Source organism: Marisediminicola sp. LYQ85, from assembly GCF_046600695.1.
Classification (GTDB): Bacteria; Actinomycetota; Actinomycetes; order Actinomycetales; family Microbacteriaceae; genus Marisediminicola.
Genome location: NZ_JBKIWO010000001.1, coordinates 798,967 through 911,922 on the forward strand (window position 1 = coordinate 798,967; position 112,956 = coordinate 911,922).

At 68.4% G+C, this 112,956-nt stretch carries 109 protein-coding genes (2 of these 109 cut by a window edge); 50 read left to right on the plus strand and 59 right to left on the minus strand.

The annotated features are described in order from the left end of the window. A protein-coding gene (locus ACLHG5_RS03710) for a DUF222 domain-containing protein (RefSeq protein ID WP_411317896.1) crosses the window boundary here: on the minus strand, positions 1–1,272 show its 5' portion. Its footprint begins 138 nt before the window's first position; only the first 1,272 of its 1,410 coding nucleotides appear in the window; the start codon lies at positions 1,270–1,272; its stop codon lies off the left edge, out of view. Between the two features lie 424 nt (positions 1,273–1,696). Here ACLHG5_RS03710 and ACLHG5_RS03715 point away from each other — a divergent pair, with 424 nt between their 5' ends. Then, positions 1,697–1,843: a hypothetical protein gene (locus ACLHG5_RS03715; RefSeq protein WP_411317897.1), complete on the plus strand. Its 147-nt coding sequence runs from the start codon at positions 1,697–1,699 to the stop codon at positions 1,841–1,843. Positions 1,844–1,895: 52 nt separating this feature from the next. On the opposite strand, the gene ACLHG5_RS03720 is transcribed toward ACLHG5_RS03715, so the two are convergent. Both ACLHG5_RS03720 and ACLHG5_RS03725 read right to left on the minus strand, forming a co-directional pair. Further along, a complete protein-coding gene (locus ACLHG5_RS03720) occupies positions 1,896–2,318 on the minus strand; it encodes a VOC family protein (protein WP_411317898.1) in 423 nt (140 codons plus the stop codon). A gap of 47 nt (positions 2,319–2,365) precedes the next feature. Next, positions 2,366–2,776, minus strand: coding sequence for a hypothetical protein (locus ACLHG5_RS03725; protein WP_411315539.1), 411 nt, complete (start codon positions 2,774–2,776; stop codon positions 2,366–2,368). 193 nt (positions 2,777–2,969) lie between these two features. Between ACLHG5_RS03725 and ACLHG5_RS03730 the strand changes: the two genes are divergently transcribed. The 3 genes from ACLHG5_RS03730 (at position 2,970) to ACLHG5_RS03740 (ending at position 7,102) form a co-directional block, all read left to right on the plus strand. After that, positions 2,970–4,301 (plus strand): LCP family protein, encoded by a 1,332-nt coding sequence (locus ACLHG5_RS03730; protein ID WP_411317899.1) that lies wholly within the window; start codon positions 2,970–2,972, stop codon positions 4,299–4,301. 67 nt (positions 4,302–4,368) lie between these two features. Then, positions 4,369–5,238 (plus strand): aldo/keto reductase, encoded by an 870-nt coding sequence (locus tag ACLHG5_RS03735; RefSeq protein ID WP_411317900.1) that lies wholly within the window; start codon positions 4,369–4,371, stop codon positions 5,236–5,238. Positions 5,239–5,431: 193 nt separating this feature from the next. Next, the gene (locus tag ACLHG5_RS03740; RefSeq protein ID WP_411317901.1) at positions 5,432–7,102 is read left to right on the plus strand and encodes an alpha-amylase family protein; all 1,671 of its coding nucleotides are present in this window, start codon (positions 5,432–5,434) and stop codon (positions 7,100–7,102) included. 94 nt (positions 7,103–7,196) lie between these two features. On the opposite strand, the gene ACLHG5_RS03745 is transcribed toward ACLHG5_RS03740, so the two are convergent. The 4 genes from ACLHG5_RS03745 to ACLHG5_RS03760 all read right to left on the minus strand — a co-directional run bounded on the left by ACLHG5_RS03745 (position 7,197) and on the right by ACLHG5_RS03760 (position 10,867). After that, positions 7,197–8,219, minus strand: coding sequence for an epimerase (locus ACLHG5_RS03745; RefSeq protein WP_411317902.1), 1,023 nt, complete (start codon positions 8,217–8,219; stop codon positions 7,197–7,199). 43 nt (positions 8,220–8,262) lie between these two features. Continuing rightward, the gene (locus ACLHG5_RS03750; RefSeq protein WP_411318405.1) at positions 8,263–8,961 is read right to left on the minus strand and encodes an endonuclease/exonuclease/phosphatase family protein; all 699 of its coding nucleotides are present in this window, start codon (positions 8,959–8,961) and stop codon (positions 8,263–8,265) included. Between the two features lie 103 nt (positions 8,962–9,064). Then, positions 9,065–9,883 carry a type II CAAX prenyl endopeptidase Rce1 family protein gene (locus ACLHG5_RS03755; protein WP_411317903.1) on the minus strand — a complete coding sequence of 273 codons (819 nt, stop codon included), beginning with the start codon at positions 9,881–9,883 and terminating at the stop codon, positions 9,065–9,067. A 63-nt stretch (positions 9,884–9,946) separates the two neighbouring features. Further along, positions 9,947–10,867 carry a J domain-containing protein gene (locus ACLHG5_RS03760; RefSeq protein ID WP_411315533.1) on the minus strand — a complete coding sequence of 307 codons (921 nt, stop codon included), beginning with the start codon at positions 10,865–10,867 and terminating at the stop codon, positions 9,947–9,949. A 209-nt stretch (positions 10,868–11,076) separates the two neighbouring features. Here ACLHG5_RS03760 and ACLHG5_RS03765 point away from each other — a divergent pair, with 209 nt between their 5' ends. From ACLHG5_RS03765 to ACLHG5_RS03780, 4 genes are all read left to right on the plus strand, one after another. Then, positions 11,077–11,388: a hypothetical protein gene (locus ACLHG5_RS03765; protein ID WP_411317904.1), complete on the plus strand. Its 312-nt coding sequence runs from the start codon at positions 11,077–11,079 to the stop codon at positions 11,386–11,388. 76 nt (positions 11,389–11,464) lie between these two features. After that, complete coding sequence (locus ACLHG5_RS03770) at positions 11,465–13,927, plus strand: phosphoketolase (protein WP_411317905.1); 2,463 nt, start codon at positions 11,465–11,467, stop codon at positions 13,925–13,927. Positions 13,928–13,947: 20 nt separating this feature from the next. Then, positions 13,948–14,427 (plus strand): PPOX class F420-dependent oxidoreductase, encoded by a 480-nt coding sequence (locus ACLHG5_RS03775; RefSeq protein ID WP_411315530.1) that lies wholly within the window; start codon positions 13,948–13,950, stop codon positions 14,425–14,427. A gap of 54 nt (positions 14,428–14,481) precedes the next feature. Then, complete coding sequence (locus ACLHG5_RS03780; protein ID WP_411317906.1) at positions 14,482–16,665, plus strand: DEAD/DEAH box helicase; 2,184 nt, start codon at positions 14,482–14,484, stop codon at positions 16,663–16,665. Positions 16,666–16,701: 36 nt separating this feature from the next. Here the strand turns inward: ACLHG5_RS03780 and ACLHG5_RS03785 are convergent, their stop codons facing one another. The 8 genes from ACLHG5_RS03785 to ACLHG5_RS03820 form a co-directional block, all read right to left on the minus strand. Then, positions 16,702–17,403, minus strand: a complete 702-nt coding sequence (locus ACLHG5_RS03785) for an NADPH-dependent F420 reductase (protein ID WP_411317907.1) — start codon at positions 17,401–17,403, stop codon at positions 16,702–16,704. Positions 17,404–17,539: 136 nt separating this feature from the next. After that, the gene (locus ACLHG5_RS03790) at positions 17,540–18,256 is read right to left on the minus strand and encodes a DUF4166 domain-containing protein (RefSeq protein ID WP_411315527.1); all 717 of its coding nucleotides are present in this window, start codon (positions 18,254–18,256) and stop codon (positions 17,540–17,542) included. Further along, positions 18,253–18,861, minus strand: coding sequence for an SRPBCC family protein (locus ACLHG5_RS03795; protein WP_411317908.1), 609 nt, complete (start codon positions 18,859–18,861; stop codon positions 18,253–18,255). The genes ACLHG5_RS03790 and ACLHG5_RS03795 overlap by 4 nt, the downstream gene beginning before the upstream one ends. A gap of 2 nt (positions 18,862–18,863) precedes the next feature. Then, the gene (locus ACLHG5_RS03800) at positions 18,864–19,403 is read right to left on the minus strand and encodes a hypothetical protein (protein WP_411317909.1); all 540 of its coding nucleotides are present in this window, start codon (positions 19,401–19,403) and stop codon (positions 18,864–18,866) included. Continuing rightward, positions 19,400–19,627, minus strand: coding sequence for a helix-turn-helix transcriptional regulator (locus ACLHG5_RS03805; protein WP_411317910.1), 228 nt, complete (start codon positions 19,625–19,627; stop codon positions 19,400–19,402). Before ACLHG5_RS03805 ends, ACLHG5_RS03800 begins: the two co-directional genes overlap by 4 nt. Positions 19,628–19,727: 100 nt before the next feature. Further along, entirely contained in the window at positions 19,728–20,867 is a 1,140-nt protein-coding gene (locus tag ACLHG5_RS03810; protein WP_411315523.1) for a bifunctional 2-methylcitrate synthase/citrate synthase, read from the minus strand. A gap of 45 nt (positions 20,868–20,912) precedes the next feature. Continuing rightward, positions 20,913–21,812, minus strand: a complete 900-nt coding sequence (prpB, locus tag ACLHG5_RS03815) for a methylisocitrate lyase (protein ID WP_411315522.1) — start codon at positions 21,810–21,812, stop codon at positions 20,913–20,915. Next, the gene (locus tag ACLHG5_RS03820) at positions 21,812–23,326 is read right to left on the minus strand and encodes an MmgE/PrpD family protein (RefSeq protein WP_411318406.1); all 1,515 of its coding nucleotides are present in this window, start codon (positions 23,324–23,326) and stop codon (positions 21,812–21,814) included. The genes prpB and ACLHG5_RS03820 overlap by 1 nt, the downstream gene beginning before the upstream one ends. A 196-nt stretch (positions 23,327–23,522) precedes the next feature. Here ACLHG5_RS03820 and ACLHG5_RS03825 point away from each other — a divergent pair, with 196 nt between their 5' ends. The 5 genes from ACLHG5_RS03825 (at position 23,523) to ACLHG5_RS03845 (ending at position 28,192) form a co-directional block, all read left to right on the plus strand. Then, a complete protein-coding gene (locus ACLHG5_RS03825; RefSeq protein WP_411317911.1) occupies positions 23,523–23,870 on the plus strand; it encodes a DUF485 domain-containing protein in 348 nt (115 codons plus the stop codon). Continuing rightward, a complete protein-coding gene (locus tag ACLHG5_RS03830) occupies positions 23,867–25,483 on the plus strand; it encodes a cation acetate symporter (protein ID WP_411315520.1) in 1,617 nt (538 codons plus the stop codon). The genes ACLHG5_RS03825 and ACLHG5_RS03830 overlap by 4 nt, the downstream gene beginning before the upstream one ends. A 390-nt stretch (positions 25,484–25,873) precedes the next feature. After that, positions 25,874–26,677: an amino acid ABC transporter substrate-binding protein gene (locus ACLHG5_RS03835; RefSeq protein WP_411317912.1), complete on the plus strand. Its 804-nt coding sequence runs from the start codon at positions 25,874–25,876 to the stop codon at positions 26,675–26,677. Between the two features lie 65 nt (positions 26,678–26,742). Continuing rightward, positions 26,743–27,411 (plus strand): amino acid ABC transporter permease, encoded by a 669-nt coding sequence (locus ACLHG5_RS03840; protein WP_411315518.1) that lies wholly within the window; start codon positions 26,743–26,745, stop codon positions 27,409–27,411. After that, positions 27,398–28,192: an amino acid ABC transporter ATP-binding protein gene (locus ACLHG5_RS03845; protein WP_411315517.1), complete on the plus strand. Its 795-nt coding sequence runs from the start codon at positions 27,398–27,400 to the stop codon at positions 28,190–28,192. The genes ACLHG5_RS03840 and ACLHG5_RS03845 overlap by 14 nt, the downstream gene beginning before the upstream one ends. Positions 28,193–28,196: 4 nt before the next feature. Here ACLHG5_RS03845 and ACLHG5_RS03850 read toward each other — a convergent pair whose 3' ends face one another. Next, entirely contained in the window at positions 28,197–31,160 is a 2,964-nt protein-coding gene (locus tag ACLHG5_RS03850; RefSeq protein WP_411318407.1) for an AAA family ATPase, read from the minus strand. A 2-nt stretch (positions 31,161–31,162) separates the two neighbouring features. Further along, entirely contained in the window at positions 31,163–32,317 is a 1,155-nt protein-coding gene (locus ACLHG5_RS03855; RefSeq protein ID WP_411315516.1) for an exonuclease SbcCD subunit D, read from the minus strand. Between the two features lie 105 nt (positions 32,318–32,422). Between ACLHG5_RS03855 and ACLHG5_RS03860 the strand changes: the two genes are divergently transcribed. Continuing rightward, a complete protein-coding gene (locus ACLHG5_RS03860) occupies positions 32,423–32,641 on the plus strand; it encodes a YozE family protein (protein ID WP_411315515.1) in 219 nt (72 codons plus the stop codon). 31 nt (positions 32,642–32,672) lie between these two features. Here ACLHG5_RS03860 and ACLHG5_RS03865 read toward each other — a convergent pair whose 3' ends face one another. Beyond that, positions 32,673–33,281, minus strand: a complete 609-nt coding sequence (locus ACLHG5_RS03865) for a DUF1992 domain-containing protein (RefSeq protein WP_411318408.1) — start codon at positions 33,279–33,281, stop codon at positions 32,673–32,675. Between the two features lie 188 nt (positions 33,282–33,469). Between ACLHG5_RS03865 and ACLHG5_RS03870 the strand changes: the two genes are divergently transcribed. From ACLHG5_RS03870 to crcB, 4 genes are read left to right on the plus strand one after another with little or no spacing between them, the layout of a single operon-like run. Further along, the gene (locus ACLHG5_RS03870) at positions 33,470–34,165 is read left to right on the plus strand and encodes a Pr6Pr family membrane protein (protein WP_411315514.1); all 696 of its coding nucleotides are present in this window, start codon (positions 33,470–33,472) and stop codon (positions 34,163–34,165) included. A 9-nt stretch (positions 34,166–34,174) separates the two neighbouring features. Further along, positions 34,175–34,546 carry an RNA-binding S4 domain-containing protein gene (locus ACLHG5_RS03875; protein ID WP_411315513.1) on the plus strand — a complete coding sequence of 124 codons (372 nt, stop codon included), beginning with the start codon at positions 34,175–34,177 and terminating at the stop codon, positions 34,544–34,546. Next, positions 34,539–35,030, plus strand: coding sequence for a fluoride efflux transporter FluC (locus ACLHG5_RS03880; protein ID WP_411315512.1), 492 nt, complete (start codon positions 34,539–34,541; stop codon positions 35,028–35,030). Before ACLHG5_RS03875 ends, ACLHG5_RS03880 begins: the two co-directional genes overlap by 8 nt. Then, positions 35,027–35,410 (plus strand): fluoride efflux transporter CrcB, encoded by a 384-nt coding sequence (gene crcB, locus ACLHG5_RS03885; RefSeq protein WP_411317913.1) that lies wholly within the window; start codon positions 35,027–35,029, stop codon positions 35,408–35,410. Before ACLHG5_RS03880 ends, crcB begins: the two co-directional genes overlap by 4 nt. 67 nt (positions 35,411–35,477) lie before the next feature. On the opposite strand, the gene ACLHG5_RS03890 is transcribed toward crcB, so the two are convergent. The 3 genes from ACLHG5_RS03890 to ACLHG5_RS03900 all read right to left on the minus strand — a co-directional run bounded on the left by ACLHG5_RS03890 (position 35,478) and on the right by ACLHG5_RS03900 (position 38,566). After that, entirely contained in the window at positions 35,478–36,107 is a 630-nt protein-coding gene (locus ACLHG5_RS03890; protein ID WP_411315510.1) for a histidine phosphatase family protein, read from the minus strand. Between the two features lie 12 nt (positions 36,108–36,119). Continuing rightward, positions 36,120–37,364, minus strand: coding sequence for a GAF domain-containing protein (locus tag ACLHG5_RS03895; protein ID WP_411317914.1), 1,245 nt, complete (start codon positions 37,362–37,364; stop codon positions 36,120–36,122). Between the two features lie 95 nt (positions 37,365–37,459). Further along, positions 37,460–38,566 carry an Rv2578c family radical SAM protein gene (locus ACLHG5_RS03900; RefSeq protein ID WP_411317915.1) on the minus strand — a complete coding sequence of 369 codons (1,107 nt, stop codon included), beginning with the start codon at positions 38,564–38,566 and terminating at the stop codon, positions 37,460–37,462. A gap of 98 nt (positions 38,567–38,664) precedes the next feature. Here ACLHG5_RS03900 and ACLHG5_RS03905 point away from each other — a divergent pair, with 98 nt between their 5' ends. Further along, positions 38,665–39,519 (plus strand): hypothetical protein, encoded by an 855-nt coding sequence (locus ACLHG5_RS03905; protein WP_411317916.1) that lies wholly within the window; start codon positions 38,665–38,667, stop codon positions 39,517–39,519. A gap of 15 nt (positions 39,520–39,534) precedes the next feature. Here ACLHG5_RS03905 and ACLHG5_RS03910 read toward each other — a convergent pair whose 3' ends face one another. Together ACLHG5_RS03910 and ACLHG5_RS03915 are read right to left on the minus strand one after the other, a co-directional pair. Continuing rightward, positions 39,535–40,146: a hypothetical protein gene (locus ACLHG5_RS03910; RefSeq protein WP_411317917.1), complete on the minus strand. Its 612-nt coding sequence runs from the start codon at positions 40,144–40,146 to the stop codon at positions 39,535–39,537. A gap of 9 nt (positions 40,147–40,155) precedes the next feature. Continuing rightward, the gene (locus tag ACLHG5_RS03915; protein WP_411317918.1) at positions 40,156–41,076 is read right to left on the minus strand and encodes an endonuclease/exonuclease/phosphatase family protein; all 921 of its coding nucleotides are present in this window, start codon (positions 41,074–41,076) and stop codon (positions 40,156–40,158) included. Positions 41,077–41,172: 96 nt separating this feature from the next. On the opposite strand from ACLHG5_RS03915, the gene ACLHG5_RS03920 reads away from it, so the two are divergent. Then, positions 41,173–41,487, plus strand: coding sequence for a hypothetical protein (locus ACLHG5_RS03920; protein ID WP_411315504.1), 315 nt, complete (start codon positions 41,173–41,175; stop codon positions 41,485–41,487). Between the two features lie 22 nt (positions 41,488–41,509). Here ACLHG5_RS03920 and ACLHG5_RS03925 read toward each other — a convergent pair whose 3' ends face one another. From ACLHG5_RS03925 to ACLHG5_RS03945, 5 genes are all read right to left on the minus strand, one after another. Further along, complete coding sequence (locus ACLHG5_RS03925; protein ID WP_411315503.1) at positions 41,510–41,758, minus strand: hypothetical protein; 249 nt, start codon at positions 41,756–41,758, stop codon at positions 41,510–41,512. Positions 41,759–41,768: 10 nt separating this feature from the next. Then, the gene (locus ACLHG5_RS03930; protein WP_411317919.1) at positions 41,769–42,590 is read right to left on the minus strand and encodes an SGNH/GDSL hydrolase family protein; all 822 of its coding nucleotides are present in this window, start codon (positions 42,588–42,590) and stop codon (positions 41,769–41,771) included. Between the two features lie 7 nt (positions 42,591–42,597). Next, the gene (locus ACLHG5_RS03935; RefSeq protein ID WP_411316310.1) at positions 42,598–43,335 is read right to left on the minus strand and encodes a TIGR04283 family arsenosugar biosynthesis glycosyltransferase; all 738 of its coding nucleotides are present in this window, start codon (positions 43,333–43,335) and stop codon (positions 42,598–42,600) included. Then, complete coding sequence (locus ACLHG5_RS03940; protein ID WP_411317920.1) at positions 43,335–44,456, minus strand: phosphotransferase; 1,122 nt, start codon at positions 44,454–44,456, stop codon at positions 43,335–43,337. The genes ACLHG5_RS03935 and ACLHG5_RS03940 overlap by 1 nt, the downstream gene beginning before the upstream one ends. An 87-nt stretch (positions 44,457–44,543) precedes the next feature. Then, complete coding sequence (locus tag ACLHG5_RS03945) at positions 44,544–45,095, minus strand: CGNR zinc finger domain-containing protein (protein WP_411315500.1); 552 nt, start codon at positions 45,093–45,095, stop codon at positions 44,544–44,546. Between the two features lie 93 nt (positions 45,096–45,188). Here ACLHG5_RS03945 and ACLHG5_RS03950 point away from each other — a divergent pair, with 93 nt between their 5' ends. The 7 genes from ACLHG5_RS03950 (at position 45,189) to ACLHG5_RS03980 (ending at position 53,917) form a co-directional block, all read left to right on the plus strand. Beyond that, the gene (locus ACLHG5_RS03950; protein WP_411317921.1) at positions 45,189–46,193 is read left to right on the plus strand and encodes an EamA family transporter; all 1,005 of its coding nucleotides are present in this window, start codon (positions 45,189–45,191) and stop codon (positions 46,191–46,193) included. Between the two features lie 114 nt (positions 46,194–46,307). Next, the gene (locus ACLHG5_RS03955; RefSeq protein ID WP_411317922.1) at positions 46,308–46,790 is read left to right on the plus strand and encodes a hypothetical protein; all 483 of its coding nucleotides are present in this window, start codon (positions 46,308–46,310) and stop codon (positions 46,788–46,790) included. Positions 46,791–46,989: 199 nt separating this feature from the next. Then, a complete protein-coding gene (locus tag ACLHG5_RS03960; RefSeq protein WP_411317923.1) occupies positions 46,990–47,472 on the plus strand; it encodes a hypothetical protein in 483 nt (160 codons plus the stop codon). Between the two features lie 163 nt (positions 47,473–47,635). Beyond that, positions 47,636–48,778 carry a hypothetical protein gene (locus tag ACLHG5_RS03965; protein ID WP_411317924.1) on the plus strand — a complete coding sequence of 381 codons (1,143 nt, stop codon included), beginning with the start codon at positions 47,636–47,638 and terminating at the stop codon, positions 48,776–48,778. Then, positions 48,775–50,331: a DNA polymerase Y family protein gene (locus tag ACLHG5_RS03970; protein ID WP_411317925.1), complete on the plus strand. Its 1,557-nt coding sequence runs from the start codon at positions 48,775–48,777 to the stop codon at positions 50,329–50,331. Before ACLHG5_RS03965 ends, ACLHG5_RS03970 begins: the two co-directional genes overlap by 4 nt. Then, positions 50,331–50,465: a hypothetical protein gene (locus ACLHG5_RS03975; RefSeq protein WP_411317926.1), complete on the plus strand. Its 135-nt coding sequence runs from the start codon at positions 50,331–50,333 to the stop codon at positions 50,463–50,465. Before ACLHG5_RS03970 ends, ACLHG5_RS03975 begins: the two co-directional genes overlap by 1 nt. Further along, positions 50,465–53,917 carry an error-prone DNA polymerase gene (locus ACLHG5_RS03980; RefSeq protein WP_411317927.1) on the plus strand — a complete coding sequence of 1,151 codons (3,453 nt, stop codon included), beginning with the start codon at positions 50,465–50,467 and terminating at the stop codon, positions 53,915–53,917. Before ACLHG5_RS03975 ends, ACLHG5_RS03980 begins: the two co-directional genes overlap by 1 nt. Before the next feature lie 154 nt (positions 53,918–54,071). Here the strand turns inward: ACLHG5_RS03980 and ACLHG5_RS03985 are convergent, their stop codons facing one another. Then, a complete protein-coding gene (locus ACLHG5_RS03985; protein ID WP_411317928.1) occupies positions 54,072–55,862 on the minus strand; it encodes a DEAD/DEAH box helicase in 1,791 nt (596 codons plus the stop codon). Between the two features lie 123 nt (positions 55,863–55,985). Continuing rightward, positions 55,986–56,252, minus strand: coding sequence for a GlsB/YeaQ/YmgE family stress response membrane protein (locus ACLHG5_RS03990; RefSeq protein ID WP_411315492.1), 267 nt, complete (start codon positions 56,250–56,252; stop codon positions 55,986–55,988). 185 nt (positions 56,253–56,437) lie between these two features. On the opposite strand from ACLHG5_RS03990, the gene ACLHG5_RS03995 reads away from it, so the two are divergent. Next, positions 56,438–57,229, plus strand: coding sequence for an SGNH/GDSL hydrolase family protein (locus ACLHG5_RS03995; RefSeq protein ID WP_411315491.1), 792 nt, complete (start codon positions 56,438–56,440; stop codon positions 57,227–57,229). Between the two features lie 25 nt (positions 57,230–57,254). Here ACLHG5_RS03995 and ACLHG5_RS04000 read toward each other — a convergent pair whose 3' ends face one another. Continuing rightward, positions 57,255–58,358, minus strand: coding sequence for a fatty acid desaturase family protein (locus ACLHG5_RS04000; RefSeq protein WP_411315490.1), 1,104 nt, complete (start codon positions 58,356–58,358; stop codon positions 57,255–57,257). A 128-nt stretch (positions 58,359–58,486) separates the two neighbouring features. Beyond that, positions 58,487–59,722: a D-alanyl-D-alanine carboxypeptidase family protein gene (locus ACLHG5_RS04005; protein ID WP_411315489.1), complete on the minus strand. Its 1,236-nt coding sequence runs from the start codon at positions 59,720–59,722 to the stop codon at positions 58,487–58,489. 79 nt (positions 59,723–59,801) lie between these two features. Between ACLHG5_RS04005 and ACLHG5_RS04010 the strand changes: the two genes are divergently transcribed. Next, positions 59,802–60,746: an aminoglycoside phosphotransferase family protein gene (locus ACLHG5_RS04010; RefSeq protein ID WP_411315488.1), complete on the plus strand. Its 945-nt coding sequence runs from the start codon at positions 59,802–59,804 to the stop codon at positions 60,744–60,746. A gap of 35 nt (positions 60,747–60,781) precedes the next feature. Here ACLHG5_RS04010 and ACLHG5_RS04015 read toward each other — a convergent pair whose 3' ends face one another. Next, positions 60,782–61,585, minus strand: a complete 804-nt coding sequence (locus tag ACLHG5_RS04015; protein WP_411317929.1) for a TrmH family RNA methyltransferase — start codon at positions 61,583–61,585, stop codon at positions 60,782–60,784. 148 nt (positions 61,586–61,733) lie between these two features. Here ACLHG5_RS04015 and ACLHG5_RS04020 point away from each other — a divergent pair, with 148 nt between their 5' ends. Beyond that, a complete protein-coding gene (locus ACLHG5_RS04020; protein ID WP_411317930.1) occupies positions 61,734–62,615 on the plus strand; it encodes a Sir2 family NAD-dependent protein deacetylase in 882 nt (293 codons plus the stop codon). Further along, the gene (locus ACLHG5_RS04025; protein ID WP_411317931.1) at positions 62,612–63,247 is read left to right on the plus strand and encodes a histidine phosphatase family protein; all 636 of its coding nucleotides are present in this window, start codon (positions 62,612–62,614) and stop codon (positions 63,245–63,247) included. The genes ACLHG5_RS04020 and ACLHG5_RS04025 overlap by 4 nt, the downstream gene beginning before the upstream one ends. 19 nt (positions 63,248–63,266) lie before the next feature. On the opposite strand, the gene ACLHG5_RS04030 is transcribed toward ACLHG5_RS04025, so the two are convergent. Continuing rightward, the gene (locus ACLHG5_RS04030; protein WP_411317932.1) at positions 63,267–64,391 is read right to left on the minus strand and encodes a glycosyltransferase family 4 protein; all 1,125 of its coding nucleotides are present in this window, start codon (positions 64,389–64,391) and stop codon (positions 63,267–63,269) included. Further along, the gene (locus ACLHG5_RS04035) at positions 64,388–65,287 is read right to left on the minus strand and encodes an alpha/beta fold hydrolase (protein ID WP_411317933.1); all 900 of its coding nucleotides are present in this window, start codon (positions 65,285–65,287) and stop codon (positions 64,388–64,390) included. Before ACLHG5_RS04035 ends, ACLHG5_RS04030 begins: the two co-directional genes overlap by 4 nt. 101 nt (positions 65,288–65,388) lie before the next feature. On the opposite strand from ACLHG5_RS04035, the gene treS reads away from it, so the two are divergent. Together treS and ACLHG5_RS04045 are read left to right on the plus strand one after the other, a co-directional pair. Continuing rightward, positions 65,389–67,113 carry a maltose alpha-D-glucosyltransferase gene (gene treS / locus ACLHG5_RS04040; RefSeq protein WP_411315482.1) on the plus strand — a complete coding sequence of 575 codons (1,725 nt, stop codon included), beginning with the start codon at positions 65,389–65,391 and terminating at the stop codon, positions 67,111–67,113. A 9-nt stretch (positions 67,114–67,122) separates the two neighbouring features. Continuing rightward, positions 67,123–67,809, plus strand: coding sequence for a 3'-5' exonuclease (locus ACLHG5_RS04045; RefSeq protein ID WP_411315481.1), 687 nt, complete (start codon positions 67,123–67,125; stop codon positions 67,807–67,809). An 85-nt stretch (positions 67,810–67,894) separates the two neighbouring features. Here the strand turns inward: ACLHG5_RS04045 and ACLHG5_RS04050 are convergent, their stop codons facing one another. The 3 genes from ACLHG5_RS04050 to glgA form a co-directional block, all read right to left on the minus strand. Further along, a complete protein-coding gene (locus ACLHG5_RS04050) occupies positions 67,895–68,146 on the minus strand; it encodes a type B 50S ribosomal protein L31 (RefSeq protein ID WP_411315480.1) in 252 nt (83 codons plus the stop codon). Between the two features lie 115 nt (positions 68,147–68,261). After that, complete coding sequence (locus ACLHG5_RS04055; RefSeq protein WP_411317934.1) at positions 68,262–69,044, minus strand: ABC transporter ATP-binding protein; 783 nt, start codon at positions 69,042–69,044, stop codon at positions 68,262–68,264. A gap of 72 nt (positions 69,045–69,116) precedes the next feature. After that, on the minus strand, positions 69,117–70,298 hold the full coding sequence (gene glgA / locus ACLHG5_RS04060; RefSeq protein ID WP_411317935.1) for a glycogen synthase: 1,182 nt from the start codon (positions 70,296–70,298) through the stop codon (positions 69,117–69,119). Between the two features lie 49 nt (positions 70,299–70,347). Between glgA and ACLHG5_RS04065 the strand changes: the two genes are divergently transcribed. Both ACLHG5_RS04065 and serB read left to right on the plus strand, forming a co-directional pair. Further along, on the plus strand, positions 70,348–71,586 hold the full coding sequence (locus ACLHG5_RS04065; protein ID WP_411315477.1) for a glucose-1-phosphate adenylyltransferase: 1,239 nt from the start codon (positions 70,348–70,350) through the stop codon (positions 71,584–71,586). A 44-nt stretch (positions 71,587–71,630) separates the two neighbouring features. Beyond that, positions 71,631–72,272, plus strand: coding sequence for a phosphoserine phosphatase SerB (gene serB / locus ACLHG5_RS04070; protein WP_411317936.1), 642 nt, complete (start codon positions 71,631–71,633; stop codon positions 72,270–72,272). A 10-nt stretch (positions 72,273–72,282) separates the two neighbouring features. Here the strand turns inward: serB and fabG are convergent, their stop codons facing one another. Next, entirely contained in the window at positions 72,283–73,029 is a 747-nt protein-coding gene (gene fabG, locus ACLHG5_RS04075) for a 3-oxoacyl-ACP reductase FabG (protein WP_411317937.1), read from the minus strand. A gap of 111 nt (positions 73,030–73,140) precedes the next feature. Between fabG and ACLHG5_RS04080 the strand changes: the two genes are divergently transcribed. From ACLHG5_RS04080 to ACLHG5_RS04090, 3 genes are read left to right on the plus strand one after another with little or no spacing between them, the layout of a single operon-like run. Further along, positions 73,141–73,440 carry a DUF3099 domain-containing protein gene (locus ACLHG5_RS04080; RefSeq protein ID WP_411317938.1) on the plus strand — a complete coding sequence of 100 codons (300 nt, stop codon included), beginning with the start codon at positions 73,141–73,143 and terminating at the stop codon, positions 73,438–73,440. Beyond that, positions 73,437–73,682 (plus strand): hypothetical protein, encoded by a 246-nt coding sequence (locus ACLHG5_RS04085; protein WP_411317939.1) that lies wholly within the window; start codon positions 73,437–73,439, stop codon positions 73,680–73,682. The genes ACLHG5_RS04080 and ACLHG5_RS04085 overlap by 4 nt, the downstream gene beginning before the upstream one ends. Next, positions 73,679–74,533: an SURF1 family protein gene (locus ACLHG5_RS04090; RefSeq protein ID WP_411317940.1), complete on the plus strand. Its 855-nt coding sequence runs from the start codon at positions 73,679–73,681 to the stop codon at positions 74,531–74,533. The genes ACLHG5_RS04085 and ACLHG5_RS04090 overlap by 4 nt, the downstream gene beginning before the upstream one ends. A 33-nt stretch (positions 74,534–74,566) precedes the next feature. Here ACLHG5_RS04090 and ACLHG5_RS04095 read toward each other — a convergent pair whose 3' ends face one another. After that, positions 74,567–76,165 carry an ABC-F family ATP-binding cassette domain-containing protein gene (locus ACLHG5_RS04095; protein WP_411317941.1) on the minus strand — a complete coding sequence of 533 codons (1,599 nt, stop codon included), beginning with the start codon at positions 76,163–76,165 and terminating at the stop codon, positions 74,567–74,569. A 159-nt stretch (positions 76,166–76,324) separates the two neighbouring features. Here ACLHG5_RS04095 and ACLHG5_RS04100 point away from each other — a divergent pair, with 159 nt between their 5' ends. Continuing rightward, positions 76,325–76,945, plus strand: a complete 621-nt coding sequence (locus ACLHG5_RS04100; RefSeq protein ID WP_411317942.1) for a biotin transporter BioY — start codon at positions 76,325–76,327, stop codon at positions 76,943–76,945. A 97-nt stretch (positions 76,946–77,042) separates the two neighbouring features. Here ACLHG5_RS04100 and ACLHG5_RS04105 read toward each other — a convergent pair whose 3' ends face one another. From ACLHG5_RS04105 to sufB, 5 genes are read right to left on the minus strand one after another with little or no spacing between them, the layout of a single operon-like run. Continuing rightward, positions 77,043–77,372, minus strand: a complete 330-nt coding sequence (locus ACLHG5_RS04105) for a metal-sulfur cluster assembly factor (RefSeq protein WP_411315469.1) — start codon at positions 77,370–77,372, stop codon at positions 77,043–77,045. A gap of 2 nt (positions 77,373–77,374) precedes the next feature. Continuing rightward, positions 77,375–78,136 carry a Fe-S cluster assembly ATPase SufC gene (gene sufC, locus ACLHG5_RS04110; protein WP_411315468.1) on the minus strand — a complete coding sequence of 254 codons (762 nt, stop codon included), beginning with the start codon at positions 78,134–78,136 and terminating at the stop codon, positions 77,375–77,377. 44 nt (positions 78,137–78,180) lie between these two features. Then, complete coding sequence (locus ACLHG5_RS04115) at positions 78,181–78,507, minus strand: non-heme iron oxygenase ferredoxin subunit (protein ID WP_411315467.1); 327 nt, start codon at positions 78,505–78,507, stop codon at positions 78,181–78,183. Beyond that, a complete protein-coding gene (gene sufD / locus ACLHG5_RS04120) occupies positions 78,504–79,751 on the minus strand; it encodes a Fe-S cluster assembly protein SufD (protein WP_411317943.1) in 1,248 nt (415 codons plus the stop codon). The genes ACLHG5_RS04115 and sufD overlap by 4 nt, the downstream gene beginning before the upstream one ends. A 35-nt stretch (positions 79,752–79,786) precedes the next feature. Beyond that, positions 79,787–81,205, minus strand: a complete 1,419-nt coding sequence (gene sufB, locus ACLHG5_RS04125) for a Fe-S cluster assembly protein SufB (protein WP_411315465.1) — start codon at positions 81,203–81,205, stop codon at positions 79,787–79,789. A gap of 376 nt (positions 81,206–81,581) precedes the next feature. Here sufB and ACLHG5_RS04130 point away from each other — a divergent pair, with 376 nt between their 5' ends. Then, positions 81,582–82,562, plus strand: a complete 981-nt coding sequence (locus ACLHG5_RS04130; protein WP_411317944.1) for a COX15/CtaA family protein — start codon at positions 81,582–81,584, stop codon at positions 82,560–82,562. 60 nt (positions 82,563–82,622) lie between these two features. Here ACLHG5_RS04130 and ACLHG5_RS04135 read toward each other — a convergent pair whose 3' ends face one another. Further along, entirely contained in the window at positions 82,623–83,543 is a 921-nt protein-coding gene (locus tag ACLHG5_RS04135; protein ID WP_411315463.1) for a heme o synthase, read from the minus strand. Between the two features lie 296 nt (positions 83,544–83,839). Between ACLHG5_RS04135 and tkt the strand changes: the two genes are divergently transcribed. Genes tkt through pgl form a run of 6 tightly spaced genes read left to right on the plus strand, consistent with a single transcriptional unit; the run spans position 83,840 to position 92,049 of the window. Then, complete coding sequence (gene tkt, locus ACLHG5_RS04140; RefSeq protein ID WP_411317945.1) at positions 83,840–85,948, plus strand: transketolase; 2,109 nt, start codon at positions 83,840–83,842, stop codon at positions 85,946–85,948. A gap of 11 nt (positions 85,949–85,959) precedes the next feature. Next, the gene (gene tal, locus ACLHG5_RS04145) at positions 85,960–87,138 is read left to right on the plus strand and encodes a transaldolase (protein WP_411315461.1); all 1,179 of its coding nucleotides are present in this window, start codon (positions 85,960–85,962) and stop codon (positions 87,136–87,138) included. Continuing rightward, positions 87,135–88,724, plus strand: coding sequence for a glucose-6-phosphate isomerase (locus tag ACLHG5_RS04150; RefSeq protein ID WP_411317946.1), 1,590 nt, complete (start codon positions 87,135–87,137; stop codon positions 88,722–88,724). Before tal ends, ACLHG5_RS04150 begins: the two co-directional genes overlap by 4 nt. A 42-nt stretch (positions 88,725–88,766) precedes the next feature. Continuing rightward, positions 88,767–90,308, plus strand: coding sequence for a glucose-6-phosphate dehydrogenase (gene zwf / locus ACLHG5_RS04155; RefSeq protein ID WP_411315459.1), 1,542 nt, complete (start codon positions 88,767–88,769; stop codon positions 90,306–90,308). Further along, positions 90,305–91,282 carry a glucose-6-phosphate dehydrogenase assembly protein OpcA gene (locus ACLHG5_RS04160; protein WP_411317947.1) on the plus strand — a complete coding sequence of 326 codons (978 nt, stop codon included), beginning with the start codon at positions 90,305–90,307 and terminating at the stop codon, positions 91,280–91,282. Before zwf ends, ACLHG5_RS04160 begins: the two co-directional genes overlap by 4 nt. Further along, on the plus strand, positions 91,279–92,049 hold the full coding sequence (gene pgl, locus ACLHG5_RS04165; protein WP_411315457.1) for a 6-phosphogluconolactonase: 771 nt from the start codon (positions 91,279–91,281) through the stop codon (positions 92,047–92,049). Before ACLHG5_RS04160 ends, pgl begins: the two co-directional genes overlap by 4 nt. Positions 92,050–92,130: 81 nt before the next feature. Here the strand turns inward: pgl and ACLHG5_RS04170 are convergent, their stop codons facing one another. The 10 genes from ACLHG5_RS04170 to uvrA all read right to left on the minus strand — a co-directional run bounded on the left by ACLHG5_RS04170 (position 92,131) and on the right by uvrA (position 103,482). Beyond that, a complete protein-coding gene (locus ACLHG5_RS04170) occupies positions 92,131–92,499 on the minus strand; it encodes an RNA polymerase-binding protein RbpA (protein ID WP_411315456.1) in 369 nt (122 codons plus the stop codon). Between the two features lie 7 nt (positions 92,500–92,506). After that, a complete protein-coding gene (secG, locus tag ACLHG5_RS04175) occupies positions 92,507–92,758 on the minus strand; it encodes a preprotein translocase subunit SecG (protein WP_411315455.1) in 252 nt (83 codons plus the stop codon). A gap of 50 nt (positions 92,759–92,808) precedes the next feature. After that, the gene (gene tpiA / locus ACLHG5_RS04180; RefSeq protein WP_411317948.1) at positions 92,809–93,612 is read right to left on the minus strand and encodes a triose-phosphate isomerase; all 804 of its coding nucleotides are present in this window, start codon (positions 93,610–93,612) and stop codon (positions 92,809–92,811) included. Beyond that, positions 93,600–94,817 carry a phosphoglycerate kinase gene (locus tag ACLHG5_RS04185; protein ID WP_411317949.1) on the minus strand — a complete coding sequence of 406 codons (1,218 nt, stop codon included), beginning with the start codon at positions 94,815–94,817 and terminating at the stop codon, positions 93,600–93,602. The genes tpiA and ACLHG5_RS04185 overlap by 13 nt, the downstream gene beginning before the upstream one ends. Before the next feature lie 7 nt (positions 94,818–94,824). Next, entirely contained in the window at positions 94,825–95,832 is a 1,008-nt protein-coding gene (gap, locus tag ACLHG5_RS04190; protein WP_411315452.1) for a type I glyceraldehyde-3-phosphate dehydrogenase, read from the minus strand. A gap of 97 nt (positions 95,833–95,929) precedes the next feature. Continuing rightward, positions 95,930–96,556: a superoxide dismutase gene (locus ACLHG5_RS04195; protein WP_411317950.1), complete on the minus strand. Its 627-nt coding sequence runs from the start codon at positions 96,554–96,556 to the stop codon at positions 95,930–95,932. Positions 96,557–96,714: 158 nt separating this feature from the next. Beyond that, on the minus strand, positions 96,715–97,695 hold the full coding sequence (gene whiA / locus ACLHG5_RS04200; protein WP_411315450.1) for a DNA-binding protein WhiA: 981 nt from the start codon (positions 97,693–97,695) through the stop codon (positions 96,715–96,717). Between the two features lie 64 nt (positions 97,696–97,759). Then, positions 97,760–98,635: an RNase adapter RapZ gene (rapZ, locus tag ACLHG5_RS04205; protein ID WP_411315449.1), complete on the minus strand. Its 876-nt coding sequence runs from the start codon at positions 98,633–98,635 to the stop codon at positions 97,760–97,762. A 102-nt stretch (positions 98,636–98,737) separates the two neighbouring features. Then, positions 98,738–100,609 carry an excinuclease ABC subunit UvrC gene (uvrC, locus tag ACLHG5_RS04210; RefSeq protein ID WP_411315448.1) on the minus strand — a complete coding sequence of 624 codons (1,872 nt, stop codon included), beginning with the start codon at positions 100,607–100,609 and terminating at the stop codon, positions 98,738–98,740. Positions 100,610–100,614: 5 nt separating this feature from the next. Next, the gene (uvrA, locus tag ACLHG5_RS04215) at positions 100,615–103,482 is read right to left on the minus strand and encodes an excinuclease ABC subunit UvrA (RefSeq protein WP_411315447.1); all 2,868 of its coding nucleotides are present in this window, start codon (positions 103,480–103,482) and stop codon (positions 100,615–100,617) included. A 531-nt stretch (positions 103,483–104,013) separates the two neighbouring features. Between uvrA and ACLHG5_RS04220 the strand changes: the two genes are divergently transcribed. Together ACLHG5_RS04220 and ACLHG5_RS04225 are read left to right on the plus strand one after the other, a co-directional pair. Then, positions 104,014–105,300 carry a hypothetical protein gene (locus ACLHG5_RS04220; protein WP_411317951.1) on the plus strand — a complete coding sequence of 429 codons (1,287 nt, stop codon included), beginning with the start codon at positions 104,014–104,016 and terminating at the stop codon, positions 105,298–105,300. A 121-nt stretch (positions 105,301–105,421) separates the two neighbouring features. Continuing rightward, the gene (locus ACLHG5_RS04225; protein WP_411317952.1) at positions 105,422–106,168 is read left to right on the plus strand and encodes a L,D-transpeptidase; all 747 of its coding nucleotides are present in this window, start codon (positions 105,422–105,424) and stop codon (positions 106,166–106,168) included. A gap of 17 nt (positions 106,169–106,185) precedes the next feature. Here ACLHG5_RS04225 and uvrB read toward each other — a convergent pair whose 3' ends face one another. Together uvrB and coaE are read right to left on the minus strand one after the other, a co-directional pair. Continuing rightward, on the minus strand, positions 106,186–108,252 hold the full coding sequence (uvrB, locus tag ACLHG5_RS04230; RefSeq protein ID WP_411317953.1) for an excinuclease ABC subunit UvrB: 2,067 nt from the start codon (positions 108,250–108,252) through the stop codon (positions 106,186–106,188). A 34-nt stretch (positions 108,253–108,286) separates the two neighbouring features. Further along, positions 108,287–108,901 carry a dephospho-CoA kinase gene (coaE, locus tag ACLHG5_RS04235; RefSeq protein ID WP_411317954.1) on the minus strand — a complete coding sequence of 205 codons (615 nt, stop codon included), beginning with the start codon at positions 108,899–108,901 and terminating at the stop codon, positions 108,287–108,289. Between the two features lie 144 nt (positions 108,902–109,045). Here coaE and ACLHG5_RS04240 point away from each other — a divergent pair, with 144 nt between their 5' ends. Then, on the plus strand, positions 109,046–109,657 hold the full coding sequence (locus tag ACLHG5_RS04240; protein ID WP_411315442.1) for a DUF4126 domain-containing protein: 612 nt from the start codon (positions 109,046–109,048) through the stop codon (positions 109,655–109,657). An 83-nt stretch (positions 109,658–109,740) separates the two neighbouring features. Here ACLHG5_RS04240 and rpsA read toward each other — a convergent pair whose 3' ends face one another. Next, positions 109,741–111,195: a 30S ribosomal protein S1 gene (rpsA, locus tag ACLHG5_RS04245; RefSeq protein ID WP_411315441.1), complete on the minus strand. Its 1,455-nt coding sequence runs from the start codon at positions 111,193–111,195 to the stop codon at positions 109,741–109,743. Positions 111,196–111,455: 260 nt separating this feature from the next. Between rpsA and acs the strand changes: the two genes are divergently transcribed. Next, a protein-coding gene (gene acs / locus ACLHG5_RS04250; protein ID WP_411318409.1) for an acetate--CoA ligase crosses the window boundary here: on the plus strand, positions 111,456–112,956 show its 5' portion. The gene runs 554 nt beyond the window's last position; only the first 1,501 of its 2,055 coding nucleotides appear in the window; it begins with the start codon at positions 111,456–111,458; its stop codon lies off the right edge, out of view.

Below are 112,956 nucleotides of genomic sequence, written 5' to 3' on the forward strand. Positions count from 1 at the left end.
CAGATGATGCCTCCGACACAGCAGGATGCCGTCGGCGATGTCGGTGCGGCCCTCGACACCAGCCCACGGGTTGATGTGGTGGGCCTCGCAATACGACGGCGGACGTTCACACCCGGGGAACCGGCATCCGCCGTCTCTGACCGTCAACCCGATGCGTTGCCGTTCCGTGAACAGGCGCCGGTCCCGTCCGACGTTCACGCACTGGCCGTCGCGGTCGAAGCCGACGCTGATGACTCCGGTGTTGCAGATCGACCGTTCGATCGTCGGAGCAGACACGGTGTCGGAGGTTCCCTCGAGGAACCCGGGGCCGGTGCGGTTCTCGAGCCGGTCCGCGGTCACCGCGATCCGCACGGCCGGGCGGCGCCCGCCGAACAGGGTGCCCGGGTCTGCGTCGACGGCGAGTCTCACGAGGTCGACGAACGCGTCGGCACTGACCTGCTCGTCGGTGCGGCCATCGTTCAGCAGCTCCTCCGCGGTCGCACGCGCGGCCGGGGCGACGAACCGGGGACCACCCCGCCGCGGTGACAGGATCTGCGCAAACGCCTCGGCGACGAGAGCACCATCCTCCGGAGCGAGCCGCCACGACCCGCAATGCATTCCAGTGGTGGCGTCCCACCAGGTGCGCACGGTCCGCAGGTCGCGGTGCTGTTTCTCCCGACGCTCGATCCCGTCAGCATCGAGGAGATCACGCACCTGCCTCGCACGGCGGTGGACCTGGTCCGGAGTCAACCCGGCAGCGGCCAAGACGAGTTCTGCCGCCGCAGCGCGAAGAACACCGTCGTCGACATGGGTGATGTCGGAGAACACCCGCCGGATCGCGTCGACAGCATCGAGCGACAGGGTTCCCTCCCGCACGGCTGCCGCGAGAACCTCGCGCCAGCGCTCTCCCGGCACCGGTGCGGTGTGGTCGGCGGAACCCGCAGAGGCGGCGAGCTCGGCCGCGGCTTCGGCCTCGGCGAGGAGCGCGCCCGTCTCGACAAGCCGGGTCGCTTCGATGCGACTCACGTGCGCAACCCGCTGAATCATCGCAACAGGGCTCACGAAACCCGCCTGTTGGGCCAAACCCTGGTGACCGAGCTCCGGGCGCGACCGGTGCGCCACCTCCCCCGCGATGACGGCAGCGAACTGATCGACACACTGCCGCAAAGCGGTCACCGCCTCGACAGCCGCCGACAAATCAGCGTGGCCGAGAGCCGCGATCGACTTCGCCGTGCCACCGAGATCGGCGACCACAGCGGCCCGATCGAGGAGGGAGGCGGCGAGGGTGGGCATGCATCAATTCTCCCGAATCGAACGCGTGTTCGAAAGAAGAACGAATCGTCTGCGGAGAGCGGGTTCTCCACACGGGGTGGGGAGGAGAAGACAGTCGGGAGGAGGGGTGTGCCCGCCCCACCCACACTCTTCGGCACACCTCGCCCGCTCGGGATCAGCGTCGCGGAGCGGCGCTGGGGTTTCGCCGTCGAGTTCGCGCCCGCCGTGTCGGCGGTCGGTGTCGGCCTCCTCGTGCTCGCGAGCGGGCTCGGACTGTGGGCCGCGGTGTCGATGCCGACGCTCGGTGGCGGCATCCCTTTTCCGGCGGCTATGGCGAACCGCCTCGTCGTGGTGGGTCCGTATCGTTTCGTTCGCAACCCCATGGCTGTCGCCGGGATCGCGCAGGGCGTCGCCGGTCGGCTTCATCGCGTCGTCGTGGCTCGTCGTGCTCTACGCGGTGGCGGGGTCGCTCGTGTGGAACTACCTCATCCGCCCGCTCGAGGAGACCGACCTCGAGCGGCGCTTCGGCGACGACTTCCGCCGCTATCGAGAGCGCGTGCGGTGCTGGGTGCCCTCGTTCACTCGCCACTGACGGCGCTGTCGGCAGTCACAGCACCGAACGCACAGCGCTCCCCCTCGATCGCCTACTGGTCCGAGACGAAGATGCAGAACGGATGTCCGCTCGGGTCGGCGTAGACGTACAACTCTTCCTCGGGGTCGTTCGACCGGTCGAGCAGAACGGTCGCGCCGAGGGCGAGTGCGCGGTCGTGCTGCCGGGAGAGCGCCGCCGTGTCGGGCACGGTGAGGTCGAGGTGCATCATCTGCGGAACGGTGCCTTCGGGCCACTGCGCTCGGGGTAGACCGGGCGAGACTTGGAACGCGAGCTTCTCGCCCGCGTCGCCGTGCAGCACGAGCCATTCGGGGGTCCCTTCGCCCTCTCGGGGCTCGTCTCCCGCGCGATAGCGGTAGCCGAGGAGTCGGCGGTAGAACTCGGCGAGACCGCGGGGGTCGGGGGTGTCGATCGCGGTCAGCCGCAGTGTCGGAAAATCGGTCGTCGTGTCGGTCATGCAACCGTTCTACCGGCGCCCACCGACACGGGCGACGACGAGTGCCCCTACCCTCCCCGAACGATGCGCGCGAAGGATGCCGGCAGCGCGACGTTGCTCGGGGCGCCCGAGAACGCGGGTGCGACATCCGCTGGCGCGTATCCGGCGATTCCGCAGCCGATCTCGGTCACGAGGAAGGTGAGGTCGGGGTTCTCTGCCGCGAATGTCAGGAATGCCGCGATCTGCGCTGTCATGGTCGCGAGCCCGCTCATGGTGTCGATCGCGTAGCTGCCGCCGTGGAGCCCTCGGCCTTCGCCCCACACCGCGCCGAACCTGTCGTGGGCGATGCGCGCGGCTCCCCCGCCGTGATGCCCCGATGCGTTGGAGCCGAACACGAAGATCTCGCCGGGCCCCAGATCGGTGATCCGAGACGAGGAGATGAGGTCGCCGCGCTCGTCTGTCGTGACGTTCGATGCCATGTCTCGGGTCCTCTCGCGGGCGCCGGGCGCGCCATCCGGTGCCGACCAGGGTAGCTCCGCAATCGTCGACCCGCCCGAGCCGGCGTGAGTCTCGGCCCCCGGTTGTCGATAGGGTGACCGCGCGGCGGGAGACACGTGCCCCGGCGCGATCGGCGGGCGAGGCCCGACCGACTCGACGACCCGAGGGACGCCTGTGACTCGCACCACTCCTCCAGCTCCGACGCCCGACCGTGCCGCGCCGATCGCCAGACACGGCATGTTGCGCACGTCTCGAGGCGCGTCGGCCGTCGTCCGGGTCATCGCCATGGCAGCTGCCGTGCTCCTCGTCGCGACGGTCTCCGTCACCGCGATCACCGCCGCGAGGCTCGCGGGCAATGTCGAAACGGTCGCCCTCCCCGGGGAGGATGCCGCAGCACCCGTCGTGGGTCTCGGTGCGTTCGAGGGCGGCTTCGACATGCTCATCGTCGGGAGCGACGAGTGCGTCGACACGGGCGGGTGCCCCGACCGCACCGAAAAACTCAACGACTTCACGATGCTCCTGCACGTCGCCGACGACCAGCAGTCAGCGGTCGCCGTGACTTTTCCCCGCGACCTCATCGTGCCGATCCCCCCGTGTCCGCGGGAGGACGGCTCGGGAACCTACAACGCGATGTCGGCCCAGCAGATCAACGTGACCCTCACCTACGGCGGTCTGCCGTGCACGGCCCTCACGGTCACAGCCCTCACGGGTGTCGAGATCCCCTACGGCGCCATCATGACGTTCGAAGGCGTTCGACAGATCAGCTCCGCCATCGGTGGGGTGGATGTCTGCATCGACGCGCCCATCTTCGACCCCTTCTCCGGCCTCGACCTCCCCACCGCGGGCTTGCACAGCGTCGAGGGCGAGCAGGCTCTCCAGTTCTTACGAACCCGGCACGGCATCGGTGACGGAAGCGACACGGGGCGCATCGGAGCCCAGCAGTCGTTCCTGTCGTCGATGATGCGCAAGATCAAGTCCGAGGAGACCCTCACCGACTTCACGAAGGTGTTCTCCCTCGCCGACGCCGCCTCGCGCAACATGACGGTGTCGGAGAACCTCAAGAACGTCAACACGCTCGCGGCGATGGCTCTCGTCTTCCGCGACATCCCCCTCGAGAACATCACTTTCGTGAAATACCCGGCGGCCCCCGGTATCGACAACCCGTCACGCGTGTTCCCCATCACGAGCTCGGCCGACGCCCTCTTCGAGCGCATCGCGGCGGGCCTCCCGGTCGGGCTCGATTCGGGCGCCGTGGGTGTCGTCGAGCCGCCGTCGCCCGAGACCCCCGCCGACCCCGAGAGCCCGGGGAGCCCCGAGGATCCGTCGACGCCGGCGGCCCCCGACACCGAGGAGCCGACTCCGGATGCCTCGGCGAGCCCGTCGCCCGACCCCTCCCCCTCGGGCGGCTCCCCGACCGATCCCGCGACCGACCCCGAAGACGTTCCGATCGCGGGGGCGACCGGCCAGACCGCGGCACAGGAGACGTGCGCGAAAGCCAACGGCTGACCTGGGAGTGGACTGGACGTCGTCCCCGACAGGAATGGTCACGGGAGCGCTCCCGTTACCGTCCCCTATGACTACCAACACCGAACTCTCTGCTGCGGCATCCGGCACCTACTCCATCAGGGGCGACCTGCCGGTCGTGCGCCTCGGCTACGGCACGATGCAGCTCACCGGCGAGGGCGTGTGGGGCGACCCCCGCGACCCCGCCGAAGCCGTTCGGGTTCTGCGTCGCGCCGCCGAGCTCGGGGTGACGTTCTTCGACACCGCCGATTCCTACGGCCCGGATGTCGCCGAGCAGCTCATCCGCGAGGCGCTCCACCCCTACGCCGACGACATCGTCGTCGCGACGAAGGCGGGGCTCACGCGCTCGGGTCCGGGTGAGTGGAGTCCCGTCGGTCGCCCCGAGTACCTCCGACAGCAGGCCGAGAAGAGCCTCCGCCACCTCGGTCTCGATCGCATCGACCTCTTCCAGTTGCACCGCATCGACCCTCAGGTGCCTCTCGCCGACCAGGTCGGTGAGCTCAAGGCCTTGCAAGACGAGGGCAAGATCCGCCACATCGGCCTGAGTGAGGTCTCGGTCGACGAGCTGAAGGCCGCATCGGAGTTCGCGACGATCGCCTCGGTGCAGAACCTCTTCAACCTCGCCGATCGCTCCGCCGAGCCGCTGCTCGACTACGCCACAGCCAACGACATCGCGTTCATCCCGTGGTTCCCGCTCGCGACGGGCCAGCTCGTCGGCGACGGCGGACCGCTCACCGAGCTCGCCGCGAAGCACGACGCGACTCCGTCGCAGCTCGCGCTCGCGTGGCTGCTCAAGCGTTCGCCCGTGATGCTGCCGATCCCCGGCACGTCGTCGGTCGCGCACCTCGACGACAACGTCGCCGGCGCCACCGTCACGCTCACCGACGAGGAGTTCGACGCCCTCACCGCGGCGGTCTGATCTCCCGACCGACCGCGAGCCGCACGGCCCCCACCCGCTGAGGGTGGGGGCCGTTCTGCGCGGCGGAGGCCACCGTTCGTGCCGGACCCCGCGCGGTACTCAGGGCTTTCGGCGCCCGCATCCGTAGGGTTGGGCCCGACGCGTCCGCACGACACAGCCACACCCGAGCCCCATGAACGTCGAGGAGCCCCCGATGAGACTGACCGACACGAGCGACCTCTGGTGGAAGACCGCGGTGTTCTACAACCTCGATGTGCAGACCTACCTCGATTGGAACGACGACGGCGTCGGCGACTTCGAGGGGCTCGCGCACCGCCTGGACCATCTCGCCGAACTCGGGGTGACGTGCCTGTGGCTCGCGCCGTTCTACGAGTCGCCCCGCCAGGACAACGGCTACGACATCTCGAACTACTACGGCGCCGACGAGCGCTACGGGCACCTCGGTGACTTCGTGGAGGTCATGCGCACGGCGAAGGATCGCGGCATGCGTGTCATCGTCGACCTCGTCGTCAATCACACGAGCGACCAGCACCCGTGGTTCCAGCAGGCTCGCGCCGACCGCACGAGTCGCTACCGCGAGTTCTACAACTGGCGCGACGATGTGCCCGACGACCAGCCCGCCAACATGTTCCCCGACGTCGAAGACGGCGTGTGGAGATGGGATGACGAGGCGGGTCAGTACTACCAGCACACGTTCTATCGGCATCAGCCCGACCTCGCGACCGAGAAACAGGTCGTGCGCGACGAGATCGCGAAGGTCATCGGGTTCTGGCTGCAGCTCGGTGTCGATGGTTTCCGCGTCGACGCCGTGCCGAGCCTCATCGACACGGCCGACGGTGCCGAGCACGAGTTCCTCCGCGCGCTCCGCGGCTATGTCACGCGCCGCAGTGGCAGCGGCGTGCTCCTCGGCGAGGTCAACCTCCCCTACGACGAGCAACTGCTGTTCTTCGGCGAAGACGACGGCAACGAGCTCACGATGCAGTTCGATTTCGTCGCCAACCAGCAGCTCTACCTCGCTCTCGCGAGACAGGATGCCACGCCGCTGCGCGACGCACTCCTCGCCCGTCCGGCGCTCGCCCGAGGCAACCAGTGGGGCAACTTCGTGCGCAATCACGACGAGTTGACCCTCGACCAGCTGACCGAGGACGAACGCAACGAGGTCTTCGACGCGTTCGCCCCCGAGCCCGGCCAGCGCATCCACGGGCGCGGGATCACGCGCAGGCTCCCCCCGATGCTCGACGGCGACCCCCGCCGCATCCGCATGGTCTACAGCCTCATCTTCTCGCTGCCGGGTGCCCCCGTGCTCTACTACGGCGAGGAGATCGGCATGGGAGAGGACCCCACGATCTCGGGCAGCCGCAGTGCCGTTCGCACGGCCATGCAGTGGACGGGCGATGCCAACGGCGGGTTCTCGAACGCCGACGCCGACGACCTCGTGCCCGGGGTCGTGCCCGGAGGCAATGCGCCCGAGCACATCAACGTCGCGCAGCAGCGGCACGACGACACGTCGCTTCTCGCCTTCATGTCGAGGCTAACCCGGGCGTACCGATCGGCACCCGAGATCGGGTGGGGCGACTTCGCGGTTCTCGACCAGCCGCACGCGTGCGTGCTCGCCCATTCGGTCGAGAGCAGCCTCGGACTCTTCGTGGCCGCGCACAACTTCGCTCCCGACGGCCGCAGCCTCGACCTCGACCTGACGGGGAGCGGCGTCGAGGGAGGCACCGACGGCTTCGTCGTCGTCGACATGCTCGGTGACGATCCGGTGCCGCGCCCGATCGAGAACGGACGCATGTCGGTCGAACTCGAGGGCTACGGTCAGCGCTGGTGGCGCGTCATCCGCCCGGGCGAGAAGCGGCTCGTCTAGCGCGCTCGCTCGTTCGCTCGGGCTGCTGCCGCGGGTGCCGTGTGGCGCGCGGGTGGCGCGTGGCGCGCGGGTGGCGCGTGGCGCGCGGGTGGCCTCAGTGCCGTGTGCGGTCGGCGGCGTCGGCCGCCGCGGGCTCGAACTCGGGCCACGCGAAGGTGAAGCCGTGGGCGGCGAGTCTCCCGGGCAGCACCCAGCGGCTCTTGAGCACGAGCTCGGGTTCGGTGCGCAGCACGAACATCGCCGGTTCGAGCATCCAGCGGAACGCGGGCAGTCCGACGCGCGCCCCGACGACCCGGCGCAAGGAGCGCATGAGCGTGCGGTTGTCGATGGGGTTCGGTGCCGTCACGTTGACGGGCCCCGACACACCGTCGGTGTCGCGGATGAACCGCACCGCCGCCGCGACGTCGTCGATGTGCACCCAGCTGAACTTCTGTCGCCCCCGCGACCGGTGCCGCGGAGCCGTGCCGTCGCCCGAAGGGTGCTGCCCGATGCCGCGGTAGCGTCGGTGCCCGAACCACCACCCGTCGAGCTGCGGCCCGCCGAGACCGAGCCTCGCGAGGCGCAGCAGCAGGGATGTCGCGGGGCCGTCGCCGAGCACGATCGACATGCGCAGCGCCACCCGACGCGTGCCCGGCAGGTCGCCCTCGAAGAACTCGGCCTCCCACTCGCGGGCGATGTCGGACGAGAACCCGGTGCCGAGCTCTCCCCCGCTCTCGGTCATCGGACGGTCGAGCGAGTAGCGGTAGATCGTCGCAGTGCTCGCGTTGAGCCAGACCCGGGGCGGTGTCGCGCTCGCGGCGATCGCCTCGCGGAGCTGACCGGTGGTGTCGAGTCGCGAGTTGAGGATCTCGTCGCGGTTGCGGTCGGTGTAGCGGCAGTTGACGCTCTTGCCCGCGAGGTTGACGACGATCTCGGCGCCGTCGACAGCGCGTCGCACGGCCGCGCCGTCCGACCACGCGACATCCTCCGGCGCCGCGTCGCCGCTGACGGCGACGCCCGAGCCCGCCCGCCCGATTCGCACGACCCGGTAGCCCTCGGCCGTGAAGTCGGCGACGAGGCGGGAGCCGATGAATCCGGATGCTCCGGCGATGACGGCGGTCGGCGCAGAATCATTCACTCGTTCAGAGTATGACCCTCGCGCTCACCGCTCGACGCGACACTCAGCCGTGGTCGGTCGCGGGAACGTGCGTCGTGGCGTAGTCGGTCGTCACGAGGATCGGCATGTGGTCGGATGCCCCTGCAGGCAGCGTTTCGACCTTGTCGATGTGGAGACCCACCGAGGTGACGAAGTCGAAGTGACCGCGATAGAACTTGTATCGCGTGTATGTCGTCGTGTCGCTCAGCGAGAGGTCGTACCCGGTCTCCTTGACACGGCGGTCGAGGTTGCTCTGGAAGTAGGGGTAGTTGTAGTCACCGACCATGAGGGTCGGGAGTCCGTCGCCGAGGCCCCGCAGCTCGGCGTGAGCCGCACGGATCTGGTTGCGCCGCAGCGAGTTGAGGGCGGTGAGCGGTGCGGCGTGGAACGACGCGACGATGAGTTCGCGGCCCGTCGCCTCGTCGAGCAGCTTCGTGCCGATGAGTCTCTCGTGCGCGGGAGCGAGGATGCGATCGTGCAGCGACTTCTTGAGCGCGAACGCCTCGGTCTTGACGGCGGCGAACCGGTCGCGGCGATAGTAGATCGCGAGGCCGAGGCGGTTGCGCTTGGTGGAGTCGGCGAGGTGCAGGGGGCCGAGTTCGGCGGGCAGATCGACGGTGTCGACCTCTTGCAAGCACAGCATGTCGAGATCGACGGAGTCGACGAGCGCGCTGAGCTCGCCGCTCGCGTGGTTCTTGCGCAGGTTGTAGCTGATGACGCGGATCACGTCGCGACCTCCTCGGATGATCGGCCGTCAGAGTGGCCTCCGACATTATGCACGCCGTTCACATGACCTTCGTGAGCGCGCGCGCAGCGCACGGCAGACGTCAATAGATGAAGATCGGGAGCCACTCGCGATTGTGCGCGTGCACGAGCACGAGAAACACGACGAGGTCGAAGAGCAAGTGCACGCACACGACGTAGGTGAGCGATTTGGTGCGCGAGAAGATGAAACCCTGCAGGAGCGCGAAGGGGATGGTGAGGGCGGGGCCCCAGCTGCGGTATCCGAGCTCCCACAGGAACGAGACGAAGATGATCGCCTGCAGCACGTTCGCTTGCCACATCGGAAAGTGGCGCCGGAAGACCGCGAAGATCGTGCAGATGAAGAACAGCTCGTCCCACAGTCCCACGGCGTTGACGCCGACGAAGAGTCGCGCGAGTTCGTCGGGAGCGCGGATGGCCGGCCAGTTCTCGTAGGACCCCGACCCGATGAAGTAGAAGGGCAGGATGGCCCATCCGAGAAAGAGCACGAGCGCGAGGTAGGTGCGCTCGAACGTCGACCACTTCTTTCCGGTGCGCACCGGGAAGACGATCGTGCGATGCCGGTAGACGTAGCGGTCGATGACGAACGGCACGGCGACCGCGAGCGTCAGCACCGTGCCCATGATGAGGATGTTGAGGTAGCTGATGTCGGCTTCGAGCGAGATCGTGCTGATGATGAGCAGCCCCACGGCGATGAGCGCGAGGTCTTTGCCGAGCTCGCGATCGACGAGGAATGCGGCCGCGAGACTCACGAACAGGGTGATGTAGCCCACGGTCGTGAATTGCACGGCGAACAGCAGAACCGCGGATGCGCACATCCCGAGGGCGGGGAGCAACTTCCACGACAGGCGCGGCAGGGTTTCTGTGGCGAGAGTCGTTGTCACTCCACAAGCATGCCATCCCGGTCGCCACGCGACCTGGGCCGCCGCGTCACCTCGGCCGCCGCGTCAGGGTGCGACGAAGCGCACACCAGACTGCAGGCGCGTGCGCACCTCGAAGAGCTCGGTGCCGCCGTAGAGGGGCGAGTCCGGCAGGCCGTCGCGCAAGAGGATCGGCAGGTGCGATTGCCGCACCGCGACCGTCTGGGCACCGCGGGACTTGCCGAGCACGAAGAACGCCTCCTCGAGGGCGTCGTCGGGGAGCACGATCGCGAGAACGGTGAACTTCACGCCGACCGCCTTGGAGATGATCTTGGCGCGTCGACCGAGCGACTCGAAGGGTTTCTCGCCCGCGAGGGCGTCTCCGATGAGTTCGCCGCGTCTCGGGCGCGCCGGCCCGCCGAAGTCCTCCGACAGCACCGCGAACAGTCCGGTCGGCCCGAGGACGATGTGGTCGATCTTCTCGTCGGGAGCTCCCGTCGCCACATCGTGCCACGCCGTGAACCCGATGCCGAGATCGGTGAGGGCACGAGCGGTCGCCTCTTCGGCGAGGGCATCGGCGAGGATGTGGCGGATCTCGCGCGGGGCGCTCGCGACGAGCGCGGGGTCGTAGGGATCCTCGACGACGGCCCCCCGCCCGGCCCACTCGCGGATGAGGGTCAGGTAGCGCTCGCGCCGCCAGCCCCCGGGATGCCCGTAGGAGCGCGCGCGCGGTCGCGTGTCGGTGGGCTTCGACGACGTGCGCGGGGTCGCCCACGAATGGGGTTCCTCCCGCGTGGCTCCGACGCGGTCGTAGATCGCCCGGCCGGCGGGGGTGCCGATGCGCTCCCACGCGGTCTGCACGGCGTTGAATCTCGCCGCGTCTCCCCCGGTGTCAGGGTGCGCCTCGCGGAGCGCGCGCCGGTAGGCGCGCTTGAGCTCGTCGTCGGTCGCGGTGGGCGCGACGCCGAGCACCTCGTAAGGTGTCGCCGAAATCGGGCTGTCAGGCATCCGTGTCTTCCGGGTCTCGCGGGGAACGGTGCTCCGGCGCGTCAGGCAATGGGTCGTGAGCGACTTTATCGAAGCGAACCTGGGTCGCCCGTGCTCGCTCGGCTCCGGGTCGCGGCAGGCCCGCGCCGGATTCTGACGCGAATGGGGGGCAGAGGGTGCCGCCACAGCAGCGTAGTGTTGCCTCGAACCGTATTCGTTGGGGGACATCGATGGTTATCAACACGGCAACTCTGGATCGGGCTCGGGGCCTCGATCGTCACGACTCCGCTGGGCGCGCCAGCGTCGCGCCTCCCGCACGAGCACGCTCCGTCGTCGCTCGGCGCAACGCGCGGGTGCTCGCCGACGTCAACACCCGACTGACGAGCCCGCTCGTCGGCATCGCGCTCCTCCTCGCTTTCGCGATCGTGAGCGCTCTCGGTCTCGGCCCCGTCGCGGTGTTCGCCGTCGGGGCAGCGGTCATTCTGTGGACCGTCGGGTTCGCACAGCGCCTCTCGCTTCGCGGGGAGACCGCTCGGCGCTGAGCCGACGCAACCCCTGTTTCGTCGAACGCCCCGGTCGTAGGGTGAGGCTCATCGCCGCCCACCGACCGGGAGAGCCATGAGCTTCGCACCAACAGCAGCACCAGCAGCGTCACCGTCGTCGATCGACCCGAGCGCGCTCGACGCGATCGATGCACGGTGGCGGGCGGCGAACTACCTCTCCGTCGGTCAGATCTACCTGCTCGACAACCCGCTGCTCACCGAGCCGCTCCATCGAGATCACGTCAAGCGCCGGTTGCTCGGACACTGGGGCACCACTCCCGGGCTCAATTTCGTCTGGGCACACCTCGACCGCATCATCCGCGAGCGCGAGCAAGCAGCCCTCTTCATCGCCGGGCCCGGCCACGGCGGCCCGGGGGTCGTCGCCAACGCGTGGCTCGACGGAACCTACAGCGAGCTCTACCCCGACGTGCCGCAGACGGCCGAGGGGATGCGCGCGCTGTTCCGGCAGTTCTCCTTTCCCGGCGGAATCCCGAGCCACGCGTCCCCCGAGACGCCGGGGTCGATCCACGAGGGAGGCGAGCTCGGTTATGCCCTCTCACACGCCTACGGCGCGGCGTTCGACAATCCCGATCTGCTCGTCGCGGCGGTCGTGGGCGACGGTGAAGCCGAGACGGGGCCGCTCGCGACGAGCTGGCTCTCGAACACCTTCGTCAATCCCCTCGCCGACGGCGTCGTGCTTCCGATCCTGCACCTCAACGGCTACAAGATCGCGAACCCCACGATCCTCGCGCGGATGCCCGAGTCGCAGTTGCTCGACCTCATGCGCGGCTACGGTCACTCCCCCCACATCGTGTCGGGGGGATTCGACGGAGAAGACCCGGTCGCGGTGCACGCTCGCATGGCCGCGACACTCGACACGGTGCTCGACGAGATCGCGGAGATCAAGGCCGCGGCGGCAGCAGGCACTCTCGAGGGGCAAGCCCGCTGGCCGATGATCATCCTCCGCACTCCCAAGGGGTGGACCTGCCCGTCGGAGATCGACGGACTCCAGGTCGAGGGCACCTGGCGGGCGCACCAGGTGCCGCTCGCGAGCGCCCGCGACACCGTCGAGCACACGCGCGTGCTCGAAACGTGGATGAGGTCGTACCGCCCCGACGAGCTCTTCGGCCCCGACGGGGTCCCGAACGAGACGATCGTCGCGGCGACCCCCGAGGGCGACCTGCGGATGAGTGCGACGCCGCACGCGAACGGCGGTCGTCTGCGCCGCCCCCTCGAGCTCACCGACTTCCGCGAGCACGGAGTCGACGTGCCGGCGCCGGGCGAGACATCCGCGTCGCCCACCGGGGTCGTCGGCGACTGGCTCGCGACGGTCGTGCGCGACAACCCGCACACGTTCCGGCTCTTCGGGCCGGACGAGACCGCATCCAACCGTCTGCAGGGCGTCTACGCCGAGACCGACAAGCAGTGGTCGAGCGAGATCCTCCCCCTCGACGAGCACCTCGCGCGCGCGGGCCGCGTGATGGAGGTGTTGAGCGAGCACCAGTGCCAGGGCTGGCTCGAGGGCTATCTCCTGAGCGGGCGCCACGGGCTCTTCAGCTGCTACGAGGCGTTCGTGCACATCGTCGACTCGATGGTCAACCAGCACGCCAAGTGGCTCGAATCGTCGGCGGACATCCCGTGGCGCGAGCCCGTCTCGTCACTCAACTACCTGCTCACCTCGCACGTGTGGAGGCAGGACCACAACGGCTTCAGCCACCAGGATCCGGGCTTCATCGACCACGTCATGAACAAGAAGCCCGACGTCGTGAGGGTCTACCTGCCGCCGGATGCCAACACCCTCCTCTCGACGATGGACCACTGCTTGCGCTCGACCGACTACGTCAACGTCGTCGTCGCGGGCAAACAGCCGAGTGGAGCCTGGCTCTCGATGAACGACGCCATCGAGCACTGCGCGAGGGGACTCGGGGTCTGGGAGTGGGCGAGCAGTGAGCGTGACGGCGGCGAACCCGACGTCGTGCTCGCGTGCGCGGGCGACGTGCCGACGCTCGAGGCGCTCGCCGCGGCCGCACTCCTGCGCGAGCACGTTCCCGAACTCGCGGTGCGATTCGTCAACGTCGTCGACCTCATGCGCTTGCAAGACGAGACCCAGCACCCGCACGGGCTCGCGAGCGACGCGTTCGACGCGGTGTTCCCTCCCGGGCGCCCGGTGATCTTCGCCTATCACGGCTACCCCGCGCTCATCCATCGCCTGACCTACCGGCGCACGGGCCACGACGACATCCACGTGCACGGTTTTCTCGAGGAGGGCACCACGACGACGCCGTTCGACATGGTCATGATGAACAGGCTCGACCGGTATTCGCTCGTGATCGACGTGATCGATCGGGTCGACGGCCTCGCCGCTCGCGCCCCCGACGCGCGGCAGCGGATGGTGGATGCCCGCGACCGCGCGCATCGCTACACGCGCGAGTTCGGCGTCGACATCCCGGAGGTCGCGGACTGGCAGTGGTCGGCGGACGGTGCCGGGCATCAGCAGTCGGAGTCGGCGGGCGACGACACGCAGGGCGACAACGACTGACCGGCGCGTAGCCTGGGCGGATGGCCAGAAGCATCGCAACGAACACCCCCGTCGACCTCGACGGTGTGCTCGAGTTCATCCGCCCGCGGCACCGCATGCTCGTGTCGACGACACGTTCCGACGGCAGGCCGCAGATCTCGCCCGTGTCGGGAGGAGTGGACGACGACGGCCGCATCGTGATTTCGACCTACCCCGGCCGGGCGAAGACGCGCAACCTCGAACGCGACCCGAGGGCGAGCGTTCTCGTGCTCTCGGACGACTGGAACGGCGCGTGGGTGCAGGTCGACGGCGACGCCGAAGTCATCACGATGCCCGCGGCCGCCGACGCCCTCGTCGACTACTACCGCGCGATCGCGGGCGAGCACCCCGACTGGACCGAGTATCGCGAGGCGATGACCCTGCAGAACAAGGCGCTCATCCGCATCACACCGACCCGATGGGGACCGATCGCGACCGGCGGTTTCCCGGCGGATGTCGCGGCGCGACTCGACGGTCGGTAGGTACTGACGGTCGGTGGCTACTGACAGTCGGTAGCTACTGACAGGCTGGATGGCATGACGGACACCCCCGCGACATCCGCCCGCCCCGACACCCGCACCGAGGCGCTCGGCATCCTGCGCGCCCTCGTCGGGCGCGACGACGTCGACTTTCACGAGGGCCAGTTCGACGCCATCGAGACCCTCGTCGACCGTCGGCGTCGCGCTCTCGTCGTGCAGCGCACCGGGTGGGGCAAGTCGGCCGTCTACTTCGTCTCCACCCTCCTTCTGCGCCGGCGCGGAGCCGGGCCGACCATCCTCGTCTCACCCCTGCTCGCCCTCATGCGCGACCAGGTGGCCGCCGCCGAGCGGGCGGGGGTTCGCGCGCTCGCCATCAACTCGACGAACGCGCACGAGTGGTCGGATGTGCTCGACGCCCTCCGTGCCGACGAGGTCGACGTGCTCCTCGTCTCGCCCGAGCGACTCAACAACCCCTCGTTCCGTGATGAACAGCTCCCGGCCCTCGTCGATCGCGCCGGGCTCCTCGTCGTCGACGAGGCGCACTGCATCTCCGACTGGGGTCACGACTTCCGCCCCGACTACCGCCGTTTGCGCGACCTCATCGCGCAGTTGCCCTCGGGGGTGCCCGTGCTCGCGACGACCGCCACGGCCAACGAGAGGGTCGTCGCCGACGTCGCCGAACAACTCGACAGCGAGCACGACGGGGCGGGCGAGAGGGCGAGCCAGGCCCCACCTGCGCCCGGGGTCGTGACGATCCGCGGCCCGCTCGCGAGAGCGTCGCTGCGTCTCGGGGTGCTGAGGTTGCCCGACGCCCGAAGCCGCCTCGCGTGGCTTCTCACCCACCTGGCAGCGCTCCCGGGGAGCGGCATCATCTACGCCCTCACCGTTTCGGCGGCCGAAGACACCGCGCGCTTGCTGCGCGACGCGGGCCACGACGTGCACGCCTACACGGGGCGCACCGACACGGCCGATCGCGAAACCCTCGAGGGCAGGCTCAAGTCGAACGACCTCAAGGCTCTCGTCGCGACGAGCGCGCTCGGCATGGGGTTCGACAAGCCCGACCTCGGTTTCGTCGTGCACCTCGGTGCCCCCTCCTCCCCCGTGGCCTACTACCAGCAGGTCGGGCGTGCGGGGAGAGCCACGGCGAATGCCGACGTTCTGCTTCTGCCGGGAACCGAGGATGCCGCGATCTGGCAGTATTTCGCGACAGCGTCGATGCCCGTCGAGTCGCGCGCCCGCGCCGTGATCGACGCGCTCAGCGACACTCCCCTCTCGACCCCGGCGCTCGAAGCGCGCGTCGATGTGCGGCGCACCCCGCTCGAACTGCTGCTCAAAGTGCTCGACGTCGACGGCGCCGTCAAGCGCGTGCGCGGAGGGTGGGTGTCGACCGGCGCCCCGTGGCAGTACGACGCCGAACGCTACGCCCGCATCACCGAGGCCAGGGAGCGCGAACAGCAGTCGATGCTCGACTACGAGGCGTTGCCCGCGGGCCCCGAGGGGTGCCGCATGGCATTTCTCCAGAGGGCCCTCGACGACGCCACCGCGACACCGTGCGGCCGCTGCGACAACTGCGCCGGCCCCTGGTTCGAGGCCGACGTCGATTCGAGCGCGCGCGAGAGCGCGGCGGGCTCCCTCGACCGCGTCGGTGTCGAGATCGACCCGCGAGCACAGTGGCCGAGCGGCATGGACCGCCTCGGCGTCGCCGTGAAAGGCAACATCCCCGTCGGCGAACGGGCTGAGTCGGGCCGCGCCCTCGCGCGCCTCACCGACCTCGGCTGGGGAGGAACACTGCGCGAGATCTTCGCACCCGGCGCGGTCGACGCTCCCGCGACCCCCGCGCTCGTGGCCGCGTGCGTGCGCGTTCTCGCCGATTGGGGGTGGGCCGAGCGGCCCGTCGCCGTCGCGAGTGTGCCGTCTCGCCGACATCCGCAGCTCATCGAGTCGATCGCCCGAGGGCTCGCGGATGCCGGGCGCCTCGACTACCTGGGGCCGCTCGAGCTCCTCGGGGGCGGCCCCGAGGGCGACCCTGGGGGCAACAGCGCCTACCGGCTCGCGTCGGTGCGCGGACGATTCGGAGTGCCGGCGGGTGGGGTGCAGTCGGGTGGGGTGCCGACATCCGGCCCCGTGCTCCTCGTCGACGACCTCGTCGACAGCCGATGGACCATGACGGAGGCGGCGCGCACCCTCAGGCTCGCCGGGGCACCCGCGGTGTTGCCGTTCGCGCTCGCGGTGCGCGGCTGACGAAACGGGCCGGCTCGCCTCGGCCGGTGTCGCCGATCAGCTCTGATCGGAACGCGCTGCACCGATGAGCACACCGCGCTCGGTGGCGGGAAACCGCTCGAGGGCCGCCTCGATGTCGGCGCGCGGGAAGTTCGCCCCGAAGAGCTCGCTCCCGGGTTGCAGCGAGACGCTCTCGTGCAGGGTTCCGGCGATGACCGGGTCGAACCCCACTGCGTCGACGAGGCGCGCGACCTCGGCGAGAGCGTCATCATCGTCGCCCGCGATCGCCATCGCCCGTCGCCCGGGGGCGCCCGCGGGCTGGGGCCCCTCGTCGAGGTCGTGGTAGCCCATGTGACTGAACGCCTTGACGACGCGCGACCCGTTCAGGAATCTCTGCACGAGCTCGCTCGACGAGACGTCGACGCGCGCGAGGTCGTCGCGGATGCCATCGACCTCCCACCAGTAGTTCATGGCGTCGATGACGAGCGTGCCCTCCAGGAGGTCGCGGGGCACGCTGCGGTACTTGCCGAGCGGCAGGGCGAGGATGACGATGTCGGCGCGGCGGGCGACATCGTCTGCCGAGGTCGCGACCGCGCCGGGCACGAGCACCTCGATCGTGAGGGCGATGCGCGACGGGTCGCCGGATCCGGCGATGAGCACGGGATAGCCGGCCGCGAGAAAGAGCCGGCCGAGCACCGTGCCGACCTTGCCCGCTCCGAGGATCCCGATGACCGGGGGTTCGGCGACGGTGTCGGGCATGGTGGCTCTCCTCGGGTCGTGCCCGCGGGGTCGTGCCGCCGCGGATGTGCTGGTGGGGGCGTGCTGGTTGGGGCGGCGCCGCCCCGGGAGGGTGAACCGCGAAGCGCCGAAGCGCATTCCCGTTGCTAGCGCCGCATTACAGTCGGCGTTCGTGCCGTCGCGGCAGAAGGTGCTGCGGAGTAGTGTCCGCTGCGGGATACGACGCGGTGAAGCATCCCTCGTATCCGAAGAGAAAACCGAACACCCGATTTCTGACCTCGAGACTGATGCGGAACACCCCCGCTTCGGCATCCCAGCTCTCGCGGAGGTCGGCGCGACCGGAGAACACCATCGGAAAGCGAAATGCGAGGGGCCCCTCGTAGAAGCGCTGCGCCTCCGACCGCAAGTGCAGCGAGCCGTCGGCCTCGACGGTGAGATCGAGGTCGACGGCGAGATGCTGGTGCGTGCCGAGATAGTCGACGATGACACCGCGGTGCGGGTCGATGACCATCGTCGCGTCGAACCTGCTCGACCTCGCCTTGCCCGGCACCCGATACTCCCGCACGAAGGTCACGGTTTCTCGGCCGTGCGGGTCGAGGTAGGGGTAGTTCGAGATCGTGAACGGCACATCGTCGCCCACGTCGGCGATGAGGATGTTTCGCAGTTTTCCGATGTGCAGAAACGGAACGGTCCACCACGGCCCACGACGAACGCGCGTCATCACGCCGGTTCCGACCATCGCGTATCCCCCGTCGAGCGACACGCCGAAGCGCTTCTGCAACTCGGGGTGCAGTCTCGAGAAGTCGGCTCCGAGAGCGCGCGCGAAGACGGACCCGCGGGTGTCGTCGCCCGTCGTCGACAATCGGGTTCTCACGGCTGAGGCAGACCTTTCAGTGTCGCCGGAGCGTGACCCATCGGGTCGCGTCCGGGGGCTCGGATGACGCATCTCGACGCGCGGGGGCGATCACGGCGCCACACGGCGAGCACGCTCCAGCTCGGCCAGCGCTCCGGGGCGGTGCCCGTTTCTGCCCAGATGCGCAGACGATCGAACGACCACGCCGTCATCCACAGCACGAGAGGCCGCAGAGCGCGATCGACCAGAGGTCCGAAACCGGGCTCGTAGTCGTAACCCGTGATGAATCGCACTCCGCCGTCGACGGGAACGTATCGCCAGTACCCCTGCCCCGATCGCAGGGGCGACAGGCGGTCGGTCGTCGTGAACTTCAGCGCGGAGGTGCGTGTTCCGTCTGACCGGATCTTCTCGCCGATCGACGTGCCGGTACCTCGGATCGTGTGCCCGGGCAGTCGACGCTCGTAGTCGAACCGGTACCCGCCATCGGCGAGGTCTCCTGCGGGCGCGATACGACTGAAGCGCACATCCCACCGGGTGTGCTGTGACGGATTCTGCGTCAGCCCCCACACGGTGTCGACGTCGGCGCGGACGAACGTCTCGACGTAGAGAGCCCTGTTGCGACTCATCATCACCCTCGCGAATCGCGACGGGCGGCCGCGCGTCGATACCCGACGAGCGCACCCACGATCGCTGCGAGACCCCCGAGCATTCCGCCGACTACCGCGCCCTGAGCCATGCCCCCGAAGAAACCCTCGCCGGGGGTGACGTCGAGTGTCGGTGTCGGCAGGATCGGCTGGCCGGTGAACACCGTGACGGCCATCGCAGCGAAGGTGAGCACCATTCCGGCGCCGAGGATCACGAACGTGCGGGTCGTCGACCTGTCGCCCGCGTTCTCGGCCATGGCGCGGATGTCGACCCCGTGCTGCTTCGCGTACCACTGCGCGGCGGCGGACGGGAGGATCGTCATGGCCAGGAGCGCGACAGCGACGATCAGATACCCGACGGTCGAGGCGATCACCGCGAGAGCGAGGCTGAGGTAGATGCCCATGGTCAGGCCGAACGAACTCGCCTCCATGAACACGGCCTTCTCGCGTTCGTCGCCGTAGGCCGGGTTGTCGAGGTCCATGGCTCGTTCGGCTAGCCGGCTGAGTCGAGATTGACGTGTCATCGGTCGTCTCCTGTGTCGTCGGTGAAGAGTTCTTCCACGGTGCCCTCGAGAGCACGAGCGATGCGCAGCGCGAGATAGACCGACGGGGCGTAGTCGCCCTGTTCGATCGCGATGATCGTCTGTCGACTCACGTTCACGCGTGACGCGAGCTCAGCTTGCGTCAGTCGCACGAGGGTGCGGCGCTCTCGCACGGGCGAGGGTGTCGGCGACTGTCGAGGGGTCATGGCTCGATGTTAGGGATAGTTGACATTGAATGTCAATGATATTTGACACTGACGATCGCGGCTCGGTGCAGACGAGCACCGTTGCGGCACGATCCGAGGCTCACGGCACGGGGCGCTCGTCGGGTCCGGAGTAGAGCGAGAGCGGGCGGATGAGCGCGTTGGCGGCTCGCTGCTCCATGATGTGCGCCGTCCACCCGGTCACTCTCGCCGCGACGAAGAGGGGGGTGAACGCCGCCGTGTCGAACCCCATGAGGTGGTAGGCGGGGCCCGACGGGTAGTCGAGGTTCGGCTTGATGTTCTTCGCGTCGTCCATCGCCGTTTCGAGGGCGGTGTAGAGGTCGAGGATGTCCGCCCGGTCGTAGTGCTCGACGAGGCGGTCGAGCGCCGCTCTCATGGTCGGCACGCGCGAGTCGCCGTTCTTGTAGACGCGATGCCCGAAGCCCATGATCTTGCGCTTCGCCGCGAGCGACGCGGTGAGCCAGGCGTCGACGCGCTCGGGTGCGCCGTCTCCGACCCCGATCTCGTCGAACACGTGCATGACCGCCTCGTTGGCTCCACCGTGCAGCGCGCCCTTGAGGGCTCCGATCGCTCCGGTCACCGCGGAATGCAGGTCGCTCAGAGTCGAGGTGATGACCCGCGCCGTGAACGTCGACGCGTTGAAGGAGTGCTCGGCGTAGAGGATCATCGACACGTCGAACGCCTCGACGACGACCGGATCGGGAACGACGCCGAACGTCATGTGCAAGAAGTTCTCGCTGTACCCGAGGTCGACGCGCGGCTCGATGGCCTCGAGTCCGTGACGTCGGCGGTGGTCGAACGCGATGATCGCCGGGAGCTTCGCGAACAGCGCCATCGACTTTTCGAGCTCGGCCTCCGGGGACTCGTCTGCGGTGGTCGGGTCGACCGCACCGATGACGCTTACTGCCGTGCGCACGACATCCATCGGGTGGGAGTCGAGCGGCAGAGCGTCGATGACGACCCTGATGGCGGGGTCGAGGGTGCGGTTCGCGCGCTCGGCCGCGCTGAAGGCGTCACGCTGCTCGTCCGTCGGCAGCTCGCTGTGCCAGAGGAGATAGGCGACCTCCTCGAACGAGCACGACGCCGCGAGCTCCTGCACCGGGTAGCCGCGGTACAGCAGCGAGTTCGTGTCGGGGTTGACCTTCGAGATCGCCGTCGTGTCGACGACAACACCCGCGAGCCCCTTCTTGATGTCGATGGTGCTGACGGCGCTGTCGGTCATCGTGTTCTCCTGGCCTGTGGGGGATGCGGGGGCGGTGTCGGAACGCTAGCGCTCGACGGTGAAGTCGAAGATCGTCGAGTCGAACGCCGTGTAGCCCCGGTAGTCGACGAGGTCGTAGAGGTCGGCGCGGTGCTGCATCTCGCCGAGCTTCGACGTGAGCGAGCCCTCGGTCGTGATCGTCTCGAGTGCCCGTTCGGATGCCCCCATCGCGATGCGCAAGAGCGACACCGGCCAGATGACGATGTTGATTCCGACCGACGCGAGCTGTTCGGTCGTGAAGAGCTCGCTCTTGCCGAACTCGGTCATGTTCGCGAGGATCGGCACGTCGACGGCTGCTCGCATCGCCGCGAACTCGTGGAGCGTCGCCATCGCCTCGGGGAAGATCGCATCCGCTCCCGCGTCGACGAGTGCTTTGGCCCGGTCGACGGCCGCGTCGAGACCGTCGATCGCCCGGATGTCGGTGCGCGCCATGATGAGGAAGTTGTCGTCGCGACGGGCATCCCTGGCCGCACGGATGCGACCGACCGCGGTCTGCTCGTCGACGACCTGTTTGCCGTCGAGGTGCCCGCAGCGCTTCGGGTTCACCTGGTCTTCGATGTGCAGGCCGCCGAGACCGGCGTCTTCGAGCTCGTGCACCGTGCGCGCGACGTTCATGGGTTCACCGAACCCGGTGTCGGCGTCGATGATCGTCGGCAGGTCGGTCATGCGCGCGATCTGGCGGCCGCGCGTCGCGACCTCGGTGAGCGTCGTGAGACCGATGTCCGGAAGTCCGAGGTCGGCCGCGATGACCGCACCCGAGATGTAGACGCCGTCGAAGCCGCTGCGCTCGATGAGCCGCGCCGAGAGGGGGTTGAACGCTCCCGGAAAACGCAGCAGCTCACCTGTCGAGAGTCGTTCGCGAAACAGCCGTCGCTTCTCGTGTGCGGCCACGGTCGAGTACAGCATCAGAAGAGTCCCTTCGGGGTCGGGAGCGCCTCGAGCAGCCCCGCGCGAGCGGTGATGCTGAGGCCGTCGAGCTCGTCCGACCGCAAGTGCGGCAAGCGTTCGGCGACGTCGAGAAAGCGGTCGATCTCGTCGTCGTCGAGGATGTCGGCGGCGAGCGTGCGGAACTTGGTCACGTAGTCGGCGCGAGAGAACGGCCTCGCCCCGAGCGGGTGGGCGTCGGCGACGGCGAGTTCGTCGACGATCGTCGATCCGTCGGTGAGCGTGATCTCGACACGGCCGCCGAACGCTTTCTCGGCGGGATCGATGGAGTGGTAGCGCCGGGTCCACTCCGGGTCTTCGCGCGTCGTCACGCTCCTCCAGAGTGCGACCGTGTCGGTGCGCGCGGCGCGCTCGGGAGTGTAGGAGTCGACGTGGTGCCACGAGCCGTCCTGCAGCGCGACCGCGAAGATGTAGGGGATCGAGTGGTCGAGGGTCTCGCGCGACGCCGTCGGGTCGTACTTCTGCGGATCGTTGGCGCCCGACCCGATAACGGTGTGCGTGTGGTGCGACGTCGCGATGACGATCGACCTGACCGCGCCGGGAGCGAGTACCTCGGGGTGTTCACGATGCAGTTTGCGGGCGAGGTCGATGAGCGCTTGGGCCTGGTATTCGGCCGAGTGCTCTTTCGTGTAGGTGTCGAGGATGCCCCGCTTCGGCTCCCCCGGTGCGGGAAGCGAGACCTCGTATCGCGCGTCCGGACCCCCGAGAAGCCACGCGATGACGCCGTCCTCGCCCTCGTAGATCGGGGTCGGGCTCGACTCGCCCCGCATCGCCCGGTCGACCGCCTCGACGGCGGCCTTGCCCGCGAGCGCCGGGGCGTGGGCCTTCCAGCTCGAGATCTCGCCCTTGCGGGATTGCCGCGTCGCGGTCGTCGTGTGCAGAGCCTGACCGACCGCCTGGAAGATCGTCTCGACGTCGAGACCGAGGAGTGTGCCGATGCCCGCCGCGGCAGACGGACCGAGGTGGGCCACGTGGTCGATCTTGTGCTCGTGCAGGCTGATGGCCTTGACGAGGTCGACCTGAATCTCGTAGCCGGTCGTGATCCCGCGCACGATGTCGCGACCCGTGAGTGCGCGCGCCGCCCCGAGGTGCTGAGCCACGGCCACGATCGCGGGGATGTTGTCGCCCGGGTGGGAGTACTCCGCGGCGAGGAAGGTGTCGTGGAAGTCGAGTTCGCGCACGGCCACGCCGTTCGCCCACGCGGCCCACTCGGGCGACGTGCGCGCGGAGGCAGCGGGGCCGAAGACCGTCGAACCCGCCCCGCCCGTCGAGGGGCCGTGAGCGAGAGCCTGCGATCGGGCGGATGTCACGGGGCGTCGGATGAGCGACGCGGCGGCGACCGCGGCGTTGTCGATCACGCGATTGACGACCATGTCGACGACGTCGCCGTCGGGATCGATCTGGTCGGTCGCGACGGTCGCGATCTTGTGGGCGAGCTGGTCGGGGCGATCGAGTCGCTCGTCGCTCCGGAACATCCGCACGGGGTGTGAGATCACGGTCGTCCTCCATCGGTGTCGGGCGCTGTCGACCCTACCGGACCCCCTCATCGCGCCCGAGGAGACAAGGTGGCGGAAGGAATTGACGGAATGTTCTCAGGAATCGGGTTCTGTGACCGATACTCGACTCACCGACGCGTCGGCGCACCACCACCATCGAGGCAAGGAGGCCCCCATGACTGATGTTCCTCTCGACGATCCCCCCGTTTCGAAAGTCGACTACCTCGCGGTGGCGCGATCGGAGACGTTCCTGCGACTCAAGAAGCGGCATCGGAGCTTCACCTTTCCGCTCGCCGTGTTCTTCATCCTCTGGTACTTCACGTTCGTGCTCCTCGCGGCGTATGCGCCCGACGTCATGGCGACACCCGTCATCGGCGACATCAACATCGGGCTCATCCTCGGCCTCGGCCAGTTCGTCACCACCTTCGCGATCACAATGGGCTACGTCGCCTTCGCGAACCGCAAACTCGACCCGCTGAGCGCACAGCTGCGCTCCGAGATGGAAGGGGTCGAGCGCTCATGATCCCGGTACTCGCCACCGCGTCACCGGCGACCGCGGAGAACAACCCCGTTCTCAACATGTCGGTCTTCCTCGCGTTCGTCATCGTGACCCTCTTCATCGTCATCAGGGTGGGCCGCAACAACAAGTCCGCAGCCGATTACTACGCTGGCGGGCGCTCGTTCACGGGCCCGCAGAACGGCTTCGCGATCGCGGGAGACTACCTCTCGGCGGCATCGTTCCTCGGCATCGTCGGGGCCATCGCCGTCAACGGCTACGACGGTTTCCTCTACTCCATCGGGTTCCTCGTCGCGTGGCTCGTGGCGCTTCTGCTCGTCGCCGAGCTCATGCGCAACACGGGCAAGTTCACGATGGCCGACGTCTTGTCGTTCCGTCTCAAACAGGGTCCCGTGCGTGTCGCCGCCGCGACGACCACCCTCGCCGTGTGCTTCTTCTATCTGCTCGCGCAGATGGCCGGTGCCGGCGGGCTCGTCTCGCTCCTGCTCGGCATCGACGACTCCCTCGGTCAGTCGATCGTCGTGACCGTCGTGGGGGTGCTCATGATCGTCTATGTGCTCGTCGGCGGCATGAAGGGCACGACGTGGGTGCAGATCATCAAGGCGTTCCTGCTCATCCTCGGCGCCGGGGCCATGACGATCTGGGTGCTCGCCCTCAACGGCTTCAACCTCACGACCCTGTTCGAGAGTGCGATCGCGGCATCGACGACGAGTCCACCGGAAGCCATCCTCGCGCCGGGACTCCAGTACGGCGCGAACCCCCTCGACTTCATCTCGCTCGCACTCGCGCTCGTGCTCGGCACCGCGGGTCTCCCCCACGTGCTCATGCGCTTCTACACGGTTCCGACCGCGAAGGAGGCGCGCCGGTCGGTCGTCTGGGCCATCTGGCTCATCGGCGGGTTCTACCTGTTCACCCTCGTGCTCGGCTACGGCGCCGCAGCGCTCGTGGGGTCGGAGACGATCCTCGCGGCCCCGGGAGGGGTCAACTCGGCCGCACCGCTGCTCTCGCTCGCGCTCGGTGGGCCCATCCTGCTCGGGTTCATCTCCGCGATCGCCTTCGCGACGATCCTCGCGGTCGTCGCCGGTCTCACGATCACGGCGGCCGCCTCGTTCGCGCACGACATCTACGGGAGTGTCATCAAGAAGGGGAAGACCGCGCCGGGTGCCGAGGTCAAGGTCGGGCGGCGCACGGTCGTCGTGATCGGGCTCCTCGCCATCGCCGGAGGCATCGGCGTGCAGGGTCAGAACATCGCGTTCCTCGTCGCCCTCGCGTTCGCCGTCGCGGCCAGTGCGAACCTGCCGACGATCCTCTACTCGCTGTTCTGGAAGAAGTTCACGACGCGCGGTGCCGTGCTGAGCATGTACGGCGGTCTCGGAACGGCGATCGTGCTGATCGTCTTCTCCCCCGTCATCTCGGGAACCGAGACCTCGATGCTCGGCGACGGCGTCGATTTCGCGATCTTCCCGCTCAACAACCCCGGCATCGTCTCGATCCCCGTGGGGTTCCTGCTCGGGTGGCTCGGATCGCTCGGTGCTCGCGAAGAAGACCCGCGCATCGCCGCGGAGATGTCGGTGCGCTCGCTCACCGGCCACGGTGCCGAGAAAGCGGTCGAGCACTGATCGCCTGATCGGGTCGCGACGCGGCAGAAAGAGAGAGAGCCGAGCATCCGGACGGATGCTCGGCTCTCTCGTCGTGGTCGACGCGGCTACGCGGACTTCGACTTGCTCGCGGCCTTGTCTTTCTTGTCTTGGCGCTTCTCTTTGAGCGACTTGCTCGCCGCGGTCTTGCTGCTCGAACTCTTCGGTGACTTGTCAGCCATGATGTCCTCCTTCGTCGGAGCTCGGTCGGCTCGTCTCCGAAGCGTAGCCCCCACCTCTCAGAACGTCGCGACTTCTCGCGTAACAGGAATTTCGATGCCACGCGCGGCCTTGTTACCGTCGGGTGGGCTTCCGCCCCGCCACCACCAGCCGCCGCGAGCGATCCTCGCTGCCGTCGCAGAAAGCTCCACCATGAGAACCAGGTTCCTCTCCCTCGCCGTCGCCGCAACCGCCGCCCTCGCGCTCGCCGGGTGCTCCACCGCGAGCAGCGACGAGACTGCGGAGGGCGACGACTCCCTCACCTCGGTGCAGGAATCCGGTGTGCTCACGATCGGCACCGAGGGCACCTACCGGCCGTTCTCCTTCCACGAAGACGGATCGGGCGAGCTCACGGGGTTCGATGTCGAGATCGCGACGGCCGTCGCCGAGGAGCTCGGTGTCGAGGCGCAGTTCGAGGAGACCCAGTGGGACGCCATCTTCGCGGGCCTCGAGGCCGGGCGCTTCGACGTCATCGCCAACCAGGTGTCGATCACCCCGGAGCGACTCGAGACCTACGTCTTCAGCGAGCCGTACACCTACTCCACGGGCGTCATCGTCGTGCCGACCGACGACGACTCGATCGATTCCTTCGAGTCGCTCGAGGGCAAGACGACGGCGCAATCGCTCACGAGCAACTGGAACACGCTCGCCGTCGAGAGCGGAGCGACCGTCGAGGGTGTCGAGGGCTGGGCGCAGTCGGTCGCGCTCGTCGAGCAGGGGCGCGTCGACGCGACCATCAACGACAAGCTGACCTTCCTCGACTACGAGCAGACCACCGGTGCCGACACGATCAAGATCGCCGCCGAGACCGAGGAGCAGTCCGAGAGTGCCTTCGCGCTCGCCGAGGGGAGCACCGAGCTCGCCGACGCGATCGACGAGGCGCTTGAGTCGCTGCGTGCCGACGGTACCCTCGCCGAGATCTCGGAGAAGTACTTCGGCGCCGACGTCACCGAGTAGTCTCCGACGATGACTGATGGCGAGATGACGGAGGCGTTCCGACGACCTCGCCCCCCGGTGTCGCGGTGAACGCCGACACCTGGCAGTTGATCCTCGACGCGTTCTGGCCGATCGTCGGCGGCGCGATCATGGGCACCATTCCGCTCGCCCTCGCGTCGTTCGCGATCGGTCTCGCCCTCGCTCTCGTCATCGCGCTCATGAGGCTCTCGCGCATTCGGGTCGTGTCGGGCATCGCGCGCGTCTACATCTCGCTCGTGCGGGGAACCCCTCTGCTCGTGCAGCTGTTCGTGATCTTCTACGGTCTCCCGTCGATCGGTGTCGTCATCGACCCGTGGCCGTGCGCGGTCATCGCCTTCTCGATCAACGTCGGGGGGTATGCCGCGGAGGTCATCCGCGCGGCCATCCTCTCGGTGCCGAAGGGCCAGTGGGAGGCGGCGCACATGGTGGGGATGTCGCGGCGCCTCGCCCTGCGGCGCATCATCCTCCCGCAAGCGGCGAGAGTGTCGGTGCCGCCGCTCTCGAACACGTTCATCAGCCTCGTGAAAGACACCTCGCTCGCGTCGCTCATCCTCGTGACCGAGCTCTTTCGCGAGGCCCAGCAGATCACCGCGTTCAGCGGGCAGTTCATGGTCATCTACCTCGAGGCGGCGCTCGTCTACTGGGTCATCTGCCTCGTGCTGTCGACCGGTCAGGACGCCCTCGAGAAGAGATTGGATCGGTATGTCGCCCACTGACGTCGACCCCCGCGGCTCCGACAGTGCCCCGGGCCCGCTGCTCACCGTGCGCGGCCTCGCGAAGACCTTCGGCACGACCGAGGTGCTCTCGTCGATCGATCTCACGCTCGAACGCGGCGGCGTGCTCACGCTCATCGGCGCGTCGGGGTCGGGCAAGACCACGATTCTGCGGTGCCTCAACGGACTCGAGATCGCGGATGCCGGCACCGTGAGTCTCGACGTCGAGACGATCGACTTCGGGGTGAAGCCTCACCCGCGTCGACTCGCGGCGCTGCGGGACTGCTCGGCGATGGTATTTCAGCACTACAACCTCTTTCCGCACAAGACCGTGCTCGACAACGTCATCGAGGGCCCCGTCGTCGTGCAGAAGCGCCCTCGAGCCGAGGTCGTCGCCGAGGCGGAGGCCCTGCTCGAGCGGGTGGGTCTCGCGCAGAAGCGCGACAGCTACCCGTTCGAGCTCTCGGGAGGTCAGCAGCAGCGCGTGGGCATCGTGCGCGCGCTCGCGTTGCGCCCCAAACTGCTGCTCTTCGACGAGCCGACCTCGGCGCTCGACCCTGAGCTCGTCGGCGACGTGCTCGGTCTCATCAAACAGCTCGCCTCGGAGGGCTGGACGATGGTCATCGTCACCCACGAGCTCGAGTTCGCGCGCGAGGTCGCGAGCGAGATCGCGTTCGTCGACGGCGGTCGCATCATCGAACGCGGAACCCCCGAGCAGGTGTTGCGGGCCCCGCAGCACGAGCGCACCCAGCGCTTTCTGCACCGCTTGCTGTTCCCGTTCTGAGGCCCTAGTCCGCTCGCGGGCCGTGCTCCTCGATGATGCTGTGGCCCGCGGCCGTCACGGTGATGCGCAGGGCCGCGGGGATCTGCTCCTTCATCGAGTCGACGTGGCTGATGAGCCCGATCGTGCGGCCGCCCGACCTCAAACCGTCGAGAGTGCTCATGGCGATCTCGAGGGTCTCCGAGTCGAGCGACCCGAAACCCTCGTCGACGAAGAGCGTGTCGAGCGCGACACCGCCCGCTCCCGCGGTGACGACCTCGGCGAGACCGAGCGCGAGGGCGAGGGAGGCGAGAAACGTCTCTCCGCCCGAGAGCGAGTTGGTGGGCCGAGTTCGCCCCGTGTGTTCGTCGCGGATGGCGATGCCGAGCCCGGCCTCGGTGTTGCGATACTGCTTCGCGTCGTCGAGTTCGAGGGTGTATCTCGCACTCGTCATCGTGCGCAAGCGACCGTTGGCGGCGTCGATGATCTCTTCGAGTCGCGCCGCGAGCACGTAGGTCTCGAGGCGCATTCGCTTGGTGTTCGGTTGATCGCCGTGCACGACCGCCGCGAGCTCCCGCACGAGAGCGTGCTCGTGTGCGAGACCCGCGGATGCCGCGCGCTCCCGGTCGACGTCGCCCACGAGCTGGCGCACGCCCGCCGCCCGTTCGCTCGCCGCCGTCCGACGAGCGAACGCGTCGTCGCGCTCCGTCTGCGCGGCGTCGGCGGACTCCCGCGGCGGGTCGAGGTCAACCGCGTCGATCGGGAGGCCCTGGAGCTCCGGGGAGTCGAGCACCGCGAGTGCCGCCGCGAGTTCGCCCTCGTGGGCGCGGATGCGATCCTCTGTCGTCTCGAGTTCGGCATCGGGGAGTCGGGCGGCGACGACGTCGTCGACGTCGTCGAAGTCCGATGCGGCGACGTGCTCGCCGAGGACCGTGTCGCTCGCGTCGGCGGTCGAGAGGGCGAGACCGACGGTGTCGCGCGCCGACACGAGCGCGCGCGCCCTGCCCACCACGAGTTCGAGCGCCTCGAGTCGAGCCGCGATCGACTCGAACTCGCCCCGGTGCTCGACGAGCCGCGTGGCGATGTCCGTCATCCGGGTCGTCGCCGCGCCGAGAGCGGTGACGGCGGCGTCGCGCGCGAGGCGGTCCCGCTCGATCGCGTGTGTGACGGCGTCGAGCTCATCGACACGCGAGGCGCGCTCGGCCGAACACGTCGCGACGTCGTCCGCCGCCGCGGTCGCGGTCGTGAGCGCCGCCTCGGCGTCGGCGAGCTCGGACTCGAGGTCGCCGAGGTCGCGCCCGCCGGACTCGGCGGCCGCGGCATCCCTCGCCCGCACCGCCTCGGCGACGACCGCACTGGCGGTCTCGAACTCCCTCCGCTCGTCGTCTGCGGCGAGCCGCGCGGCGTCGAGCGCGGTGTCGCTCACGGCGGCGACATCGCTCACCGCAGGAGCCGGATGGTCGCGCGAGCCGCACACGGCGCACGGCTCACCGCTCTCGAGGGTCGCGGCGAGGGCCACCGCTTGACCGCTGAGTCTCGCGGAGAGGAGGTCGTCGAACGCCGTCACGGTGTCGCGGTGGCGCCGGCTCGCGAGCACCTCGAGTTCGCGCGCTGTCGCGAGGCGGCTTTCGCCGTCGAGAGCACGGTGGGCCGCGGCGATGGCCGCGGTGAGTCGCGCGACCGTCTCGCGGTGGTCGGGAAGGCGCGCGGCCACCGCGGTGAGCGACACGATGCGCTCGTCGAGGTGGTCGATCACGGCGGGCAGGCTCTCGCGCGATGCCGTCGATTCGTCGAGGCGGCTCTGCGCCGAGGCGACCTCCCGCTCGAGCCCGGGGATGCTCGCGGTGAGGTCGTCGACGGCGCGCTCGTCGTCGAGGCCCGAGCGTGCCGACCCGATGGTCTCGAGCAGCGCGTCGACGACGGTCGAGTCGACGGTGGCGGGGTCGCCGTTCACCCCGAACGCCGCATCGCGACGCCACTGTTCTTCGGCTCGAGCCAGTGCGGCCCACGCGTCGTCGAGGCGCTGCTGTGCCGCGCGAGCGGTCTCGACGTGCGGCCACACGAGGGCGGCCCGCCGCGCTCGAGAGACGACCCGTCTCTCGGCCTCGACGGCGTCCGCGCGCGACTGCAGGCGCGTTCGCCGCGAGAGCGCCTCGGCGCGACGGTCTTGACGCTCGCGCGTGGCCGTGGCCTCGGTGAGAGCATCCGCGGCGGTGCGCCAGACGGCATCCGCGGCTGTCGCGAGCGAGTCGGCGAGCGAGACCGCGGCGTCGACGGTGGTGACCGCCGACTCGAACCACTCCGCGGGCGCGGGGCTCGACGGCGCGTCGAGCCCGAGTTGCGCGGCGAGTCGCGCCGCGTGGCCGTCGATCGCCGCCGTGATGGCCTCGAGCTCGGTGTCGAGCACGCGCCGGCGAGCGAGAAGCGACGACTCGAGCTGCTCGAACCTCGCGGTCGCGAAGAGGGTGCGCAGAACGGCGCGACGCTCTTCGGTCTTGGCGAGCAGGAATCTCTGGAAGCGGTTCTGGGCGAGCAGGATCACCTGCAGAAACTGGTCTTGCTTGAGAGGCAGAACGCTCGCGAGTTCGTGGCCGACATCCACGGGTTTCGCGGCGATGCCGCGCCATCCGTCTCCGTCGGCGATATCGAGGTGGGCGGTCGGCGGCGCGGTGGTCGTCCCCGAGCCTGAGCGCTTGGGTCTCTCGAACTTCGGAGTGCGGTGAACGCGGTAGCGCTCGGTGCCGATCGAGAATTCGAGCTCGACGAAGGTCGGGTCTTCGGCGCGGCAGTGGTCGCTGCGCAGGCTCGAGTCACTCGCCTCGTAGCGCGGCACGGACCCGTAGAGCGCGAAACACACGGCGTCGAGGATGCTCGACTTGCCCGCACCGGTCCTGCCGGAGATGAGGAAGATGCCGTCGTCGTCGAAAGCCTCGAAATCGACGGTCTGCTCGTCGCGGAAAGGACCGAAACCGGCGACACGCAAGGCGAGCATCTTCACGACGGGACCCTCTCCCCCTCGATCTCGCGGAGTGCCGCCGAGACGATCTCGGTCTCCGGCTCCGAGAGCCCCACTCCCCCGCGCACGAACTCCACGAAGTCGGCGACGATCTCCCGATCGCTCTTCGCGACGAGTCGGTCCCGGTAGCGGGCGTCGTCGTCGACGCGGTGCGGCGGGCGGTGCTCGAGGGCGACGCAGTGCGCGAATCGCGCCTGCAGAGCCCGCATCGCGTCGAGTGGTCGCTTCGGGTCGGTCAGTATCGCTTTGACCCAGTCGCCCGCTCGGGACTCGAGCGTCGGGTCGACGAGGATCTGTGCGAGCTCGCCCGTGACCTCGACGAGAGCCCGAGGCACCGGGAGGTCGACCCAGTCGACACTCGACAGCCCCGCGGCGTCGAGCTCGACGAGCCACGCTCCCCGGGGCTTCCCCGCCTCGGCGAACGAGTAGTGCAGGGGCGCACCCGAGTAGCGCACCCGGTCGGAGATCGTGGATCGCCCGTGGATGTGCCCGAGTGCCACGTAGTCCGGTCCGTCGAAGACCGCCGCGGGAACGAGGTCGATGCCGCCCGCGGTGATGTCCCGTTCGACGTCGCTCGCGGTGACCCCCGCCGCGAAACAGTGCGAGAGCACGACCGAGCGCGTGGGACTCGCGCGCTCGGCGAGGTCGCGGCGCACCCGCGCCATCGCGAACTCGAGCGCCGCGGTGTGGGTGCTGACGTCGTCGTCGGGATAGTGGTGTCTGATGAGCGCGGGCTCGAGAAACGGGATGCCGTAGATCGCCACGTCGCCGTGCTCGTCGGCGACGACGACGGGCCTGTCGAGGTCTTCGTGACGCGTGAGCACGTGGACTCCGGCCTCGCCCGCCCACTCCGCTTGAAACCCGAGGCGCGTCGCCGAGTCGTGGTTGCCGCTCGTGACGACCACGCGCGCGCCCGCGGAACGGATGGCGCGCAGGGTGTCGCTCAGCACGCCGTAGGCATCGGCCGACGGCATCGCCGAGTCGAAGACATCCCCCGACACGAGCACGACGTCGACCCCGCGGCCCCGCACCTCGGCGACGAGGGCCTCGAGAACGACACGCACGTGCTCGAGAGTCGGATGGGTGTGGAATGTGCGACCGATGTGCCAATCCGACGTGTGGAGCAACTTCATGGATGTCACGGTAACCCGTATCACCGACACCCCCGGTCGCGGCAGCCCTCCCGCTCTCAGGTCGACACGAGCAGACTGGGGCTTTACGACGAAAGGAATGTCACCATGACAGAGAGCTTCCGCGACTGGCTGCTCGAGCAGGCCGAACGACCGGACGAGGTCGGCGAGCTCGCCGGGTCGGTCAAAGACGACGCGCTCTTTCCCGAGCACGGCGGCAAGGCGATCTACGACGGCTATTTCAGCGCCGACTCGCAGTCGCCCGAATCGCACGCCGCATTCGAGCGCGCGTGGGACGAGTTCGAGGGAACCCCCATCGGTTCCTGACCCCCGCTGGTCCGCTCGCCGGGTTCTCGAGTCACCGCTTCCCCGGTGATCGGGACCGCAGAACGCGCCGCCGCTCCCGCCGGCTCAGTGCCGCCAACGCTTCGGCGTCTCGCTCACGCTCGGCCGCGGCGGCGCGTTCGCGTTCGGATCGCCTCTCACTCCACCGGGCGACCTCGCTGTCGATGTCGCGCGTGGCCGTGACGACGGGCGGCCCCCCGAGCAGTTGCCGTCGTGCTTCGACGATGCGCGCGTTGAACTCCGTGAGGGCCTCGCGCACGGCGTGCTCCGACACCATCGCGTCGAGCCGGTCGTCGAGTGCCGCGTTCTCGGAGCGCAGGGTCAGCGCCGGCGGTCCGAGGCCCGTGAGCTTCTCGCGCTCGATCTTGCGTCGGATCCACCAGTCGGGGTCGTGCGTTCCCGAACCGAGGTCGAGGGGTTTGCCCGCCCCCGGGAGGTTGTCGAAGTCCCCGCGCCGCATCGCCTGCTGCAGCGCCATCTCGACGAAGTGCGCGCGCTCCTGCATGCCCGGAGCCCCCGCATCGCCCGAAGGGTCGCGAGGAGGCGCGTCAGTCGTCGCGTCGGTCGTCCCGTCGGTGGCCCCGGCAGGGCCGCCTTCCGCATCGGCTCCCGCATCCTTCATGTCGGAGTCGAGTCTGTCGAGCCGGTAGCGCGCGGCCGTGATCCGCGCGTCTGCGCCCGCTCCGCTCTCCTCCACCGTGCGAGCCTAGGAACGCTCACTGGATGTTGAGTGGACGGTCGCGCGAGCGAGGTCGGCGAGGAGAGGCGCCCACGGCGTTGTTCCCGGGTGCTGCGGCTACTGTGGCGACGGTGACCATCGACGCTCCCACCCGCTCGCCCGAGACCGCAGTTCCCGGATGGCACCGCCGCACATGGGGTGGCATCCGGCTCCTCGCCGTGGCCCTCGTCGTTGCGAGCATCGCGACCCAGATCACGGAGCAGGTCGCCGACGGATCGTTCGACCCCTCGCAGTACTTCGTGTACTTCACGATCCAGTCGAGCCTCATGAACATCGTCGTGCTCGGCGCTGCCGCGGTGCTCGCCTTCATGGTCGCGCGCGACTCCGAGTTCTTCACGGCTGTGCGCATGTGCATCGTCGTCTACGGCGTCATCACCGGGGCGGTCTACAACCTCCTGCTGCGGGGAATCCAGTCGAACGGCTTCGTGGGCGAGTGGTGGCCCAACGAGGTCATCCACGTCGTCATCCCGATCTACCTCGTCGTCGACTGGGTCGTCGCGCCGGGCCGTGCGCGATTGCGCTTCGGCTGGCTCGCGCTCGCGATCTCCTACCCGCTCCTCTGGGTCGCCGCGACGCTCGTGCGCGCCGAGGTCGACGGGTGGGTGCCCTACCCGTTCGTCGACGTCGACGGCCCCGACGGTGTCTCGGGGGTCGTGCTCTCGGTCGTGCAGATCGCTCTCGCGATCGTCGGTCTCGCGGTCGCCGCCATCCTCGTCTCGCGCGTCGGCGCGGCGGGTGCGCGGCCGCGCGTCGAGCGGAGTGCCTAGGCTCGAGGAATGGATGCCGCCACCGCTCGAGTCGACAGTTGGGTGTGGGCGGTCAGACTCGTGAAGACGCGGCCCCTCGCCGCGGCGTCGTGCAAGGGCGGACACGTGCTCGTCAACGGCGCCAAAGCCAAGCCGTCGACCCCGGTTCGCCCGGGAGACGAGGTGCGCGTGCGCACCGACGACGTGCAGCGCATCGTCACGGTCGTGCGCCCCATCGTCAAGCGCGTGAGTGCGCCTGCGGCCGCGACGTGTCTCATCGACCTCACCCCGCCCCCGCCGCCGCGCGAAGAGCGCCCCATCGCGCCTCAGCGCGATCGCGGCGCCGGCCGACCGACGAAACGTGAGCGCCGCGACATCGACAGGCTGCTCGGTCGTGGCTGAGAGTTCGTCACCGGAGCCCGACGACACCGAGGGCGAGTCCGGTGTCGCTGGTGGTATCGGCGGCAGCGGCGGCGGGGCCGTCGCGCCGGGGGTCGACGCCGTCTCGATCGGGCTCGTCTTCGTCGGGGGTGCTGTGGGCACGGCGCTGCGCGAAGGGGTGGCCCTCTCGATGGCGCCCGTGCCCGGCATCGCGACGCTCGTCGTCAACATCCTCGGGGCCTTTCTCCTCGGAGTGGTCGTGACGGTGCTGCTCGACCGGAGCTCACTTGGAGCCCACCGATTGCGCGTGCTGCTCGGAACGGGCGTGCTCGGCGGGTTCACGACCTACAGCGCGCTCGCGACGATCACGATGGAGGCCGGACAGATCGTGCCCTACGCCGCGGCCTACGCGGTCGGCACCGTCGTCTTCGGAGCTCTCGCGACCGGGGCCGGGATCGCCGTCGCCTCGGTGTTGCACCGTCGATCCGGGGAGCGACCGTCGTGACATCCCTCCTGTTCTTCGCCGTCGCCGCGCTCGGCGGTATCGGCGCCGTGGCTCGCTTCCTCGCCGACGCGGGCATGCGCCGCGTCATCCGCACGACCCTGCCCATCCCGATCGCCCTCATCAACATCACGGGATCGTTCGCCCTCGGAGTCGTGACCGCGCTCGCCGCGACCGCGGTGCTCGACGCCGACCTCGCGATCGTGCTCGGCGCCGGGTTTCTCGGCGGCTACACGACATTCAGCACTGCGAGCCTCGACACCGTGACCCTCGTGCGAGCGGGTCGGTTCGGAGAGGCTCTCGCCATCGGGCTCGGCACCCTCGTCGCGAGCGTCGCCGCCGCGGGGCTCGGCCTCGCGCTCGGCTACGCCCTCGCACGGTGACGGATGCCGCGGCCGGATGTCGAGCGCGAACGCGGGCAGCGAGCGCGCGGTCAGGCGAGAGCGCGGGTCAGAAGTCGCGCGGCGGCGAGTTCCAGTGCGCGAGCACCGGCTCGTCGTGCTCGAAACGCAGCTCGCTGATGGTCGCCGTGTCGAGGGTGAAGATGCGGCCCCGCTCCGCGGGCAGCCCGAGCCAGGCCGCGGCGAACGACCGCAAGTAGTGGCCGTGGGCGACGATCATGACGTCGCCGCCCGAATCGAGGGTCGGCAGCATCCGCTCGATCACCCGTCGGGCACGCGCGTAGACGTCGCCGCATGATTCGCCCGGGGTGGCTCCCGCCTCGACGCCGTCGTCCCACAGATTCCATCGCCCGCCGACGCGCTCGGCGATCTGCGGTGACGTGAGGCCCTCGTAGGCGCCGTAGTCCCACTCGGCGAGGTCGTCGTCGATCTCGAGGTGCTCGCCGAATCCGGCGAGGTGCGCCGTGCGCGTCGCGCGACGGCGCGGACTGCTGACGACGCGCGCGAATCGCTGGCCCTCGAGAGCGGCACCCACCGCACGGGCTTGATCTTCACCGCGCTCGGTCAGATCGAGGTCGGTCGAGCTCGTGTGTCGTCCGCTGCGACTCCACTCCGTCTCGCCGTGTCGAACGAGAACGATGCGCGTGAGACGTCCGTCGCGCGTGGGGGTGTCATCCATCCCCCGATCCTCTCACCCGCGTGGCTCCGTCGCCGGCGACGAGTCGGTCGCCCACTCCCACAGCTCCTTCTGCAGGAGCAGGGCGAGATCACGGAGCAGGGCGCTCTCCATCTCGGTGAACTCTCGAGGTGAGCTGCCCATGACACACAGCGTGCCGACCCTCTCCCCCTCGGGGGTCGAGATGGGGTGGCCGGCGTAGAAGAGGATGCCGTCGTCGCCCGTCACGTAGGGGCTCGACCGGAACACGGGATGCAGGGTCGCGTCGTCGACGATGAGGGGCCGGGAGTCGCGGATGGCGTGATCGCAGAACGAGCCCGACCGGGGCATGAGTCCGGGTTCGCGACCGCCGCGACGCGACTTGAACCACTGGCGATCCTCGTCGATGAAGCTCAGGGCGGCGATGTCGGCGCCGAAACTGGATCGGGCGTACTCGACGATCCTGTCGAAGCGCTCCTCCGGCGGGGTGTCGAGGATGCCGAGTCGTCGAAGCGCATCGAGCCGCGCCTTCTCCGCTGCCCTCTCCGAGACGGTGGCCGCGGCCTCGGCGCGTGCCTCGACGCACTTCGACTGGAGCACGGTGACCATCTGACCCGCGACCGCGTCACCCCACACGCGGTAGGTCTCGGGAGTCCGGTGACGATCGGGCTGCGAGAGGGTGCCCTCGGGGATGTGGAGGAGGTGCGCGGTGTCCTCGCGGGAGCACAGCGCGGCCAATCGCGCATTGAGGATCCGGCGGTGCCTCGACAGGATGGCGTGCACGACGCGCGTCATCGATCGCATGAGAGGAACCGGGGGGACGCTCGTGACGAAGACGGTCGTGTGAGCGCAGCGCTCTTGCACGTCGGCGAGCAAGCGGGAGTAGTGGCGAGCCCACGTGCGCGGAGTCGTCATCCGGAACACGTCGTTCATCCCGAGGGAGATGACGACCGCGTCGTATACCTCGATGTTGATCGGGCTGATGAGCTTCGGGGCCGTCGCGGCCGTCACCGTCGAATCGACGATGACGTCGACTTGAGCCCCGCGGTCGAGAGCCGCGCTGAGGGCTCGGGCGGTGTGACCGGGCAGAGCCAGATCGTGCGACAGCACACCCCAGCCGGTCACCGCTCCGCTCCCGATCATGAGAACGTGCAGCGGATCCGCCCCCGGAGCGTGACCGAGACCACGCGCCGGCGGCCGCGCGATGTCGTGCCACGTCGACGACGCGATCGACATCCACGCGCGCACGAACGGCCGCGCCGCCATACTCAGTGCAGTCATTCGTCGCCCCCCGGCATACCCGCTGCGACCCTCGGCCCCACGGCCGCTTCACGATTGTATCCGGCAAGAGGGTCGCCTCGACCATCGTGACGTCGCTAGAAGAGCATCGGTTGCGGAGAGGCCGCCGCGATCGAGGCTGCCGCCTCGGCGCTCTCCTGCTGCGGCGTCTCCGTCGCGGGCCGCGCGGCGACGGGAGGGGACCCGACACCGAGGGCACGCGATCGCGGGCCTCCCGTGACCGGATCCTCCCTGCCGCGCTCGAGCTTGTGCTTGCGGATGAGGGGCGCGATGCGGTCCGCGAGCCACGCGCGATACTCGGCGGGGGCGTAGGCACCGCGGGAGTAGAACTCGGCGTACTTCGCCACGAGTTCGGGGTGCTCGCGCTCGAGCCAGAGCATGAACCACTCCTTCGTTCCCGGCTTGAGGTACATCGACGAGTAGAGCACCGAGGTCGCTCCCGCCTCACTGATGCGCCGCAGCGCCTCGTCGAGGTGTGCGCGCGTGTCGGTGATGAACGGCAGGATCGGCATGAGGAAGACCGAGCAGTTGAGGCCCGCATCGCGAACCGCCGTGACGGTCTGCAGCCGAGCGGTCGCCGTGGGCGTTCCCGGTTCGACCGACTGCTGGATGCCGTCGTCGAAGATCGCGATCGACATCGCGAGATCGACCGTCGAGATTGCGCTCGCCTCGACGAGCACGGGGATGTCGCGGCGCAAGAGCGTTCCCTTGGTGAGGATGCTGAACGGCGTTCCGCTCGAGGCGAGAGCCGTGATGATCGACGGCATGAGGCGATAGCGTCCCTCGGCGCGCTGATAGGGGTCGGTGTTGGTTCCGAGGGCGACGGGCTGTCTCGTCCATGTCGGCTTCGCGAGCTCCTTCGCGAGCAACTCGCCGACGTTGACCTTGACGATGAGCTGGGAGTCGAAGTCGCGCCCCGCGTCGAGGTCGAGGTAGCCGTGGGTCGGGCGTGCGAAACAGTACGCGCACGCGTGCTGGCAGCCGCGCATCGGGTTGATCGTCCACCCGAACGGCATCGCGCTGCGGCCGGGAACCTTGTTGAGCGCCGACTTCGCGAGCACCTCGTAGAAGGTCACCCCCTGGAAGTCGGGTGTGCGCACCGTGCGCACGAGGTTGTTGAGTCGCGCGAGGCCGGGGAGGGCATCCCCCCGCTCCTCGTTGATCTCCTGCCCACTCCACCGCATGGCCTCAGTCGAACATACATTCGAACGCGGGTCAATCGCGCGGCCGGCGGCAGTGGTGCGCGCGGCCGCGAGGCCACCTCTGCTGCGAGGATGGTCGCGTGAAGACAACTCCCCCACTCGGCCTCCTGCTCGACGTCGACGGTCCCATCGCGAGCCCCGTGAGTCGATCGATCGGCATCGACTCGATCACGCGCGACCTCGTGACCCTCGCGGGCCGGGGCATCCCCGTCGTCTTCAACACGGGGCGCACCGACGCCTTCTTGCGCGACGAGGTCATCAAGCCCCTTCTCGCGGCGGGTCTCGCGGCCGACGCGCGCGTCTACGGCGTGTGCGAGAAGGGGGCCGTGTGGTTCGGCGCGACGATAACGAACTTCGCGGGGATCCAGGTCGACGACTCGCTCACCCTCCAGGCCGACGCCGTCGCCGCGCTCCGCACGGTGCACGAATCGTTCACCGACTGGATGTTCTGGGACGACGGCAAGAGGTCGATGGTATCGCTCGAGCAGCGCACGGATGTCGACAGCGCGGCGTTCCTCCCCGAGCGCGACCGCTTCTGCGCCGACGCCTACGAGGCGCTCGACGCTCTCGGCATCGGAGTCGAGTGGCTCGGTCGCCGCAACGCGGCGGAGCCGACCGTGCGAATCGACCCGACGATCATCTCGATCGACGTCGAGGCCGTCGGTGTGGGAAAAGACCTCGGCGCCGAGCGCGCCCTCGAACTCCTCGCCGCGAGCGGCGAGATCCCTCGCGTGTGGCGCACCGTCGGTGACTCACGCACCGACTACGCCATGGCCGACTACCTGCACGCCGAGGGCTTCGAGGTCGCGCACGTCGACGTCCGCCCCGCCGACGGGGTGCCCGAGAAGGACTACCCGATCCAGACCATGGGTGACCTCGTGAACGACGACGCGGGTGCGGCGTTCCTCGCCGAGTGCGTCGAGCGATACCGCTAGGGAGCCCGAAGACTGCTACCCGGCTGAGCTCGTCGCCCGCCTCGTCGCATCGACGGACCGGTCGCCCGCGCGAATCGCCGGGAGGGCGACTCCCGACACGAGGGCACCGAGACCGCCGGCGACGAGGTCGCCGATCGTGTCGTCGTATCCGACGAAGATGCGGCTGTCGACGAGGTTGTGTCCGAGCCACTCCGCGATCTCCCACACGACCCCGAACGCGAGCCCGAGCGCGGTGACGACGATGATGCTCGCGGCGCGCGTGTGGCGCGAGCCGCGGGCGATGTCGAGAATGCCCGTCTTCTCGAGCACGAGGGCCGCCATCGCGGCGATCACGCCGTTGGCCACGAAGTGGATGAGCAGATCCCAGCCCGGAATCGTGGTGTAGAGCTCGAGAACGCTGCTCCACGCGGCGATCAGGAGGGTGAGACCGGCGAGGATGTCGAATGCCGGCCGGGAGCCGAGCATCCGGGGCAGGAGCAGACCGAGGAGGGTGAGGGCGAAGACCGCGAACTCGACGACACCCCACCCGATCGTCGCGACGACGATGCTCACGACGCCGGCGGCGCGGATGGCGTCGGCGACCGTCTCGCCCGCGCCCCGCGGTGCCCGCAGGAATGTCTCGATCACAGCTGAATCCTAGGTGGCCGCGATGTCCGTGCGCGGGGTGTCGACACTCACGACCGCTTGGACGGGCTCGTGGTCCGATGCTGCTGCACCGGGTGCTCCCGCGCTCTGCGGTGCCGTGCCGTCGAAGCGGGTGGCGTTGATCGCCGCGGACTGCACATCGACACCGTCGCTCACGAGGATCCAGTCGATGCGCTTGGCTCCCTCGCGCGGTCGCTTGTAGTTCGAGAACGTCGCCCACTCGGGCGTCACCCTCGTGTGCGCGGTCATCCACGAGTCGTGCAGGGGTCCGTCGTCGACGAACGCGCGGTAGGCGCAGGAGTCGGGCCGCGCGTTGAAGTCGCCCATGACGACGGCGGGGTGGTCGCCGCGCGACACGAGGTCGCTCACGAGTCTGCTCGACCGCACGCGCGACTTCACCGAGATGTGGTCGAAGTGCGTGTTGATCACGCGGAGGTGCCGCCCCGTCGCGGCGTCGAGCAGGTCGGCTCGCACGGCGATCCGCGGGATCATGTTGCCCCACGACCGCGAGCCCGGCACATCGGGGGTGTCGGAGAGGGCGATCTGCTCCCAGTCGACCACGGTGAATCTCTCGCGATCGAAGAACAGGGTGCACCGCTCGCCCGAGCCGTCGCGGTTGCGACCCCTCCCGACGCTCGCGAACCGCGGCCCGAGGCTGTCGGCGACGAACGCGCTCTGGTCGGCGAGAGCCTCCTGCACCCCGAGGATGCTCGGGCGCTCGGCCCTCAGGAGCGCTCGGAGAAGCGGGCGGCGGAGTTTCCAGGAGTCCGGGTGCCCGGCGCGCACGTGGGGCATCCGTCGCCGGATGTTGAACGACATGATGTGCACGGCGGGGGCATCGGTCGGGCCGACGATCGGGCCGGCGGAGCGACCTGTTGCCGAGGCATCCGTCCGGTCGTCGTGTGAAGCCATGCCCCCAGTCTCGCGCACCGAACCTGCGCGGTCGTGCGCGGCCGCGCGTGCTCGAGCGAGGTGCCACACGGTGCTGCTGCGCCTATCGTGGGACCCATGACGCACCCCACAGAGAGCTACCCGCAGGGCGAAGCCGGTCCCGACACCGAGTCCGGCCCCGTCGACCCCTCCGACGCCGACGGGGTCGACGACGACGCCGACACGGATGCGGCCCCCGACGCCGAGCTCACCGATGACGGGTCGCTCGCCGCGATCTCCACGGCCGTGGCGAGCGGAACGACCGAGTCGGGCGACACCGAAGCCGCCGTCGAGGCGACGACCGTGGGCAAGCCGCACTCGCGCCCGAGCGACGCCAATCCCGAGGCCCTCGTCGAAGGCGGCCGTGTCGCGACCGCGGAAGACATGGAGTAGTCGCGCTCCGCGTCGGGTGCAGCTAGGGCGTCTCCCGCGGTGCGGGGCACAGGAGCCGCGTCGGGATCGTCGCGCTCCCCCGTCGCACGTCGTGGTCGCCCATCGGGTTGCCGCACACGGGGCAGAGCGAGCGGCCGTCGGGAGGCACGACATCCGCTTCGTCCCCGCCGCCGAGCTGAGCCGGCCCGGCGATCGGGTAGAGGAAGCGGTTGATGCGATTCCAGAACCCCGGTCGCCCGTCGAAAGGGTTCGGTGGTCTGTAGTCGGTCACGATACGTCCATTATCGGCGCTCGGACACGTCGACGGGGCTGAGGGTCGCGATCTTCGGTTCCCGGTCGTCGCCGGACGAGCGCCCGGTCACGCGCCTGCCGATCCACGGGAGCACGTACTCGCGCCAGTAGGCCGCCGTGCGCTGACGAGGGGCGTCGGGCTCCGCGGATCCCGCGGGCGACTGCGCGCCCGTGCTCGCCGTCGGGGTCGCGGCCACGGGCACGCCGAGCGCCGCGAGCACGTTGCTCGCCACACGTGCGTGCCCGGCGGGGCCCAGGTGCAAGCGGTCTCGAGACCAGAACGGCGCTTCGGCGAGCTCGGCGTCTGCCCAGTTGTCGACGAACGTCACGTGGTCTTTCGGCAACCTCGAGCGGATGGCCTCGGCGAGCCGCTCACCGCGCCCCTCCACGAAGGCGCCGAGGGGAATGTGTTTGGTGGGGTTCGCGCCGCTCGCGAGCACGACGTGGGAGCCGCGGTCGACGGCGAGATCCACGGCCCGCTCGAGCGAGTCGGCGACCTGCGCGATCGACACGCGCGGACGCATGATGTCGTTGCCTCCCCCGTTGATGCTCACGAGCTCGGGGGTCATCGCGAGTGCCGCATCGAGTTGCCCACCGACGATGGGAGCGAGCAGTCTGCCGCGGATGGCGAGGTTCGCGTAACGCACCGGCGCGGTCGAGGCGAACGCGAGAGACAGCGCCACGAGATCGGCCCACCCGCGCACGGTCCCGTCGGCGAGTTCGTCGCCGACGCCCTCGGTGAAGCTGTCGCCGATGGCGACATAGCTCGCGAAGAGCGGGGGCGACGGGGGCGCGCTGGCGGGGTTCGACACTCGGGAACTATAACCGCGCGGCCCCCTCGCCCTTGTCCTCGGCCGAGCCAGCATCGCGAGCGCGATAGCCGTATCGCCTCGCGAGAGTCTCGGGGTCGGCGCCGAGTCGATACTCGAACCGCAAGCGCCACATCAGAACGATCGTGCGCCAGACCCCGTGCTGCTCCCACCGCCGCGCCGACGTGACGACGACGTCGCGGATGCGCGCGGGCCGCGAGTGACGGCGGAGGATCGCCGAGAGGGCGACATCCTCCATGAGGGGCAGGTCGGGAAAGCCGCCGACCCTATCGAACAGGTCGCGCTGCACGAAGAGGGCCTGGTCTCCCGTGACGATGCCGCTCGCGTGCGATCGCCAGTTCATCGCCGTCGAGACGACCGCGAGGGTGCGGCGGTCGCTGTCGATGCGCACGTCGAACCGGCCCCAGCGGAAGCCGCGAGCGATGGCCGCGCCGATCCTCGCGTCGGCGTCCGCGGGGAGCGCTGTGTCGGCGTGCAGAAAAAGCAGGGTCTCGCGCTCGACCGCCGCCGCGCCCGCGTTCATCTGCGCAGCACGACCGCGGGGAGCGGTGAGCACGAGGTCGGCGAGGGGTGCCGCGACCGCCACGGTGCCGTCGGAGCTGCCGCCGTCCACGACGACGAGCACGACGCCGCGGTCGCGCAGCGGTGTCAGGGCGGCGAGTCGCTCGGCGAGGACATCCGCCTCATCGAGCACGGGAACGACGATCGCGATCGACGCGGCCGGCATCACGACGATGCCACCCGCAGATCGAACTCGTCGAAACCGGCGACGATGGTCTCGATGACGGCAGGGTCGAGATAGTGGTCGACGCGCCCGCGAACGTGCGAGGTCACGGCGGGATCGCTGTTCGCCGCCGACCAGTCTTCGCCGTCGGGAGTGGATGCCGCGCTCGCGCTCGACAGCACGCGCCACTTGGCGCACCACGTGACCGACCACAGCCACATCGCACGGCGCAGCGGGGCGAGCCACTCCTCGTCTCCCGCCGGCGCCACCACGGCCGACCAGTCCCGCGAGAACTCGACGAGCTGGTCGGTCGAGAGCGCGACGGTCGCCCCCGGTTCCCACGTCGTCGAGGTGTAGAGGGTCGCGTGAGCGAGGTCGAGGGGCGCGTAGCTGTAGCGACACTTCTCGAGGTCGACGAGCACGGCCGAGCCGTCGGCGCGCACGACGAAATTGCCCGGGTGGGCGTCGAAGGCGATCAAGCGCTTCGCGGGCCGATCCGCTCGCGCCACGAGCGCGCCGAGGCGATCGAGCTCGCGGTCGATCATCGCGCGGGCGGGGGCGGCGATCATCGCGTCGTCGAGATGGAGCGCGTGGGCGCGCACCTCGTCGTCGAGCGCGGCGAGAGGGTCGGGGGCATCCCCCAGGGGCGGGCGCGAGCCGGGCTGCGGAACCGGGAGTGCGTGGATGCGCGCGAGAGTCTCGGCGATCTGCGGCAGATCGGCAGGAAGCTCCGCGGGCCGCCCGACGATGTGTTCCACGAGGAGGGCTCCCCTAGGCAGCGTCGGGCGAGGGCGCAGCACCCCGACGAGCCGCGGGGTCCTGCCGCTCGCGCCCGCCCTCTCGAAGCACGCCGCCTGGTAGTCGAGATTCGCGTGGGCGTCGAGCTGCATCTGGCTCTGCTTCGGGATTCGCGCGAGCACGCCGTGATCTCCGAGCCGCACGTGGTGGTGCGCGAGCCCCGAGTCGGTGAGCGGATCGAGCACGCCGCCGCCGAACTGCGGTGCCTCGAGGGCGATCGCCTCGGCGAGACCGAACAGCAGCCCCGCGAGAGACGTGATCGGCGGTGGGGTGGCGCTCGCGTCGGTGCGCTGGCTCACGTGCGGGTCGGCGTCACGGTCGGTCACGCGATCACCGTATCGTGAGCCCCTGCGCTCGGGGCCGACTGCTCAGGGGGCGACCGCGCGGGGCTACCGCGCCGCGCCTCGCGCCGGCTAGTCGGTGGCGCGGCGCTCGCGGAAGGCGACCATGTTCATCCGATTGCCGCACCTCACGCTGCAGAAGCGGCGCGACCCGTTGCGGGAGAGGTCGGCGAGCAGCCCGTCGCAATCGGTCGCCGCGCACCGGCGCAGACGGTCGGTCTCGTTCGTGCGGATGACGTCGACGAGGGCGAGAGCCGACTCGGCCCCGATGCGCTCGCCGAGGGGGGCGTCGTTGGATGTCGCGTGCAGGTGCCAGTCGTAGTCGTCGTGCCGCGCGAGCCACGGTGAGGCGGTCGCTGCCTGGAGCATGGCGTTGACCTCGTGGGCGAGGGTGTCGCGATCGAGGGTCCAGATCTCGCGGATGCGATCGCGCGTCGCGACGACGTCGGCGAGTTCGGCATCGTCGCGATCGAACCGACCGGTGTAGCGGAACCGCTCGAGCATCGCGTCGAGCTGCGCCCGTGTCGACAGCTCGTCGAGCCCGCTGCGCGACGCTGTCGGAGCGGTGTTGGCGAGGGCGACGTTGAAGACGAGAACGTCTTCCGTGTCAGGGGCAAAATGCAAGTTGACTCCTTACTCAGGGGGACTCTACTCTCAGCATCAGGGTCACGTCGACCCGACGGTCGACCCGCAGGTCGAACTCGCGAAAGAACAGTCATGCAGCAGCGATCCTCCCGTGCCGGTCTCGCCATCGCGGTGCTCGCCGCAGCGTCGTTCGGATTCTCCGGACCCTTCGTCAAGCCGCTCCTCGAGGCGGGTTGGAGCCCGTCGGCCGCCGTCGCCGTGCGCGCGGCGATCGGAGCCGTCGTGCTCGCGCCCCTCGCGCTCCACTCGCTGCGGGGACGCTGGGCGACGGTGTGGCCCGCGCGCTGGCGCATCCTCGGAATGGCCGTGCTCGGTGTCGTCGGAACCCAGTTCTTCTACTTCGCGGCCGTCGAGCGCATCCCCGTCGGCACCGCGATCCTCATCGAATACATGGCGCCGCTCGTGCTCGTCGGCGTCGCGTGGGTCGTGACGAGGCGGATGCCGCAGCGCGTCGTGCTCATCGGATCCGTCTCGGCGTTCGCGGGGCTCATCCTCGTCGTCTCGCCGAGCGGAGCGTCGACCCTCGACCCGCTCGGGCTCGCGTCGGCGCTCGCCGCGATGCTGTGCTGCGCCGCCTACTTCGTGATCGCCGCGCGACCGACCGCGGGGCTGCCACCGCTCGCCCTCGCCGGTCTCGGTCTCGCGATCGCCCCGTTCGTGCTCGCGCTCACCTCCCTCGTCGGGCTCGCGCCGTTCCAGACGACGACCGCCGACGTCTCGATGCTCGACACCCTCGTGCCCTGGTGGGTTCCGCTGCTCGTCGTCGGCGTGGTGTCGACGGCCGTGTCGTACGCCGCGAGCATCACCGCGACATCCATGCTCGGGTCGAGGCTCGCCTCGTTCGTCGGGCTGCTCGAGGTAGCCGCCGCCGCCGTCGTGGCCTGGTTGCTGCTCGGTGAGGTGCTCACCCTCCTGCAGTTCGCGGGGGCCGTGCTCATCCTCGCGGGGATCGCGTTCGTGCGGTCGGCGAAACCCGACGCCGAGCTCGCGGTCGTCGTGGGGCCGGATTTGGGGCCCGGCGCGACGGCCGGGGTGACGCATCGCGGTCGCATTCGGCGCTCATCCCGCGTCGGATAGGACGATTCGCGACCGCGACCGCTCCCCCGATCGAAGGGTGACGGGCGACTCGAACGCTCGAGTCGTCACGAACGTTGGGTGTCGAAGGGCGCACTTTCTCGCGATGCTTGTCGGGTGAACTCGAGACGGATGCTGTCGACCATCGCTGCGGCGACGATCGGTGCCGCGCTGCTCGCCGGGTGCGCCGCCGGCCCGGGCGCCGGAACCCTCGAGGCGCCGCCGAGTGTCGCCGACGAGAGCTATCGCGGGCTTCCGAACACCGCGGGCGACGCGAGCGACGATGCCGGCGGCGGCGGTTCGGGAGCCCCCGTCGACGACGGCCTGACGACGGGCGAACCGAGTGCCCGCTGGGTCGAGCGGCCCGGCAGGTTCGCGATCACCGTGTTCGGCAGCTCGAGTTGCCCCGCCGTGCCGACGGCGATGGAGGCGTCCGCGTCGGATCGTGTGACTGTCTCCTTCGAGACCGACTCGAGCGGCGAGTGTACGGCCGACATGGCGGCGACGACCCACGAGTTCACGGTGCCGAGCGAGGCATCCGCTCTTCCGCTCACGATCGTCATCGACGGCGATCCGCCGCTCGAGCTCGTGCTCGACTGAGGTCGTTGCCCGCTCGTCGCGACGGCTTTCGATGCTCCTGGGCGCGCATCGTGGACGCATTCCGTTCGATGCCGCTTCTCAGAACAGCCGTTTGCGACCGCGATCGTGCGGCGGCGACACGGTGGTCGAGGCGCCCGAACGCTCGAGTGCTCGGGAACGTTGGGTGTCGCCGATCCGGGTTTGTCGCGATGCTGGAGTAATGAACTCGAGACGGATGCTGTCGACCATCGCCGCGGCGACGATCGGTGCCGCGCTACTCTCCGGCTGCGCCGCCGAGCCCGCCGCCGGTCCCGCCGCCGAACCCGGCGGTGCGCCAGGAACCGAACCGCTCGACTCTCCCTCGAGCGTCGTCTACGACAGCTACCCGGGGCATCCCGACGGCGGGAGCGCGGGCCTCGACGACGGCGTGTTCACCGGTGAGCCGATCGTTCAGTGGGTCGATCGCGCGGCGTCGTTCTCGATCACCGTCTTCGACAGCTCGAGTTGCCCTGCCTCGCCCACCTCGATCGAGACGACGGCGCCACACCTCGTGACGGTGACCCTCGGGAGCGACCCTCTCGCCCCGTGCACCGACGACCTCGCGCCGACGACCCACGAGTTAAGGGTGCCGAGCGAGGCATCCGCTCTACCGCTCACGATCGTTCTCGAGGGCGACTTCGTCGCGGAGTTCGTGCTCGACTGAGGCGGGCCCGCATCGCGGTCGCATTCTGCTCGAAGGCGCGCTGAGAGCAACCATTCGCGACCGCGCGAGGGCTCAGCCGTGCGTGTGCCGAGCGTTTTTGCGACACGCCGCAGCAATGTCGGTGGCAATTGACATGTTCGAACGTATGTTCGAACATGGAGACATGCTTTCCGGTGCCGCTCTCTCGTCGTACGACGACGTCGAGAGCGACGACGCCTACGCGGATGCCTTCGACCACGGCTTCGACGACGTCGACTACGCCGCGGCGCAAGCCAAGCAGCTCGAGGCCAGGCAGCTCAAAGCCCGGCAGCTCAAAGCCCAGCAGCTCAAAGCCCAGCAGCTCAAAGCCCAGCAGCTCAAAGCCCAGCAGCTCACAGCCCAGCAGCTCAAAGCCAAGCAGCTCACAGCCCGGCAGCTGGAGGCCACACAGTTCGCGCAGAGCAGAGGCCGCAATCGCAGCGTCGCCTCCGCATCAGCCGCCGCGACCATCATCACCGCGCGCGAACTCGCAACAGCAGCAGCCGCACCCGCCGCACCCGCCGCACCTGCCCCCGCGACACCGACGCCCGCGACCGACTCCCCCGTCGAGACCGTGCGCGACCTGCAGGCGCGCATCCGACAGATGCAGGGCACGAAGCTCGACACCCGCAGCCTCCCCACACATCCGGCGATCGCATCGCTCCTCCCCGGCGGAGGGCTCCAGCAGGGCGCCGCCTACTCGGTCGCGTCGTCGGCGACCCTGCTCATGGCGCTCCTCGCCGGCCCGTCGGCTGCAGGCTCGTGGTGCGGTGTCGTGGGGGTTCCCGAGTTCGGCGTCGAGGCCGCGTCGCACTACGGTGTCGACCTCGAGAGGCTCGTGCTCGTGCCGCACCCCGGCGACCAGTGGCTCGCTGTGACCGCCGCGATCGCCGACGTGCTCACGGTCGTGGTCACGCGTCCGCCCCGCCGCGCCACCGACTCGAACGTCGCGCGGCTCGCCGCCCGGTTGCGGCAGCGCGGCGCGACCCTCATCGTGCTCGGATCGTGGCCGCAGACCGACGCGATGCTGAGCCTCTCGCACAGCCGCTGGAGCGGCATCGGCGACGGATCCGGCCACCTCGCCGCGCGCGAGGTCACCGTCACGGTGAGCACGCGCGCGGGCGCGAGACCCCGCAGCGCGCGGCTGTGGCTGCCCGACCGCGGCTCGTCCATCAGTCGAGCCGAGACGGGCGGGCCCGAGCGCCTCCCCCAGCACACGGCCCCCCAGCACCCGGCCTCGGCTCTCGAGCCCGCTCCCGTGCACCACCTCGCAGAATTGGCCGGATGATGGCGACCCGACTCTCCGCCCCCGTCACGCGCACGATCGTGCTGTGGTGCCCCGACTGGCCGATCACGGCGGTCACCCGCACGTCGACCCTCTCGGCGGATGCCCCGCTCGCCCTCATCGAGAAGGGGCGCGTCTTCGCGTGCTCGGCCGCCGCCCGGCGCGAGGGGGTTTCGCGCGGGATGCGCGTGCGCGAGGCGCAGAGCCGCTGCCCCGAACTCGCGGTGGCGCCATACGAGCAGGCGGTCGACATCCGCTCGTTCGAACCGGTTCTCGCGGCGATCGAGGAGGTCATGCCGGGGGCGCAACTGCTGCGTCCCGGCACGTGCGCCATCACGTCGCGCGGACCGAGCGCGTTCTACGGCAGCGACGACGAGGCCGCACTGTGGTTGCTCGACACCCTCGACTCCCTCGGCATCACGGATGCGCGCGTGGGCATCGCCGACGGCCCGTTCACGGCCGAGCGTGCTGCGCGCAGCACGACGCGCCCCCGCATCAGGGTCGTGCCCCGGGGCGAGTCCGGCGACTTCCTCGCGCCCCTTCCCGTGACGGTGCTCGAGCGACCGCAGCTCGTGACCCTTCTGCAGAGGCTCGGTGTGCGCACCCTCGGCGAGTTCGCGGCACTCGACCCTCTCGACGTCGAGAATCGCTTCGGCGCCGACGGTGCCCACGTGCACGCTCTCGCGGGCGGCCTCGACAGTCGGAGGGTGATTCCGCGCACTCCCCCGCGCGAACTCGACAGTGTCATCGAGTTCGAGCCCCCGCTCGACCGCATCGACCAGGTGGCGTTCGGGTTCCGGGCGTCGGCCGACCGGTTCATCGCCGAGATCACGGCAGCGAAGCTCGTGTGCACGAGCATCAGGGTCGAGATCGACAGCGAGGCGGGTGAGACCTCCGAGCGCACGTGGGCGCACCCCCGCTCGTTCACGGCCTCCGACGTCATCGACCGCATCCGCTGGCAACTGCAGGGCGGCGGAAGCGAGACGGGCCTCAGCTCCCCCATCTGCTACGTGCGTGTCGTGCCCGAGAGCGTCGATGCGATCGGAGGTCACGAGCAGGGGCTGTGGGGCACGGCGGCGGATGAACGCATCCATCACGGTCTCTCGAGGGTGCAGAGCATGCTCGGCCACGGCGGCGTTCTCACGGCGGTGATCGGCGGCGGGCGCACGCCTGCCGACCGGCAGAACCTCGTGGCGTGGGGCGACCGCCCGGCATCCGCCCTCGACGCCACGCAGCCCTGGCCCGGCAGCCTGCCGACCCCCGCGCCGTCGACCGTGTTCGAGGTGCGCCAACCGGTGTCGGTCGTGTCGAGCGACCAGGTGATCGTGACGGTCGACGACCGCGGGGCCATCTCGGCCGCACCGAGCGGGTTCTCGACGGGTGGCGAGTTCCGCCCGATCACCGCGTGGGCGGGGCCGTGGCCGGTCGAGCAGCGCTGGTGGGCGGCCGAGAGCCCCGTGCGGAGCAACCGTTTTCAGATGGTCGACGACACCGGGCTCGCGTGGTTGCTCATCAACGAGGGCGACCGCTGGTGGGCGGAAGCCCGGTACGACTGATGGGCTGCTACGAGCACGGTCTCGCGCTGCTCCTCGCCGAGGAGAGGCTCGAGGCCGCTGAACCCGTCGAGCCCGCTGAATCTGTCGAACCCGCTGAGGCTGCGGCACCCGACGACCCCGAGCGGCGCGACTGATGGGCTGGAGCAACCCGCCCATCACGTGGTCGGAGTTCGAGCGCGCGCTCTCCGACACCCGGCGCCCGGGCTCGGCTCCCGAGGGTGCCGACGGCGGAGACAGCCCGGCGTGGTCGGCGAAGCGGCAGCCCTACGTCGCCCCGGGCCAGAACGGCCAGAAGGCCGCGGGCCAGACCGGCGGCGGAGCGGATGCCGGCGGCGCGAGCCCCGCGACGGTGCCCTACGCCGAACTCCACGTGCACTCGAACTTCAGTTTCCTCGACGGCGCGTCCTCCCCCGAGGCGCTTCTCGAAGAGGCCCAGAGGCTCGGCTTGCACGCCCTCGCTCTCACCGACCACGACGGTCTCTACGGGATCGTGCGCATGGCGGAGGCGGCGGAGAGCTACCCCGACATCAAGACGGTGTTCGGCGCTGAGCTCTCGCTCGACCTCTCGAGCCCGCAACTCGGGGTCGCCGAACCGGAGGGCACCCACCTCCTCGTGCTCGCGCGGCGCGAGGAGGGCTACCACCGGCTCGCGTCAGCGATCACCTCGGCCCAGCTCGCGGGGGGCGAGAAGGGGCGCCCCGTCTACGACCTCGACGACCTCGCGAAGCGGGCCGACGGGCACTGGGTCGTGCTCACGGGGTGCCGCAAGGGCAGGGTGCGGCGCGCTCTCGTCGACGACTCGCTCGAGGCGGCGGGGGCCGAACTCGACGAACTTGTGAGGTTGTTCGGCAGGGACAACGTCTTCGTCGAGCTCGTCGACCACGGGCATCCTCTCGACTCCACCCACAACGACGCCCTGTTCGCTCTCGCTCGAGACCGCGATCTCGCCGTCGTCGCCACGAGCAACGCGCACTACGCGACCCCCGACCGCCACCGCTTGCAGTCGGCGCTCTCGGCGGTGCGGGCCAGGCGCAGCCTCGACGAGATGGACGGCTGGCTGCAGCCCGCCGGCGCCGCCCACTTGCGCTCGGGCGCCGAGATGCAGCAGCGTTTCGCGCGCTACCCCGGGGCCGTCGAGCGCACCGTGACCCTCGCCGACGACCTCGCGTTCCAGCTCAAGAGCGCGAGGCCGGGCCTTCCGAAACAAGCGGTGCCCGACGGACACACCCCCATGTCGTGGCTGCGCGAGCTCGTCTGGCAGGGTGCGGCAGAACGGTATCCGGTGCTGCGCGACGTCGACCGCGATCGCATCGGCCGCGAACTCGATGTGATCGAGAAGAAGGACTTCCCCGGCTACTTCCTCATCGTTCACGACATCGTCGCCTTCGCGAAGAGCCAGGGCATCCTGTGCCAGGGGCGAGGGTCGGCTGCCAACTCGGCGGTGTGCTTCGTTCTCGGCATCACGGCGGTCGACTCGATCTTCTACAAGCTCCCGTTCGAGAGGTTCCTCTCGAGCATGCGCGATGAGGAGCCCGACATCGACGTCGACTTCGACTCCGACCGTCGCGAGGAGGTCATCCAGTACGTCTTCGACAAATACGGCAGGCACAATGCCGCCCAGGTCGCGAACGTCATCACCTACCGCCCCAAGTTCGCGGTGCGCGACATGGCCAAGGCGCTCGGTCACTCGCCGGGTCAGCAGGATGCCTGGTCGAAGCAAGTGGAGCGCTGGGGCGGGGTCGTCTCGAGCGACGACCACGACATCCCCGACGCCGTCGTCGGTCTCGCGCAAGAGGTGCTCACTTTTCCGCGGCACCTCGGCATCCACTCGGGAGGCATGGTGCTCACCGACCGCCCGGTCGGCGACGTCGTGCCGATCGAGCACGCGCGCATGGAGAAGCGCACCGTGCTGCAGTGGGACAAAGACGACTGCGCGTGGATGGGCCTCGTCAAGTTCGACCTCCTCGGACTCGGGATGCTCGCGGGGCTGCAGTACACCTTCGATCTCGTCGAGCAGCACCTCGGCGAGACGTGGACCCTCGCGACGCTCCCGCGCGAGGAGCCCGGGGTCTACGACCAGTTGTGCCGCGCCGACTCGGTGGGGGTCTTCCAGGTCGAGAGCCGCGCGCAGATGGGGCTCCTCCCCCGCTTGCAACCGCGCAAGTTCTACGACCTCGTCGTGCAGATCGCGATGGTGAGGCCCGGCCCCATCCAGGGCGGCGCCGTGCATCCGTTCGTGAGGCGCAAACTCGGCGAGGAGCCGATCACCTATCTCCACCCCAAGCTCAAGGAGCCCCTCGAGCGCACGCTCGGGGTGCCGGTGTTCCAGGAGCAGCTCATGCAAGTGGCGATGGCGGTCGGCGGGTGCACGGGAGAAGACGCCGACCTCTTGCGACGCGCCATGGGCTCGAAGCGCGGCATCGAACGCATCGAGTCGCTGCGCGAGAAGCTCTACGCGGGCATGGCCGAGAACGGCATCACGAACGAGGTCGCCGACGACATCTACGGCAAGATCAAGGCCTTCGCCAACTTCGGGTTCGCCGAGAGCCACTCGCTCAGTTTCGGCCTGCTCGTCTACGCGAGCGCGTGGTTGCGGTTGCACTACCCCGCGGCGTTCCTCGCTGCCCTCTTGCGCGCGCAGCCCATGGGCTTCTACTCGGGGGCGACACTCGCGGCCGACGCCCGTCGCCACGGCGTGCAGGTGCTGCGGCCAGACATCCTCAGGTCCGATGCGGATGCCGTGCTCGAGCCTCTGACCCCGACGACCGGCCTCAGTGCGGCGACGGGTTCGGTCGCGTGTCTCAGTTTCGAGCAGCCCCCCGTGCCCGAGTTCGACCGCTCCGCGCACTTCGACTGCGACGACCACCGGCGCGACGGCGCCCTCGCGGTGCGGCTCGGGCTCGCCGACATCCGCGGCATCGGGGCGAAGCTCGCGAAGCGCATCGTCGCCGACCGCGAGGAGCACGGGGACTTCGCCGGAATGCCCGACCTCGTGCGCCGGGTGGGGCTCGACACGGCCCAGCTCGAGTCGCTCGCGGCGGCGGGCGCGTTCGACGCGTTCGGGCTCAGTCAGCGCGAGGCCCTGTGGGCGGCGGGCGACGCCGCCCAGAACCGCGAAGAGTTTCTCCCCGGGAGCCACGTCTCGGTGCAGCCTCCGCTCTTCAGCCTGCCGTCGGAGGCCGAGACCCTCATCTCCGACCTGTGGGCCACGGGCATCTCACCAGACGACCACCCCGTGCGTCACGTGCGCGCGGCCCTCGCCGCGCGCGGTGTGCTGTCGTCGGCCGAGCTCAAGGTCGCCGAGTCGGGCAGGCGCGTCGAGGTCGCGGGCGTCGTGACCCACCGGCAGCGCCCCGCGACCGCGAGCGGCATCACGTTCGTCAACCTCGAAGACGAGACGGGGCTCGTCAACGTCATCTGCAGCGTCGGCGTGTGGAACCGCTACCGCCGCATCGCGAGGGAGGCCCCCGCGATGATCGTGCGCGGGATGCTCGAGCGCTCGGCCGAGGGGGTCGTCAACATCGTCGCCGACGGATTCGACGTGCTGCCGCTCGCGGCGAAGAACGTCTCCCGCGACTTCCGCTGACCGTTCGACCGGGAATCGGAGGTCCTGGCGGTGCTGAATCGACGGGGAGCCTCGATGAGAAAGCAGGAGTTCCCCCCTCCGCAGCAGAGAAACCTCCTGCGAAAGGTGCGGGCTCGACAGAAATTCCTGCATCCCCGCGGCCGCCCGCAGCCCGTCAGCGCCCGCGCGCCGCGTTCTTGCGCAGCAGGTCGATGCGCGACTGCAACTGGGCGACGGTCGCGCTCGACACCGCGGGCCCTCCGCACATGCGCCGCAACTCCGCGTGGATGAGTCCGTGCGGCTCCCCCGTGCGCTTGGCGCGCAGCCCCACGAGGCTGTTGAGCAGTTTGCGCTGCTCGGCGAGGGTCCGGTAGAGCGCCGCGGGCGGCTCGGGGGCGGGCTCGCCCGCGTCCTCCCGACGGCGGTCACGGTCCGACGACCGCCGCGACTGCCTCGCCTGCCGCTGCTTGAGCAGGTCGCTCACCTGCTCGGGTTCGAGTAGCCCAGGAATCCCGATGAAGTCGAACTCCTCGGGGCTCCCGGGTTCGGCGAGGGAGCCGTACTCCTCACCGTCGAACATGACCTTGTCGAAGGTCGCCGTCGACGCGATGGCCTCCCACGTGAACTCGTCGAGGAGCTCCGAAGATGCCTTCTCCTCGCGTTCGGCGGATTCGAGCAGCGAGTCGTCGAGACCGTCATCGTCGCTGCGCTTGTCGAGGGCGTGATCCCGTTCGAGCTCGAGAGCCGTCGCGAGGGCGAGCAGCGGCTTGACGCTCGGCACGAAGATGCTCGCCGTCTCGCCTCGGCGCCGCGTGCGCACGAAGCGTCCGATGGCTTGCGCGAAGAACAGCGGTGTCGAGGCGGATGTCGCGTACACCCCCACGGCGAGCCGCGGCACGTCGACGCCCTCCGACACCATGCGCACGGCGACCATCCACCGGCTCGTGTCGTGAGAGAAGGTGTCGATGCGGTCACTCGCCTCTTTCTCGTCGGAGAGCACGACGGTGGGTTTCTCGCCCGTGATCTCGGTGAGCACGCGCGCGTAGGCTTTGGCGGCGAAGTGGTCGGTCGCGATCACGAGTCCGCCCGCGTCGGGCACGGCGTGGCGCACTTCGCTCAACCGCAGGTCGGCGGCGCGCAGCACCGCGGGAATCCAGTCGCCGTCGGGGTTCAGGGCCGTTCGCCAGGCCTGCGCGGTGACGTCTTTCGTGTCGCCCTCGCCGAGGCGCGCCTCCATCTCGTCGCCCATCTTGGTGCGCCACTTCATGCTCCCGGCGTAGGCCATGAAGATCACTGGGCGCACGACGCCGTCTTCGAGGGCACGGCGGTATCCGTAGTTGTAGTCGGTCTGCGAGATGCGGATGCCGTGCTCGTCGGGAAAGTAGGTCACGAACGGGATCGGTGCGGTGTCCGATCTGAAGGGCGTGCCCGTGAGCGAGAGTCGTCTCGTCGCGGGTTCGAACGCCTCGCGGATGGCGTCGCCCCAGCTCAGGGCGTCGCCGCCGTGGTGCACCTCGTCGAGGATCACGAGGGTGCGGCGGTCTTCGGTGAGCGAGCGGTGCAGCGCGGGGGCCATCGCCACTTGCGCGTAGGTCACGACGACCCCGTGATACTGCCGCCCCCCGGTTCCGTGGTTGTTGCGGAACGCCGGATTGAGGCGGATGCTCGCGCGGTGGGCGGCTTCGGCCCACTGGCGTTTGAGGTGCTCGGTCGGCGCGACGACCGTGATGCGGTCGATGGCGCGGCGGGCGAGGAGTTCGGCGGCGAGCCTCAGCGCGAACGTGGTCTTGCCTGCCCCGGGTGTCGCGGCCGCAAGGAAGTCGCGCGGTTCTTTCTCGAAGTAAAGGTCGAGAGCCTCGGCCTGCCAGGCCCGCAGCCGCTCGGCGGTGCCTCGCGCCGCCCGTTCGGGAAACGCCGGCGACAGGTGTTCTGCTGCCGAGGTGCCGAAGGTCGAGGGGGTGCTCACTCGAGTCGACTTTACCGGAGCACACCGACATCGGCCGTCGCTCTGGACCAGACCGGAGTGTTAACGAACGAACTCCCCGCCCTGGGGGCGAGGAGTTCGAAAGCTGTGGTGCTGTGGTGCTCGTTACGCCTTGCGGCTGCGTCCGGTGATGAAACCGTAGATGACGAGAACGAGGAGCGAACCGAGGATCGCGACGATCCAGGTCTGGATCGAGAAGAAGTCCTCGAGTCCGATGTCGAAGAGCGCGCTACCGATGAATCCACCGAGGAGCGCTCCGACGACGCCGAGTACAAGCGTGATGATCCATCCGCCGCCCTGGCGTCCGGGCAGAATTGCCTTAGCAATGGCTCCAGCCAACAGTCCGAGTACAATCCATCCGATGATTCCCATGACGACCTCCCAGTCGATCGAGTTGCGGCGCCGGATTACCGGCGCAGCTAGAAATTCTCGCACAGGCAGTTTCATCCCGCGGAGGGTTGACGTAAGCAGCCGACCTGTGCGAGAGCTGGAGAGAGCCGCCTGATGGGCTCCGACTGTACTTTGAATCTGCTGGCCGCGTGCGGCACTCTGGGGTCATGACTCAGCAGCACCCCTGGTCGCGCTACGTCGCGATCGGCGACTCGTTCACCGAGGGACTCGGTGATCCCGAGCCCCGTTCTCCCGGAGGCAACCGCGGCTGGGCCGACCGGGTGGCCGAGGTTCTCGCGACCAAGACCGACGACCTCGCCTATGCGAACCTCGCCATCCGCGGCCGGCTGCTCAAGCAGATCATGGACGAGCAGATCGACGCGGCCCTCGCGTTGCGCCCCGACCTCATCACGATGTCGGGCGGGGGAAACGACATCATCCGGCCCAACACCGACCCCGACGTCGTCGCGGCCAGGCTCGAGTCCGCCGTCGAGCGCTTGCGCGTCGACGGAGCGACGGTCGTCATCTTCACGGGGCCCGACATCGGCATGACCCCCGTGCTCAACCGCTCCCGGGGAAAGGTCGCGATCTTCAACGAGAACCTCCGGGCGATCGCCCTCAGGCACGACGTCGTCGTCGCCGACATGTGGGCGCTGCGTCAACTCAAGGACTCCCGCATGTGGGCACCCGACCGGTTGCACTTCTCCGCCGTCGGACACAACACCGTGGCCAGGATGGTGCTCGACACCCTCGGCGTCGAGAACGAACTCGAGCCCTTCGCGCCCGAGCCGCTCCCGCCCCGGCCGTGGCGTCAAGCCCGATACGACGATGTCTCGTGGGCGAGGGAGTACCTCATGCCGTGGGTCTTGCGCCGCATCCGGCACCAGTCGTCGGGTGACTTCATCAACGCGAAGCGGCCGACGGCGGCGAGCATGCGCGAGCCGTCGTCGACCGAGTGACCCGACGCGTCAGGGCACTGCGCGATCAGCGCCCGTAGGCGGATGCCGCGGGGCAGTCGAAGGGGTCGCCGCCCGCGGAGAGCCCCACGCGGTTGAGGTACTGGATGACGATGCCGTAGGACTGCATGAGCGTCGTCTCGGTGTAGGCGATGTTGTGGGTGTCGCAGTATTCCTTCGCGATCTGCTGCGCTCGCTTGAGGTGCGGCCTCGGCATGTTCGGAAAGAGGTGGTGCTCGATCTGGTAGTTGAGCCCGCCCATGAACGTGTCCATGGCGACGCCGCCCGTGATGTTGCGCGACGTGAGCACCTGGCGGCGGAGGAAGTCGACCTTGGAGTCTTTGGGCAGCACGGGCATGCCCTTGTGGTTGGGGGCGAACGAGGCTCCCATGTAGAGACCGAAGATGCCGAGCTGCACACCGAGGAAGGCGAAGGCGAGGCCGACGGGCAGCACGAGGAACAGCACGGCGAGGTAGGCACCGAGTCGCGTCACGAGCATCGTGATCTCGACGCCGCGCTTGTCGACCTTGCCGCGGCCGAAGACCGTGCGCAGGCCGAGCACGTGGAGGTTGAGCCCCTCGAGCAGGAGGGCGGGGAAGAAGAGGTATCCCTGGCGCTTGGTCATCCACGCGTAGAGGCCGCGCGTCTTGGCGGCGTCCTCGGGGAGGAACGAGATGAAGTCGGGGTTGATGTCGGGGTCTTTGCTCACGACGTTGGGGTTGGCGTGATGACGGCTGTGCTTGGTCATCCACCACGAGTAGCTGATGCCGACGAAGAGGTTGGCGATCACTCGACCGGCGATGTCGTTGGCCTTGCCCGACTCGAACACCTGGCGGTGCGAGGCTTCGTGGGCGAGGAAGGCGTACTGCGTGAGCACGATGCCGAGGCCCGCGGCGATGAGCAACTGGAACCAGCTGTCGCCGAGGAGAACGAACCCCGTGATGAGCCCGCCGAGAGCGACGGTGACGAGGGAGAACATGAGGGCGTAGAAGCCCGTGCGTCGCTCGAGCAGTCCCTCGGCCCGCACAGTGCGCAAGAGAGCCGAATACTCGGTCGTCGGGTTCTTCTGGTTGCCGCCCGGCTTCGTCTTGGTGAATGTGACGACGGGCGTCGCGGTCGCGGTGGCGCTCATGCGGTCCTCGATCTGGCTAGTGACTTCTCAGTCGAAATGGTGAGCGGGTGCTCTCACGGATGACACGACCATAAGACCCTCGTCTGGACGGAACGTGGAGATATTCCGGCGTGGTTACATAGTGCCGCTCAGGGCATGAGTCGTCGGGGATTGCTCAATCGCCACTCGATGCTCGGTGCCTCGAGGGGGGCGTCGAGGGTGAGCGGAACGGTCTGCTCGACGCCGTCGACGACGACCGTCACCGACCCGACGGTCTCGCCCGCGGTCGCCGTCACGACGTCGTCGACGACGACGTCGGTCGTCACGGGAGGAGAAGACCAGACGATGTCGGCGACCCGCTCGCTCGCGACAGCCTGCGCGCTATCACCCCACTCGGTCTCGAAGGAGGCGAACACCTGACCCTCGTCGACGACCACGAGTTCGGTGAAGCCGGCCCGGACATCGTCGAGGAGACCGTCGACGGCGGCGGCGAGGCTCTCGCGGGTCTCCCCGCCCAACACCACTCCGACGACGGTGATGCTCTCGCCGCCGACCTCGACGTCGGTCGAGAACAGGAGGCACGACCCGGCCTCCTCGGTGTTGCCGGTCTTGATGCCGTCGACGCCGTCGTTGCCGCCGAGGAGGAGGTTGGTCGACTCGATCGGCCCGAATCCCGGAACGGAGATGACGGGGGTCGACACGATCTCCGCGAGAACGGGGGTGTCGAGCGCGAGCATCCCGATTCTCACGAGGTCGGTGGCCGACGAGACGTTCCGAGGAGAGATACCGGTCGGTTCGACGAGCCGGGTCGAATCGAGACCGTTCTCGTCGAGCCACTCGGCGGCCGCGTCGACGTAGGCCTCTTGCGAGCCGAAGACCCAGTTCGTGAGGGAGACCGCGTAGTTGTTGGCCGAGGGGACGACGACGAGCTCGAGCACTTCGCGCTGGGTGAGTCTGCTGCCCGGCGCGACGGGTTCGACACTGCCGTTCTGGCGCACGAAATCGAGATAGATCTCGAGGTCCTCGTCGGTGAACTCGATGACCGGACCGGACTCGTCGGGGCCGAGGGGCGCCTCGTCGAGCACGACGAGCGCCGTGACGATCTTCGAGATGCTCGCCATGGGCCGCGAGCCCTGATCGCCGTGGACGGCGAGGTCGGCGCCGTAGCCGGCGGCACCGATTGCGCCGGACCCGTACGACGGCCAATCGAGATCGGTCTCAGGGGCGACGGGGGGCGACCACTCCGCGGTCGACGACGTCGCGGAGTCGAGCGGCGCGGTGAGGGCCAGTGGCACGTAGGCACCCACCGTCGCGACGGCGACGAGGGCGGCGATCGTCACGGAGAGAGCTATCCGGCGACGCATCGAGCCGGGTTTCGTCGCCACCCGCTCATCGTACTTGTTCGGTCGCGGGTCGATCGAATCGTGTCGTCCGGGCCCTCGCCGACCTGCCTAGGCTTGATCGATGCGCACCGCCCGGTTGTTCGAAGCTGCAGGGATCGCCTCATTCCCCGAGCGGTCGACGTGGGACGCCGAAGTCGTCGACATCGTCGCGACGATGGTGCACCGCTGGGGGCTCACGGTCGGTGACGCGCACTCCGGCGGCATCTCGGCGACCGTGCTCGATGTCGTGCGCCCCGACGGCTCCCCCGCCGTGCTCAAGGTGGGGTATCCGCACGAGGAGGCGATCGCCGAGGCCGTCGCTCTCGACGCCCTGCCGCGCGATTGCGCGCCCGCCGTGCTCGCCCAGGATGCGTGGACGTGGTCGATGTTGCTCGAGCGCGTCGACCCCGGGCAGTCGCTTCTCGATGAGGCGCTCGCTCCGAGGGCGGCGCTCGTGGCGGGCGCCGAACTGCTCTCCCGACTCTCGGCGACCCGGCCCGTCGCGGGCATCCCCCTGCTCGCCGATGTCGTGACGGCGCAGCGTCGCGTCGCGCGGTCTCGAGTCGATGCGCAGCGTGACGTGCTCCAGTCGGTCGGCGCTCTCGACCTCGTACCCTCCGCTCTCTCCGACGTCGACGCTCTCGTGCGGTCGGGGATGAGCTCGGCGTTCGTGCACGGAGACTTCAACCCCGGAAACATCCTGCGCTCGCGCGACGGCTGGGTCGCGATCGACCCGAAACCGATGATCGGCGACCCGGCGTTCGATCTCTGGCCGCTCGTCGTGCAGCTCGGCACCCCGTTCGGCGGCCCCGACCCCGTGAGCAGTCTCGGCGAGGCCGTCGGCGTCGCGGCGCGCACGGCCGGGTGCGACCCCGTGCGCGCGACGCGGTGGGCGGCCGTGCGATCCGCGCTCGCGGTCACGTGGTACGTCCACGCGGGCTCTCTCGACGTCGCCGCGCGGGAGGCCGACGAGCTGCGCGTGTGGGCTCGACTGAGCGAGCGGATGACGACGGGGCCCGTCGGTTGAGCGTCGCGGCGCTGGTTGAGCGTCGCGGTGCGGGGTCAGCGCTCGCGCAGAGCCCAGAGAACGACGGCGCTCGTCGCGGCGACGTTGAGGGAGTCGACCCCGTTGCCCATGGGGATCGTCACGACGCTGTCGGAGGCGGCGAGAGCCTCGCGGCTCAGTCCGCTGCCCTCGGCACCCATCATGAGGGCCACGCGGTCGGGCACGGCGGCAGCGAAATCGGCGAGGTCGACGGCGCGATCGTCGAGGGCGAGAGCCGCGAGGTGGAACCCCGCGTCATGCAGGATCTCCCCCGCGCGAGGCCACTCGGGAAGGCGCGCCCACGGCACTTGCAAGACGGTGCCCATGCTCACGCGCACGCTCCGTCGGTAGAGCGGGTCGGCGCACCGGCGGGAGACGAGCACGGCGTCGGCCCCGAGGCCCGCGACCGAGCGGAAGATCGCTCCGACATTGGTGTGGTCGACGATGTCCTCGAGAACGACGACGCGCCGGGCTGTCGTGAGGAGGGACTCGGGGCTCACGAGCGGGGGACGGTGCATCGACGCGAGGGCGCCGCGATGCAGGTTGAATCCGGTGAGGGATTCGAGCACGTCGGGCTCGCCGACGTAGACCGGGATGTCGTGGTCGGCGAGGAGCGGACGCAGTCCGTCGAGCCACTTCTCGATCACGAGGATCGACTTCGGGCGGTGTCCGGCCGCGAGGGCGCGCGTGATGACTTTGAGTGACTCCGCGATGTAGAGCCCGCCCTCGGGCTCGGTGACGCGCCGCAGCGCGACATCCGTGAGTCCCGCGAAGTCCTCGAGACCCGGCTCGTCGATCGTCGTGATCCTGACCTCGCGCATGGGTTCCTCTGCAGCTCGACCCCGTGATGCGTCCTCGGCGAGGAACATCCGCGGCTCGCCTCGTGTTGAGCTTCGAGTGTCTATCCTGTAGGCACACCGGTGCTCGAGGCGAATCGCCCGACGCCGGCGACGCACACGGAAGGAACGGATGTCGACGATCGACGCTCTCGACGGCGGCCCGGCCGGTTCGTCTCCCGGCGTTCCCGCGGCCTCCGATCCCGCTGCACTCGACCTCGCGGTCGATGCCTTGCGCGGGCGCACCGTCGCGGTTCTCACGGGCGCCGGCGTCAGCACCGACTCGGGCATCCCCGACTATCGCGGAGCGGGCGCGCTCCCCCGCAACCCCATGACGTTCCAGCAGTTCGTCAAAGACGCCGACTATCGCAAGAGGTACTGGGCGGGAAGCCACCTCGGCTGGAAGAGATTCGACGGCGCCCGGCCCAATGCGGGGCACACGGCGATCGCCCGGCTCGAGAGCGCGGGGGTCGTCAACGGTGTCATGACCCAGAACGTCGACGGATTGCACGTGCGGGCTGGCTCGCAACACGTCGTCGACCTCCACGGCACGATGGATCGGGTGCGCTGCCTCTCGTGCGGTCAGAGCTTCTCCCGGTCGGATGTCGCGCAGCGCATCGCCGAGGCGAACACGTGGCTCGACGCCCCCGACGCCGTCGAGCTCGGCCCCGACGGCGATGTCGTCGTCGACGAGATCGACCGCTTCGTCACGCCCACGTGCACCGTGTGCGGGGGTGTCCTCAAACCCGACATCGTCTTCTTCGGCGAGTTCATCCCGACAGAGAGGTTCAAGGAGGCGACGGCGCTCATGCTCGCGGCCGATGCCCTCCTCATCGCGGGGTCGTCGCTCGTCGTGAACTCGGGCATCCGCTTGCTCGACCAGGCGGCCAAGCGCAAGCTCCCCATCGTCATCATCAATCGCGGAGAGACGCGCGGCGATTCCCGCGCGACCGTGAAAGTCGACGGGGGAACATCGGAGTCGCTCGAGCGACTCGTGCGCGAGTTCGCCTCGTGACCGACCTCTACCTCGTGCGCCACGGCGAGACCGACTGGAACGCCGCGCGTCGCGTGCAGGGAAGCACCGACATCCCCCTCAACGACACCGGTCGCGCGCAAGCGGCTCGCACGGGCCGACTGCTCGCCCGCCGCTCGTGGCACGCCGTCGTCGCGAGCCCGCTGTCGCGCGCGTGGGAGACGGCGACGATCATCGCCGAGGCCGCCGGCGCTCCCTCGCCCGAGAGGCTCGACGCGATCGTCGAGCGGGCGTACGGCGAAGCCGAGGGCCTCGACTACCTCACCCTCGACGAGCGTTTTCCCGCGGGGATCGCGGTTCCCGGGCGGGAGTCTCGCGAGCAGGTCGTGGCGCGGGCGCTCCCGGCGCTCACCGCGCTGGCCGCGGGTCGGCCGCGACAGAGGATCATCGTCGTGACGCACGGAGGCGTCATCCGCGCGCTCGTCAACACCGTCGAGCCCGACGTGCGCGAGTTGCGCGGCATCCCCATCACCAATGGTTCGGTGCATAGCTTCCGATTCGACGGTGGCGGCGTGCGGCTCCTCGAGTTCGACGATCCTCTCGAGCTCGAGTCGATCGACCCCGGAGCCGAGGACTTCGTCGAGCAGAACCCGGTCGCCGCGCGCGACGCCTAGCTGTACCGACTCAGTACGCCTAGCCCACGGGAGTGGCCGTGCGCGCGCGGGAGCGCGAACGCCGCGGCCTCCACCACGCGCGGCGGCGCTCCGGCAGCGTCTCGACGAGCGCGAGGAGGCGAGCGGCCGATTCGTCCCACGAGAAGTCGGCCGCGTGCGCGTGAGCGCGGAGCGACGCCGCCTCCCACACCCCGGGGCGATCCAGTTCGATCACGGCGCGAGCGAACGCGGCGGGGTCGAGGGGTTCGAAGAAGCTCGCGGCGTCTCCGCCCACCTCGCGGAAGACGGGGATGTCGCTCACGACGAGCGGTGTCGCGGCGGCGAGGGCTTCGATGAGGGGGATGCCGAAACCCTCGTCGAGGCACGCGGACACCATCGCCGTCGAGGAGCGCAGCAACTCGAGGTATCTCTCGTCGGAGACGCCGTTCTCGAAGACGACGGCACCCTGGGGCGCGAGGGCGGCGAGGCGCTCACGCGTCGCGTCGTCGATGCGGCTCAAGAGGTGCAGGCGGTATCCGGGCAGCGAGGCCATTCCGCGCACGAGTGTCTCGACGTTCTTGTTCGGCATGAACGTGCCCATGTAGACGAGCGTCTTCGCCTCGTCGTGGTCGCGCGGCGGGAGGTCGAGGGCGTCGACACCGGGGCGGATGACCGTGATCGGCCTCGCCGTGAGCGAGACCTCGTTCATCTCGCGCTCGCAGTTGTACGAACCGGTTACGACGGCCTCGCCGCGATTGAGCGCCATCCGCTGCGGAACGTAGGTGAGGTGATACCCCCACCAGATCGTGCGCACGATCCAACTGAACTCCCGGGGCGGCTTCCGCGTGCGATAGAAGACCATGTCGTGGAGGGTGAGGATGAGGCGGAACCTGCGGTGCGCCGACCCCACCGTCTGCATGGGGCTGTAGACGACATCCGGGTCGTGCCGGTTGATCTGCAGAGCCACCCACGGTTCGAGGAGGCTCGTCGCCGAGCGGATCTTGACCCACGGGAGGTCGGGCAGCATCGCGAGTTGGCGTTCGTCGCTGATCATCATCGTCACCGGGTGCAGCCGCGAGAACGCCTCGACGAGTCCCGCGGTGTAGCGGCTGATGCCGTCGTGCCGACCGATGCGCGTATAGCGACAGTCGAAGAGGATCTTCACGATGCCGGGAGGGTGTCGAGGAAGTCGGTGATCGCGGAAGCCGCGAGCTCGGGCACCTCGTAGTGGATGAGGTGTCCGACGTCGTCGAGCACGACGAGGGTCGACCCCGCGATCGCCTCGGTGAGGTCGTACTGGGCCTCGACGGGAGTGATGTCGTCGAGTCGCGCGGCGACGAGGAGCGTCGGCACCGTGATCTGCGCGGCGAACTCGCTCACATCGGCACTGATGCTCGCGGCGAAGCCCTCGACGACGACGTCGCGCGACGCGAACCTGCTGAAGTAGGTGTGGTGCTCCCGGTGGATCCAACGGCGGAGCGCCCGGTCTTTCGTCTTGGCCATGCTCGAGCTCATGAGCTGCACGATGACCCAGCTGCCGAGCAATCGGCGACCCCACCGGGCCGGGAGCTTCTTGGCGAGGCCGTAGTAGAAGACCGTGAGACCCGTGAGCCACTGGCGCGGCCCCTTGAGGCCCGAGGTCGCGATGGGGTTGACGAGGATGAGCGCGAGCGGCCGCATGCCGCCCGCGACGGCGTGAGACACGACGATCGACCCGAACGAGTGCCCGAGAACGATGGGGGCGGCCTCGAGCTCGAGAGCGTCGACGAACGCGACCAGCCACGCCGAGTATCCGGCGACGGAGTGGTCGGTCTCGGTGAGCGGGGTCGACTCGCCGAAACCGGGGAGGTCGGGGCTCACGAAGCGCACGCCGGGGAGGTTGGCGATGATCGGCTCGATCCCGTGGTGCTCGCCGCGGTAGCCGTGCACGATGACGACCGTCCGCTCGGCGTCGGCGGGACCGTAGACCCAATATCTCGTGCGACTTCCGAGCACGGAGACCTCGCTGACGGTGAGGGGAATCGAGGCGAGAAGGGGCGCGTACGGGGATTCGGGTGACATCGGTGTCCAGCATAGGGACGGCGGCAGTCCGATCGCGCTCGATCCCCTCCTAGACTCGTTACGAATGCATTAATAGCGACCGTCTGGTCGAGAGGACGAACGTGAGCTTTACCGCCCCCATCCAACTGCCCGGTCTGACCCTCGACCCCCAGTGGTATCGACGAGCCGTCTTCTACGAGGTCATGGTGCGGTCGTTCGTCGACAGCAATGGTGACGGCGCGGGTGATCTGCAGGGGCTCATCGGCAAGCTCGACTACCTCCAGTGGCTCGGAATCGACGCCCTCTGGCTTCCGCCGTTCTACAACTCGCCGCTGCGCGACGGCGGATACGACGTGTCGGATTTCCGGTCGATCCTGCCCGAGTTCGGAACTCTCGACGAGTTCAAAGACCTCGTCACGAAGGCCCACGAGCGCAACATGCGCATCGTCATCGACTACCCGCTCAACCACACATCCGATCAGCACGACTGGTTCCAGCAGTCGAGGTCCGATCCCGACGGCCCGTTCGGCGACTACTACGTGTGGCGTGACACCGACGAGGGCTACGCGAACATCCGCGTCATCTTCGTCGACACCGAAGAGTCGAACTGGACGTTCGACCCCATCCGTCGACAGTTCTTCTTCCACAGGTTCTTCTCGCACCAGCCCGACCTCAACTTCGAGAACGAGGGTGTGCGCGAGGCCGTATTCGACACCGTGCGGTTCTGGATGGACCTCGGGGTCGACGGAATGCGGCTCGACGCCATCCCCTACCTGTTCGAGACCGAGGGTGGCAACGGCGAGGGCGAACCCGAGACCCACGAGTTCATCAAGCAGTTGCGCGAGATGGTCGACCGGGACTACCCCGGCCGCATCCTCATCGCCGAGGCCAACCAGTGGCCGCGCGAGGTCGCCGCGTTCTTCGGCACCGAGGAGGAGCCGGAGTGCCACATGGCATTCGACTTCCCCGTCATGCCCCGCATCTTCTACTCGCTGCGCTCGCAGCACGCCGGCGAACTGATCAGCGTGCTCTCCGAGACCCTCGACATCCCCGACAACGCCGGGTGGGGCGTCTTCCTCCGCAACCACGACGAGCTCACCCTCGAGATGGTCTCCGAGGAGTACCGCCAGGCGATGTACGGCTGGTACGCCTACGACCCGCGCATGCGATCGAACATCGGCATCCGCCGGCGCCTCGCTCCTCTCCTCGACAACTCGCGCGCCGAGCTCGAACTCGCTCACGCGCTCCTGTTCTCGCTCCCGGGCAGCCCGTTCCTCTACTACGGCGACGAGATCGGCATGGGCGACAACATCTGGTTGCCCGACCGCGACAGCTCGCGCACGCCCATGCAGTGGACCCCCGACCGCAACGCGGGGTTCTCGACGGCCGATCCCGGAAAGCTCTTCCTCCCGGTCGTGCAGTCGCTCGTCTACAACTACAACCTCATCAACGTCGAATCGCAGCTCGCGCAGTCGCGGTCGCTCCTGCACTGGGTGCGCAACGTCATCCACGTGCGTAAGGCACACCCCACCTTCGGCCTCGGAACCCTCACGGTGCTCGAGACCTCGCACGAGTCGGTGCTCGCGTTCGTGCGCTCCTACGGCGGCTCGGGCACCCAGTTCGGCGACTCGCCCGAAGACGTGCTGTGCGTCTTCAGCTTCGCCCACAACCCCGTGTCGGTGTCGATCACCGTTCCGGGATTCGAGGGTTCGGCCACGTGGGATCTCTTCGGCGGCGGCGAGTTTCCGACCGTGAGCGAGAACGGCACGATCGACCTCACCCTCGCGACCCAGAGCTTCTACTGGCTGCACCTCGGCACGCCGTCCGGTGCCGGTGGCCGACCGTAGGGTGCGGGTGTGACAGCACCCTGGTTCGAGCGGCTCGGCGTCTTCGATCTCGAGACGACCGGAATCGATGTCGAGTCGAGCCGCATCGTCTCGGCGTACGTCGGCGTGATCGACGCCGACGGTGTCGCGACGGGCGTGGAGTGGCTCGCCGACCCGGGGATCGAGATCCCCGCGCAAGCGAGCGCCGTGCACGGCATCACGACCGAGCGGGCACGCGCCGAGGGGCGGCCGGCCGCTGAGGTCGTCGCCGAGATCGTCGAGGTCCTGCGAGCTCTTCTGGCTCAGCGCGTGCCGGTGACGATCTACAACGCGCCATACGATCTCACGCTCCTCAACCGGGAGGCGACACGGCACGGCGTGCCGCCACTCGACTCCCCCGCGCCGATCATCGACCCTCTCGTGCTCGATCGAGCGATGGACACCTATCGCAAGGGCAAGCGCACGCTCGAGGTCGCCGCATCCGTCTACGGTGTCGAGCTCACCGACGCTCACGACGCGTCAGCGGACGCCATCGCGGCGGGCCGGGTCGCCCAGGCCATCGCGCGCAAGTTCTCCGCCGAGCTCGGCGAGGATCTCGCCGAGTTGCACGCGAAGCAATCGCAGTGGTGTTCCGATCAGGCGGCGAGCTTCCAGGAATACATGAGGCGCACGAAAGACCCCGACTTCGTCTCGCACGGGGGCTGGCCCGAGCGCTGACTCGTTCTGCGGCGACGCGGGGCGACCGGGCAAACAAGAAGGGCGACCGGCTTTCGCCGATCGCCCGTCTGCAGATGTCTGGTGCTCAGGAACCGAAGCCCTTGTAGCGGGTGTTGAACTTCTCGACGCGGCCGGCCGAGTCCATGATGCGCTGCTTGCCCGTGTAGAACGGGTGCGACTCCGAGGAGATCTCGACGTCGATGACGGGGTAGGTGTTGCCGTCTTCCCACTCGATCGTCTTCGCGCTGCCGACAGTCGACCGCGTGAGGAACGTCGCCCCCGACGCGAGGTCGCGGAACACGACGGGCGAGTACGTGGGGTGGATGTCAGACTTCATGGTCATTCCTTGGGTTGGTGAGTGCGAGGAGGTGGAAAGTTTTCGGGCCATAGGCCAACCACCGATGTTACCAGAAGACGGGTGCCCGGGAGGAGCGCGAGTCGATCTCCGTCGATCAGGCGGCGCGGGCGGTGAAGCGGCCCGCGTGCTCCTCGACGACGAGATCGAGGCCGAACGCCGACGAGAGTGTCTCGGAGGTGATGACGTCGCCGAGCGGCCCGGATGCCGTGATGGCACCGTCGCCGAGCACGAGGGCGTGGGTGAATCCGACGGGGATCTCTTCGACGTGGTGCGTGACCATGACGATCGCGGGCGATTCGGCCGAACTCGCGTATCCCCCGAGAATCTGGAGCAGCTCCTCGCGAGCACCGAGGTCGAGGCTCGCGGCGGGCTCGTCGAGCAGCAGGAGCTCGGGGTCGGTCATGACCGACCGCGCGATCTGCACGCGCTTCTGCTCGCCGTCGCTCAGGTCGCCGAAGCGACGCGACTCGAGGTCGGAGAGCTTCCACTCGGCGAGCACGCGCTGAGCGCGGCGGGTGTCGACATCGTCGTAGCTCTCGGTCCAGCGACCCGTGACGGCGTAGGCGGCGGTCAAGACGACGTCGAGCACGATCTCGTCGGCGGGGATGCGACGCGCCATCGCCGTCGAGGCGAACCCGATGCGCGGGCGCAACTCGAAGAGGTCAGTCTTGCCGATGGTGTCGTCGAGCACGAGCGCGGTTCCCGAACTGGGGTGCAGCATGGCCGCGGCAACCTGGAGGAGCGTCGTCTTGCCCGCACCGTTCGGCCCGAGGATCACCCAGCGCTGGTCGTCGTCGACCTCCCACGACAGGGAATCGAGGATGGCGCTGCCACCCCTCACCACGGAGACATCGGACAGTTGCAGAACGCGCGCCATTCTCCAACCCTAGGCCAACTCCCCTGCGTGTCTCCGCACGCCGCGGGGCCCGCTCGGCGAGGGCGGGATCGGCTAGACGAGCGAGTCGTAGATGCGGCCGGTCTCGGTCGCGATGCGGTCCCACCCGAACTCGCGCTCGGCCCGTTGCCGCCCGGCGGTTCCGTAGGCTTTCGCGGCCGCGGGGTCGCTCACGACCTCGGTGAGGGTCGCCGCGAGATCGCGCACGAACTTCTCGGGGTCGGTGGGTGTTCCCGTGCCGTCCTGCTCCTGGTCGATCGGCACGATGCGCCCCGTGACGCCGTCGGCGACGACCTCGGGGATCCCGCCGGTCCCCGTGCCGACGACGGCGGCACCGCACGCCATCGCCTCGAGGTTGACGATGCCGAGGGGCTCGTACACGGACGGGCACACGAAGGTCGTCGCGACGCTCAGCACGGCCGAGAGCTCGTGCTGGCTCAGCATCCGGTCGATCCACACGACGCCCGTGCGCCCGGTCGCGAGTTCCGCGACACCGGCTTCGACCTCGGCGAGGATCTCCGGGGTGTCGGGAGCGCCGGCGCACAGGATGAGCTGCACGTCGGGCGGCAGGAGTTTGGCGGCGCGCAAGAGGTAGGGCAGGCCCTTCTGGCGCGTGATGCGACCGACGAACACGACCGAGGGTCGATCGGGGTCGATGCCGAGCGACCGCACGAGCTCGGGATCGTCGACGGGACGCCAGCGGTCGAGGTCGATGCCGTTGTAGACGACGGAGACCTTCGATTCGTCGAGCCTCGGGTAGGAGCGCAAGATGTCCTCGCGCATGCCGTTGCTCACCGCGATGACCGCGTCGGCGGCGTGGAACGCGGTGCTCTCGATCCAGCTCGACACGCGGTACCCGCCGCCGAGCTGCTCGGCCTTCCACGGCCTCAGCGGCTCGAGGCTGTGTGCCGTGACGACGTGAGGGATGCCGTGGAGCATCGACGCGAGATGACCGGCACCGTTGGCGTACCAGGTGTGCGAGTGCACGAGGTCGGCACCCGACACGTCTTGCGCGATCTGCAGGTCGACGCCGAGGGTCGCGAGGGCGGGGTTCGCGCCCGCGAGCTCGGTCGGCACGAGGTAGGAGTGCACATCCGGCTCGTCCCGCGGGGCGCCGAAGCACCTCACCACGACATCGCGGCTCGGTCGCAGCGCGGAGACGAGCTCTGCGACGTGCACACCGGCACCGCCGTAGATCTCGGGTGGATATTCCCTGGTGATCAGATCGACTCTCACGAGGTGAACGCTAGTACACACGCTCGCCGCGGCCATCTAGGGTTGGGGAATGGCATCAAAGAAGATCTTCGGGATAGTCCTCGCCGGTGGCGAAGGAAAGCGGCTCATGCCCCTCACGGCCGACCGGGCCAAGCCCGCGGTTCCGTTCGGAGGCAATTACCGTCTCATCGACTTCGCGCTCTCCAACCTCATCAACTCGGGGATGCGCCAGATCGTCGTCTTGACGCAGTACAAGTCGCACAGCCTCGACCGCCACGTCTCGCAGACCTGGCGCCTCTCGGGCCTCACGAACTCCTACGTCGCGTCTGTGCCCGCCCAGCAGAGGCTCGGCAAGCGCTGGTTCGCCGGCTCGGCCGACGCGATCCTGCAGAGCCTCAACCTCCTCCGCGACGAGAAGCCCGACATCGTCGTCGTCGTCGGTGCCGACCACGTCTACCGCATGGACTTCGCCGAGATGATCGAGGCGCACATCGAGTCGGGGGCCGGTGTCACCGTCGCGGCGATCCGACAGCCGATCTCCCTCGCCGACCAGTTCGGCGTCATCGAGGTGAGCCCCGACGACCCCACGCGCATCAAGGCCTTCCTCGAGAAGCCGAAGGATGCCGTCGGCCTCGCCGACTCCCCCGACGAGGTGCTCGCCTCGATGGGCAACTACATCTTCAACGCCGACGTGCTCATGGACGCGGTCATCCGCGACGGTGACCTCGCGTCGTCGAACCACGACATGGGCGGCGACATCGTGCCGTGGTTCGTCTCGCAGGGGGATGCCGCGGTCTACGACCTCAACCGCAACGAGGTTCCGGGCGCGACCGATCGCGATCGCTACTACTGGCGCGATGTCGGAACGATCGACTCGTTCTTCGACGCGCACCAGGACCTCATCTCGGCGCTCCCGATCTTCAATCTCTACAACAACGAGTGGCCCATCTTCAATCAGCAGCTCAACGCCCCGCCCGCGAAGTTCGTGCGCGACTCGAGCGGCAACCTTGGCACGACGATCGACTCGATCGTGTCGCTCGGCTCGGTGCTCTCCGGAGCGCACATCGAGCGCAGCGTGCTCGGCCCCTGGGCGACCATCGGCGGGGGCGCGAAGGTCATCGATTCGATCGTCTTCGATCGCGTGCGCATCGGGCCCGGAGCGGAGATCCGCCGGGCTATCCTCGACAAGGAAGTCGTCGTGGCTGCGGGCGCGTCGGTCGGCCTCGATGCCGACGCCGATCGGGCTCGCGGTTTCACCGTGACCGACTCCGGAATCACCGTCGTGGGCAAGGGCGTTCACGTCTCCTGACCGCTCGTGCCTCCCGGGGCGCATCCGATCGAAAGCTCTCCCCCATGGCCCCCTTCCTCGTGGTTCTCGACGTCGACTCGACGCTCATCGAAGACGAGGTCATCGAGCTCCTCGCGGCGGAGGCCGGCGCTCTCGACGCTGTCGCGACGATCACGAGCGAGGCCATGAACGGTCGGCTCGATTTCGCGGCGAGTCTCGAGGCGCGCGTCGCGACGCTCGCCGGGCTCCCCGAGAGTGCGTTCGCCGCCGTGCTCGACAGGGTCACGGTCACGCGCGGGGTCGAGGAGCTCGTCGCCGGCGTGCACCGTGCCGGCGGTTTCGTGGGCGTCGTCTCGGGAGGGTTCCACGAGATCGTCGACACTCTCGCCGAGAGGCTCGGACTCGATTACTGGAGAGCGAACCGACTCGAGGTCGCCGACGGTTTTCTCACCGGTCGGGTCAGGGGCGACATCATCGATGCGCGCGCGAAGGCCGACACCGTCACGGAGTGGGCGTCCGACTGCGGCGTCGCGCTACGCCAGACCGTCGCGGTCGGAGACGGTGCGAACGACCTCGAGATGATGTCGATCACGGGTCTCTCGGTCGGTTTCGATGCGAAGGCGCCCGTGCGAGACGAGGCCGACGTCATCATGGATGTCCGCGACCTCGCGCAAGTGCTCCCCCTGCTGGGTCTCCCCCGACCCTGACCTCGCGCGGTCAGTGCCCCATGCCGAGACCACCGTCGACGGGGATGACCGCGCCGGAGATGTAGCCGGCGTCGTCACCCGAGATCCACGTGATGACCTTGGCGACCTCTGTCGCGGAAGCGAAGCGCGCCGCGGGGATCGACGCTTTGTACGCAGCCTGCTGCGCTTCGGGCAGTTCGGCGGTCATGTCCGTCTCGATGAACCCGGGGGCCACGACGTTCGCGGTGATGCCTCGGGCTCCGAGTTCGCGCGTCACCGAGCGAGCGAGGCCGATGAGACCGCTCTTCGACGCCGCGTAGTTCACCTGCCCCGCCGAACCGAGCAGTCCGACGACGCTCGAGACGAGAACGATGCGACCGAATCGCGCCTTGAGCATGCCCTTCGACGCGCGCTTGACGACACGGAAGGCTCCCGTGAGGTTGGTGTCGATGACGCTCGTGAAGTCGTCGTCGCTCATGCGCATGAGCAGGGTGTCGCGGGTGATCCCCGCGTTGGCCACGACGACCTCGACGGGCCCGAGGGCCGCTTCGACCTCGGTGAATGCCGCATCGATCGACGCGGCATCCGTCATCTCGGCGCGCACCGTGAGGGTTCCGGACGGGCCTTCGCCCGAGCGCGAGGTCACGGCGACACGGTGGCCCTGCGCGACGAACTGCTCGGCGATCGCGTAGCCGATGCCGCGATTGCCGCCCGTCACGAGCACGGTGCGTCCGGTCTTCGCCGTGGTGGTCTGAGCGGTGGTCGTGGTGTCTGTCATGAGGGTGGCCCTTCTGCCTCGCGTGCGGGCTTCTCCCGGCAAACTCACACAAGCCTAAGCCTAGGGTTGAGGGGTCACAGCAGGTTTCCGCCGAACAGGAAAACGCAACCCATGGCCAAGCAAACGGTGATCTCCTCGGTCACCTCGCTCCCCAAATCCCCGACGGATGCTCGGCGCGGCCGGATGCGCAATTACCTCATCGCCATGGGGATCCGGCTCATCTGCATCGCCCTGTGTTTCGTCGTCACGGGCTGGTGGCTCGCCGTCGTCGCCGTCGGTGCGATCGTTCTCCCGTACTTCGCCGTCGTGCTCGCGAACGTCGGGGGCGAGCAGGCCGGAATTGTCGAGCGCCCCGGCAGCATCGTTCCCGTGGCGCGGCCCGTTCCCCCGGCGCCCGGATCAGCCGAGTGATCGGTGGTCTCGGCGGGGGTGTCGACGAGGGTCCCCCGCGCTGCTCGCGCGCCGGATGCTCGAATGACGCCGCGTGGCAGGTCAATTGGCGTAACCCCCGCATCCACGGCCCCGAGCGTGTCAAGGTATGGCTCGCGTGCTCCGAGCACGACGAGTGGTTTCGCGAATACTTGAGCGGTCGCGACATGCCCGTGCAGATCACGCCCCTCGGCGTTAGCCTCGATCGGGTGGAGTCGGTGTGAGCGGGTGGGGTTTCGCGTTCTCGAAACGCTGGGCGGGGTATCTCGCCCTCACGATCGTGTTCGCGATCGTGTGCTCGATGCTCGGCATGTGGCAGTTCTCCCGTCGTGCCGACGCGCGAGCCGAGATCGACCGCATCGACACCAACTACGACGCCTCGCCCATCCCCGTCGACTCGGCTCTCGACTCACTGGATTCGTTCGAAGACGATCAGCGCTGGCTTCCCGTGCTTCTCGAGGGCAACTACCTCGCCGATGAGGAAGTGCTCGTGCGCAACCGACCGCGGTCGGGTCAGCCGGGGTTCGAGGTGCTCACGCCTTTCCTCCTCACCGACGGCAGCGTGTTCATCGTCGACCGCGGGTGGCTGCCGACGGGCTCCGAGCAGGATCTGCCCGACGACATCCCCGCCCCGCCGAGCGGCGAGGTCACCGTCTCCGCGCGCCTCAAGGCGGGCGAGCCCGTGCTCGGCTCGACCGAGCGCGTCGAGGGAACCAATCAGATCCGCACCGTGCACCTCGAGTATTTCGCCGACGAACTCGACGCTCCCGTCTACACGGGTGCTTACGGACTCGTCGCGACGCAGTCCCCCGAACCCGCCGAGGCGCCGCTCGTCAACCAGCGCCCCGTGCGCGATGAGGGTCCCCACCTCTCCTACGCCCTGCAGTGGTTCGTTTTCGCCGTCCTCGGGTTCATCGGTCTCGGCTGGGCGCTGCGCCAGGAGTACCGCGTCGTCAACGCCGACGATCCCGACGAGGTCGATCGCGCGACCGAGCGCGAGAAGCGCCGTGCCGCGCGCGCGCCGAACGACGACGACATCGAAGACGCCATCCTCGAGAGCGCCGATCGGCGCTGATCGCGCCGCAGCAGGCTCTCGCGCCGAGCGTGATCAGGCGAGGCTGATGAGATCCGCGTAGTCGCGGTTCCAGAAGTCCTCGGTGCCGTCCGGCAGGATGAGCACGCGCTCGGGGTTGAGCGCTTCGACCGCTCCCTCGTCGTGGCTCACGAGCACCACCGCGCCCGCGTAGTTGGCGAGGGCGTCGAGGATCTCCTCGCGGCTTGCGGGGTCGAGGTTGTTGGTCGGTTCGTCGAGGAGCAGCACGTTGGCTCCGGAGACGACGATCATCGCGAGAGCGAGTCGCGTCTTCTCGCCGCCCGAGAGCACGCCCGCGGGCTTGTGCGAATCGTCGCCCGTGAACAGGAACGAGCCGAGCACGCGACGCGCTTCCATCTCGGTGATCGTCGGTGACGACGACACCATGTTCTCGAGCACGCTGCGCTTCACGTCGATGGTCTCGTGCTCTTGCGCGTAGTAGCCGATGCGCAATCCGTGACCGGGCTCGATCTGCCCCGTGTCGGGTTCGTCGACGCCCGCGAGCATCCGCAGGAGCGTCGTCTTTCCGGCACCGTTGAAGCCGAGCACGACGACCTTCGACCCGCGGTCGATCGCGAGGTCGACGGCCGTGAAGATCTCGAGCGAGCCGTAGCTCTTGCTCAGATTGGAGGCCATGAGCGGCGTGCGGCCGCACGCGGCCGGCTCGGGGAACCGCAGCTTGGCGACCCGATCGGTCGCGCGCACCTCTTCGAGGCCCGAGAGCATCTTCTCGGCGCGACGCACCATCTGATGAGCGGAGGCGGCTTTCGAGGCTTTCGCTCCGAACTTGGCCGCCTGCGTCTGCAAGACCGAGGCCTTCTTCTCGACGTTGACGCGCTCTTTCTTGCGTCGCTCCTCGTCGGCCGCGCGCTGCTTGAGGTAGTTCTTCCAGCTCATGTTGTAGACGTCGATAACGGTGCGATTCGCGTCGAGGTAGAAGACCCTGTTGACGGTCTCCTCGACGAGCTCGATATCGTGACTGATCACGATGAGTCCGCCCTGGAACGACTTGAGGTAGTCGCGCAACCACACGACGGAATCGGCGTCGAGGTGGTTCGTCGGCTCGTCGAGGAGCATCGTGTCCGCTCCGGAGAAGAGGATGCGCGCGAGCTCGATGCGACGGCGCTGTCCACCGGAGAGCGTCGAGAGTGGTTGGTCGAGGATGCGATCGGGGAGGCTCAGGTTGCTCGCGATCGACGCCGCTTCCGCCTCGGCCGCGTATCCGCCGAGGGCGAGGAACCGGTCCTGCAGGTTGCCGTACTTCGTCATGGCCTTCTCGCTCACGGCGGAGTCGGCACTGCCCATGTCTGCGGCCGCGGTCTCCATCCCGAGGAGCAACTGGCCGAGGCCACGGGCGTCGAGGATGCGCGTGCGAGCGAGGTCCTCGGAGTTACCCGAGCGGGGATCCTGCGGGAGGTAACCGACCTCGCCACTGCGGTCGATGCGACCGTCGGTCGGCATCCCCTCGCCCGCGAGCACCTTGGTGAGGGTCGTCTTGCCGGCGCCGTTGCGACCGACGAGCCCGATCTTGTCACCGCTGTCGACGCGGAACGACACGCCTTGCATGAGCGTGCGCGCGCCGACGCGGAGCTCGAGGTCGTGTACGGAGAGCACAGGGTTTGTCCGATTCTTCTAGAGGATTCCGCGCGCTGGCGGGCGCGCCGAAGCGGCACGATTAGAGGGGGTCAGCCCTATAGTCTACGTTGACTGCCGCTGGCCCGCAGGCATCGGGATCGATGCGTGCGACGACCATTCCGACCGAGGAGCATTCCCATGACTTCAGCGCCACTCGACACCCCGTTCTCCGGGGCGCCGCGCCTCACCCTCGCCGACCGTCTCGTCACCCGGAGCCGCGCGGGCGACCTCGCCCTCATCGCGACGGGAGCTGCCGTCACCGCGGTCGCCGCGCAGATCGCCGTGCCGCTCTGGCCCGTTCCGATCACGGGGCAGACCCTCGCGGTGCTCCTCGTCGGGTCGACCCTCGGCGCGGTGCGCGGTGCTCTCTCGATGGTGCTCTACGCCGTGCTCGGCATCGTCGGTCTGCCGATCTTCAGTGACGGTTCCGCTGGCCTCTCGATCGTCGCGGGCCCGACCGGCGGATACATCATCGGCTTCGTCTTCGCCGCGGCGCTCGTCGGCTGGGTCGCAGAACGAGCCGGCGACCGCCGTGTTCTCGGTGCGGCGCTGTCGTTCCTCGGCGGCACCGTCGTGACGTTCGCCTTCGGACTGCCGTGGCTCGCGGCATCCCTCGGATTGACCCTCGAGCAGACCCTGCAGTCGGGGCTCTACCCGTTCATCATCGGCGGTCTCGTGAAGTCCGCCCTCGCCGCCGCGGCGATCCCCGCGGTGTGGGCGCTCCTGTCGCGTCGCGACGAGAACACCACGCGCGGCTAGCGCGTCGTCGCACGCAGAAGGGCCCGCCGCTACCGACGGGCCCTTCTGCGTTGTGCTGCCGCGCCGTGTGAGAACACCCGCGACGAGAGCGCAGCAGCTACATGCTGAAACCGAGCGCGCGCATCATGTCGCGACCGTCGTCGGTGATCTTCTCGGGGCCCCACGGCGGCATCCACACCCAGTTGATGCGGAACTGGTCGACGATGCCGTCGAGCGACTCGGCGGTCTGCTCCTCGAGCACGTCGGTCAGCGGGCATCCGGCCGACGTGAGGGTCATGCTGATGATGAGCGCGTCGTTCTCGTCATCCCACGTGAGGTCGTAGATGAGCCCGAGGTCGACGATGTTGATCCCGAGCTCGGGGTCCATGACGTCTTTGAGCGCCTCCTCGACCTTGTCGAAGAGGGCCGGAGCGAGAGCGACAGCCACGCTCAGATCACCGCCGGAGCGATGAAACGGTCGTAACCCTCGTTCTCGAGGCGGTCGGCGAGCTCGGGGCCGCCCTGCTCGGCGACACGGCCGTCGACGAACACGTGCACGAAGTCGGGCTTGATGTAGCGCAGGATGCGCGTGTAGTGCGTGATGAGCAGGAGGCCGAGTCCGCTCTCGGCCTTCGCGCGGTTGACTCCCTCGGAGACGATCTTGAGGGCGTCGACGTCGAGTCCCGAGTCGGTCTCGTCGAGGATCGCGAACTTGGGCTTGAGCAGTTCGAGCTGGAGGATCTCGTGGCGCTTCTTCTCACCGCCGGAGAACCCCTCGTTGACGTTGCGCTCGGCGAAGGTCGAGTCCATGCGCAGGTTCGTCATCGACTCGCGCACGTCCTTGACCCAGCCGCGGAGTGCCGGGGCTTCGCCGTCGAGGGCGGTCTTCGCCGTCCTGAGGAAGTTGGAGACCGTGACGCCGGGGATCTCGACGGGGTACTGCATCGCAAGGAAGAGGCCGGCGCGGGCGCGCTCGTCGACGGCCATGTCGAGCACCTCGGTTCCGTCGAGCTTCACGGAGCCGCCCTCGACGTGATACTTCGGGTGGCCGGCGATCGTGTAGGCGAGCGTGGACTTGCCCGACCCGTTGGGGCCCATGATGGCGTGGATCTCCCCCTCGTTGACGGTGAGATCGACCCCCTTGAGGATCTGCTTGTTTCCCTGCTCGGTCTCGACGCTGACGTGCAGGTCGGTGATTTCGAGAACAGACATGTGGTGGTCGCTTTCTGGCTGGGTGGTCGGCGCGTCGCGGAGCGTTACGCGCTGACGGGCGAGGCGGGGTCGATGAAGACCTCGCCGCCCTCGATGGTCACGGGATAGACGGGGACCGGCTCGTAGGCCGGGAGGGTGATGGGCTTGCCGGTCTCGAGTGAGAACTTCGAGCCGTGCGCCCAGCACTCGAGGGTCGCGCCCTCAACAAACCCCTCGGCGAGCGAGATGTCGCCGTGGGTGCAGGTGTCGCCGATGGCGTGCACCGTTCCGCTCGAGTCTTTGACGACGGCGATCGGAAGGCCGTCGATGACGACACGCACTGCCGCGTCGACCTCGAGGTCGCCCTCGTCACAGATTTTCACAGCGGTCATGATCGGGGTGCCTCCTCAGACACGAGGGCCGCTTCGATCGCGGCTTCGAGCCGCGCTTCGAGCTCGGGGGACGGGATCTTCTGCACGACCTCGGCGAGGAACCCGCGGACGACGAGTCGTCTCGCGATGTCTTCGCTGATGCCGCGCGCCTGCAGGTAGAACAACTGCTCGTCGTCGAATCGTCCCGACGCGCTCGCGTGTCCGGCTCCCGCGATGTCTCCGGTCTCGATCTCGAGGTTCGGGATCGAGTCCGCTCGCGCACCGTCGGTGAGCAGGAGGTTGCGGTTCTGCTCGTAGCTGTCGGTCGCGACACCCGAGCGGCGGATGAGGACGTCGCCGATCCACACGGACCGCGCACCCGTTCCCTGCAGTGCGCCCTTGTAGGTCACGCGGGAGCGGGTGTTCTCGGCGTCGTGGTCGACGAAGACCTGCTGCTCGATGTGCTGGCCGGCGCTCGAGAAGTAGGCGCCGTAGAGCTCGGCGTCGCCACCGGGGGCGTCGAGGTGCACGGAGGGATTGATGCGGATGACGTCGCCGTCGAGAGAGACGACGATGTGCCGCAGTCGCGCGTCGCGACCGACACGGGCGAAGTGGCTCGCGAGGTGCACCGCGTCGTCGTCCCACTGCTGCACGCTCACAACCGTGAGGTCGGCGCCGTCTCCGACGACGATCTCGACGTTCTCGCTGAGAAGTGCCGATCCGGTGTTCTCGAAGTAGACCGTTCCGACGCTGTGCGGCCGGGCCGTGATGACCGTGTGGGCCGCGCGTGCGCCACTGCCGAGCTCCGAGCGCGTCAGGGTGACCGATTGCGGGGTCTCGCCACTGATCGTCACGGAGAGGGCACGGCCGAAGGTCGACCACGCGTTCGCTGCCGCGCGGTCCTCGGGGATGCCCGCCGAGCCGATGCGATCGTCGTCGCGCCCGATCCATTCGATCGCGACATCGGAGCCGACATCCACGGCGTCGAAGGGCCAGTCGCTCGCGTCGAGCACGCCGGCGGTGAGGCCCGTGAGCTTGTCGAGCGGCGAGAACTTCCACGCGACGTCGCGACTCGTCACCGTCTCGAATCGCGTGACGTCGGTCGACGCGAACCGCTCGGATCGCGTCTGGACGGGCACGTAACTCGATCCCCCGTCCGAGCGCGGCACGCGCTCGGCCTGCACGGGTGTCTCGTCGGGTGTGGGACGGGTCGCGTCATCCGCCGCCGGAGCGGTGCCGGTCGGGGAGGTAGCAGGGAGTGACATCTAGGAGGGACGTCCTTTCGATGGGGGCGCGACGGTCATCCGACGCTGCCCTCCATGCCCATCTCGATGAGCTTGTTGAGTTCGAGTGCGTACTCCATGGGGAGTTCGCGGGAGATCGGCTCGATGAAGCCGCGCACGATCATAGCCATTGCTTCGTCTTCGGGCAGACCGCGGCTCTGCAGATAGAAGAGTTGCTCGGCACTCACTCGAGACACCGTGGCCTCGTGACCCATTTGAACGTCGTCCTCGCGGATGTCGGTCGTCGGGTAGGTGTCCGAGCGCGAGATGGTGTCGACGAGCAGAGCGTCGCACCGCACGGTGTTCGCGGAGTGGTGGGCCCCCTCGGCGATGCGGATCTCGCCGCGGTACCCGGTGCGGCCTCCGCCTCGAGCGATCGACTTGGAGACGATCGACGATTGCGTGTACGGCGCCATGTGGACCATCTTCGCGCCGGCGTCCTGGTGCTGGCCGGGGCCCGCGAACGCGACCGAGAGGGTCTCGCCCTTGGCGCGCTCCCCCACGAGGTAGATCGACGGGTACTTCATCGTGACCTTCGACCCGATGTTGCCGTCGATCCATTCCATGGTCGCGCCCTCGTGGGCGATCGCGCGCTTCGTCACGAGGTTGTAGACGTTGTTCGACCAGTTCTGGATGGTCGTGTAGCGCACGCGCGCGTTCTTCTTGACGATGATCTCGACGACGGCCGAGTGCAGCGAGTCGCTCTTGTAGATCGGAGCCGTGCAGCCCTCGATGTAGTGAACGTAGGATCCCTCGTCGGCGATGATGAGCGTTCTCTCGAACTGGCCCATGTTCTCCGTGTTGATGCGGAAGTACGCCTGGAGCGGGATCTCGACGTGCACGCCCTTGGGAACGTAGACGAACGATCCACCCGACCACACCGCCGTGTTGAGGGCGGCGAACTTGTTGTCCCCCTCGGGGATGACCGTTCCGAAGTACTCCTGGAAGATCTCCGGGTGCTCTTTGAGCGCCGTGTCGGTGTCCATGAAGATGACGCCCTGTGCTTCGAGCTCCGCGTTGATGGAGTGGAACACGACCTCGGACTCGTACTGCGCGGCGACACCCGAGACGAGGCGCTGGCGCTCGGCCTCCGGGATGCCGAGCTTCTCGTACGTGTTCCGGATGTCTTCGGGGAGGTCCTCCCACGTCTGCGCCTGCTTCTCGGTCGAGCGCACGAAGTACTTGATGTTGTCGAAGTCGATGCCCGACAGATCGGCACCCCACGTCGGCATCGGTTTCTTCGCGAAGAGCGAGAGTCCTTTGAGGCGCTTCTTGAGCATCCATTCGGGTTCGCTCTTGAGCGCCGAGATGTCGGCGACGACCTCCGGGGAGATGCCCCGTTTCGCGGATGCGCCGGCGACGTCGGAGTCCGACCATCCGAACTCGTAGATGCCGAGGCTCTCGAGTTCGGGTCGTTCGATGAGTACGTCTGACATGGCTACCTCTTTCCTACCGACCACAACCACGGTGGCCGAGGTGGTATTCCGTTGTGCTGCCCCGAAGGACTCGCCCGTTCCGGGTGCGTGCTGCGTGAGTAGTCGGGGACCCGCCGTGATTGCGGTCCCGGTGCGACTGTGTGCGGCGTCGCAACCTGATCCAGGGCATGCATCTGGACTCGGCAATTCTACAGGTGCACGGTCGGCCGCGGGGCTGTCGAGCCTGTGAAGGCGCCTGGCGCACCGAGCGAGGACTCGGCCTCGGTCCCGGCCTCGGTTCCGTCTGGGGTCTCTCAGATTGTGCCGCCGTAGAATCGCCTCTCACGAGCGTCGTCGGCCAATCGGCTCACCCGCCGTGCGACTTTCCGGGAGAGACATGAGTGGGCACGCCGACATCCGATCGATTCGAACTCGTTTCGTGGAGTGGCTGCCCCGCACGGTCGATCGTCGCGTGCGCGTCGCCGCGTGGGCCACGCTCATCGCGCAGACCCTCATCGTGGGCACCGGCGGGGCCGTGAGACTCACGGGATCAGGGCTCGGGTGCCCCACGTGGCCGCGCTGCACCCCGGAGTCGTTCATCAACACTCCGGAGATGGGCATCCACGGCATCATCGAGTTCGGCAACCGCTTGCTCACGTTCGCTCTCATCGCGATCGCCATCGTGATGTTCCTCTTCGTCGTGCGGATGCGCCGAGACCGCCCCGAGCTGTTCCGCCTCTCGGTCGTCATCGGGCTCGGAATCCCGTTCCAGGGCGTCATCGGAGGCATCACCGTGCTCACCGGGCTCAACCCCTACATCGTCGGACTCCACTTCGTTCTCTCGACCGTGCTCGTCGTCCTCTCGACGGTTCTGCTCTTCCGCGTCTATCGCGGGGCCCGGGGCGACTACGTCGCGGCACCACGCTGGTTCGTGCGAACCGCCTGGGTCTCCTCCGTCACGGTCGCGGTGACGATCGTCGTCGGCATCCTCGTGACGGGGTCGGGTCCGCACGCGGGAGACCACGGAGCGGCCCGCAACGACCTCGATCCCGAACTGATGCAGCACCTGCACAGCTACCCCGCATACGCGACCCTCGCGCTCACCCTCGTGCTGCTCGTCGCAGCCGTGCGACTGCGACTCGCGCGCGTCGTCCCCTTCGTGGTGGGGCTGCTCGCCGTCGAAGCGGTGCAGATCCTCGTGGGTATCACCCAGGCGCGGCTCGGACTGCCCGAGATCCTCGTCGGCATCCACATGGTTCTCGCATGTGTGCTCGCGAGCGCGATGACGGCCGTCATCCTCAGTACGAGGCAGCAGGTCGAGACCGAATCCGAGGACGAGATCGCGACCCTCGAGGCCCGCGTCGCCGCCACGAACTAGCGGTCGGTCGACGCGGGCTACCCGACACGGCGCCCGCGAGCGGCTGGTGCCCGACGGGAGTCAGAACGACAGCAGAGGGTCGACACCCACGGCGATGAAGAGCAGCGTGAGGTAGGAGATCGAGCTGTGGAAGACGCGCATCGGGCGCACGTCGCCCGGGCGGATCGCCCCGCTGTACAAACGGTGGGCCTCGAGGATGAACCATCCCCCGGCGACGATCGCGACAGCGGTGTAGACGATCCCCATCGACGCGACGGGGATGAGCAGCAGCGAGCACGCGACGGTAGCCCACGCGTAGAGCACCACCTGGAGGCCCACGAGAGTGCGGCCGCGCACGACCGCGAGCATCGGCACGTGCGCCTTCGCGTAGTCGGTGCGGTACTTCATCGAGAGCGGCCAGTAGTGCGGGGGCGTCCAGAGGAACACGACGAAGAAGAGGATGACGGGGGCCCACGCGATCGAGCCCGTGACGGCCGCCCATCCGATGAGCACCGGGAAGCACCCGGCGATACCGCCCCAGATGATGTTCTGCGACGTGCGGCGCTTGAGCCACATCGTGTAGACGACGACGTAGAAGAGGATCGCGAGGGCCGAGAACGCGGCGGCGAGCCACGTCGTCGTCGCGGCGAGCCACACGATCGAGACGACGCCGAGGATCCACGCGAAGACGAGAGCCTCGCGATCGGTCACCTCCCCCGTGACGAGGGGCCGGTTCTTCGTGCGGTCCATCACGCGGTCGATGTCGCGGTCGATGTAGCAATTGAACGCTCCCGCGGAGCCGGCACTCAGTGCGCCACCCACGAGCGTCGCGAGAACGAGCCACAGGCTCGGCAGACCGCCCTCGGCGAGAACCATGACGGGAGCTGTCGTCACGAGCAGAAGCTCGATCACGCGCGGTTTCGTGAGCGCGAGGTATGCCCGCGCTTTGCGCGCGAACCCGATCCGCTCGCGGGTCGCCGTCGGATGTGTGACTACGTCCATTGCTCCTCTAACGCGTGGATCTCCAGCGCAAAGTCTACCTCGACGCCTCCCTACGCTTTCCCGAGTGCGCGCGCAAGCCCGGTGCTCTGACGGCGAACACCGGGCGCTGTGAGGGTGCTCTCTCTATACTGGAAGCAGCTTGTCAGCCTCGAGCTCGCCCCGACTCCCCCTCACGGTGGTGTCGTCGCGCGCGACGATGTGAAGCACCGGTGCTCGATAGGCAAGTCACACCTCTACATCGTGGGGGCGAGCGCCGATGGCGGTCGCGCCCACCGCGAACGAAGGGTCATCAATCCGTGTCAGCTCTCCAGTGGGATCCCATCGACAGCCGAGCGGTAGACACCGCGCGAATCCTCGCGGCTGACGCCGTCGAGAAGGTCGGCAACGGCCACCCGGGAACCGCGATGAGCCTCGCTCCCGCCGCCTACCTCCTGTTCCAGAAGGTCATGCGCCGCGACCCGAGCGACAGCACCTGGATCGGCCGCGACCGGTTCATCCTCTCCGTCGGTCACAGCTCGCTCACGCAGTACACGCAGTTCTACCTCGGCGGCTACGGTCTCGAGCTCGACGACCTCAAGGCGCTCCGCACCTTCGAGTCGAAGACGCCGGGTCACCCCGAGTACGGCCACACCGACGGCGTCGAGATCACGACGGGTCCGCTCGGCCAGGGCCTCGCCTCCGCCGTGGGCTTCGCCTACGCCGCCCGCTTCGAGCGCGGTCTCTTCGACCCCGACGCTCCCACCGGCTCGAGCCCGTTCGACCACCACGTCTACGTGATCGCGGGCGACGGCGACCTGCAGGAGGGCATCACGAGCGAGGCATCCTCGCTCGCCGGCCACCAGCAGCTCGGCAACCTCATCGCGATCTACGACTCCAACCAGATCTCGATCGAAGACGACACGAACATCGCCTTCACCGAAGACGTCAAAGCGCGCTACGAGGCCTATCACTGGCAGGTGCAGGTCGTCGACTGGAAGAAGACGGGCGACTACGTCGAAGACGTCGAGGAGCTCAACCGTGCGATCGACGCGGCCAAGGCCGAGACGACGAAGCCGTCGCTCATCATCCTCCGCACCATCATCGGGTGGCCGTCGCCCAAGAAGCAGAACACCGGCAAGATCCACGGCTCCGCGCTCGGTGCCGAAGAGCTCGCGGCCGTGAAGACGGTTCTCGGGTTCGACCCCGAGCAGTCGTTCCAGGTCGACGACGACGTCATCGCCCACACGCGCAAAGCCGTCGAGCGTGGCCAGGCGGCTCACGCCGAATGGAACGAGCAGTTCGACGCGTGGGCGAAGGCGAACCCCGAGCGCAAGGTCCTCCTCGACCGCGTTCTCGCCGGCGACCTCCCCGAGGGTGTCGTCGACGCGCTCCCCGTCTTCGAGTCGGGCAAAGACGTGTCGACTCGCGCCGCATCGGGCAAGGTGCTCAACGCGCTCGGGCCGGTCATCCCCGAGCTCTGGGGCGGTTCGGCCGACCTCGCCGAGTCGAACAACACGACCCTCGAGGCCTCCCCCTCCTTCGTTCCCGCGGAGCACTCGACAGGCGAGTGGACCGGAAACGAGTACGGCCGCGTGCTGCACTTCGGAATCCGCGAGCACGCGATGGGCGCGATCCTCAACGGCATCGTCCTCCACGGCAACACCCGCCCCTTCGGCGGAACGTTCCTCATCTTCAGCGACTACATGCGCCCCGCGGTTCGACTCGCGGCTCTCATGCAGGCGCCGTCGATCTTCGTCTGGACCCACGACTCCGTCGCGCTCGGCGGCGACGGACCGACGCACCAGCCGGTCGAGCAGCTGTGGTCGCTCCGCGCGATCCCCGGACTCGACGTCGTGCGACCCGCCGACGCCAACGAGACCGCTCACGCGTGGCACGCCATTCTGGGACGTCGTCGCGGACCCGCGGGCATCGTCCTCTCGCGCCAGAACCTCCCGGTCTTCCCGCGAGGCGAGGGCGCAGCCGAGGGCGAGACTTTCGCCTCGGCCGAGGGCACAGGCAAGGGCGCATACGTTCTGGCCGACGCCGCAACCGGTTCCCCCGACGTCATCCTCATCGCGACGGGCTCCGAGGTGCAGTTCGCCATCGAGGCCCGCGAAGCGCTCGCGGCCGAGGGAATCGGCGCTCGCGTCGTCTCGGCACCGAGCCTCGAGTGGTTCTCGGAGCAGTCAGACGAGTACCGCGAGTCGGTTCTCCCGACATCGGTCAAGGCCCGCGTCTCCGTCGAGGCGGGGATCGCCCTCGGCTGGCGCGAGTACGTCGGTGACAGCGGTCGCAGTGTGTCGATCGAGCACTTCGGTGCCTCGGCCGACTACGAGACCCTCTACCGCGAATTCGGCATGACGACCGAGCACGTCGTCTCCGCAGCAAAAGAATCTCTGGCCGCCGCTCAGGCCACCAGCAACTGAGAGAAGAAGACATGACTGAGAACACCACTCCCACCAAAGCTCTCTCCGAGGTCGGGGTCAGCATCTGGCTCGACGACCTCTCCCGCGAACGGATCAACTCGGGCGGGCTGCAGAAGCTCATCGCCGAGAAGAACGTCGTGGGCATCACGACCAACCCGACCATCTTCGCGAGCGCTCTCGCGAAGGGCGAGGCCTACGACGCGCAAATCTCCGAGCTCGCCGCGAAGGGCACGAACGTGACCGACGCCGTCTTCGAGATCACCACGGACGACGTCGCCGCCGCGAGTGACATCTTCCGCGAGGTGTACGACTCGACCTCGGGCTTCGACGGTCGCGTGTCGATCGAGGTCGAGCCCGGGCTCGCCCACGACGCCGCCGGAACCTTCGAGGAGGCCAAGCGACTGTGGGCCAAGGTCGCGCGCCCCAACGCGATGATCAAGATCCCCGCGACGGTCGAGGGCCTCGAGGCCATCGCCGACACCATCGGTGAGGGCATCAGCGTCAACGTGACCCTCATCTTCAGCCTCGAGCGCTACCGCGAGGTCATCAACTCCTACCTCACGGGTCTCGAAAAGGCGAAGTCGAAGGGCATCGACCTCTCGACCATCCACTCGGTCGCGTCGTTCTTCGTGTCGCGCGTCGACACCGAGATCGATAAGCGACTCGAGGCCATCGGCACCGACGAGGCCGTTTCGCTCAAGAGCAAGGCGGGCGTTGCGAACGCCCAGCTCGCCTACCAGGTCTTCGAGCAGTCGTTCTCGAGCGAGCGGGCGTCGCAGCTCCTCACCGGCGGTGCGAACAAGCAGCGCCCGCTTTGGGCGTCCACGGGGGTCAAAGACCCGAACCTGCCCGACACGCTCTACGTGACCGAGCTCGCCGTCACCGACACCGTCAACACGATGCCCGAGAAGACCCTCGAGGCCACGTTCGACCACGCCGAGGTCACCGGGGATGCCGTGACCGGCTCCTACGACGCCGCGAACGGCGTGCTCGACGCGCTCGACCGCCTCGGCATCTCCTACGACGAGGTGACAGCGCAGCTCGAAACCGAGGGCGTCGACAAGTTCGTCGTGTCGTGGAACGAACTGCTCGACACCGTGACCGCAGCGCTCGAAGCATCGGCGTCGGCGAGTCAGCCGGGCGCCGACAACTCCGAGCCCGCGACGATCACCCCGGAGAGCGCACAGTGAGCTTCGACATCGCGGTCACCGGCCCCGCCGCCGAGGCGGTCGCTCGCGTCGTTCCGACGCTTGTCGCCGACGGCGTCGCCTCCGGCATCATGACGCAGAACGGCTCCCTCTGGGGTCCGGACGCCGAGTCCGAGGCGACCAAGCGTCTCGGGTGGGTCGAGGCCGTCGCCATCTCGCAGACGCTGGTTCCCGGCATCCTCGAGTTGCGCGACGCGCTGCGTGACCGCGGTGTCGACCACATCGTGCTCGGGGGGATGGGCGGCTCCTCGCTCGCCCCCGAGGTCATCACGAAGACGGCGGGAGTCGAGCTCACGGTTCTCGATGCCACGGCCCCGGGTCAAGTGCTCGCGGCTCTCGGCGACAGGCTCTCGACGACCGCCGTCGTCATCTCGTCGAAGTCCGGTTCGACAGTCGAGACCGACAGCCAGAAGCGCGTCTACGAGCACGCTTTCCGCTCGGCGGGTATCGATCCGGTCGAGCGCATCGTCATCGTCACCGATCCCGGATCGCCGCTCGACGAATCCGCTCGATCTGACGGCTACGCGGTGTTCAACGCCGACCCGAACGTCGGAGGCCGCTACTCGGCTCTCACGGCGTTCGGTCTCGTTCCGTCGGGGCTCGCGGGCGTCGACATCGAGGCCCTCCTCGACGAGGCGGGATCGGTGAGCCTCCAGCTCGCCCTCGACAACGACGAGAACCCCGGTCTCGTGCTCGCCGCGGCGATCGCGGGGACCTCGCCCCTCAAAGACAAGCTCGGCATCGTCTCCGACGGAACCCACATCGTCGGGTTCGGCGACTGGGTCGAGCAGCTCATCGCCGAGTCGACAGGAAAGGACGGCCGCGGTCTCCTGCCTGTCGTGCTCGAGATCGACGCGCCCGAGATCGGGGCATCCATTCCCGACCTCCAGATCGTGCGGCTCGTCGAAAGCCGCAAGGAGACCGAGGAGGTCGCCGACGGCGAGATCGAGATCAGCGGCACCCTCGGTGCTCAGATCCTCGTCTGGGAGTTCGCGACGGCCGTCGCCGGTCGCCTTCTCGGCATCAACCCGTTCGACCAGCCCGACGTCGAGTCGGCCAAGATCGCGACGCGCGGTCTTCTCGACGCGCGCCCCGAGGCGACGGAGCCGCTCTTCGTCGAAGACGGCATCGAGGTGCGGGGAACCGCGTCCGCGTCGTCGTCGGTGCGCACCGCCGTCGACGAGCTTCTCGCGCAACTGGGCCCCGACGGCTACGTCGCGATCCAGGCCTACGTCGACCGCACGGCGCTCCCCGAGCTCGCCGAGCTGCGCTCGGTTATCGCGGCACGCACGGGTCGTCCCGTGACGTTCGGATGGGGACCGCGGTTCCTGCACTCCACGGGCCAGTTCCACAAGGGTGGGCCGGCGGTCGGAGTGTTCCTGCAGATCACGGCGACGGAGACCGTCGACCTCGACATCCCCGAGCGTCCGTTCACCTTCGGTCAGCTCATCGCCGCGCAAGCGGCGGGCGACGCGAGCGTGCTCGTCGACCACGGTCGGCCGGTTGTCACGCTCACGCTCACCGACGGGGCGGCGTCGGCCACGACGCTCTCCCGCATCCTCGCCTGACGGCCGGGATCCCGCTCTACTTCGCAGTCAATTAGGAGACGTATGTCGCCGGTGGATATCACCCCGGAGTTCAACCCGCTGAGAATCGCGAGCGATCGCCGACTCAACCGCATCGCCGGCCCCAGCGGCCTTATCATCTTCGGGGTTACCGGAGACCTGTCACGCAAGAAGCTCATGCCGGCGGTGTACGACCTCGCCAACCGGGGGCTCCTGCCCCCGGGGTTCGCCCTCGTCGGGTTCGCCCGCCGGGACTGGGACACCCAGGACTTCGAGCAGGTCGTCTACGACGCGGTCAAGCAGTACTCTCGGACTCCGTTCGACGAGGATGTCTGGAAGCAACTGGCTCAGGGAATCCGTTTCGTCCAGGGAGAGTTTGACGACGACGCCGCGTTCGCGCAGCTGAAGGAGACGGTCGAGGAGCTCGACGAGCACCGCGGAACCATGGGAAACCACGCGTTCTACCTATCGATCCCGCCGAAGTCGTTCCCGCAGGTCACCGAGCAGCTCCGTCGCTCGGGGCTCGCCGAGCAGAAGGACGGCCAGTGGCGGCGCGTCGTGATCGAGAAGCCCTTCGGGAGCGATCTCAAGACCGCGCGTGAGCTCAACGACGTCGTCGAGTCGGTGTTCCCCGCCGACTCGGTGTTCCGCATCGACCACTATCTCGGCAAAGAGACGGTGCAGAACATCCTCGCGCTGCGCTTCGCCAACCAGCTCTACGAACCCCTGTGGAACTCGAACTACGTCGACCACGTGCAGATCACGATGGCCGAGGACATCGGGGTCGGAGGCCGAGCGGGGTACTACGACGGTATCGGCGCCGCGCGCGACGTCATCCAGAACCACCTCCTGCAGCTTCTCGCCCTCACCGCGATGGAGGAGCCCGTCTCATTCGACGCCGCAGACCTGCGGGCGGAGAAAGAGAAGGTGCTCTCCGCCGTGCGGCTGCCGAAGGACCTCTCCACGGCGACCGCTCGAGGTCAGTACTCGAGCGGTTGGCAGGGAGGCGAGAAGGTCCTCGGATTCCTGGAGGAAGACGGGATGGATCCCGGTTCGCTCACCGAGACCTACGCCGCGATGCGCCTCGACATCGGCACGCGGCGGTGGGCGGGAGTGCCGTTCTACTTGCGTGCGGGCAAGCGACTCGGGCGTCGCGTCACGGAGATCGCCGTCGTGTTCAAGCGCGCTCCCCAGCAGCTCTTCGCCGAGAGTCAGACCTCGGCTCTCGGGCAGAACGCCCTCGTCATCCGCGTGCAGCCCGACGAGGGGGTCACGATCCGTTTCGGGTCCAAGGTTCCCGGCGCCGGCGTGCAAGTGCGCGACGTCACCATGGACTTCGGCTACGGTCACGCCTTCACCGAAGCGAGCCCCGAAGCCTACGAGCGACTCATCCTCGACGTGCTCCTCGGTGACCCGCCGCTCTTCCCCCGCCACCAGGAGGTGGAGTTGAGCTGGAAGATCCTCGACCCCATCGAGGAGTTCTGGGCCACCCAGGGCCAGCCCGAGCAGTACCGCCCCGGAACCTGGGGTCCCGATTCCGCCGACCGGCTGCTCGCTCGCGACGGCCGCACCTGGAGACGCCCATGATCGTCGACCTGCCAGACACCACGACGAGTCGCATCTCGAAGACCCTCGTCAAGATCCGCGAGGAGGGCGGCGCCGTCGCCCTCGGTCGCGTGCTGACCCTCGTGATCTCGACGTCGCTCGGGCACGAAGAGGAGGCGATCGAGGCGGCGAACGATGCCTCTCGCGAGCACCCCATGCGCGTCATCGTCATCTCGACCGCGGGCTCGGGCGCGACCTCGGACGAGGGCACGCGGCTCGACGCGCAGATCCGCGTCGGTGGCGACGCCGGAGCGAGCGAGGTCATCGTTCTCAAGGCCCACGGTGAGATGAGCAGAGACGAAGAGGGTCTCGTCACCGGACTCCTGCTGCCCGACGCTCCCGTCGTCGCGTGGTGGCCGGGCGAGGCTCCGGATGTCGTCTCGACCTCGCCGCTCGGACGCATCGCGCAGCGCCGCATCACCGACGCCGCGGCGCAGCCCGATCCCCGCCGCTTCCTCGAGCACCTCTCGTCGACCTACGCGCCCGGCGACACCGACTTCGCCTGGACGAGGCTCACCCTGTGGCGCGCCCAGCTCGCCGCGGTGCTCGACCAGCCCCCGTTCGAACCGATCCTCGCCGCGAACGTGCACGGGGCCGAGGCGTCGCCGTCGACGAGTCTTCTCGCCGCGTGGTTGCGCCTGCAATTGGAACTCCCGGTGGAACACACCATCACGGAGTCCCCGGTCGGATCGAGCGGCATCCACGGTGTCGTCTTGAACCGCGCGTCCGGCGACATCGAGCTCGAGCGGTCGCAGCCCAACATCGTGACTCTCGTGCAACCCGGGCAGCCGACCCACGACATCTCGCTCCCCCGGCGCTCGATGCGCGAGTGCCTCGCTGAAGAGCTTCGACGACTCGACCCCGACGACCTCTTCGGCCACGTCATCACCCACGGCTTCTCCGTGAGTGGCGACGACGTCGATACGTCCACGAAGGTCGGAAAGGGCCCCGAATGAGCGCGGATCGCCGAGTACTCGTCCACCAGGACGCCGCGGGTCTCGCGGGCGCGGTCGCCGCGCGCTTCATCACGAAGGTCATCGACCTCCTCGACGAGAAGCCCGAGGTGCACATCGCGCTCACGGGCGGTGGGGTCGGCACCGGCATCCTGCGGGCCATCGCCGAGTCGGGCGCGCGGGATTCAATCGACTGGTCTCGAGTGCACGTGTGGTGGGGCGACGAGCGGTGGGTGCCGCGAGGCGACTCCGACCGCAACGACACGGGAGCGTTCGAGGCCCTGCTGTCTCACGTGGCCGTGCGTGACGACCGAGTGCACACCTTCCCGGCGAGTGACGACGGAATGGACCTCGACGAGGGTGCGGATGCCTACGCGTCGACCCTCCGCGACGCGGCGTCCGACGGCGCCGACTTCCCCGTGTTCGACATCCTGTTCCTCGGCGTCGGACCCGACGGCCACATCGCATCGCTCTTTCCGGACAGTGCCGGGGTCGAGACCACGGGGCGGTCGGTCATCGCCGTGCGCGAGTCACCCAAGCCGCCGTCGGAGCGCTTGAGCCTCACTTTCGACGTCATCAACAACGCCGATCGCATCTGGCTGTGCCTCGCCGGGGCGGACAAGGCATCCGCTCTCGGCCTCGCTCTCGCGGGAGCAGGCCCGTCGTCGGTGCCCGCCTCGGGTGCGCGCGGGCGCAAGCGCACCGTGTTCTTCGTCGACAGCGCGGCGGCCGCCGAAGTTCCCGAAGATCTCATCAGCAGCGAGTACTGACACTCTCGCACCGCACACGACGACATTGGGCCCCTCCGATCGGAGGGGCCCAGTGTCGTTGAGACAGCTACGTCGCGGCTTCTACTTCTCCGACGCGATGCGCGCACGCCGCGTGCGGAGTGCGACGATCGCCTCGTTGAGGAGCTCCGCGGCCTCTTCTTCGGTGCGGCGCTCTTTCACGTAGGCGAGATGGGTCTTGTACGGCTCGAGCTTCGCGAGGCTCGGGGGGTTCTCTTTGTCTCGCCCCGCGGGGAGACCCGATTGCGGGGAGTCGATCGTCTCGGGGATCTCCTCGTCGGGGAGGGCCGCGGAGAAGTACCGCACCGTCTCGTTGCCGAGGGCGTCCCAGTACGACACGGCGATCCGGTCGGCGTGGAAACCCCGATCCTGCTCGCCCATGGGGCCGGCGCCGACCCGCGATCCTCTGATTGCACTTCCGCCAGAAGCCATGACGTTCCTAACCCACGCTGTCGAATTTGGTGATGAGCCCGAGCACGATGATGCACGTGATCCAGAACAGCCCGAGGATCACCGTGATGCGATTGAGGTTGCGCTCGGCGACCCCGGACGCACCGAGGTTCGAGGTGACTCCCCCACCGAACATGTCGGAGAGACCGCCGCCGCGCCCCTTGTGCAAGAGGATGAGCAGGGTCAGCAGGATGCTCACGATGCCGAGCAACACCTGCAGGATGACCTGGAGAATTTCCACAAAAAGCCTTTCGGGACCGCGGTAAAACCGTTGATCAGTATAACGGCAGGTCAGACACCGACATGCTTCTGGAAGCGAACGATGCTCGAGAACTCGTCGATGTCGAGGCTCGCGCCACCGACGAGGGCGCCGTCGATGTCGGCTTCGCGCAGGAAGCCTGCGATGTTGCCCGACTTGACCGAACCGCCGTAGAGGATGCGCGTGGCTGCAGCCACGTCGTCACCGAGTGCCTCGGCGATGACCGCGCGAAGCGGCGCCGCGACCTGCTGCGCTTGATCGGGCGTCGCGGCCTGACCGGAGCCGATGGCCCAGACGGGCTCGTACGCCACCACGATGTCCGACCCCGCGGGGAGTGTCGCGAGGATGGTACGCAATTGGGCGACGGGCACGGCACTCGGACCGTGCTTCTCGAGGTCGTCGGCGGTCTCCCCGACGCAGATGACCGGGACGAGTCCGTGCTTCACGGCCGCCGCGGCTTTCGCGCCGACGATCTCGTCGGTCTCACCGTGGAGGGTGCGTCGCTCGGAGTGGCCGACGAGCACGTATCGGCAATCGAGGGCCGCGAGGAACGCACCCGAGATCTCGCCGGTGTACGCGCCGCTGTCGTGCTGCGAGACATCCTGACCGCCGTACTGGATCGGCAGTTTGTCGGCACCCACGAGCGTCTGCACCGAGCGGATGTCGGTGAACGGCGGAAACACCGCTACGTCGATTCCGTCGAAGTCGACGCTCGCGTCTTTGAGGCTCCACGCGAGCTTCTGCACGAAGGCGATCGCCTGCAGGTGGTCGAGGTTGAGCTTCCAGTTGCCCGCGATCAGCGGGATGCGAGCTGCCGGCGTGGTCACGCTTGCCATCCGAGTATCTCCAGTCCTGGGAGTCGCTTACCCTCGAGGAACTCGAGGCTCGCGCCGCCTCCCGTCGAAATGTGCCCGAACTGGTCGTCCGAGAATCCGAGTGCGCGCACGGCGGCTGCCGAGTCGCCACCTCCGACGACGGAGAGTCCGCTGACGTCGGTGAGGGCGGACGCGACGGCGCGCGTGCCTTCCGCGAACGCGTCGATCTCGAACACGCCCATGGGGCCGTTCCAGAAGACCGTCGTCGACGCGCGGATGACCTCGGCGAACCGTGCTGCGGAGTCCGGGCCGATGTCGAGACCGAGTCCCGAGGCGCCGAAGTCGGTGTCCTGCATGGCCTCGGCGGGGGTGACGACGTGCTCAGCGTCGGCGCCGAATTTCGAGGCCACGACGATGTCCGTCGGAAGCACGATGTCGACACCGTGTCGCTTCGCCTCGTCGAGGTATCCCTTGACGGTGTCGATCTGGTCTCGCTCGAGCAGGCTCGCACCGACCTCGTGTCCGAGAGCGGCGAGGAAGGTGAAGACCATTCCGCCTCCGACGAGGATGGAGTCGACCCTCGGCAGCAGGTGGTCGATGACGCCGAGCTTGTCGGAGACCTTCGAGCCGCCGAGCACGACCGTGTACGGTCTCTCGGGCGATTCGGTCAGACGGTCGAGCACTTCGAGCTCGCTCGCGATGAGAGTGCCCGCAGCACTCGGAAGCAGAGTCGCGAGTTCGTAGACGCTCGCTTGCTTGCGGTGCACGACACCGAAACCGTCGGAGACGTAGGCGTCGCCGAGGTCGGCGAGCTCGGACGCGAACTCGCCGCGCTCGGCATCGTCTTTGGACGTCTCGCGCGCATCGAAGCGGAGATTCTCGAGCACGACCACGTGGCCGTCCTCGAGGGCGTCGACGGCCGAGCGCGCGGCGGGTCCGACGGTGTCGTCGGCGAAGACGACACTCGACCCGAGGAGCGTGCTGAGACGCTGCGCGACCGGTGCGAGCGAGAACTCGGAGTTCGGCTTGCCGTCGGGTCGTCCGAGGTGCGAGATGACGACGACGCGCGCCCCCGCTGCCGACAGTTCGGACACTGTCGGCAGCGAGGCGCGGATACGGCCGTCGTCGGTGATCTCGCCGTTCTTCAGTGGAACGTTGAGATCACAGCGCACGACGACGCGCTTGCCCGCGAGAGACCCGAGCGATTCGATGGTGCGAAGCGACACGGGGATCTCAGAGCTGCGCGGCGACGTACTCGGTGAGGTCGACGAGGCGGTTCGAGTAGCCCCACTCGTTGTCGTACCACGACGCGACCTTGATCTGCGAGCCGATGACCTTGGTGAGGCCGGCGTCGAAGATCGACGAGTGCGGGTCGCCGACGATGTCGCTCGAGACGATGGGGTCTTCGGTGTACTTGAGGATGCCCTTGAGGTCACCCTCCGACGCCGCCTTGTACGCCGCATTCACTTCTTCGACCGTGACGGTCGAGGAGGTCTCGATCGTGAGGTCGGTGATCGAGCCGGTCGGCACGGGAACGCGGAGCGCGTAACCGTCGAGCTTGCCGACGAGCTCGGGGATCACGAGGCCGAGGGCCTTCGCGGCACCCGTGCTCGTGGGGATGATGTTGAGAGCCGCGGCGCGCGCACGACGGAGGTCGCTGTGCGGGCCGTCCTGCAGGTTCTGGTCAGCGGTGTACGCGTGAACCGTCGTCATGAGCCCACGCTCGATACCGAAGTTGTCGAGCAGCACCTTGGCGAGCGGCGCGAGGCAGTTCGTGGTGCACGAGGCGTTGGAGATGACGTCGTGCACGGAGGAGTCGTAGGTGTCCTCGTTGACTCCGAGCACGAGTGTCGCGACGTTGTCGCCCGTCGCGGGAGCCGACACGAGAACCTTCTTGGCGCCGGCGGTGATGTGCTTGCGGGCGTCGTCGGCCTTCGTGAAGAAGCCCGTCGACTCGATGACGATGTCGACACCGAGCTCGCCCCAGGGGAGGTTCGCGGGGTCGCGCTCGGCGAACACCTTGATGGCCTTGCCGTTGACGACGATCGAGTCGCCGTCGAGCTCGACGGACGCGTCGAGGCGACCGCTGATGGAGTCGTATTTGAGAAGGTGCGCGAGCGCCTTGTTGTCGGTGAGGTCGTTGACCGCGACGATCTCGAGGTCGCTGCCCTTGGCGAGGGCGGCGCGGAAGTAGTTGCGGCCGATTCGGCCGAAGCCGTTGATACCGATCTTGACAGTCACGGGGACTCCTGAGGTGTCGGGCGCCCAGGGCGCACGGTGATGTGGGGGTGGAGGATGAGGGAGGTGGGGAGCCCGGCCGGAGCCGGGCTCTCGGCCGCTACGACAGTAGCAGCAGGCCCGTGGTCTTCTCGCGAGCCGTCTCGAAGCGCGACTGCACGTTCGACCAGTCGACGATGTTCCAGAATGCCTTCACGTAGTCGGCGCGCACGTTCTGGTAGTCGAGGTAGTACGCGTGCTCCCAGACGTCGAGCATGAGCACGGGAACGATGCCCGCGGCGAAGTTGCTCTGCTGGTCGAAGAACTGCTGGATGATGAGGCGCTGGCCGATCGAGTCCCATGCGAGCACCGACCATCCCGAACCCTGCACTCCGAGTGCCGCGGCGGTGAAGTGGGCCGCGAACTTGTCGAACGAGCCGAAGTTGTCGTCGATCGCGGCGGCGAGCTCACCCGTGGGCTTGTCTCCCCCGTCTGACGACATGTTGGTCCAGAAGATCGAGTGGTTGACGTGGCCGCCGAGGTTGAAGGCGAGGTCCTTCTCGAGCTTGTTGACGTTGGCGAGCGAGTCGGTGTCCCGAGCTTCGGCGAGAGCGGCGAGAGCGGTGTTCGCACCCGTCACGTACGCCTGGTGGTGCTTGCTGTGGTGCAGCTCCATGATCTTGCCGCTGATGCTGGGCTCGAGGGCCGCGTAGTCGTATGGCAGCGAGGGAAGGGTGTATTCGACCATTGGTTGTCTCCTTGCGTTGTGATGCTCCGGGCACTGAACCGTGCTCTCGGGGTGACCTATCCAGTCTAGTTACGGCTAACCGCGCGCGGGCGGGGTTGCTTCCCGCGGGGTGACAATCTCAGCGGATGTTCAACAGTGGGTGACCGCGCCGCAGCGCATCACGCGTCGTCGTAGTCGGGGGGCAGGTTGGCGTCGGTTCCCGGGATGCCGAGGTCGACGGCCTTCTTGTCGGCCATCGCGAGCAACCGCCGGATGCGCCCGGCCACCGCGTCTTTCGTCATCGGCGGGTCGGCGTGGTGACCGAGCTCGTCGAGGCTCGAGTCGCGGAAGTTGAGTCGCAGTTCGCCGGCGTAGCGCAAGTGGTCCGGCACGTCGCCGTCGAGGATCTCGAGGGCGCGCTCGACGCGAGCGCACGCGGCCACAGCGGCCTGGGCCGATCGGCGCAGGTTGGCGTCGTCGAAGTTGACGAGGCGGTTGGCGGTCGCGCGCACCTCGCGGCGCTGACGCAGTTCTTCCCAGTTGACGACGGTCGTCGCGGCACCCATGTGCTTGAGCATCGCGCTGATCGACTCCCCGTCGCGGATGACGACGCGGTGGATGCCGCGGACCTCCCTGGCCTTCGCCGCGACACCGAGGCGCCCGGCGGCACCGACGAGAGCCATGGCCGATTCGTTTCCCGGGCACGTGATCTCGAGGGCGGCCGACCTCCCCGGATCGGTGAGTGATCCGTGGGCGAGGAATGCTCCGCGCCACACCGCGGCGAGCGATTCGACGCTCCCCGTCGTGAGCTTGTTGGGTAGTCCGCGGATCGGTCGGCGGCGGGCGTCGAGGAGCCCGGTCTGTCGAGCGAGCGTCTCTCCACCCTCGAGAACGCGCACGAGGTAGTGACTCGTGCGGCGCAGCCCCGATGCCGAGATGACCGAGATCTCGCTGCGCACGCCGTAGAGCTCGGCGAGGTCTTTGCGCACGCGACGTGCCAGTTGCGCGGTGTCGAGTTCCGATTCCACGGCGATGCGCCCGGAGATGAGGTGCAGCCCTCCGGAGAATCTCAGGATCGTCGCGAGTTCGGCCGCGCGCACCGCGGTCTTGGAGACCTCTATTCGAGCGAGTTCGTCCTTGACGTCGGCGGTGAGGGCCACTGAGGGTGTTTCCTTTGCTGTCGGGACTGTCGAGGGGAGCGCGTGAAGGCGAGGTCGGGTCTCGTCACTCGCGTCCGAGGTCGCGGTGCTTGACGCTCACGGCCACTCCGGGCTGTTCTCGCAGTCGCGCGGCGATGGCCTGCGTGACGGCGACCGAGCGGTGTTTTCCGCCGGTGCAGCCAATGGCGATCGTAGCGTGTCTCTTGTTCTCGCGTTGATACCCGGCGAGCACGGGGGCGATCGCCGCGACGTATCCCTCGATGAACGAGACCGCGCCCTCCTGCTGCAGCACGTAGTCGCTCACCTCCTTGTCGAGGCCCGTGTGTGCGCGCAGCTCGGGCACCCAGAACGGGTTCGGCAGAAAGCGCATGTCGGCCACCATGTCGGCGTCGGCGGGGAGTCCGTACTTGTATCCGAAGCTCAAGAGCGAGAGCTGAAGGCCGGGTGAGTCCTCTTTCGCGAAGCTCTCGCCGATCTTCATCGCGAGCTGGTGGATGTTGAGATCGGAGGTGTCGATGATGAGATCACTCGACTCCCGCATCTCGAGCATGAGCTCGCGCTCGGCGGAGATGCCGTCGAGGATCGTTCCGTCGGCTTGCAGTGGATGCGGCCGTCGGACCTGCTCGAAGCGGCGCACAAGCGCGGCGTCGGTGGCCTCGAGGAACAGCACGCGCAATTGCGTGCCGTGTCTGAGCGATTCGACCGTCTCATGCAGATCGGTGAAGAGGTCTCCTCCGCGCACATCCACGACGGCGGCGATCTTCGGAAGGGCGTTGCCGGCGCGCGTCGCGAGGTCGACGAGCGGCGGCAGCATCTGGGGTGGCAGGTTGTCGACGACATACCAGCCGTGGTCCTCGAGGGCGTTCCCGACCGTCGAGCGGCCCGCCCCCGACATGCCGGTGACGATGAGGAGTTCTTGGCCTTCGTGCTCGTCGCTCATGGTGTGTGCTCGCGCTCCCCTTCGTGACTGTGCTCCGTCGACCCTCGGCTCCGTCAAGCCTAGCGACGCACCCGCGCGACGGTGACCGCGCGGATGGCCCACTCACTCCCTCAGCGTGCGGTAGATGGTCTCGGCGAGACCCGGTCCGATGCCCTTGACCTCGGCGATGAGGTCGGGGGTCGCGGCGCGCAGTTGTTTGACCGAGCCGAAATGCCTCAAGAGCTCTCGCACGCGTGCGGGTCCGAGACCGGGGATGTCGTCGAGGGCCGACGTGATGTCGTTTCGGCGCTTGGAGCGCTGGTAGCTGATGGCGAATCGGTGCGCTTCGTCTCGCATCCGCTGGAAGAGGAACAGTGCGTCGCTGTTGCGAGGGAGAATCACGGGGTAGTCGGAGTCCGGGAGCCAGATCTCCTCGAGCCGCTTCGCGATTCCGCACAACTGGATGTCGGTGACTCCGGCCTCGGCGAGGGCACGCGCGGCGGCCGCCACTTGCGGCTGGCCCCCGTCGACGACGAGCAGGTTGGGGCGGTAGGCGAACTTCTTGACCGATTGCTCGTCATCTGCCGCTCGCGTCGTCTCCTCCCCCACGCTCGCGAGTCGCCGACTGAGTGTCTGGTAGATCGACTGGGTGTCGTCGGTCGACTCGGGGATGCTGAAGCGGCGGTACTGGTCTTTGCGGGGCAGGCCGTCTTCGAAGACGACCATCGACGCGACGATGTTGGTTCCGCTCAGATGGGAGACGTCGTAGCACTCCATGCGCAAGGGCGCGTCGGGCATCTTGAGGGCGGCCTGGATGTCGGCGAGAGCTTGCGAGCGCGCGACGAAGTCGCCGCTGCGCCTCGTCTTGTAGAGCATGAGCGCGTTCTTCGCGTTCGACGTGACGGTCTGCGCGAGGGCGGCTTTGTCGCCGCGCTGGGCTGTGCGCAGGCTCACGCGACCCGTGCCCGCTCCACGGTCGGAGCGGATGCCCGTGAGGAGCTGCTCGAGAGCGGCGGCATCGGTGGGGAGTTCGGGAACGATGACCTCCCTCGGGGGTGCGACGTCGTCGTACGCGTTCTGCACGACCGTGTCGACGAGAGCGCCGAGGTCGAGATCGAGCTCCTTGTCGACGACCCAGCTGCGCACCCCGCGGATGCGGCCGCCCCGCACGATGAACTGCTGCACCGCCGCCGCGAGCTCGTCGTGCGCGATGCCGAAGATGTCGGCGTCGACGTCGTCGTGGAGCACGACGGTGCTCTTCGAGAGCGCCGCTTCGAGCGCTCCGATCTGGTCGCGGTATCGCGCAGCCGACTCGAAGTCGAGCTCGCCGGAGGCGCGCTTCATCTTCGATGTGAGCTCGCCGAGGTATCGCGAATCGTTGCCTGCCATGAACGAGGCGAAGTCGAGGGCGATGGCCTTGTGGTCGGATTTGGTGATGCGACCGACGCACGGCGCCGCACACTTGCCGATGTCGCCGAGCAGGCACGGTCGACCGGTCTGCTCGGCGCGCTTGTAGGTGCTCTCGGTGCAGCTGCGCATCGGGAAGGCTTTGAGCATCTGGTCGACCGTCTCGCGGATCGCCCAGACTTTTGTGTACGGCCCGAAGTAGCGTGCTCCCGTGAGCTTGCGGTTGCGCGTCACGAACACGCGCGGCACGGGGTCGCCGAGCGTTATCGCGAGGTAGGGGTAGGTCTTGTCATCGCGGAACTTGACGTTGAAGGGAGGGTCGTACTCCTTGATCCAGGTGTACTCGAGCTGCAAGGCCTCGAACTCCGAGCCGACGACCGTCCACTCGACCCCGTCGGCGCTCAGGACCATTCGTCGCGTGCGCTCGTGCAGGCTCCGGAGGGGCGCGAAGTAGTTGCTGAGCCTCGCGCGCAGGTTGTTCGCCTTGCCGACGTAGAGAACTCGTCCGGTGGCGTCATGAAACCGGTAGACGCCGGGGGATGTCGGTATCTCCCCCGCCCGGGGGCGGTAGTGAACGGTATCGGCCATCGGGTCTACTTCGCGGCGAGTACTTCTTTGAGGAACTGACCCGTGTGGCTCTTCTTCGATCGGGCGACCTTCTCGGGCGTACCGGTCGCGACGACGACACCGCCGCCGGAGCCACCCTCGGGGCCCATGTCGATGAGCCAGTCCGACGACTTGATGACATCGAGGTTGTGCTCGATGACGATCACGGTGTTGCCCTTGTCGACGAGGCCGTTAAGCACGATGAGCAGCTTGCGCACGTCTTCGAAGTGGAGCCCCGTGGTGGGCTCGTCGAGCACGTAGACGCTCCGGCCGTTGGACCGTTTCTGCAGCTCGGTCGCGAGCTTGACGCGCTGCGCCTCACCGCCCGACAGCGTGGTCGCGCTCTGCCCGAGCCGCACGTACCCGAGACCGACGTCGACGAGGGTGTTGAGGAAGCGACTGATCGAGCCGATGGCCTCGAAGAACTCGGCGGCCTCGCTGATCGGCATGTCGAGGACTTCGGCGATGTTCTTGCCCTTGTAGTGCACCGTGAGCGTGTCGCGGTTGTACCGCGCTCCGTCGCAGACCTCGCACACGACGTAGACGTCGGGAAGGAAGTTCATCTCGATCTTGATCGTTCCGTCGCCCGAGCAGTTCTCGCAGCGGCCACCCTTGACGTTGAAGCTGAAACGTCCGGGCAGGTATCCGCGGGCCTTCGCCTCCTGGGTCTCGGCGAAAAGGTTGCGGATCTTGTCGAAGACTCCCGTGTAGGTCGCGGGGTTCGACCGCGGGGTGCGCCCGATGGGGGCCTGGTCGACGTGCACGACCTTGTCGAGGTTGTCGAGACCGCGGACCCTCGTGTGCTTGCCCGGGATCTGACGTGCCCCGTTGAGCTCGTTCGCGAGCACGCGGTAGAGGATGTCGTTGACGAGCGACGACTTGCCCGACCCGCTGACGCCCGTGACGGCGACGAACACCCCGAGCGGGAACTCCACCGTGACACTGCGGAGGTTGTTCGCCCGCGCACCCTCGACGACGAGCTGCCTGTCGGGGTCGATCGGTCGCCGTGTCTTCGGCACCGCGATGGAGCGGCGGCCGGAGAGGTAGTCACCCGTCATCGACTCGGTGTTGGCGAGCAGATCGTCGTAGGAACCCGAGTGCACCACTCGGCCGCCGTGCTCGCCCGCTCCGGGGCCGATGTCGACGACCCAGTCGGCCGTGCGGATGGTGTCTTCGTCGTGTTCGACGACGATGAGGGTGTTGCCGAGGTTCTTGAGTGTCACGAGCGTCTCGATGAGACGACGGTTGTCGCGCTGGTGCAACCCGATGCTCGGTTCGTCGAGCACGTAGAGCACACCCGTGAGCCCCGACCCGATCTGGGTGGCGAGGCGGATGCGCTGCGCCTCTCCCCCGCTGAGCGAACCCGCGGTGCGGGAGAGGTCGAGGTAGTTGAGGCCGACCTGGATGAGGAATTCGAGCCGAGCGCGGATCTCACGCAGCACCGCGGCGGCGATGCGTGCCTCACGCTCGGTGAGCTCGAGCTTCTGCATGAACGCGAAGCACTCCACGAGGCTCAGCTCGCTCACATCCGCGATGCTCTGATCGTGCACCGTGACGGCGAGCACCTCGGGCTTGAGTCGCTTGCCGTCGCACCTCGGGCACGGGATCTCGCGCAGGTAGCTCGCGTATCGCTGCCTCGCCGAGTCGGTCTCGGCCTCGAGGAACTTGCGCTCGATGTAGGGCATGACACCCTCAAAGCCCGTCGAGTACTTCATCTCCCGCCCGTAGCGGTTCTTCCACTTGACGGTGACCTCGAAGTTGTTGCCCTCGAGGATGGCTTTCTTCACGTCGGCATCGAGGTCGCGCCACGGTGTCTTGAGCGAGAAGTCGAGGTCGCGCGCGAGCCCCTCGAGCAGTCTCTGGAAGTAGTTGAAGAGTCCCTTGCCCGATTGGGTCCACGGGAGGATGACCCCGTCGGCGAGGCTGAGCTCTTCGTCGCCCAGGAGGAGTTCTGCGTCGACCGACATGCGGGTTCCGAGTCCGGAGCACACCGGGCACGCGCCGAACGGGGCGTTGAACGAGAATGTGCGGGGTTCGATCTCGGTGAGCTGCACGGGGTGGCCGTTCGGACACGAGAGTTTCTCCGAGAAGTTTCGCCACGCGGCGTCGCCTGTCTCGTCGACGAAATTGATCGCGAGCAGTCCGTCGGTCAACCGGAGGGCGGTCTCGACCGAATCGGTGAGCCGGGTCAGGATGTCGTCGGCCGCGACGAGCCGGTCGACGACGACGGCGATATCGTGCTTGACCTGCTTCTTGAGTGTCGGGGGGTCGCTCAACTGCACGGTCTCGCCATCGACGATGGCTCGCGAGTATCCGGTGGCCGCGAGCTCTTTGAAGAGGTCGACGAACTCCCCCTTCTTCTGCGAGACGACCGGGCTCACGACCTGGTAGCGCGTGCCGGCCTCGAGCGTCATGAGTTGGTCCGCGATCTGCTGCACGGTCTGTCGCTCGATGCGCTCACCGCACACGGCGCAGTGCGGCACGCCGATGCGTGCCCACAGGAGGCGCATGTAGTCGTAGATCTCGGTGATGGTCCCGACGGTCGAGCGCGGGTTGCGGTTCGTCGACTTCTGGTCGATCGAGACCGCGGGGCTCAGCCCTTCGATGAAGTCGACATCCGGTCGGTCGACCTGGCCGAGGAATTGGCGCGCGTACGCCGAGAGCGACTCGACGTAGCGGCGCTGGCCCTCGGCGAAGATCGTGTCGAAGGCGAGGGACGACTTTCCCGAGCCGGAGAGGCCCGTGAAGACGACGAGGGAGTCGCGCGGGATCTCGAGGTCGACATTGCGGAGATTGTGGACTCGTGCGCCTCGGACACTGAGTCGGGCATCGGACTCTACGGGGGAAATAGACACTCTCTATATCCTACGGACGCCACCGACATTGCTCGTCACGGGGCACTCCGCCCGTGACGCTCTCGGCGAAATGATCAGAAGTCGGCCGAAATTGCTACCCCTTCGGCATTCCTAATTTTCTCGGGTTCTGGGCAGATTCACAGGTAGCTGTCCTGTTATCACGTTGTTATCGAACAATCCTCGCGTGTGATCGCATGCCGTGTCCGCATTAAGGGGGACCGCTTCCCTCGCGGAAAAGTGAATAAACATTGTGAAACCGGGCGGCGCACGGTGTGGTCGACGGACGGGGTACGGCGCGGTCGCGGTGGTGTCGTCGCCGACGCACAGACCGTCGCGCTCCCCCGGCAGCATGAGCGCCCAGGAGACACCCTCAAAGTGGGGGTATACGGCGCGGGACAGCGGTTGACGGGCTGAACCTCACGTGAAAACGTTCGGCAAAGGCACGCAGATCAGAGCAGACCTGCTTGGACGCTTGCCACTCACCATCCCGGCATGGGTGACGTGAGGACAGTTCCTACGCAACGGAGAACCATGAAAACGACCACACGCAACCGGGCATTCGCCATCACGTCATCCGCTGCTCTCGTCACGGGCAGCCTGTTCGTGTTCACGGCGCCGGCCAACGCGGCGCTCGACGACCCGGCTTGCATCACCGCGCAGGCGGAGTTCCGTGCCACTCTCGCTTCGCTCGGTGCCGACCCGACGCTGTCGGAAGACGTCATCGCCGCCCTCGCCGAGGTGCTCATCGCCGAGGCCGCACTCGACCTCGCAATCGACGGAGCCGACCTCGAGGCCGCCGCTGAGGCGCAGATCATTCTCGACGCGGCCATCGAGGTGCGAGGCGAGGCCCAACTGGTTCTCGACGCGGCCATCGAGGATGCTGCCGCCGCCGACGCCGACGCCGACGCCACCGCGGCTGCCCTCGTCGAAGCAGAGGCTACGGCCGACGCGGCCGCTCAGCTCGTCGTCGACCTGACGGCGGAGCTCGAGCTCGCGGTCATCGCTGCCGACGATGCCGAGGCCGACGTGACGGCGGCGACGGATGCTGTCGCCGCAGCCGACGCCGACGTGATCACAGCAGGTGCCGCTCTCGTCGAGGCCCAGTCGGACTTCGAGGACGCAACGGACGCGGCAGAGATCACGGAAGCCGCCGTCGTTGCAGCCGAGGCGGACCTCGCCGCGGCCGTCACCGATGAGGAAATCGCCGACGCGGAGGAGGCGCTGGATGTCGCGCTTGCCGCGCAGGCCATCACCTCAGACGCGCTCATCGAGGCCGTCGCGGCACTCGCGGTCGCGGTCACCGCCGCTGCCGACGCCGCCGACGCTGCTGACGCTGCCGACACCGACCTCGAGCTCGCGATCGCCGCGGAAGCAGACGCCGACGAGCTCGTCGACGACCTCACGGCTGACCTCGCCCTCGCGGTGACGGCATCCGAGGACGCCGACGACGCAGTGCTCGTCGCCGCTATCGACGCCGAGGACGCCGCGGCAGTCGCTGCAGACGCTGCAGTCGTCTTGGACGACGCCCAGGCCGACTTCGATGCCGCGGCCGAGGCCGTCGTCGACGCGCAGGCCGCTCTGGACCTCGCGCTCAACACCGAGGCCATCCTGGCAGCCGAGCTCAACCTGGCTATCGCGCTCAACACCGTCTTCGACCTCGCGGTCGGCGCCGGCGCTGAGGTCGAGGCGAACCTCGCCCTTCTCGAGGAGCAGTACGCCACCTCGATCGCGGCGTGCGCCGGCGACATCGTCATCGAGGTCTCGGGCGACGCTGTCGCTCCGGCCGCGGTGTCGGGCAACGCGACCTACGCGGGCTAAGCACCACTCCGCACCACGGCTGGTCGGGCCGAGGGTTCTCCGAAAGGGGAGCTCTCGGCCCACCGGCATGTGAGGGCACCACCCCGCACGTCTCGCCCCTCCGGGCAGCAAGGAACACCTCATGATCCGAACGACACTCGCCGGCAGGACCGTCGCACTCGCCGCGGCCGCGATCCTCCTTCTCAGCGGTTGCACCGCGTCACCCGAACCCGAGGCGCCCGTCTCGTCGAGCTCCGACGATGCGGTCGAGACCGACGCGACGTCGCCCTTCGACGACGGCAGCTTCTACTCCGCGACGGCGACGATGCCGTTGGTGCGCGTGCTCGACGCCCCCGACGGGGAAATCGCGAGCCGGTTGGATCACCCCAACACCGCGGGAGCACCTTTGACGTTCCTCATCAAAGAGCACGAGGGTGATTGGCTCGAGGTCTACCTGCCCACTCGACCGAACGGCGTCACGGGCTGGATCTCGGCTCGAGGCATGGACATCGAAGAGCTCCCCTACCGCCTCGACGTGTCGACCGACGACAACGAACTCGACCTCTACGAAGCAGACGAACTCGTTGCGACCTACTCCGTCGCGACGGGAACCGGCGGCACCCCGACTCCGCACGGAACCTTCTATCTCACCGAACTCCTGGCGCCGACCAACGACGGATACGGGCCGTTCGCCTACGGGCTGTCGGCGTTCTCCGAAGTTCTCTCGGAGTTCGGCGGCGGGCCGGGGCAGATCGGCCTCCACGGAACGAACGACACCGCGAGCATCGGCCAAGCGGTCAGCCACGGATGCATCCGCCTCGCAAACGACGACATCACCGAACTCGCCGAGATGCTTCCGCTCGGAACCCCGATCGAGATCGGGGCCTAGCCCTCGATCGGGCCGTCTCACACGAGGTGGCCCGCGGCCTCCATCTGCCGCAGCTCCTTCTTGAGGTCGGAGACCTCGTCGCGCAACCGCCCGGCGAGCTCGAACTTGAGCTCCCCCGCCGCTTGCAGCATCTGGTCGTTGAGGTCGCGGATGATCGCCTCGAGGTCGCCGGCACCGGCGGAGGCGAGCCCCTCGCGACGCAGATTGGGCGTGGGTGAGCGCTTGCGGCCGTCACGCTTGGCGAGCAGCTCTTGGGTGTCGGCCTGCTCGCGCTGCAGAACCTCGGTGATGTCGGCGATGCGCTTGCGCAGCGGCTGGGGATCGACGCCGCGCTCGAGGTTGTACGCCACTTGCTTCTCGCGACGCCGGTTGGTCTCGTCGATCGCCCGCTTCATCGAATCGGTCATGACGTCGGCATACATGTGCACGGCTCCCGACACGTTTCGGGCCGCTCGACCGATGGTCTGGATGAGCGACGTCGACGACCGGAGGAATCCCTCCTTATCGGCGTCGAGGATCGCGACGAGCGACACCTCGGGAAGGTCGAGACCCTCGCGCAGGAGGTTGATGCCGACGAGAACGTCGTAGACGCCCGCGCGCAACTCGGTGAGCAGTTCCACTCGACGGAGCGTGTCGACGTCGGAGTGCAGGTAGCGCACACGAACGCCCGCTTCGCCGAGAAAGTCGGTGAGCTCTTCGGCCATCTTCTTCGTGAGCGTCGTGACGAGCACGCGCTCGTCGCGCGACGTGCGAGTGCGGATCTCCTCGAGGAGGTCGTCGATCTGCCCCTTCGACGGCTTGACGATGATCTCGGGGTCGATGAGACCCGTCGGACGGATGATCTGCTCGACAACGGAGTCGGTGATACCCATCTCGTATTTGCCGGGGGTCGCCGAGAGGTAGACCTTCTGACCGACCCTGTCGAGGAACTCGTCGAACTTGAGCGGGCGGTTGTCGAGTGCGCTCGGCAGGCGGAACCCGTGTTCGACGAGGGTGCGCTTGCGCGAGGCATCCCCCTCGTACATCGCTCCGATCTGCGGGATCGTGACGTGGGATTCGTCGATGACGACGAGGAAGTCGTCGGGGAAGTAGTCGATGAGGCAGTGCGGCGCCTCGCCGGGCTGCCGCTGATCCATGTGGCGCGAGTAGTTCTCGATGCCGCTGCAGAAACCGATCTGCTCCATCATCTCGAGGTCGAACGTCGTGCGCATGCGCAGTCGCTGCGCTTCGAGGAGCTTGCCCTCGCGTTCGAGTTGCGCGAGGCGCTCCTCGAGCTCCGACTTGATCGAGACGATGGCCTTCTCCATGGCCTCGGGGCCCGCGACGTAGTGGGAGCCGGGGAAGACCGAGACGGCGTCGAGCTTCTTGACGATGTCTCCCGTGAGCGGGTGCAGCGAATAGAGCGCTTCGATCTCGTCGCCGAACATCTCGATGCGGATCGCGAGCTCCTCGTACATCGGGATGATCTCGATCGTGTCGCCGCGCACGCGGAAGTTGCCTCGCGAGAAGTCGACGTCGTTGCGCTGGTACTGCATCGAGACGAACTTGCGGATGAGGGTGTCACGGTTGATCTTCATGCCGACCTGCAGGGCGATCATGGCCTCGAGGTAGCCCTCGGAACTGCCGAGACCGTAGATGCACGACACGGTCGACACGACGATGACGTCGCGGCGACTCAGGAGGGCGTTCGTCGTCGAGTGACGCAGCCGCTCGACCTCCGCGTTGATCGAGCTGTCTTTCTCGATGAAGGTATCGGTCTGGGGAACGTAGGCCTCGGGCTGGTAGTAGTCGTAGTACGACACGAAGTACTCGACGGCGTTGTTGGGCATGAGCTCACGGAACTCGTTGGCGAGCTGCGCCGCGAGGGTCTTGTTGTGGGCGAGCACGAGGGTCGGGCGCTGCACCTGCTCGACGAGCCACGCCGTCGTCGCCGACTTGCCGGTTCCCGTCGCGCCGAGCAGCACGACATCGGTCTCGCCGGCATTGATGCGGGAGGTGAGCTCGGCGATCGCCGCGGGCTGGTCACCGCTCGGCGTGTATTCACTGACGACTTCGAATGGCCGAACCGACCGAGTGGGCTGCATCACTCCAGCTTAGGCAGCACCACTGACACGCGGCTCAGTGTTTGCCAGCAGCGGAACGGGCCGCGACCCTCCACACCTCGTCGGCCGCCGCGAGGGTCTCCTCGAGGGTGGAATCGGAGTCGATGACGATGTCGGCGACGGCCCGGCGTTCGGCGTTGGTGGCTTGCGACGCGATGCGGCTCTCGGCGTCGGTGCGCGACATCCCCCGCAGGTCGACGAGGCGCTCGATCCTGACCTCGTCGCTCGCTTCGACGACGACGACGAGGTCGAACTCGCCGGTGCGGCCGGTTTCGACGAGGAGGGGGATGTCGTAGACGACGACGGCGTCGGGGTCGGCCTCGCCGGCCGCGGAGATCCGCTCGCGCGCGAGTGCCCGCACGGCGGGGTGGGTGATCGCGTTGAGCCTGTCGAGCTTCGCGCGGTCACCGAACACGATCGCGGCGAGAGCACGGCGATCGAGATCCCCCTCGGCGGTCACGACGTCGGCACCGAACTCGCGCTCGATCTCGGTGAGAGCCTCGGTGCCCCGACCGACGGCTTCGCGCGCGAGGGCGTCGGCGTCGACGTGCACGGCTCCGTGGTCGGCGAGACGACGAGCGACCACGGATTTGCCCGAGGCGATCCCGCCGGTGAGGCCGATGAGCAGCATGACCTCATCGTAGGTCGCCGGGCACGGGCGTGCCGTCGCACGGCGCCGCGTCGCGCGACACCGGGCCGTCACCCCCGCGGGTGCCCTGCCGGGCCCGGGGGCGACTCGCGTACGATCGAAGGCGACCGTCACGAGGGGAACGCCATGCTCGAGTTGCTGACCGGAACCGGGCTCGCGCTGGCCGCAGGCCTCAACGCCTACATTCCGCTGCTCGCCCTCGGCCTCGCCAACAGGTTCCTGACCTTCGTCGACCTCCCCGATCAGTGGGAGTGGCTTTCGAACGAGTGGGTGCTCGGAATCGTCGCGGTGCTGCTCGTGATCGAGTTCATCGCCGACAAGATCCCGGCGGTCGACACGATCAACGACTGGATCCAGACGGTCGTGCGCCCGACATCCGGCGGTCTCGCTTTCGGTTCGGGATCGACGAGCGAGACCCTCGCCGTGAGCGACCCCGCCGAATTCTTCGCGAGCACCGAGTGGGTGCCGATCGCGACGGGCGTGATTCTCGCCCTCCTCGTGCACCTCGCCAAGATGGCGGTGCGGCCCGTCCTCAACGTCGTGACCGCGGGTGCCGCCGCTCCCCTCGTGAGCGCAGTGGAGGATGCCGGGAGCATCCTGCTGACGATCTTCGCGGTTCTCGTGCCCGTGCTCGTGATCGTCGCCGTGCCCCTCGCCGTGTGGGGTGCCGTCGTGGCCGTGCGCCGTGTCACCGCGCGGCGGCGGGCCCGCGCCGTCGATCTCCCCGCGCCACTCTGACGCAGCTCGTCGGCGGCTGGACAGTCGGCCGTTAACCGCCGAACGGCCGGCCCCCGAGGGGACCGGCCGTTCGAGTCGACTGCTTAGGAGTTGTTCGACAGCTTCTCGCGAAGAGCGGCGAGCGCCTCGTCGTCGGCGAGGGTGCCGGCCGAGTCTGCGTCGCTCGAGAAGGTCGACCCACCGGCTGCTGCTGCGGCCGACGGCATCGGCTCGTTCGCGGCTGCGGCGACCTGCTTCTTGTGCGCCTCCCAGCGAGCCTGGGCGGCAGCATAATCCTGCTCCCACTTCTCGCGCTGGGTGTCGAAGCCCTCGCGCCACTCGTTGGTCTCCGGGTCGAAGCCCTCGGGGTACTTGTAGTTGCCCTGGTCGTCGTACTCGGTGAGCATTCCGTAGAGTGCCGGGTCGAACTCGGTTCCCTCGGGGTCGACACCCTCGTTGGCCTGCTTGAGGCTCAGCGAGATGCGGCGACGCTCGAGGTCGATGTCGATGACCTTGACGAACACCTCGTCGCCCACGGCGACGACCTGCTCGGCGAGCTCGACGTGCTTGCCCGAGAGCTCCGAGATGTGCACGAGACCCTCGATGCCCTCGGCGACACGCACGAACGCTCCGAAGGGAACGAGCTTGGTGACCTTTCCGGGAGCGACCTGGCCGATCGCGTGAGTGCGAGCGAACACCTGCCACGGGTCTTCCTGCGTCGCCTTGAGCGAGAGCGACACGCGCTCGCGCTCGAGGTCGACCTCGAGGATCTCGACAGTGACTTCCTGACCGACCTCGACGACCTCGGAGGCGTGCTCGATGTGCTTCCAGCTGAGCTCGGAGACGTGGACGAGACCGTCGACGCCGCCGAGGTCCACGAACGCACCGAAGTTGACGATCGACGAGACGACACCCTTGCGGACCTGGCCCTTGGCGAGGTTGTTGAGGAAGGTCGTGCGGCTCTCGGACTGGGTCTGCTCGAGGAGCGCGCGACGCGACAGAACGACGTTGTTGCGGTTCTTGTCGAGCTCGAGGATCTTCGCTTCGATCTCCTGGCCGAGGTACGGCGTGAGGTCGCGGACGCGGCGCAGCTCGATGAGCGAGGCCGGGAGGAACCCGCGGAGGCCGATGTCGACGATGAGTCCACCCTTGACGACCTCGATGACCGTACCGGTGACGACTCCGTCGTCATCCTTGATCTTCTCGACGTCGCCCCACGCACGCTCGTACTGCGCGCGCTTCTTCGACAGGATGAGGCGGCCTTCTTTGTCTTCCTTCTGGAGGACGAGCGCTTCGACGCTGTCGCCGACCTGGACGACCTCGGTGGGGTCCACATCGTGCTTGATGGAGAGTTCGCGGGAGGGGATGACACCCTCGGTCTTGTAACCGACGTCGAGGAGGACCTCGTCGCGGTCGATCTTCACGACGACGCCCTCGATGAGGTCTCCGTCGTTGAAGAATTTCAGAGTCTTTTCGACCGCGGCGAGAAAGTCTTCAGCAGATCCGATGTCGTTGATGGCGACCTGCTTCGGTGCCCTGTCGGTCGTTGTGATTGTCATGTAGTGGTTGCTCCAGGATGGACGTGCTCGGGATGAGCACAGAATTCAGGCCGAGAACGGGGGTGATGGTGGGTGCCTCGGCAGGCGGATAGGGATGTCGTCAAATGCGACACTCCAGACTACCTCCCTCTCGGGAACCCCGGCAACCGCCCGACGCGCACGTTACCCGCTGTTTCGGGCGGATTCGCGCTCGGCGGAACGCTCTGCGATACAGGAGTGTGACCACCATCCCTCCCACTCCCCTCATCTCGACCCCGCGGATGCCGACGGCCAGACCCGATGGCGTCGAGTCGCTCCAGAGCGACACGGCCTCCTTCACGCCTCCCGAGGCGTTCGCGCGCGCCGCCAACGTGACGGCGGAGACCGTCGAACGGGCGGCACGACTCGGCGACGAGGCGTTCTGGGAGCAGCAAGCGGTCAGGCTCGACTGGAGGTCACCCTGGGACTCCGTGCACGAGTGGACTCCCCCGCTCGACGCCGACGGTGTCGAGGTCGTGCCGGCGGCCACGTGGTTCGCCGGGGGCACGCTCAACGTCGCCGAGAACTGTGTCGACCGCCACGTCGACCGCGGGCACGGCGAGAGGGTCGCCCTGCACTTCGAAGGGGAGCCCGGCGACCGTCGGACCATCACCTATCTCGAGCTCCGCTCCGAGGTCGCGAAGGCCGCCAACGCCCTCACGGCGCTCGGTATCGTCGCGGGCGACCGCGTCGTCGTCTACCTCCCCGTGATCCCCGAGACGATCATCATCACCCTCGCGATCGCGCGGATCGGCGCGGTGCACTCGCTCGTCTTCGGAGGGTTCTCGGCCGAGGCGCTGCGATTCCGCCTCGAAGACACGGGAGCGAAACTGCTCGTCACGAGCGACGGCCAGTTCCGTCGGGGAGCGGCCGTGCCCGTCAAAGCGACGGCGGATGCCGCGGCCGCGGGCAACACGACGCTCGAACACGTGCTCGTGGTCGAGCGCACGGGCACGCTCACGCCCGACGTGCCGTGGACGCCCGGGCGCGACGTGTGGTGGCACGAGACGGTCGACGAGCAGAGCGACAGCCACGACGCCGCGGCGTTCGATGCGGAGCATCCGCTCTTCATCATCTACACCTCGGGCACGACGGGTCGTCCGAAGGGGCTCGTGCACTCGAGCGGGGGGTACCTCACCCAGGCGTCGTGGACGCACTGGGCTCTCTTCGACTCGAAGGAGTCCGACGTCTACTGGTGCACCGCCGACCTCGCGTGGGTCACCGCCCACACATACGAGATCTACGGCCCGCTGTCGAACGGCGTGACGCAGGTGATCTTCGAGGGCACTCCCGACAGCCCGCACCGGGCGCGCCACTTCGAGATCATCGAGCGGTACGGCGTGACGACCTACTACACGGCCCCCACCCTCATCCGCACCCTCGCGAGCTGGTTTCCCGACGGTGTTCCCGCGGAGTGGGACGTCTCGAGCCTGCGACTGCTCGGCACCGTCGGCGAAGCGATCAACCCCGAAGCGTGGTCGTGGTTCCACGACAGGCTCGGGCGCGGGACCGCCCCCATCGTCGACACGTGGTGGCAGTCGGAGACGGGGGCGGCGATCGTCGCTCCCCTGCCCGGGGTCACGGCCCTCAAACCCGGAAGCGCGACGAGACCCCTCCCGGGGCTCTCGGCGCTCGTCGTCGACGGCGACGGCGTCGAGGTGCCGCGCGGCTCGGGCGGACTGCTCGTGATCGACCGCCGCTGGCCCGCGATGGCCCGCACCGTGTGGGGGGATGCCGCGCGCT

Coding starts and splice junctions, on each gene's coding strand:
- ACLHG5_RS03720 (WP_411317898.1), bottom strand. CDS start 2,318: ATGACCGACACGACGACCGATTTTCCGACACTGCGGCTGACCGCGATC.
- ACLHG5_RS03725 (WP_411315539.1), bottom strand. CDS start 2,776: ATGGCATCGAACGTCACGACAGACGAGCGCGGCGACCTCATCTCCTCG.
- ACLHG5_RS03735 (WP_411317900.1), top strand. CDS start 4,369: ATGACTACCAACACCGAACTCTCTGCTGCGGCATCCGGCACCTACTCC.
- ACLHG5_RS03740 (WP_411317901.1), top strand. CDS start 5,432: ATGAGACTGACCGACACGAGCGACCTCTGGTGGAAGACCGCGGTGTTC.
- ACLHG5_RS03760 (WP_411315533.1), bottom strand. CDS start 10,867: ATGCCTGACAGCCCGATTTCGGCGACACCTTACGAGGTGCTCGGCGTC.
- ACLHG5_RS03765 (WP_411317904.1), top strand. CDS start 11,077: ATGGTTATCAACACGGCAACTCTGGATCGGGCTCGGGGCCTCGATCGT.
- ACLHG5_RS03770 (WP_411317905.1), top strand. CDS start 11,465: ATGAGCTTCGCACCAACAGCAGCACCAGCAGCGTCACCGTCGTCGATC.
- ACLHG5_RS03775 (WP_411315530.1), top strand. CDS start 13,948: ATGGCCAGAAGCATCGCAACGAACACCCCCGTCGACCTCGACGGTGTG.
- ACLHG5_RS03780 (WP_411317906.1), top strand. CDS start 14,482: ATGACGGACACCCCCGCGACATCCGCCCGCCCCGACACCCGCACCGAG.
- ACLHG5_RS03785 (WP_411317907.1), bottom strand. CDS start 17,403: ATGCCCGACACCGTCGCCGAACCCCCGGTCATCGGGATCCTCGGAGCG.
- ACLHG5_RS03795 (WP_411317908.1), bottom strand. CDS start 18,861: ATGAGTCGCAACAGGGCTCTCTACGTCGAGACGTTCGTCCGCGCCGAC.
- ACLHG5_RS03800 (WP_411317909.1), bottom strand. CDS start 19,403: ATGACACGTCAATCTCGACTCAGCCGGCTAGCCGAACGAGCCATGGAC.
- ACLHG5_RS03805 (WP_411317910.1), bottom strand. CDS start 19,627: ATGACCCCTCGACAGTCGCCGACACCCTCGCCCGTGCGAGAGCGCCGC.
- ACLHG5_RS03810 (WP_411315523.1), bottom strand. CDS start 20,867: ATGACCGACAGCGCCGTCAGCACCATCGACATCAAGAAGGGGCTCGCG.
- prpB (WP_411315522.1), bottom strand. CDS start 21,812: ATGCTGTACTCGACCGTGGCCGCACACGAGAAGCGACGGCTGTTTCGC.
- ACLHG5_RS03820 (WP_411318406.1), bottom strand. CDS start 23,326: ATGTTCCGGAGCGACGAGCGACTCGATCGCCCCGACCAGCTCGCCCAC.
- ACLHG5_RS03825 (WP_411317911.1), top strand. CDS start 23,523: ATGACTGATGTTCCTCTCGACGATCCCCCCGTTTCGAAAGTCGACTAC.
- ACLHG5_RS03830 (WP_411315520.1), top strand. CDS start 23,867: ATGATCCCGGTACTCGCCACCGCGTCACCGGCGACCGCGGAGAACAAC.
- ACLHG5_RS03835 (WP_411317912.1), top strand. CDS start 25,874: ATGAGAACCAGGTTCCTCTCCCTCGCCGTCGCCGCAACCGCCGCCCTC.
- ACLHG5_RS03845 (WP_411315517.1), top strand. CDS start 27,398: ATGTCGCCCACTGACGTCGACCCCCGCGGCTCCGACAGTGCCCCGGGC.
- ACLHG5_RS03850 (WP_411318407.1), bottom strand. CDS start 31,160: ATGCTCGCCTTGCGTGTCGCCGGTTTCGGTCCTTTCCGCGACGAGCAG.
- ACLHG5_RS03855 (WP_411315516.1), bottom strand. CDS start 32,317: ATGAAGTTGCTCCACACGTCGGATTGGCACATCGGTCGCACATTCCAC.
- ACLHG5_RS03860 (WP_411315515.1), top strand. CDS start 32,423: ATGACAGAGAGCTTCCGCGACTGGCTGCTCGAGCAGGCCGAACGACCG.
- ACLHG5_RS03865 (WP_411318408.1), bottom strand. CDS start 33,281: ATGAAGGATGCGGGAGCCGATGCGGAAGGCGGCCCTGCCGGGGCCACC.
- ACLHG5_RS03875 (WP_411315513.1), top strand. CDS start 34,175: ATGGATGCCGCCACCGCTCGAGTCGACAGTTGGGTGTGGGCGGTCAGA.
- ACLHG5_RS03890 (WP_411315510.1), bottom strand. CDS start 36,107: ATGGATGACACCCCCACGCGCGACGGACGTCTCACGCGCATCGTTCTC.
- ACLHG5_RS03895 (WP_411317914.1), bottom strand. CDS start 37,364: ATGACTGCACTGAGTATGGCGGCGCGGCCGTTCGTGCGCGCGTGGATG.
- ACLHG5_RS03900 (WP_411317915.1), bottom strand. CDS start 38,566: ATGCGGTGGAGTGGGCAGGAGATCAACGAGGAGCGGGGGGATGCCCTC.
- ACLHG5_RS03915 (WP_411317918.1), bottom strand. CDS start 41,076: ATGGCTTCACACGACGACCGGACGGATGCCTCGGCAACAGGTCGCTCC.
- ACLHG5_RS03920 (WP_411315504.1), top strand. CDS start 41,173: ATGACGCACCCCACAGAGAGCTACCCGCAGGGCGAAGCCGGTCCCGAC.
- ACLHG5_RS03935 (WP_411316310.1), bottom strand. CDS start 43,335: ATGCCGGCCGCGTCGATCGCGATCGTCGTTCCCGTGCTCGATGAGGCG.
- ACLHG5_RS03950 (WP_411317921.1), top strand. CDS start 45,189: ATGCAGCAGCGATCCTCCCGTGCCGGTCTCGCCATCGCGGTGCTCGCC.
- ACLHG5_RS03960 (WP_411317923.1), top strand. CDS start 46,990: ATGAACTCGAGACGGATGCTGTCGACCATCGCCGCGGCGACGATCGGT.
- ACLHG5_RS03965 (WP_411317924.1), top strand. CDS start 47,636: ATGCTTTCCGGTGCCGCTCTCTCGTCGTACGACGACGTCGAGAGCGAC.
- ACLHG5_RS03970 (WP_411317925.1), top strand. CDS start 48,775: ATGATGGCGACCCGACTCTCCGCCCCCGTCACGCGCACGATCGTGCTG.
- ACLHG5_RS03975 (WP_411317926.1), top strand. CDS start 50,331: ATGGGCTGCTACGAGCACGGTCTCGCGCTGCTCCTCGCCGAGGAGAGG.
- ACLHG5_RS03980 (WP_411317927.1), top strand. CDS start 50,465: ATGGGCTGGAGCAACCCGCCCATCACGTGGTCGGAGTTCGAGCGCGCG.
- ACLHG5_RS03990 (WP_411315492.1), bottom strand. CDS start 56,252: ATGGGAATCATCGGATGGATTGTACTCGGACTGTTGGCTGGAGCCATT.
- ACLHG5_RS03995 (WP_411315491.1), top strand. CDS start 56,438: ATGACTCAGCAGCACCCCTGGTCGCGCTACGTCGCGATCGGCGACTCG.
- ACLHG5_RS04000 (WP_411315490.1), bottom strand. CDS start 58,358: ATGAGCGCCACCGCGACCGCGACGCCCGTCGTCACATTCACCAAGACG.
- ACLHG5_RS04010 (WP_411315488.1), top strand. CDS start 59,802: ATGCGCACCGCCCGGTTGTTCGAAGCTGCAGGGATCGCCTCATTCCCC.
- ACLHG5_RS04015 (WP_411317929.1), bottom strand. CDS start 61,585: ATGCGCGAGGTCAGGATCACGACGATCGACGAGCCGGGTCTCGAGGAC.
- ACLHG5_RS04020 (WP_411317930.1), top strand. CDS start 61,734: ATGTCGACGATCGACGCTCTCGACGGCGGCCCGGCCGGTTCGTCTCCC.
- ACLHG5_RS04035 (WP_411317933.1), bottom strand. CDS start 65,287: ATGTCACCCGAATCCCCGTACGCGCCCCTTCTCGCCTCGATTCCCCTC.
- ACLHG5_RS04050 (WP_411315480.1), bottom strand. CDS start 68,146: ATGAAGTCTGACATCCACCCCACGTACTCGCCCGTCGTGTTCCGCGAC.
- ACLHG5_RS04055 (WP_411317934.1), bottom strand. CDS start 69,044: ATGGCGCGCGTTCTGCAACTGTCCGATGTCTCCGTGGTGAGGGGTGGC.
- ACLHG5_RS04065 (WP_411315477.1), top strand. CDS start 70,348: ATGGCATCAAAGAAGATCTTCGGGATAGTCCTCGCCGGTGGCGAAGGA.
- serB (WP_411317936.1), top strand. CDS start 71,631: ATGGCCCCCTTCCTCGTGGTTCTCGACGTCGACTCGACGCTCATCGAA.
- fabG (WP_411317937.1), bottom strand. CDS start 73,029: ATGACAGACACCACGACCACCGCTCAGACCACCACGGCGAAGACCGGA.
- ACLHG5_RS04080 (WP_411317938.1), top strand. CDS start 73,141: ATGGCCAAGCAAACGGTGATCTCCTCGGTCACCTCGCTCCCCAAATCC.
- ACLHG5_RS04100 (WP_411317942.1), top strand. CDS start 76,325: ATGACTTCAGCGCCACTCGACACCCCGTTCTCCGGGGCGCCGCGCCTC.
- sufC (WP_411315468.1), bottom strand. CDS start 78,136: ATGTCTGTTCTCGAAATCACCGACCTGCACGTCAGCGTCGAGACCGAG.
- ACLHG5_RS04115 (WP_411315467.1), bottom strand. CDS start 78,507: ATGACCGCTGTGAAAATCTGTGACGAGGGCGACCTCGAGGTCGACGCG.
- sufD (WP_411317943.1), bottom strand. CDS start 79,751: ATGTCACTCCCTGCTACCTCCCCGACCGGCACCGCTCCGGCGGCGGAT.
- sufB (WP_411315465.1), bottom strand. CDS start 81,205: ATGTCAGACGTACTCATCGAACGACCCGAACTCGAGAGCCTCGGCATC.
- ACLHG5_RS04130 (WP_411317944.1), top strand. CDS start 81,582: ATGAGTGGGCACGCCGACATCCGATCGATTCGAACTCGTTTCGTGGAG.
- ACLHG5_RS04135 (WP_411315463.1), bottom strand. CDS start 83,543: ATGGACGTAGTCACACATCCGACGGCGACCCGCGAGCGGATCGGGTTC.
- tal (WP_411315461.1), top strand. CDS start 85,960: ATGACTGAGAACACCACTCCCACCAAAGCTCTCTCCGAGGTCGGGGTC.
- zwf (WP_411315459.1), top strand. CDS start 88,767: ATGTCGCCGGTGGATATCACCCCGGAGTTCAACCCGCTGAGAATCGCG.
- ACLHG5_RS04160 (WP_411317947.1), top strand. CDS start 90,305: ATGATCGTCGACCTGCCAGACACCACGACGAGTCGCATCTCGAAGACC.
- pgl (WP_411315457.1), top strand. CDS start 91,279: ATGAGCGCGGATCGCCGAGTACTCGTCCACCAGGACGCCGCGGGTCTC.
- ACLHG5_RS04170 (WP_411315456.1), bottom strand. CDS start 92,499: ATGGCTTCTGGCGGAAGTGCAATCAGAGGATCGCGGGTCGGCGCCGGC.
- tpiA (WP_411317948.1), bottom strand. CDS start 93,612: ATGGCAAGCGTGACCACGCCGGCAGCTCGCATCCCGCTGATCGCGGGC.
- ACLHG5_RS04195 (WP_411317950.1), bottom strand. CDS start 96,556: ATGGTCGAATACACCCTTCCCTCGCTGCCATACGACTACGCGGCCCTC.
- rapZ (WP_411315449.1), bottom strand. CDS start 98,635: ATGAGCGACGAGCACGAAGGCCAAGAACTCCTCATCGTCACCGGCATG.
- uvrC (WP_411315448.1), bottom strand. CDS start 100,609: ATGGCCGATACCGTTCACTACCGCCCCCGGGCGGGGGAGATACCGACA.
- ACLHG5_RS04220 (WP_411317951.1), top strand. CDS start 104,014: ATGAAAACGACCACACGCAACCGGGCATTCGCCATCACGTCATCCGCT.
- ACLHG5_RS04225 (WP_411317952.1), top strand. CDS start 105,422: ATGATCCGAACGACACTCGCCGGCAGGACCGTCGCACTCGCCGCGGCC.
- uvrB (WP_411317953.1), bottom strand. CDS start 108,252: ATGCAGCCCACTCGGTCGGTTCGGCCATTCGAAGTCGTCAGTGAATAC.
- coaE (WP_411317954.1), bottom strand. CDS start 108,901: ATGCTGCTCATCGGCCTCACCGGCGGGATCGCCTCGGGCAAATCCGTG.
- ACLHG5_RS04240 (WP_411315442.1), top strand. CDS start 109,046: ATGCTCGAGTTGCTGACCGGAACCGGGCTCGCGCTGGCCGCAGGCCTC.
- rpsA (WP_411315441.1), bottom strand. CDS start 111,195: ATGACAATCACAACGACCGACAGGGCACCGAAGCAGGTCGCCATCAAC.